The sequence below is a fragment of the Microbacterium sp. 2216-1 genome (genome assembly GCF_046507855.1).
Taxonomy (GTDB): Bacteria; Actinomycetota; Actinomycetes; order Actinomycetales; family Microbacteriaceae; genus Microbacterium; species Microbacterium esteraromaticum_C.
Window position 1 is genome coordinate 1 of record NZ_JBKFTM010000004.1, and the last position, 112,078, is coordinate 112,078.

Annotated in this window: 113 protein-coding genes, 1 tRNA gene and 1 riboswitch (1 of these 115 cut by a window edge); of the genes, 45 read left to right on the plus strand and 69 right to left on the minus strand. The window is 68.7% G+C overall.

Annotation, left to right across the window (positions count from 1 at the left end):
- Positions 1 to 317: 317 nt before the first annotated feature.
- Entirely contained in the window at positions 318 to 1,586 is a 1,269-nt protein-coding gene (locus tag ACLD0U_RS11895; RefSeq protein WP_410340742.1) for a CoA transferase, read from the plus strand.
- Here the strand turns inward: ACLD0U_RS11895 and ACLD0U_RS11900 are convergent.
- The 23 genes from ACLD0U_RS11900 to infC form a co-directional block, all read right to left on the minus strand.
- Complete coding sequence (locus ACLD0U_RS11900) at positions 1,541 to 2,380, minus strand: DUF4184 family protein (protein ID WP_410340743.1); 840 nt, start codon at positions 2,378 to 2,380, stop codon at positions 1,541 to 1,543. The two genes, ACLD0U_RS11895 and ACLD0U_RS11900, sit on opposite strands and share 46 nt — an antisense overlap.
- A 12-nt stretch (positions 2,381 to 2,392) precedes the next feature.
- Positions 2,393 to 3,694: a tyrosine--tRNA ligase gene (tyrS, locus tag ACLD0U_RS11905; protein ID WP_179410462.1), complete on the minus strand. Its 1,302-nt coding sequence runs from the start codon at positions 3,692 to 3,694 to the stop codon at positions 2,393 to 2,395.
- A 40-nt stretch (positions 3,695 to 3,734) separates the two neighbouring features.
- Positions 3,735 to 4,484, minus strand: a complete 750-nt coding sequence (locus tag ACLD0U_RS11910) for a hypothetical protein (RefSeq protein WP_410340744.1) — start codon at positions 4,482 to 4,484, stop codon at positions 3,735 to 3,737.
- Positions 4,481 to 5,128 (minus strand): SatD family protein, encoded by a 648-nt coding sequence (locus tag ACLD0U_RS11915; RefSeq protein ID WP_410340745.1) that lies wholly within the window; start codon positions 5,126 to 5,128, stop codon positions 4,481 to 4,483. The genes ACLD0U_RS11910 and ACLD0U_RS11915 overlap by 4 nt, the downstream gene beginning before the upstream one ends.
- A gap of 97 nt (positions 5,129 to 5,225) precedes the next feature.
- Positions 5,226 to 6,665: an argininosuccinate lyase gene (gene argH, locus ACLD0U_RS11920; RefSeq protein WP_179410459.1), complete on the minus strand. Its 1,440-nt coding sequence runs from the start codon at positions 6,663 to 6,665 to the stop codon at positions 5,226 to 5,228.
- Entirely contained in the window at positions 6,662 to 7,630 is a 969-nt protein-coding gene (gene argF, locus ACLD0U_RS11925; protein ID WP_206551774.1) for an ornithine carbamoyltransferase, read from the minus strand. The genes argH and argF overlap by 4 nt, the downstream gene beginning before the upstream one ends.
- Positions 7,627 to 8,850, minus strand: a complete 1,224-nt coding sequence (locus ACLD0U_RS11930) for an acetylornithine transaminase (protein ID WP_410340746.1) — start codon at positions 8,848 to 8,850, stop codon at positions 7,627 to 7,629. The genes argF and ACLD0U_RS11930 overlap by 4 nt, the downstream gene beginning before the upstream one ends.
- Positions 8,847 to 9,746 carry an acetylglutamate kinase gene (argB, locus tag ACLD0U_RS11935; RefSeq protein ID WP_410340747.1) on the minus strand — a complete coding sequence of 300 codons (900 nt, stop codon included), beginning with the start codon at positions 9,744 to 9,746 and terminating at the stop codon, positions 8,847 to 8,849. The genes ACLD0U_RS11930 and argB overlap by 4 nt, the downstream gene beginning before the upstream one ends.
- Positions 9,743 to 10,900, minus strand: a complete 1,158-nt coding sequence (argJ, locus tag ACLD0U_RS11940; protein WP_410340748.1) for a bifunctional glutamate N-acetyltransferase/amino-acid acetyltransferase ArgJ — start codon at positions 10,898 to 10,900, stop codon at positions 9,743 to 9,745. Before argJ ends, argB begins: the two co-directional genes overlap by 4 nt.
- The gene (gene argC, locus ACLD0U_RS11945; protein ID WP_410340749.1) at positions 10,897 to 11,949 is read right to left on the minus strand and encodes an N-acetyl-gamma-glutamyl-phosphate reductase; all 1,053 of its coding nucleotides are present in this window, start codon (positions 11,947 to 11,949) and stop codon (positions 10,897 to 10,899) included. The genes argJ and argC overlap by 4 nt, the downstream gene beginning before the upstream one ends.
- A gap of 257 nt (positions 11,950 to 12,206) precedes the next feature.
- The gene (locus tag ACLD0U_RS11950) at positions 12,207 to 14,333 is read right to left on the minus strand and encodes a bifunctional hydroxymethylpyrimidine kinase/phosphomethylpyrimidine kinase (protein ID WP_410340750.1); all 2,127 of its coding nucleotides are present in this window, start codon (positions 14,331 to 14,333) and stop codon (positions 12,207 to 12,209) included.
- Positions 14,330 to 15,172 carry a hydroxyethylthiazole kinase gene (gene thiM / locus ACLD0U_RS11955; RefSeq protein WP_410340751.1) on the minus strand — a complete coding sequence of 281 codons (843 nt, stop codon included), beginning with the start codon at positions 15,170 to 15,172 and terminating at the stop codon, positions 14,330 to 14,332. The genes ACLD0U_RS11950 and thiM overlap by 4 nt, the downstream gene beginning before the upstream one ends.
- Positions 15,164 to 15,257: riboswitch (TPP riboswitch) on the minus strand. It overlaps the preceding gene by 9 nt.
- Positions 15,258 to 15,304: 47 nt before the next feature.
- On the minus strand, positions 15,305 to 16,270 hold the full coding sequence (locus ACLD0U_RS11960) for an NAD-dependent epimerase/dehydratase family protein (protein ID WP_410340752.1): 966 nt from the start codon (positions 16,268 to 16,270) through the stop codon (positions 15,305 to 15,307).
- Between the two features lie 84 nt (positions 16,271 to 16,354).
- Positions 16,355 to 18,853: a phenylalanine--tRNA ligase subunit beta gene (gene pheT, locus ACLD0U_RS11965; protein ID WP_410340753.1), complete on the minus strand. Its 2,499-nt coding sequence runs from the start codon at positions 18,851 to 18,853 to the stop codon at positions 16,355 to 16,357.
- The gene (pheS, locus tag ACLD0U_RS11970; RefSeq protein WP_206822236.1) at positions 18,853 to 19,893 is read right to left on the minus strand and encodes a phenylalanine--tRNA ligase subunit alpha; all 1,041 of its coding nucleotides are present in this window, start codon (positions 19,891 to 19,893) and stop codon (positions 18,853 to 18,855) included. Before pheS ends, pheT begins: the two co-directional genes overlap by 1 nt.
- Positions 19,894 to 19,935: 42 nt before the next feature.
- Positions 19,936 to 20,853: an amino acid ABC transporter permease gene (locus ACLD0U_RS11975; RefSeq protein ID WP_410340754.1), complete on the minus strand. Its 918-nt coding sequence runs from the start codon at positions 20,851 to 20,853 to the stop codon at positions 19,936 to 19,938.
- Positions 20,850 to 21,506 (minus strand): amino acid ABC transporter permease, encoded by a 657-nt coding sequence (locus ACLD0U_RS11980; protein WP_206551766.1) that lies wholly within the window; start codon positions 21,504 to 21,506, stop codon positions 20,850 to 20,852. The genes ACLD0U_RS11975 and ACLD0U_RS11980 overlap by 4 nt, the downstream gene beginning before the upstream one ends.
- 87 nt (positions 21,507 to 21,593) lie before the next feature.
- Positions 21,594 to 22,478, minus strand: coding sequence for a glutamate ABC transporter substrate-binding protein (locus ACLD0U_RS11985; RefSeq protein WP_410340755.1), 885 nt, complete (start codon positions 22,476 to 22,478; stop codon positions 21,594 to 21,596).
- 32 nt (positions 22,479 to 22,510) lie between these two features.
- A complete protein-coding gene (locus ACLD0U_RS11990; RefSeq protein WP_206551764.1) occupies positions 22,511 to 23,260 on the minus strand; it encodes an amino acid ABC transporter ATP-binding protein in 750 nt (249 codons plus the stop codon).
- Positions 23,261 to 23,346: 86 nt separating this feature from the next.
- Positions 23,347 to 24,153 carry a TrmH family RNA methyltransferase gene (locus tag ACLD0U_RS11995; protein WP_206822230.1) on the minus strand — a complete coding sequence of 269 codons (807 nt, stop codon included), beginning with the start codon at positions 24,151 to 24,153 and terminating at the stop codon, positions 23,347 to 23,349.
- A gap of 92 nt (positions 24,154 to 24,245) precedes the next feature.
- Positions 24,246 to 24,632 carry a 50S ribosomal protein L20 gene (gene rplT / locus ACLD0U_RS12000; protein ID WP_206551762.1) on the minus strand — a complete coding sequence of 129 codons (387 nt, stop codon included), beginning with the start codon at positions 24,630 to 24,632 and terminating at the stop codon, positions 24,246 to 24,248.
- 36 nt (positions 24,633 to 24,668) lie between these two features.
- The gene (gene rpmI / locus ACLD0U_RS12005; protein ID WP_179410442.1) at positions 24,669 to 24,866 is read right to left on the minus strand and encodes a 50S ribosomal protein L35; all 198 of its coding nucleotides are present in this window, start codon (positions 24,864 to 24,866) and stop codon (positions 24,669 to 24,671) included.
- Positions 24,867 to 24,940: 74 nt separating this feature from the next.
- Positions 24,941 to 25,546, minus strand: coding sequence for a translation initiation factor IF-3 (gene infC, locus ACLD0U_RS12010; RefSeq protein ID WP_179411810.1), 606 nt, complete (start codon positions 25,544 to 25,546; stop codon positions 24,941 to 24,943).
- A 241-nt stretch (positions 25,547 to 25,787) separates the two neighbouring features.
- Between infC and ACLD0U_RS12015 the strand changes: the two genes are divergently transcribed.
- On the plus strand, positions 25,788 to 26,174 hold the full coding sequence (locus tag ACLD0U_RS12015) for a DUF1844 domain-containing protein (protein WP_179410441.1): 387 nt from the start codon (positions 25,788 to 25,790) through the stop codon (positions 26,172 to 26,174).
- Here ACLD0U_RS12015 and ACLD0U_RS12020 read toward each other — a convergent pair.
- From ACLD0U_RS12020 to ACLD0U_RS12045, 6 genes are all read right to left on the minus strand, one after another.
- The gene (locus ACLD0U_RS12020) at positions 26,167 to 26,961 is read right to left on the minus strand and encodes an SseB family protein (RefSeq protein WP_206551761.1); all 795 of its coding nucleotides are present in this window, start codon (positions 26,959 to 26,961) and stop codon (positions 26,167 to 26,169) included. The genes ACLD0U_RS12015 and ACLD0U_RS12020 overlap by 8 nt on opposite strands.
- Positions 26,945 to 27,691 (minus strand): bifunctional 1-(5-phosphoribosyl)-5-((5-phosphoribosylamino)methylideneamino)imidazole-4-carboxamide isomerase/phosphoribosylanthranilate isomerase PriA, encoded by a 747-nt coding sequence (gene priA, locus ACLD0U_RS12025; protein ID WP_179410439.1) that lies wholly within the window; start codon positions 27,689 to 27,691, stop codon positions 26,945 to 26,947. The genes ACLD0U_RS12020 and priA overlap by 17 nt, the downstream gene beginning before the upstream one ends.
- 88 nt (positions 27,692 to 27,779) lie before the next feature.
- Positions 27,780 to 28,412, minus strand: a complete 633-nt coding sequence (hisH, locus tag ACLD0U_RS12030; protein WP_179410438.1) for an imidazole glycerol phosphate synthase subunit HisH — start codon at positions 28,410 to 28,412, stop codon at positions 27,780 to 27,782.
- Complete coding sequence (gene hisB, locus ACLD0U_RS12035) at positions 28,409 to 29,032, minus strand: imidazoleglycerol-phosphate dehydratase HisB (protein WP_179410437.1); 624 nt, start codon at positions 29,030 to 29,032, stop codon at positions 28,409 to 28,411. Before hisB ends, hisH begins: the two co-directional genes overlap by 4 nt.
- A complete protein-coding gene (locus tag ACLD0U_RS12040; RefSeq protein WP_179410436.1) occupies positions 29,029 to 30,111 on the minus strand; it encodes a histidinol-phosphate transaminase in 1,083 nt (360 codons plus the stop codon). The genes hisB and ACLD0U_RS12040 overlap by 4 nt, the downstream gene beginning before the upstream one ends.
- A gap of 89 nt (positions 30,112 to 30,200) precedes the next feature.
- Positions 30,201 to 30,557 carry a LysM peptidoglycan-binding domain-containing protein gene (locus tag ACLD0U_RS12045; RefSeq protein WP_410340756.1) on the minus strand — a complete coding sequence of 119 codons (357 nt, stop codon included), beginning with the start codon at positions 30,555 to 30,557 and terminating at the stop codon, positions 30,201 to 30,203.
- A 317-nt stretch (positions 30,558 to 30,874) separates the two neighbouring features.
- Between ACLD0U_RS12045 and lexA the strand changes: the two genes are divergently transcribed.
- Positions 30,875 to 31,561 carry a transcriptional repressor LexA gene (gene lexA / locus ACLD0U_RS12050; RefSeq protein WP_179410434.1) on the plus strand — a complete coding sequence of 229 codons (687 nt, stop codon included), beginning with the start codon at positions 30,875 to 30,877 and terminating at the stop codon, positions 31,559 to 31,561.
- Between the two features lie 68 nt (positions 31,562 to 31,629).
- Positions 31,630 to 33,510 (plus strand): prolyl oligopeptidase family serine peptidase, encoded by a 1,881-nt coding sequence (locus ACLD0U_RS12055; protein WP_410340757.1) that lies wholly within the window; start codon positions 31,630 to 31,632, stop codon positions 33,508 to 33,510.
- A 44-nt stretch (positions 33,511 to 33,554) separates the two neighbouring features.
- Here ACLD0U_RS12055 and smpB read toward each other — a convergent pair whose 3' ends face one another.
- The 3 genes from smpB to ftsE are packed head-to-tail and all read right to left on the minus strand — an operon-like array spanning position 33,555 to position 36,040.
- Complete coding sequence (smpB, locus tag ACLD0U_RS12060) at positions 33,555 to 34,031, minus strand: SsrA-binding protein SmpB (protein WP_179410432.1); 477 nt, start codon at positions 34,029 to 34,031, stop codon at positions 33,555 to 33,557.
- 51 nt (positions 34,032 to 34,082) lie between these two features.
- Complete coding sequence (gene ftsX, locus ACLD0U_RS12065; RefSeq protein ID WP_206822218.1) at positions 34,083 to 34,997, minus strand: permease-like cell division protein FtsX; 915 nt, start codon at positions 34,995 to 34,997, stop codon at positions 34,083 to 34,085.
- Positions 34,994 to 36,040 carry a cell division ATP-binding protein FtsE gene (ftsE, locus tag ACLD0U_RS12070; RefSeq protein WP_410340758.1) on the minus strand — a complete coding sequence of 349 codons (1,047 nt, stop codon included), beginning with the start codon at positions 36,038 to 36,040 and terminating at the stop codon, positions 34,994 to 34,996. Before ftsE ends, ftsX begins: the two co-directional genes overlap by 4 nt.
- 176 nt (positions 36,041 to 36,216) lie before the next feature.
- Here ftsE and ACLD0U_RS12075 point away from each other — a divergent pair, with 176 nt between their 5' ends.
- Complete coding sequence (locus tag ACLD0U_RS12075; protein WP_206822214.1) at positions 36,217 to 37,194, plus strand: DUF2510 domain-containing protein; 978 nt, start codon at positions 36,217 to 36,219, stop codon at positions 37,192 to 37,194.
- Positions 37,195 to 37,284: 90 nt separating this feature from the next.
- Here the strand turns inward: ACLD0U_RS12075 and prfB are convergent, their stop codons facing one another.
- Positions 37,285 to 38,394, minus strand: coding sequence for a peptide chain release factor 2 (gene prfB / locus ACLD0U_RS12080; protein ID WP_179410428.1), 1,110 nt, complete (start codon positions 38,392 to 38,394; stop codon positions 37,285 to 37,287).
- A gap of 74 nt (positions 38,395 to 38,468) precedes the next feature.
- On the opposite strand from prfB, the gene ACLD0U_RS12085 reads away from it, so the two are divergent.
- Positions 38,469 to 39,692, plus strand: a complete 1,224-nt coding sequence (locus ACLD0U_RS12085) for an MFS transporter (protein ID WP_179411809.1) — start codon at positions 38,469 to 38,471, stop codon at positions 39,690 to 39,692.
- A 6-nt stretch (positions 39,693 to 39,698) separates the two neighbouring features.
- Here the strand turns inward: ACLD0U_RS12085 and ACLD0U_RS12090 are convergent, their stop codons facing one another.
- Genes ACLD0U_RS12090 through ACLD0U_RS12120 form a run of 7 tightly spaced genes read right to left on the minus strand, consistent with a single transcriptional unit; the run spans position 39,699 to position 44,170 of the window.
- A complete protein-coding gene (locus ACLD0U_RS12090) occupies positions 39,699 to 40,145 on the minus strand; it encodes a pilus assembly protein TadG-related protein (protein WP_410340759.1) in 447 nt (148 codons plus the stop codon).
- Complete coding sequence (locus ACLD0U_RS12095; RefSeq protein WP_410340760.1) at positions 40,142 to 40,573, minus strand: TadE family protein; 432 nt, start codon at positions 40,571 to 40,573, stop codon at positions 40,142 to 40,144. Before ACLD0U_RS12095 ends, ACLD0U_RS12090 begins: the two co-directional genes overlap by 4 nt.
- A gap of 25 nt (positions 40,574 to 40,598) precedes the next feature.
- Positions 40,599 to 40,994, minus strand: a complete 396-nt coding sequence (locus ACLD0U_RS12100) for a TadE/TadG family type IV pilus assembly protein (RefSeq protein ID WP_274367204.1) — start codon at positions 40,992 to 40,994, stop codon at positions 40,599 to 40,601.
- Between the two features lie 7 nt (positions 40,995 to 41,001).
- On the minus strand, positions 41,002 to 41,187 hold the full coding sequence (locus ACLD0U_RS12105; protein ID WP_206551752.1) for a hypothetical protein: 186 nt from the start codon (positions 41,185 to 41,187) through the stop codon (positions 41,002 to 41,004).
- A 51-nt stretch (positions 41,188 to 41,238) separates the two neighbouring features.
- Positions 41,239 to 42,177: a type II secretion system F family protein gene (locus ACLD0U_RS12110; protein WP_410340761.1), complete on the minus strand. Its 939-nt coding sequence runs from the start codon at positions 42,175 to 42,177 to the stop codon at positions 41,239 to 41,241.
- Positions 42,174 to 43,031 carry a type II secretion system F family protein gene (locus ACLD0U_RS12115; RefSeq protein ID WP_410340762.1) on the minus strand — a complete coding sequence of 286 codons (858 nt, stop codon included), beginning with the start codon at positions 43,029 to 43,031 and terminating at the stop codon, positions 42,174 to 42,176. Before ACLD0U_RS12115 ends, ACLD0U_RS12110 begins: the two co-directional genes overlap by 4 nt.
- The gene (locus ACLD0U_RS12120; protein WP_410340763.1) at positions 43,028 to 44,170 is read right to left on the minus strand and encodes a CpaF family protein; all 1,143 of its coding nucleotides are present in this window, start codon (positions 44,168 to 44,170) and stop codon (positions 43,028 to 43,030) included. Before ACLD0U_RS12120 ends, ACLD0U_RS12115 begins: the two co-directional genes overlap by 4 nt.
- A 124-nt stretch (positions 44,171 to 44,294) precedes the next feature.
- Here ACLD0U_RS12120 and ACLD0U_RS12125 point away from each other — a divergent pair.
- Together ACLD0U_RS12125 and ACLD0U_RS12130 are read left to right on the plus strand one after the other, a co-directional pair.
- Positions 44,295 to 44,376, plus strand: a tRNA-Leu gene (locus ACLD0U_RS12125).
- Between the two features lie 85 nt (positions 44,377 to 44,461).
- A complete protein-coding gene (locus ACLD0U_RS12130) occupies positions 44,462 to 45,166 on the plus strand; it encodes a DedA family protein (RefSeq protein ID WP_179410387.1) in 705 nt (234 codons plus the stop codon).
- A gap of 1 nt (position 45,167) precedes the next feature.
- On the opposite strand, the gene ACLD0U_RS12135 is transcribed toward ACLD0U_RS12130, so the two are convergent.
- Entirely contained in the window at positions 45,168 to 46,004 is an 837-nt protein-coding gene (locus ACLD0U_RS12135) for a Ku protein (RefSeq protein WP_224818655.1), read from the minus strand.
- 45 nt (positions 46,005 to 46,049) lie between these two features.
- Between ACLD0U_RS12135 and ACLD0U_RS12140 the strand changes: the two genes are divergently transcribed.
- A complete protein-coding gene (locus ACLD0U_RS12140) occupies positions 46,050 to 48,452 on the plus strand; it encodes an ATP-dependent DNA ligase (RefSeq protein ID WP_410340764.1) in 2,403 nt (800 codons plus the stop codon).
- A gap of 18 nt (positions 48,453 to 48,470) precedes the next feature.
- Here ACLD0U_RS12140 and ACLD0U_RS12145 read toward each other — a convergent pair whose 3' ends face one another.
- Positions 48,471 to 49,391, minus strand: a complete 921-nt coding sequence (locus tag ACLD0U_RS12145; protein WP_179410384.1) for a cation diffusion facilitator family transporter — start codon at positions 49,389 to 49,391, stop codon at positions 48,471 to 48,473.
- A 177-nt stretch (positions 49,392 to 49,568) separates the two neighbouring features.
- Here ACLD0U_RS12145 and ACLD0U_RS12150 point away from each other — a divergent pair, with 177 nt between their 5' ends.
- Positions 49,569 to 50,267 carry a DedA family protein gene (locus ACLD0U_RS12150; protein ID WP_206551745.1) on the plus strand — a complete coding sequence of 233 codons (699 nt, stop codon included), beginning with the start codon at positions 49,569 to 49,571 and terminating at the stop codon, positions 50,265 to 50,267.
- Here ACLD0U_RS12150 and rdgB read toward each other — a convergent pair.
- Genes rdgB through murQ form a run of 4 tightly spaced genes read right to left on the minus strand, consistent with a single transcriptional unit; the run spans position 50,264 to position 53,424 of the window.
- Positions 50,264 to 50,857: an RdgB/HAM1 family non-canonical purine NTP pyrophosphatase gene (gene rdgB / locus ACLD0U_RS12155; RefSeq protein WP_179410382.1), complete on the minus strand. Its 594-nt coding sequence runs from the start codon at positions 50,855 to 50,857 to the stop codon at positions 50,264 to 50,266. The genes ACLD0U_RS12150 and rdgB overlap by 4 nt on opposite strands.
- The gene (gene rph, locus ACLD0U_RS12160; RefSeq protein WP_224818652.1) at positions 50,857 to 51,594 is read right to left on the minus strand and encodes a ribonuclease PH; all 738 of its coding nucleotides are present in this window, start codon (positions 51,592 to 51,594) and stop codon (positions 50,857 to 50,859) included. The genes rdgB and rph overlap by 1 nt, the downstream gene beginning before the upstream one ends.
- A gap of 19 nt (positions 51,595 to 51,613) precedes the next feature.
- Complete coding sequence (gene murI, locus ACLD0U_RS12165; RefSeq protein ID WP_179410380.1) at positions 51,614 to 52,477, minus strand: glutamate racemase; 864 nt, start codon at positions 52,475 to 52,477, stop codon at positions 51,614 to 51,616.
- A gap of 11 nt (positions 52,478 to 52,488) precedes the next feature.
- A complete protein-coding gene (gene murQ / locus ACLD0U_RS12170; protein WP_410340765.1) occupies positions 52,489 to 53,424 on the minus strand; it encodes an N-acetylmuramic acid 6-phosphate etherase in 936 nt (311 codons plus the stop codon).
- Between the two features lie 102 nt (positions 53,425 to 53,526).
- On the opposite strand from murQ, the gene ACLD0U_RS12175 reads away from it, so the two are divergent.
- Positions 53,527 to 54,846 carry a nicotinate phosphoribosyltransferase gene (locus ACLD0U_RS12175; protein WP_206551742.1) on the plus strand — a complete coding sequence of 440 codons (1,320 nt, stop codon included), beginning with the start codon at positions 53,527 to 53,529 and terminating at the stop codon, positions 54,844 to 54,846.
- A 9-nt stretch (positions 54,847 to 54,855) separates the two neighbouring features.
- Here ACLD0U_RS12175 and ACLD0U_RS12180 read toward each other — a convergent pair whose 3' ends face one another.
- Genes ACLD0U_RS12180 through ACLD0U_RS12190 form a run of 3 tightly spaced genes read right to left on the minus strand, consistent with a single transcriptional unit; the run spans position 54,856 to position 58,045 of the window.
- On the minus strand, positions 54,856 to 55,122 hold the full coding sequence (locus tag ACLD0U_RS12180) for a DUF3039 domain-containing protein (protein ID WP_179410377.1): 267 nt from the start codon (positions 55,120 to 55,122) through the stop codon (positions 54,856 to 54,858).
- A 53-nt stretch (positions 55,123 to 55,175) separates the two neighbouring features.
- The gene (locus ACLD0U_RS12185; RefSeq protein ID WP_410340766.1) at positions 55,176 to 56,741 is read right to left on the minus strand and encodes a hypothetical protein; all 1,566 of its coding nucleotides are present in this window, start codon (positions 56,739 to 56,741) and stop codon (positions 55,176 to 55,178) included.
- Positions 56,717 to 58,045, minus strand: a complete 1,329-nt coding sequence (locus ACLD0U_RS12190) for an ATP-binding cassette domain-containing protein (RefSeq protein WP_410340767.1) — start codon at positions 58,043 to 58,045, stop codon at positions 56,717 to 56,719. The genes ACLD0U_RS12185 and ACLD0U_RS12190 overlap by 25 nt, the downstream gene beginning before the upstream one ends.
- On the opposite strand from ACLD0U_RS12190, the gene ACLD0U_RS12195 reads away from it, so the two are divergent.
- From ACLD0U_RS12195 to ACLD0U_RS12210, 4 genes are all read left to right on the plus strand, one after another.
- Positions 58,038 to 58,871 (plus strand): hypothetical protein, encoded by an 834-nt coding sequence (locus ACLD0U_RS12195; protein ID WP_410340768.1) that lies wholly within the window; start codon positions 58,038 to 58,040, stop codon positions 58,869 to 58,871. The two genes, ACLD0U_RS12190 and ACLD0U_RS12195, sit on opposite strands and share 8 nt — an antisense overlap.
- Positions 58,872 to 59,016: 145 nt before the next feature.
- Positions 59,017 to 59,709 (plus strand): NTP transferase domain-containing protein, encoded by a 693-nt coding sequence (locus ACLD0U_RS12200; protein ID WP_206551739.1) that lies wholly within the window; start codon positions 59,017 to 59,019, stop codon positions 59,707 to 59,709.
- 79 nt (positions 59,710 to 59,788) lie between these two features.
- Positions 59,789 to 60,796 (plus strand): hypothetical protein, encoded by a 1,008-nt coding sequence (locus ACLD0U_RS12205; RefSeq protein WP_410340769.1) that lies wholly within the window; start codon positions 59,789 to 59,791, stop codon positions 60,794 to 60,796.
- 78 nt (positions 60,797 to 60,874) lie between these two features.
- Positions 60,875 to 61,180 carry a hypothetical protein gene (locus tag ACLD0U_RS12210; RefSeq protein ID WP_410340770.1) on the plus strand — a complete coding sequence of 102 codons (306 nt, stop codon included), beginning with the start codon at positions 60,875 to 60,877 and terminating at the stop codon, positions 61,178 to 61,180.
- A 149-nt stretch (positions 61,181 to 61,329) separates the two neighbouring features.
- On the opposite strand, the gene ACLD0U_RS12215 is transcribed toward ACLD0U_RS12210, so the two are convergent.
- On the minus strand, positions 61,330 to 61,788 hold the full coding sequence (locus ACLD0U_RS12215) for an HNH endonuclease (RefSeq protein WP_410340771.1): 459 nt from the start codon (positions 61,786 to 61,788) through the stop codon (positions 61,330 to 61,332).
- A gap of 215 nt (positions 61,789 to 62,003) precedes the next feature.
- On the opposite strand from ACLD0U_RS12215, the gene ACLD0U_RS12220 reads away from it, so the two are divergent.
- Positions 62,004 to 62,297 (plus strand): hypothetical protein, encoded by a 294-nt coding sequence (locus ACLD0U_RS12220; RefSeq protein WP_410340772.1) that lies wholly within the window; start codon positions 62,004 to 62,006, stop codon positions 62,295 to 62,297.
- Between the two features lie 50 nt (positions 62,298 to 62,347).
- On the opposite strand, the gene ACLD0U_RS12225 is transcribed toward ACLD0U_RS12220, so the two are convergent.
- Positions 62,348 to 63,307, minus strand: a complete 960-nt coding sequence (locus ACLD0U_RS12225; RefSeq protein ID WP_410340773.1) for a nucleoside hydrolase — start codon at positions 63,305 to 63,307, stop codon at positions 62,348 to 62,350.
- 115 nt (positions 63,308 to 63,422) lie between these two features.
- Between ACLD0U_RS12225 and ACLD0U_RS12230 the strand changes: the two genes are divergently transcribed.
- Positions 63,423 to 65,012 (plus strand): acyl-CoA carboxylase subunit beta, encoded by a 1,590-nt coding sequence (locus tag ACLD0U_RS12230; protein WP_410340774.1) that lies wholly within the window; start codon positions 63,423 to 63,425, stop codon positions 65,010 to 65,012.
- Positions 65,009 to 65,227 (plus strand): acyl-CoA carboxylase subunit epsilon, encoded by a 219-nt coding sequence (locus ACLD0U_RS12235; RefSeq protein ID WP_179410369.1) that lies wholly within the window; start codon positions 65,009 to 65,011, stop codon positions 65,225 to 65,227. Before ACLD0U_RS12230 ends, ACLD0U_RS12235 begins: the two co-directional genes overlap by 4 nt.
- Positions 65,228 to 65,611: 384 nt before the next feature.
- On the opposite strand, the gene ACLD0U_RS12240 is transcribed toward ACLD0U_RS12235, so the two are convergent.
- The 4 genes from ACLD0U_RS12240 to ACLD0U_RS12255 are packed head-to-tail and all read right to left on the minus strand — an operon-like array spanning position 65,612 to position 69,654.
- A complete protein-coding gene (locus ACLD0U_RS12240; RefSeq protein WP_410340775.1) occupies positions 65,612 to 66,514 on the minus strand; it encodes a hypothetical protein in 903 nt (300 codons plus the stop codon).
- On the minus strand, positions 66,511 to 67,746 hold the full coding sequence (locus ACLD0U_RS12245) for a sensor histidine kinase (RefSeq protein ID WP_179410367.1): 1,236 nt from the start codon (positions 67,744 to 67,746) through the stop codon (positions 66,511 to 66,513). Before ACLD0U_RS12245 ends, ACLD0U_RS12240 begins: the two co-directional genes overlap by 4 nt.
- Positions 67,736 to 68,398, minus strand: coding sequence for a response regulator (locus ACLD0U_RS12250; protein WP_410340776.1), 663 nt, complete (start codon positions 68,396 to 68,398; stop codon positions 67,736 to 67,738). The genes ACLD0U_RS12245 and ACLD0U_RS12250 overlap by 11 nt, the downstream gene beginning before the upstream one ends.
- Before the next feature lie 59 nt (positions 68,399 to 68,457).
- Positions 68,458 to 69,654: a class I SAM-dependent RNA methyltransferase gene (locus ACLD0U_RS12255; protein ID WP_410340777.1), complete on the minus strand. Its 1,197-nt coding sequence runs from the start codon at positions 69,652 to 69,654 to the stop codon at positions 68,458 to 68,460.
- Positions 69,655 to 69,688: 34 nt separating this feature from the next.
- Here ACLD0U_RS12255 and ACLD0U_RS12260 point away from each other — a divergent pair, with 34 nt between their 5' ends.
- Both ACLD0U_RS12260 and ACLD0U_RS12265 read left to right on the plus strand, forming a co-directional pair.
- Positions 69,689 to 70,336, plus strand: a complete 648-nt coding sequence (locus ACLD0U_RS12260) for a Maf family protein (RefSeq protein ID WP_224818642.1) — start codon at positions 69,689 to 69,691, stop codon at positions 70,334 to 70,336.
- Between the two features lie 66 nt (positions 70,337 to 70,402).
- A complete protein-coding gene (locus tag ACLD0U_RS12265) occupies positions 70,403 to 72,172 on the plus strand; it encodes an acetyl/propionyl/methylcrotonyl-CoA carboxylase subunit alpha (RefSeq protein ID WP_410340778.1) in 1,770 nt (589 codons plus the stop codon).
- A gap of 103 nt (positions 72,173 to 72,275) precedes the next feature.
- Here the strand turns inward: ACLD0U_RS12265 and ACLD0U_RS12270 are convergent, their stop codons facing one another.
- The gene (locus ACLD0U_RS12270) at positions 72,276 to 73,724 is read right to left on the minus strand and encodes an NAD(P)H-quinone dehydrogenase (protein WP_224818641.1); all 1,449 of its coding nucleotides are present in this window, start codon (positions 73,722 to 73,724) and stop codon (positions 72,276 to 72,278) included.
- Positions 73,725 to 73,772: 48 nt separating this feature from the next.
- On the opposite strand from ACLD0U_RS12270, the gene ACLD0U_RS12275 reads away from it, so the two are divergent.
- The 3 genes from ACLD0U_RS12275 to ACLD0U_RS12285 are packed head-to-tail and all read left to right on the plus strand — an operon-like array spanning position 73,773 to position 76,560.
- The gene (locus ACLD0U_RS12275; RefSeq protein ID WP_410340779.1) at positions 73,773 to 74,606 is read left to right on the plus strand and encodes a purine-nucleoside phosphorylase; all 834 of its coding nucleotides are present in this window, start codon (positions 73,773 to 73,775) and stop codon (positions 74,604 to 74,606) included.
- Complete coding sequence (locus ACLD0U_RS12280) at positions 74,603 to 76,291, plus strand: phospho-sugar mutase (protein WP_410340780.1); 1,689 nt, start codon at positions 74,603 to 74,605, stop codon at positions 76,289 to 76,291. Before ACLD0U_RS12275 ends, ACLD0U_RS12280 begins: the two co-directional genes overlap by 4 nt.
- Positions 76,288 to 76,560, plus strand: a complete 273-nt coding sequence (locus ACLD0U_RS12285) for an HPr family phosphocarrier protein (RefSeq protein ID WP_179410359.1) — start codon at positions 76,288 to 76,290, stop codon at positions 76,558 to 76,560. The genes ACLD0U_RS12280 and ACLD0U_RS12285 overlap by 4 nt, the downstream gene beginning before the upstream one ends.
- On the opposite strand, the gene ACLD0U_RS12290 is transcribed toward ACLD0U_RS12285, so the two are convergent.
- Positions 76,547 to 78,463: a BglG family transcription antiterminator gene (locus tag ACLD0U_RS12290; protein WP_410340781.1), complete on the minus strand. Its 1,917-nt coding sequence runs from the start codon at positions 78,461 to 78,463 to the stop codon at positions 76,547 to 76,549. The genes ACLD0U_RS12285 and ACLD0U_RS12290 overlap by 14 nt on opposite strands.
- A gap of 179 nt (positions 78,464 to 78,642) precedes the next feature.
- Between ACLD0U_RS12290 and ACLD0U_RS12295 the strand changes: the two genes are divergently transcribed.
- The 10 genes from ACLD0U_RS12295 (at position 78,643) to ACLD0U_RS12340 (ending at position 88,248) form a co-directional block, all read left to right on the plus strand.
- Entirely contained in the window at positions 78,643 to 78,966 is a 324-nt protein-coding gene (locus ACLD0U_RS12295; RefSeq protein WP_206822184.1) for a hypothetical protein, read from the plus strand.
- Complete coding sequence (locus tag ACLD0U_RS12300; protein ID WP_410340782.1) at positions 78,963 to 79,238, plus strand: HPr family phosphocarrier protein; 276 nt, start codon at positions 78,963 to 78,965, stop codon at positions 79,236 to 79,238. The genes ACLD0U_RS12295 and ACLD0U_RS12300 overlap by 4 nt, the downstream gene beginning before the upstream one ends.
- Positions 79,235 to 80,890 (plus strand): phosphoenolpyruvate--protein phosphotransferase, encoded by a 1,656-nt coding sequence (gene ptsP / locus ACLD0U_RS12305; protein ID WP_410340783.1) that lies wholly within the window; start codon positions 79,235 to 79,237, stop codon positions 80,888 to 80,890. The genes ACLD0U_RS12300 and ptsP overlap by 4 nt, the downstream gene beginning before the upstream one ends.
- Before the next feature lie 38 nt (positions 80,891 to 80,928).
- A complete protein-coding gene (locus tag ACLD0U_RS12310) occupies positions 80,929 to 82,539 on the plus strand; it encodes a PTS mannitol transporter subunit IICB (protein ID WP_206822179.1) in 1,611 nt (536 codons plus the stop codon).
- Positions 82,536 to 82,970, plus strand: a complete 435-nt coding sequence (locus tag ACLD0U_RS12315; RefSeq protein WP_206822177.1) for a PTS sugar transporter subunit IIA — start codon at positions 82,536 to 82,538, stop codon at positions 82,968 to 82,970. The genes ACLD0U_RS12310 and ACLD0U_RS12315 overlap by 4 nt, the downstream gene beginning before the upstream one ends.
- 13 nt (positions 82,971 to 82,983) lie before the next feature.
- The gene (locus ACLD0U_RS12320; RefSeq protein ID WP_410340851.1) at positions 82,984 to 84,183 is read left to right on the plus strand and encodes a mannitol-1-phosphate 5-dehydrogenase; all 1,200 of its coding nucleotides are present in this window, start codon (positions 82,984 to 82,986) and stop codon (positions 84,181 to 84,183) included.
- Between the two features lie 62 nt (positions 84,184 to 84,245).
- On the plus strand, positions 84,246 to 85,550 hold the full coding sequence (locus tag ACLD0U_RS12325) for a flavin-containing monooxygenase (protein WP_410340784.1): 1,305 nt from the start codon (positions 84,246 to 84,248) through the stop codon (positions 85,548 to 85,550).
- Positions 85,550 to 86,530: a bile acid:sodium symporter family protein gene (locus tag ACLD0U_RS12330; protein ID WP_410340785.1), complete on the plus strand. Its 981-nt coding sequence runs from the start codon at positions 85,550 to 85,552 to the stop codon at positions 86,528 to 86,530. The genes ACLD0U_RS12325 and ACLD0U_RS12330 overlap by 1 nt, the downstream gene beginning before the upstream one ends.
- A complete protein-coding gene (locus ACLD0U_RS12335) occupies positions 86,527 to 87,474 on the plus strand; it encodes an SDR family oxidoreductase (protein WP_410340786.1) in 948 nt (315 codons plus the stop codon). Before ACLD0U_RS12330 ends, ACLD0U_RS12335 begins: the two co-directional genes overlap by 4 nt.
- Before the next feature lie 9 nt (positions 87,475 to 87,483).
- The gene (locus tag ACLD0U_RS12340) at positions 87,484 to 88,248 is read left to right on the plus strand and encodes an alpha/beta hydrolase (protein WP_410340787.1); all 765 of its coding nucleotides are present in this window, start codon (positions 87,484 to 87,486) and stop codon (positions 88,246 to 88,248) included.
- Between the two features lie 24 nt (positions 88,249 to 88,272).
- Here the strand turns inward: ACLD0U_RS12340 and ACLD0U_RS12345 are convergent, their stop codons facing one another.
- From ACLD0U_RS12345 to ACLD0U_RS12380, 8 genes are all read right to left on the minus strand, one after another.
- The gene (locus tag ACLD0U_RS12345; protein WP_179410348.1) at positions 88,273 to 89,388 is read right to left on the minus strand and encodes an adenosine deaminase; all 1,116 of its coding nucleotides are present in this window, start codon (positions 89,386 to 89,388) and stop codon (positions 88,273 to 88,275) included.
- Positions 89,385 to 90,704 carry a thymidine phosphorylase gene (locus ACLD0U_RS12350; RefSeq protein ID WP_410340788.1) on the minus strand — a complete coding sequence of 440 codons (1,320 nt, stop codon included), beginning with the start codon at positions 90,702 to 90,704 and terminating at the stop codon, positions 89,385 to 89,387. Before ACLD0U_RS12350 ends, ACLD0U_RS12345 begins: the two co-directional genes overlap by 4 nt.
- Positions 90,701 to 91,099: a cytidine deaminase gene (locus tag ACLD0U_RS12355; RefSeq protein WP_179410346.1), complete on the minus strand. Its 399-nt coding sequence runs from the start codon at positions 91,097 to 91,099 to the stop codon at positions 90,701 to 90,703. Before ACLD0U_RS12355 ends, ACLD0U_RS12350 begins: the two co-directional genes overlap by 4 nt.
- A gap of 18 nt (positions 91,100 to 91,117) precedes the next feature.
- Positions 91,118 to 92,398, minus strand: coding sequence for an ABC transporter permease (locus ACLD0U_RS12360; RefSeq protein WP_410340789.1), 1,281 nt, complete (start codon positions 92,396 to 92,398; stop codon positions 91,118 to 91,120).
- Positions 92,395 to 93,702, minus strand: a complete 1,308-nt coding sequence (locus ACLD0U_RS12365) for an ABC transporter permease (RefSeq protein WP_179410344.1) — start codon at positions 93,700 to 93,702, stop codon at positions 92,395 to 92,397. Before ACLD0U_RS12365 ends, ACLD0U_RS12360 begins: the two co-directional genes overlap by 4 nt.
- On the minus strand, positions 93,699 to 95,261 hold the full coding sequence (locus ACLD0U_RS12370) for an ABC transporter ATP-binding protein (RefSeq protein ID WP_179410343.1): 1,563 nt from the start codon (positions 95,259 to 95,261) through the stop codon (positions 93,699 to 93,701). Before ACLD0U_RS12370 ends, ACLD0U_RS12365 begins: the two co-directional genes overlap by 4 nt.
- Positions 95,262 to 95,357: 96 nt before the next feature.
- Positions 95,358 to 96,455 (minus strand): BMP family protein, encoded by a 1,098-nt coding sequence (locus ACLD0U_RS12375; protein ID WP_206551720.1) that lies wholly within the window; start codon positions 96,453 to 96,455, stop codon positions 95,358 to 95,360.
- A 155-nt stretch (positions 96,456 to 96,610) separates the two neighbouring features.
- Complete coding sequence (locus ACLD0U_RS12380) at positions 96,611 to 97,723, minus strand: mannose-1-phosphate guanylyltransferase (protein WP_179410341.1); 1,113 nt, start codon at positions 97,721 to 97,723, stop codon at positions 96,611 to 96,613.
- Between the two features lie 163 nt (positions 97,724 to 97,886).
- On the opposite strand from ACLD0U_RS12380, the gene sdhC reads away from it, so the two are divergent.
- Genes sdhC through ACLD0U_RS12420 form a run of 8 tightly spaced genes read left to right on the plus strand, consistent with a single transcriptional unit; the run spans position 97,887 to position 105,060 of the window.
- Positions 97,887 to 98,321, plus strand: a complete 435-nt coding sequence (sdhC, locus tag ACLD0U_RS12385) for a succinate dehydrogenase, cytochrome b556 subunit (protein ID WP_222447121.1) — start codon at positions 97,887 to 97,889, stop codon at positions 98,319 to 98,321.
- The gene (locus tag ACLD0U_RS12390) at positions 98,321 to 98,764 is read left to right on the plus strand and encodes a succinate dehydrogenase hydrophobic membrane anchor subunit (RefSeq protein ID WP_179410339.1); all 444 of its coding nucleotides are present in this window, start codon (positions 98,321 to 98,323) and stop codon (positions 98,762 to 98,764) included. The genes sdhC and ACLD0U_RS12390 overlap by 1 nt, the downstream gene beginning before the upstream one ends.
- Before the next feature lie 19 nt (positions 98,765 to 98,783).
- Positions 98,784 to 100,589: a succinate dehydrogenase flavoprotein subunit gene (gene sdhA / locus ACLD0U_RS12395; RefSeq protein WP_206551717.1), complete on the plus strand. Its 1,806-nt coding sequence runs from the start codon at positions 98,784 to 98,786 to the stop codon at positions 100,587 to 100,589.
- A complete protein-coding gene (locus ACLD0U_RS12400; RefSeq protein WP_218847923.1) occupies positions 100,589 to 101,377 on the plus strand; it encodes a succinate dehydrogenase iron-sulfur subunit in 789 nt (262 codons plus the stop codon). The genes sdhA and ACLD0U_RS12400 overlap by 1 nt, the downstream gene beginning before the upstream one ends.
- Before the next feature lie 22 nt (positions 101,378 to 101,399).
- Complete coding sequence (locus ACLD0U_RS12405) at positions 101,400 to 102,665, plus strand: YihY/virulence factor BrkB family protein (RefSeq protein ID WP_410340790.1); 1,266 nt, start codon at positions 101,400 to 101,402, stop codon at positions 102,663 to 102,665.
- 9 nt (positions 102,666 to 102,674) lie between these two features.
- Positions 102,675 to 103,517: an exodeoxyribonuclease III gene (locus tag ACLD0U_RS12410; RefSeq protein WP_410340791.1), complete on the plus strand. Its 843-nt coding sequence runs from the start codon at positions 102,675 to 102,677 to the stop codon at positions 103,515 to 103,517.
- A 10-nt stretch (positions 103,518 to 103,527) separates the two neighbouring features.
- Positions 103,528 to 104,532 carry a tryptophan--tRNA ligase gene (trpS, locus tag ACLD0U_RS12415; RefSeq protein WP_179410336.1) on the plus strand — a complete coding sequence of 335 codons (1,005 nt, stop codon included), beginning with the start codon at positions 103,528 to 103,530 and terminating at the stop codon, positions 104,530 to 104,532.
- A gap of 30 nt (positions 104,533 to 104,562) precedes the next feature.
- Positions 104,563 to 105,060, plus strand: a complete 498-nt coding sequence (locus tag ACLD0U_RS12420) for a hypothetical protein (RefSeq protein WP_410340792.1) — start codon at positions 104,563 to 104,565, stop codon at positions 105,058 to 105,060.
- Positions 105,061 to 105,100: 40 nt separating this feature from the next.
- Here the strand turns inward: ACLD0U_RS12420 and pth are convergent, their stop codons facing one another.
- Together pth and ACLD0U_RS12430 are read right to left on the minus strand one after the other, a co-directional pair.
- A complete protein-coding gene (gene pth / locus ACLD0U_RS12425) occupies positions 105,101 to 105,682 on the minus strand; it encodes an aminoacyl-tRNA hydrolase (RefSeq protein ID WP_410340793.1) in 582 nt (193 codons plus the stop codon).
- A gap of 85 nt (positions 105,683 to 105,767) precedes the next feature.
- Entirely contained in the window at positions 105,768 to 106,367 is a 600-nt protein-coding gene (locus ACLD0U_RS12430; RefSeq protein ID WP_206551713.1) for a 50S ribosomal protein L25/general stress protein Ctc, read from the minus strand.
- 200 nt (positions 106,368 to 106,567) lie between these two features.
- Here ACLD0U_RS12430 and ACLD0U_RS12435 point away from each other — a divergent pair, with 200 nt between their 5' ends.
- A complete protein-coding gene (locus tag ACLD0U_RS12435; RefSeq protein WP_274367323.1) occupies positions 106,568 to 106,693 on the plus strand; it encodes a hypothetical protein in 126 nt (41 codons plus the stop codon).
- 99 nt (positions 106,694 to 106,792) lie between these two features.
- Positions 106,793 to 108,247 (plus strand): NADP-dependent phosphogluconate dehydrogenase, encoded by a 1,455-nt coding sequence (gndA, locus tag ACLD0U_RS12440; protein ID WP_410340794.1) that lies wholly within the window; start codon positions 106,793 to 106,795, stop codon positions 108,245 to 108,247.
- Positions 108,248 to 108,318: 71 nt separating this feature from the next.
- Here the strand turns inward: gndA and ACLD0U_RS12445 are convergent, their stop codons facing one another.
- Positions 108,319 to 109,548 carry an FAD-binding oxidoreductase gene (locus ACLD0U_RS12445; RefSeq protein WP_179410331.1) on the minus strand — a complete coding sequence of 410 codons (1,230 nt, stop codon included), beginning with the start codon at positions 109,546 to 109,548 and terminating at the stop codon, positions 108,319 to 108,321.
- A gap of 123 nt (positions 109,549 to 109,671) precedes the next feature.
- On the opposite strand from ACLD0U_RS12445, the gene ACLD0U_RS12450 reads away from it, so the two are divergent.
- Together ACLD0U_RS12450 and ACLD0U_RS12455 are read left to right on the plus strand one after the other, a co-directional pair.
- Positions 109,672 to 110,400 carry a response regulator transcription factor gene (locus ACLD0U_RS12450; protein ID WP_179410330.1) on the plus strand — a complete coding sequence of 243 codons (729 nt, stop codon included), beginning with the start codon at positions 109,672 to 109,674 and terminating at the stop codon, positions 110,398 to 110,400.
- A gap of 9 nt (positions 110,401 to 110,409) precedes the next feature.
- Positions 110,410 to 111,906, plus strand: a complete 1,497-nt coding sequence (locus ACLD0U_RS12455; protein WP_179410329.1) for a sensor histidine kinase — start codon at positions 110,410 to 110,412, stop codon at positions 111,904 to 111,906.
- Here ACLD0U_RS12455 and ACLD0U_RS12460 read toward each other — a convergent pair.
- On the minus strand, positions 111,900 to 112,078 hold the 3' portion of the coding sequence (locus tag ACLD0U_RS12460; RefSeq protein WP_206824757.1) for a flavodoxin reductase. Its footprint extends 1,372 nt past the window's final position; 179 of the gene's 1,551 nt are visible here — the last part of the coding sequence; the start codon falls outside the window, past its right edge; the stop codon is at positions 111,900 to 111,902. The genes ACLD0U_RS12455 and ACLD0U_RS12460 overlap by 7 nt on opposite strands.

The following is a 112,078-nucleotide window of genomic DNA, read 5'->3' on the forward strand; positions in this document are numbered from 1 at the left end:
GCTGTTGAGTTCTCAAGGATCGGACGCACCCACACACCAACCAACAAAGGCCAGACGCGCAAGGCAACTTCACAATCTAAGTTCGGGCCATCCGGGGCTGCTGTGCAGCCGGACCGGAACCCGGATCTCTACCTTACACCATCATGACTGGTGGTGGAAGATGAGATGTTCGCTGCTTGGAGGGGAGCCAGGCCCTGAGGCCTTCCGCTCAACCGCTTGGGGCGAACAAGTAATAATTTACGTGGATCCGGACATCCCGGCAAATCACCCCCGCATCCCGGGCGTGTCGCGCGGCGTGACGCCTCTAGGCTCGACGCATGTCGTCGCCCACCACAGGCTTGCACTCCCCCGTTCCGCTTCCTGCGCGCCTGCCGGTCGGCGAGTTGGCGGCGCGCAGCGTCGCCGCCGCAGGCGCTGCGCTCGCGGGCACGCCGAACTCATCGCCGGATCCGCAGCGGGTAGCAGCCGCATACCGGAGCGACCGCCATCTGCTGATCGACGGCGAGCACCCGGACGTCTGGTCTCCGCTGTCGGGCTTCTGGCGCACCGCCGACGGGTGGGTGCGCACCCACGCCAACTATCCGCACCATGCTGTTGCTCTGCGCGCCGGCCTGAGTCTCGACACGCACGCGTCGTCCGATGACCTCCGTGCGTTGTTGGCAGCGACTTCGACCCAGCATGCCGTCGCGGCCGTCCGTGCGCGCGGCGGGCTGTGCGTGCCAGTGCGCCGGGAGGACCCAGCCACCGACGCCGCCCTGCGGCAGCATCCGATCGTCGCAATCGAGCGCCTCGGCAACGCACCGAAACGCGCACTCCCCCGCGCGACCCCGTCACGCCCGCTCGACGGCGTGCGCGTGCTTGACCTCACCCGCGTGATCGCCGGCCCGGTCGCCACACGCACGCTGGCCTTCGCCGGAGCGGACGTGCTGCGAATCGACCCGCCGACGCGCCCCGAGTTCGCGTGGCAGCATCTCGACACCGGGCATGGAAAGCGCACGGCGCTTGTCGACATCGCATCCGAGTCGGAGCTCGTCGAGTCGCTGCTCCACGACGCCGATGTCGTCGTGCTCGGCTATCGCCCCGAGGGGCTGCGGCGCTTCGGGCTATCACCGCAGCTGCTCGGCGAACGGCATCCGCACCTGGTTGTCGCGCAGTTGACCGCCTGGCCCGGCGCAGACTCACCCCGCGGTTTCGACAGTCTCGTTCAGGCCGAGTCGGGCATCGCGTGGTGCGAATCGCCCGATGGCGAGACCCCCGGTGCGCTGCCGGCGCAGGCGCTCGATCACTCCGCCGGCTATCTGCTGGCCGCAGGGATCGCCGATGCCCTGCGGCGCCGGGAATCCGACGGCGGCACCTGGTTCGTCAGCACCTCGCTGCGGCGCGTGGCGGCCGAACTGCTCGGCATGCCCCGCCGGCCGGAATCAGCGCACGACGAGTCGGCTCAGCCACCTACCAACCCCGAGACGCAGTCCTTCTCAGTGGGCGGGCATGACGTCACCACCGTTGTACCCGCCGTCACCTGGCCGGGCGCTCCGACGCGTTATGCGTCTCCGCGGGAATGGGGCGCCGACACCGCATCGTGGTGAGCGATCGGAGCCGCTGTGCGTCGCGGCACGACGACGATCGCGACACACAGCAGCACCGTCAACACACCCCACAGTCCGGAGGCCGCCGGCAGCGTCGCGTACGCCAGATGCCGCACAGTGAACTCGTCGGTCAGCGGTCCGTAGGCCGCGAGCCCCAGCATCCACGCCGACACGAGCACGATCGGCAGCGCCGCCATCCACGCCCAACGCAGCCACGTCGGCAGCAACGCCGGGCGCGGAGCGACCGGGCGTCGACGCAGCCAGATCAGCATCCAGATGCCGATGAGCGCCAATCCGAAGGCGCTTGAGCCGTACTGCAGCCACTTGTATCCGGGCAACGGTCCCCACGCCGCCTGCAGGGCGGGAATCGCCTCGACGCCCCAGCGACCCTCATGCGTGAACAGATCCCAGACGATGTGCGAGAGCACACCGATCATCAACGAGAGCACCAGCAGCAGCGGATAGCCGAACCGCGCACGCGCGCCGACGGCTTCAGCGGCGGCACGTCGACCGGTCTGCCGCCACTGATCGGGCAGCCGTGACGCGAGCGCATCCGGAGCCAGCGCCACCAGGCCCGGGCGCATCACCACCCGCCAAATCACGAACAGCACGAACGCGATCAGCGTCGTCCACACGACGTTCGCCACCGAATGGGTGAACCCGTACGGCACCCCGAAGCCGCGCAGGAACAACGGCAGATCAGGGGTCATCGCCCCGATCGCGATCGCCGCCGGCACCAGCGGTGTGCGCACGAAAGGCAACGCGACGACCGCGTGGCTCGGGGTGAACGGCATGGCGTCGCGGAATCAGCCGATGAACACGCCGGCGAGGGTCTTCTTGCCGCGACGCAGCACCGAGACACCGCCCGGAAGAGTCCCCTGCACGAGCGCCGAGTCGTCGGCGACGCGCTCACCATCCAGCGTGACGCCGCCCTGCGAGATCGCGCGCCGCGCCTCGGATGCGCTGGAGACCAGGCCCGTGGCGACGAGCGCGTCGACCACCGGCGTGCCCGCCGGCACCGTCGCGTTGGGCAGCTCATCAAGTGCCGTGCGCAGCGTGGTCGCGTCGAGTGCGGCCAGGTCGCCCTGGCCGAACAGCGCGTCGGATGCTGCGATGACCGCCGCGGTCGCTTCGGCGCCATGCACCGTCGTGACCACTTCGAGCGCCAGGCGCTTCTGCGCGGCGCGGCGGAACGGCTCACTCTCGACCAGCGCCGCGTACTCGGCGATCTCGGCGCTGCTGAGGAAGGTGAAGACCTTCAGGCGCTCGACGACATCAGCATCCGCAGTGCTCAACCAGAACTGGTAGAACGCGTACGGGCTCGTCATCTCGGCGTCGATCCAGATGGCGTTGCCCTCGCTCTTGCCGAACTTGGTGCCGTCGCTGTTGGTGATCAGCGGCGTGCCGATCGCGTGGACCGAGACTCCCTCGACACGGTGGATCAGGTCGGTACCGCTGGTGAGGTTACCCCACTGGTCGGATCCGCCGGTCTGCAGGACGCAGTCGTACTGGCGGTACAGCTCGAGGAAGTCGATCCCCTGAAGGATCTGGTAACTGAACTCGGTGTAGCTGATGCCGGCATCCGAGTTCAGGCGCGCGGCGACGGCATCCTTCTTCAGCATCGTGCCGACACGGTAGTGCTTGCCGATCTCGCGCAGGAAGTCGATGGCGCTCAGGGGCGCCGTCCAGTCGAGGTTGTTGACCATCCGGGCGGCGTTGTCGCCTTCGAAGCTGAGGTAGCGCGATACCTGCGCGCGCAGGCGGTCCACCCACTCGGCGACCGTCTCGCGGGTGTTCAGCGTGCGCTCGGCCGTCGGTCGCGGATCGCCGATCAGACCGGTGGAACCGCCGACGAGTCCGAGCGGCTTGTGGCCGGCCAGCTGGATGCGGCGCAGCGTCAGCAGCTGCACGAGGTGACCGAGGTGCAGGCTGGGAGCAGTCGGGTCGAAGCCGCAGTAATACGTGATCGGGTCTCCGCCGAGCAGGGCGCGCAACGCCTCTTGATCAGTGGACACGTGGACGAGCCCACGCCAGACCAGCTCGTCCCACACGTTCTCGAACGCGGGGTCGAGCGCCACGGGCGCTGTCGTCAGAGCGGTTTCAGACACGACACTCAGGCTATCAGCGCGCACGCGTCGCACCGGTTCATCAGACGCGGATGCCCCACCACAACAGGAAGGCCGCTCCCAGGGCGACCACCCAGCTGACCAGGCTGCCCACCAGGAAGTACTCCGCCCGCGCCCCGGTCTCGCCGTCCTTCGAGATCTCGGGGAAACGCACGATGCCCTTCGCCGCGAGCATCGCCGCCAGCAGCGCGTAGGCGCCCGCCAGCGTCAGCACGACGACCAGGAAGCGCTCCAGCGGACCGATCAGCCGGCCACCCTGAAAGCCGGTGGCGGCCTGCGGCGGCTGACGCAGTTGTCCACCTCGAAACAGCCCACCCTGCTCGGCGGGTCTCCACGTGCCCTCCCGGTCCAGCGCGGCGCGCACGATCAGGTTCGCCGATTCCCCGACGAAAAGCACGACGCCGACAGCCAGCACGGCGACATCGAAGGCGATCTCGCCCTCGGGCGCCGGCAGGTGCCATACCTCCCCGATCAGACCCGGCGCATCGCGCGCGGGCATCAGCGCCGTGGTCGCGGATACGATCGCGGCCAGCACCACGGCGGGCCAGAAGGATGCCCTCCCTGTGGCTTCCAGCGGCATCGTCCAGATCCATGCGCCGCCGAGCACGACGGCGATCACGGCCGGCACAAGGGCGTCGCTGCAGATGCCCGCGATGATGATGAGCGCGATCAGCACGCACAGCACAAGCAGGCGCGGCGCACGGCGCGGCACGAATCGCCGCAGCAGATCAGCGGCGCCGATGGCCGCGAGGGTGAGGCCGGCGAGAATCACGTGAGGCCACCTCGCAGCGCATCGAGCCCCTCCAGCAACGCGGTTGCCCCCGAGCTGCGCAGTGACTTCGAGATGCTCGGCTGCGTCACATCTTCCTGCTCGGCGAGGTCTCGTTGCGACATGCCCCCGAACCGGCCGTAGGCGATGCGCCTCTCCCGCGCCGTCATGCGCACGACGATCTCGTCGCGGGCCATCAGGTAGGCGTTCGATGCGGCGATGAGAGTGACCATGCCCTCATCCTGCCCCGGGGCACCGACGATCCAGGTGCGGGCGCTCGGCAGGGCCCGTTCCTGTCGGGCGTGCACGAACTCGATCGCGTCGCGCGCCGCCCACCATCCGGGCCCGTCAGCGAGTTCGCGATGCGCGGACTCGACGGTGGTGACGGGCCCTACGCCCAAACCGAACCGGAACTCAGCGCCGTCGGGAAGCGCAAGCTGCAGAAGCAGCACCGCGGTCAGTGCCTCGACCAGGCCGCTGTAGACACCCTGCTGCTCGTCACCGACGGTCGGCCGCAACGGTTGTTCGGCGAGCGGATGCTCGCTCTCGACTCTGGCGATCGTCTCGTCGAACGTGCGTTGAGCCGCCGCCCGGTCTTCGAGGCGACGCGAGCCGATGATGTCAGCGATCACTGCCACGACAGTCATGGCATAACCGTAACACGACTATTCGCGAAATATAACCGTATGAGTTATTGCTCGCGAACAGTCGTGCGACGGGAATCCGTCAGACAGAAGCAATCCGTCAGAGGCCGAGGGCGTGCGCCGACGCCTGCGCGCGCGCCACCAGCTCGGCCCGCTGCTCGGTCACCCGAACGGGGGCCGTCCCGCCGACCCCGGCACGCGACGCCACCGATCCCTCGATCGTCAGCACCTCCCGCACCTCGGGCGAGAGCAGCGGCGAGACCTGCGCGAACAGGGCGTCGTCGGCATCCTCCAGTCCGATCCCCCGCTCCTCGCACGCCTGCACCAGCGCGCCAGAGACCTCGTGCGCATCCCGGAACGGCACACCCTTGCGCACCAGCCAGTCGGCCACGTCGGTCGCCAGCGAGAAGCCCTCCGGGGCCAGTTCCGCCATCCGCGCGGTATCGAAACGCATCGTGGCGACCATGCCCGCGAACGCCGGCAGCAGCACCTCCAGCGTCTGCACCGAGTCGAACACCGGCTCCTTGTCCTCCTGCAGATCCCGGTTGTACGCCAGCGGAAGACCCTTCAGCGTCGCCAGCAGACCCGTCAGATTTCCCAGCAGACGCCCCGCCTTGCCGCGCGCGAGCTCGGCGATATCGGGGTTCTTCTTCTGCGGCATGATGCTCGAACCGGTCGAGAAGCCGTCATCGAGCGTGACGAAGCCGAACTCGCGCGTGTTCCAGATGATGATGTCTTCAGAGAACCGGGACAGGTCGATGCCGATCTGCGCGGAGATGTACGCGAACTCGGCGACGACATCACGCGCCGACGTCCCATCGATCGAGTTCTCGGCCGGGCCGGACAGGCCGAGTTCTCTGGCCACGAGCGCCGGGTCAAGACCCAGGGACGAACCGGCCAGTGCTCCCCCGCCGTAGGGCGAGACGGATGCCCGTGACATCCAGTCACGCAGTCGCTCGAGGTCACGCACGAGCGGCCAGGCGTGGGCCTGCAGATGGTGGGCCAGCAGCAACGGCTGCGCCGACTGCAGGTGCGTGCGACCCGGCATGATGGCGTTCGGGTGGGACTCGGCCTGAGCGACGATCGCATCGATCACCCGCAGCAGGTCGCGGGCGATCACGCGGGAGTGGTCGCGCAGGTACATGCGCACCAGCGTGGCGATCTGGTCGTTGCGGCTACGACCCGCGCGCAGTTTGCCGCCCAGCTCGGCCCCGACCTCGGCGATCAGCGCCTGCTCCAGCGCACCGTGCACGTCCTCGTCGCCGGGCTGCGCCACGAGCGAGCCATCCGCCACACGAGCGGCCAGCCGGTCGAGTCCGGCGTGCATCGCCTCGGCCTCGGCGGCGTCCAGATAACCGGCTGCTTCGAGCGCCTTGGCGTGCGCGTGGGAGCCGGCGATGTCATACAGCGCCAACGCCCAGTCGAAGTGGGTGGAGCGGCTCAGTTCGACCAGTTCCGGCGAGGGGCCCGTGGCGAAGCGTCCGCCCCACAGCGATCCCTCGTTGGTGCCGTGCACTCCCTCGCCGTTCGTCGCGCTCATTTGACTGCTCCTTCGCCGCCGGCGACGGCATCCGTCGCCTGCGTCTTCTTCTCGAGCAACCAGACAAGCAGCGCCTTCTGCGCGTGCAGTCGGTTCTCGGCCTCGTCCCACACGACGCTCTGCGGGCCGTCGATCACTTCGGAGTCGACCTCGTAGCCGCGATCCGCGGGAAGGCAGTGGATGAAGATCGCCTCGGGGTCAGCCAGCGACATGATCTCGGTGGTCACCTTGTATCCGCCGAGCTCGCGCAGGCGGATGATCTTCTCTTCCTCCTTGCCCATCGACACCCAGGTGTCGGTGACGACGACATCAGCGCCCAGCGCGGCCTCACGCGGGTCGGTCAACAGTGTGACCGATCCGCCGGTCTCGGCGGCGCGGGCCTCGGCCGCGGCGACGACATCGGCGCGCGGGGCGTAGGAGGTGGGCGAAGCGATGCGCACATGCATGCCCGCCGTGACACCGGCGAGCAGGTACGAGTGGGCCATGTTGCTGCGCCCGTCGCCGAAGAACGTCAGCGTCAGCCCGGCCAGCTCACCCTTGTGCTCGCGGATCGTGAGCAGGTCGGCCAGCAGCTGGCACGGGTGGAAGTCGTCCGACAGGGCGTTGACGACCGGCACGCGCGTACCGCGCGCCATCTCTTCCAAGCCCGACTGCGCGTAGGTGCGCCAGACGATCGCCGCCACCTGACGCTCGAGCACGCGCGCGGTGTCGGAGGGCGTCTCCTTGCCACCGAGCTGGCTGTTCGCGGTCGAGATGATCAGCGGCGAGCCGCCGAGGTCGGCGATCCCGACCGCGAACGAGACGCGGGTGCGGGTAGAGGACTTGTCGAAGATGACCGCGACGGTCTGGGGCCCCGCCAGGGCCTTGTTCGCCCAGCGGTCCTTCTTCAGTTCGAGGGCGAGATCGAGGATCTCGGTCTGCTCGGCACGCGTCAGGTCGTCATCGCGCAGCAGGTGGCGGGTCATGGCTTCTCCGAGGGGGTCGTGGTGGTGGCGGCGACGTCGGCGAGGGCTGCGCCGAACCGGATGAGGAACTCCTGCACCTCGGTGTCGCCGATCGTGTAGGCGGGAGCGATGCGGATGACATCGGGGGTCGGCGCATTGACGATCAGCCCGCGTTCCTGAGCGGCGGCGGCGACCGCGGGCGCAACCGAGGCACTCAACCGGATGCCGATGAGCAGACCCGCGCCGGTAGTGCCCGCAACCAGCGGCAGAGCCGCGACGCCGTCGCGCAGCTGCGCGCCACGCGCGTTGACGTTGTCGAGCACGTGCTCGTCCTCGACGAAGCCGAGCACGGCGTTGGCGACCGCGCTGGCCAGCGGGTTCCCACCGAAGGTCGAGTTGTGCGTGCCCGGGTAGAACAGGTCGCTCGCCGAGGCGAACGTGATCAGCGCGCCGAGCGGGAAGCCCGCGCCGATGCTCTTGGCGAGCGTGACGGCATCCGGGATCACACCCTCACGCTGGAAGGCGAACCACTCACCGGTGCGTCCCGACCCGGTCTGCACCTCGTCGAGGATCAGCAGCGCATCGTGAGCTGTCGTGAGCGCGCGCGCACGCGCGAGGAAGCCCTCGGGCAGCTCGACCACACCGGCCTCACCCTGGATGGGCTCGACGATCATCGCGGCGACACCGCCCTCGGCGAACGCCGCCTCCAGGCTCTCCAGCGTGCGCTCCACGGCGACGATGTCGGGCACGGCCGGCAGGAACGGGTCGCGGTAGGCGGCCTTCGGGGTGAGCGAGAGTGCGCCCATCGTGCGTCCGTGGAACGCTCCTTCGACGACGAGGATGCGCGTGCGGGCAGCGCCCTCCCCCGCTGACGGCTGTGCACCGTGCAACCGGGCGAGCTTGATCGCCATCTCGTTGGCCTCGGTACCGGAGTTCGCCAGGAACACACGGCCGCGCTCACCGGTTCCGGCCAGGCGCTTCAGGCGCGCGGCGATCTCGAGCTGAGGGGGCGTGGCGAAGTAGTTCGACACATGCGCCAGCGTTGCCGCCTGCGCCGAGACCGCCTCCACGAACACCGGGTGCGCGTGACCGAGGCAGTTCACGGCGATGCCGCCGAGGAAGTCCAGGTAGCGGTTGTCGTCAGCGTCCCACACCCAGGAGCCCTCACCGCGGGTGAGCAACGCGAGCCGTCCGCCGAGGCTCATCAGATCGCGTGCCGCGTCGTCGTTCCAGTTCGTCATCCTGCGACCACCTCTGTGCCGATTCCCTTGCTGGTGAACAGTTCCACGAGCACCGAGTGCGGTACCCGCCCGTCGATGATCGCCGCCGCATCGACCCCCGACTCGACCGCGTCGAGGCACGCGCGCATCTTCGGGATCATTCCCGATTCGAGCGTGGGCAGCATCTGGGTGAGCTCGGTCGCCGTGATGTGCGAGACCAACGAATCACGGTTGGGCCAGTCGGCGTAGAGCCCGGCGACATCGGTGAGGATCACCAGCTTGCGGGCCCCCAGAGCCGTCGCCAGGGCCGCGGCCGCGGCATCCGCATTCACGTTCAGCGACTGACCGGGGTGATCGAGGTCGGGCGCGATCGACGAGACCACGGGGATGCGACCGGCCGCGAGGTGGTCGAGCACCGGTGTCGGGTCGACCTGCACCACGTCGCCGACGCGGCCAAGATCGACCTCTTCACCGTCGAGCACGATGCCGCGTCGACGCCCGCCGAACAGCCCGGCGTCCTCACCGCTCAGTCCCGTCGCGATCGGGCCGTGCGAGTTGATCTTCGCCACCAGTGTGGGGTTGATCTGCCCGGTGAGCACCATCCGCACGACGCTGATGGCCTCGGTGGAGGTGACCCGGTATCCGCCCTTGAACTCACTGGGGATGGCCAGCCGGTCGAGCATGCTCGAGATCTGGGGGCCGCCACCGTGCACGACCACCGGCTGCACGCCGACGTACCGCAGGTAGGCGATGTCCTGCGCGAACGCCTCTTGCAGTTCGTCGCTGACCATCGCATTGCCGCCGTACTTGACGACCACGATCTGATCGCGGAAGCGCTTGAGCCACGGCAGCGATTCGATGAGGGTGGCGGCCTTGTAGGCGGCTTCCTCGGGGGCGGTGTCCTGCAGATCTGTCATGAGGCGTAGGCGCTGTTCTCGTGCACGTAGTCGTGGGTCAGGTCGTTGGTGAGGATCGTCGCGGTCGCGTCGCCGGTCTTCAGATCGATCTCGACGAGCGTCGCCCGCGGGGTGAGGTCGACCTCTTCACGCGGACGGTCGGGACCACCGGCGGAGCAGACGCGCACACCGTTCATCGATACATCGACGTCGTAGGGGTCGAAGCGCGCGTCGGTCGTGCCGATCGCGGCGAGCACCCGCCCCCAGTTGGGGTCGTTGCCGAAGATCGCCGCCTTGAAGAGGTTGTTGCGCGCCACCGATCGGCCGACCTCCACGGCGTCGGCCTCGCTCTCGGCGTTCGTGACGACGATCGTGATGTCGTGGCTGGCGCCCTCGGCATCCTGCTGCAGCTTCTGCGACAGCTCACGGCAGACCTCGGTCAGGGCCGATGCGAACTCGTCGAGGTCGGGACGGATGCCGGTGGCACCGTTGGCCAGCAGCGTCACCTGGTCGTTGGTCGACATGCAGCCGTCCGAATCGAGCCGGTCGAAGGTGACCCCCGTCGCCCGGCGCAGCGCAGCATCCGCCTCAACCGCTTCGAGGTCGGCGTCGGTGGTGAGGACGACCAGCATGGTGGCCAGCCCCGGTGCGAGCATCCCCGCGCCCTTGGCCATGCCTCCGATCGTCCAGCCCGATCGCGTCACCGATGCGGTCTTCGCGACGGTGTCTGTGGTCATGATGGCCGCGGCGGCGTCCTGACCGCCGTCTGCGCTCAGCGCGGCGACGCCGCGCTCGACGCCGTCGAGAACCCGACCGCGGAAGACCTCGTCGCCGGTGCCGATGAGCCCCGTCGAGCAGACCAGCACATCTCCGGCGCTGACCTGCAGCAGCTCGGCGGCCTTCTCGGCTGTCTGGTGCGTGGTCTGGAACCCGAAGGCCCCGGTGAAGCAGTTCGCGCCGCCGGAGTTGAGCACGATCGCCTCGACGATGCGATCGGCGATCACCTGCTGCGACCAGATGATCGGGTTGGCCTTGGCGCGGTTCGTGGTGAACACCGCCGCGCCGATCTTGCGCGGGCCGCGGTTGACGACGATGGCTACGTCGAGGGCTCCGGTGGACTTCAGCCCCGTGGCGACGCCGGCCGCCTCGAAGCCCTGGGGTGCGGTGACACTCACGGCGCTACTCCGTTCACGGTGAGCGCGCGGCCCTCGGGAAGGCCGAGCGCGAGATTCATGGACTGGATGGCAGCGCCGGCGGTGCCCTTGACGAGGTTGTCGACGGCGGTGACCACCGTGACGCGGTTGGCCGCCCGGTCGATCGCCAGACCCATCAGCGCGGTATTGGCGCCGAGCACGTCAGCGGTGCGCGGGAACGATCCCTGCGGCAGCAGCTGCACGAAGGTCTCGTCGCCGTAGGCCTGCTCCCACGCGTCGCGGATCTGCGCGTCGGTCACACCCTCGACGATCGGCGCGGTGGACGTGGCGAGGATGCCACGCGCCATCGGCACGAGAACGGGGGTGAACGAGATGCGGATGCTGTCGGGCGTGGCTCCCGAGGCCGCGGCGAGCGCCTGGCGGATCTCGGGGATGTGCCGGTGCGTGCCGCCGACGGCGTACGGGTTGGCGGTGCCGAGCAGTTCGCTGCCCAGCAGGTGGGGCTTGAGGCTCTTGCCGGCGCCGGACGGGCCGACGGCAAGCATCGTGACGATGTCGGACGGATCGATCACTCCGGCGGCGACGCCGGGGGTCAGGCTCAGACTGACGGTCGATGCGTTGCAGCCGGGAGCCGCGATCCGCGAAGCGCCCCGCAGCTGCTCACGCTGCTTTCCGGTGGCCGTGAGCAGCTCGGGCACACCGTACGCCCACGGCTCATCGAAGTGGCCGCCGTAGAAGGCGTCCCAGGCCTGTTGCGAGGTGAGCCGGTGGTCGGCACCGGCGTCGATCACCAGCGGGGTGTCGCCGAGGGCGTCGGTGTACTGGCCGGACTGGCCGTGCGGCAGGGCGAGGAACACGATGTCGTGCCCGGCCAACACCTCGGGGGTGGTGGGCTGCAGCGTCAGGTGCGCCAGGGAGCGCAGGTGCGGCTGGTGTTCGATGAGCGGCTGGCCGGCGTTGGAATGCGCGGTCACGGTGCGGATCTCGATGTCGGGGTGTGCGGCGAGGAGCCGCAGGATCTCGCCCCCCGCGTAGCCGGATGCGCCGGAGACGGCGACGGTATACGTCATGCTTCTACCTTAACGGTCGGTGTGCGCCCGATGACGGGCCTGGGCCGAGGCGGCGACACCGGCAGCTGCGCCGAAGCGTCGGCGCAGAGCGGGGTCGCCTATGGTCGGCGGCCGCCGCGGCGTCGGCGCGGGCGCACAACGGCGACGCTCGGGGAGAGCGTCGTGCGGTTGTGCGGGGCCGAAGGCATGCGGTGACGATATCGAGTCGTCGCCACCGGGCGCAAGTTGACGCGACCGGGCCGCCGCGCCGTTCGCCGTCACCGAAGGTCGAAGAAGGCCCGTTCGTGCGCCGCGGCCCGCTCGAACGCACGGCGCATGCGCGACCGCTGCGCATCATCTGACCTGGCGGCCGCTGCGGTGACGTACGCGATGGCCTGCGCGTTGGCGACCGCGAACGTCGGGTCGGCATATGTCGCCAGCCACGAGGCGAACGGATGCGCCGGATCGAGAGGCTCCGGCCCGAAGGCACCGCTGTGCAGGCGTTCGCCGAGGTCGGCGTACAGCCAGAAGCACGGCAGCACCGCCGCGATCAGGGTCGCGTAATCGCCGGTGAACGCCGTTGCACGCAGATGGTCCAGATAGCCGGTCGTGACGGGGGTGGGATCGGCCGAGAATGTGGCCGCCGACACCCCGGTCATCGGCGTGAGCCACGAGGCGTGCATGGCCAGCTCACCGGCGATCGCGCCATGTGCGCCCTCAGCCCAGAACGACTGTTCCGCCGCGGTGGGTGCGAGGCGGGCAGCTTCGGCGAGCACCCGCGCGTACTCACGCAGGTACAGCGCGTCCTGCTCCAGGTAGTGCAGGAATGTCGCCCGATCGAGCGTGCCCTCGGCGAGTGCGCGGATGAATGGCAGCGCGTCGATGTCGTGACGGATGCTCGCGATACCGGCCCACCATTCGGCGCGCACGTCATCGGCGGTTGGGCGCGTGCCGAGCCCGCCGCGTTGCCAGAGGCCGGCGAAGTGGTTGACCGGCCCGTGACCGCGCCCGACGCCGAGTGCCGCTCCTGCGCGCAGCGACTCGCGCAGCCAGGCGCGAGAGTCGGCGATCGCGAGCGACCAGTCGGCCCCTGCCGCACGGCGCGTGGCGACGGCGGATGAGAGCGAGCAACCGGTGCCGTGTGTGCTGGTGGTGGCGATGCGCGCACCGGAGAAGTGCGAGATCACGCCCTCCGCTCCGACGAGGGCGTCGGGTGCGTCGTCGCTGTCGAGGTGTCCGCCCTTGATGAGCACCAGGGCATCGACGGCCGCCGCGAGGTCGCGCGCCGCATCGAGCGCGTCGTCCCACCCGATGACCCGCCGTCCGGCCAGCACCTCGAGTTCGGCGATGTTCGGGGTGAGCAGGTCGGCACGTCGCGCGAGGCGGTGCAGTGCCGCCTCCGCCCGCTCATCGAGCAGACGGTCGCCGGAGGTGGCGACCATGACCGGATCGAGCACGACGGTCGCCGGACGGTTCTCGTCCAGCCAGGCGTCGACCATGGCGATCACCTCGGCATCCGCGAGCATCCCGATCTTCACCGCGTCGATCTCGATGTCGTCGGCGAGCGCGTCGAGTTGCGTACGCAGGAACGACACCGGCGGGACGTGCACCTCGTGCACGCCGCGTGTGTTCTGCGCCGTGAGTGCGGTCAGTGCTGCCATGCCGTAGCCGCCGTTGGCGGCGATGGATTTCAGGTCGGCCTGGATGCCGGCACCCCCGGAGGGGTCGCTGCCGGCGATGCTCAGCACCCGGGGAACCGCGGCGCCGCTCCACCGCGCGCGCAGCGCGGTGGTCGCGAGGTGCGCGTCGTCGGCCGCGCAGATCTGTGACACCACGGCAACACCGGCGGCACCCGCCGCGCGCAGCGGTACAACGTCATCCGAGCGGATGCCACCGATTGCGACGGCGGGAACAGGGCTCTGCGCGGCGAGCGCGGCGAAGCCTGCGATGCCGAGCGGGGCCGGGTGATCGGGCTTCGTACTCGTCGGGCGGATCACCCCGGCACCGATGTAGTCGACTGTCCCGGTCGGAAGGTCGCGCAGCGCCGCCAGGTGCTCCGGCGTGTTCGCGGTGAGGCCGACGAGGGCATCCGGCCCGAGCAGGCGCCGCACCTCGGTCGCCGGCAGGTCGGACTGTCCCACGTGGACCCCGTCGACGCGGGCTCCCCGGCGGCGTGCGGCAAGAACGGCGTCGACGCGGTCGTCGACGACGAGCAGCGCGCGTCCGTCGATGGCCTCGGACAGGGTGACGAGTTGCTCGACGATGGCGTCGTCGTCGGCGTGTTTGTCGCGCAGCTGCACGATGGTGGCGCCGCCGTCGACCGCATCGCGGACGGTCTGCACGACACCGCGCGCACCGCACAGGTGCGGATCGGTGACCAGGTAGATCGACAGGTCGTACGTCACCGTGCGTCCTCCTCGATCCGGGCGTCGCGCAGCAGATCGTCTGTCTCGACCGCAGCGAGCGCGTCGATGAACGCGACGGCGAAGCTGCCGGGGCCCGCGGCGACCTTCGCCGCGCGCTCGGCGGCGACGGTGTAGACCAGGGTCGCCGCAGCCACCGCCGTCATGGCGTCGGCCCCGGTTGCTCGGGCCGCGCCGAGGAAGGCGGCCATGACGGCTCCGAGCGCGCACCCTCCCCCGGTGACGCGCGTGAGCAGCGGGTCGCCGTTGGCGATCCGGATCACCCGTTCCCCGTCGGTGATCAGGTCGGTGGCGCCCGAGACCGCCACCACGCTCCCCCACCGTGCGGCGATCGTACGGGCCGCCTCCATGGCGGCCTCCGGGGCATCGACGGCGTCGACGCCCCGTCCGCCGGCACCGGTGCCGGCCAGGGCGAGGATCTCACTCGCGTTGCCGCGCACGGCCGTCGGATGCTGGGCGACCAGCTCGGCGGCGAGTGTCGTCCGCACGGGGAGTGCTCCGATCGCGACCGGGTCGAGCACCCACGGCGTGCCCGCCGCGTTCGCGCCGCGCACCGCCTCGGACATGGCCGCGCGCTGCTCGGGCGGCGGAGTACCGAGATTCACCAGCAGCGCATCGGCGATGCCGGCGAAGATCCCGGACTCGCCGACGATGCCGACCATCGCGGGTGCCGCCCCCGTCGCCAGAAGCACATTGGCCGTGAAGCCCGCCACCACGGTGTTCGTGATGCACTGGGTCAGCGGAGGTGTTCGGCGCACCTCGCGCAGCAGCTCGGCGGCGGCGGCCGGAATACGGACGGATGGGCGCAGACGATCGCTCATGGACGACATCCCTTCGCTAGTACGAACTAGATCAGGTTCGACGGGTGTGATCTCAGCCGCTTCTGCGGCACCCCGTGTCACTGTGCGCGAGTCTAGCGAAGCCCGCCGGATCGGGCGTCGACCGGACCCGGCTCAGACGAGCTGTGCGAGCAGCTCGCTCTCGTCGTGCCGGGTCAGACCGGCACGACGCTCGCGGTCCAGTCCCCGAGCGCGTTCGTCGGCGAGCACGCTCCGGATCGTCTGGTCAAGGGGCGTGAATCCCCCGCCGGCGGCGCGGTACGCACGGTTGTCGTGCTGCGCGAAGCCCGGCATGTCTGCGGGCAGCCACAGCGGCAGTGAGCGCTCCCCCATCCAGTACTGCACGCCGTGCGCATCGAGCCAGTCGTCGTCGGCCACCCGGACCGGGCCGGAATGACCGGACTCGGTACGGAAGGCGTCGAGCAGGTCGCTCAGCGGCAGCGGATCACCGATGGCATTGACGACACCGGTGCGCCGGGCAGCGGTGATGAACCCGGCGAGATCGTCGACGTCGATCACCTGAGCGAATCGGTCGCGACTGTCGGGCGCCAGCACCGCGCCGTCACCGGCGCGTGCGAAGGCCGCCGCCCAGTATCCGAAGCGGTCGCTGGGATCGCCGGCGCCGACCACCAGTCCGGGCCGGACGATGCCGGCCCGCGTGCCCAGGGCGGTCACCGCCTGTTCGGCGGCGACCTTCTGGGCGCTGTAGTCGTACTCGTCGCCCGGCTGCGCGGGCGCGTGGAGCGGCCCGGTCTCGTCGAGACCGACGGTGACCTCGTCGGCGTACACCGAGACCGACGACACGTACGTCCAGTGCGCCGCACTGTCGCCGAGCGCCGCGACGGCCGCACCCACGTGATCCGCGCGCGAGGAGATATCGACGATCTCGTCCCACTGCTGCTCGCGCAGCCGGTCGTAGACATCCGGTTCGTCGCGGTCCCCGCGCAACAGCACGGTGCCGTCCGGGGCCGGTCGGCTCCCGCGTGCCAGACACGTCACCTGCGCGCCAGCGTCACGCCAGCGCTGCGCGATCCGTCCCGAAAGCCATCCTGTTCCGCCGAGCACCAGCACCTGAGTCATGCGTCCATGCCATCGGCATCCGAGAGCAGACGCAAGCGATTCCGCTCACAGCGCAGGCACCGTGAGCGGAATCGCCGATGCGACTCAGTCGCGGATGCTCGCGCCGAAGCGCTGCGTCGCCACGGCGACGCCCGCGAGCTTTGCCTCGCTCGCCTCGGCGGCGGTCAGCGTACGGTCGGATGCCCGGAAGCGCAGGGCGTAGCTGAGGCTCTTCTGCCCGTCGCCCAGGCCCTCGCCGCGGTAGTCGTCGACGAGACGCACGGACTCGAGCAGGTCGCCGGCGCCCTCGACGAGCGCGGAGCGCACCTCGGCGGCAGGCACCTCCACACCCACGACCAGCGAGACGTCCTGCGTGGCCGCAGGGTACGTCGACAGGGACTCGACGACGACGCGCTCGCCCGCGAGGGTGAGCAGACGATCCAGGTCCAGTTCGAACACGACGACACGCCCCGGCAGGTCGGCGTCGGCCGAGACCTGCGGGTGCAGCTCGCCGACGTAGCCGATCTGCTCGCCGCGCACGCTCAGTGCCCCGGCTCGTCCCGGATGCAGCGCGGCGCGCTGCGTCTGCGCCACGTCGATGTCGACGCCGGCGGCGACGCCGATCACCCGCACGACGTCCAGCGCATCGGCCAGGTCGACGTGCTCGGCAGGGCGCCCCGGCTGACGCGGGGTGATGTTGCCGGCGAACAGCGCCGCGATGTGCCTCGGCTGCGGCGGGATGGCCGCGTTGAGCGCCGCCAGCGTCTCATCGTCGGGGCGTTCGCCGAGCGGCGGGATGAAGTCCGTGCCGTAGGTCACGCCCTCTTCGGGGGTGAACACCGACCCGACCTCGAACAGGCCGAGATCCACCAGACCGCGCGAGATGTTGCGGTGCGCGGTCTGCACCAGAGCGGGCAGCAGCGATCGGCGCAGGAACGGCGCCTGTCCGTCGAGTGCGTTGGCCAGACGGATGCTGGGCAGGTGATCGCCGGTCGCCGAGCCGTGCAGGTCGTTGAGCTGCTCGGTGGTGAACGGGAACGACGGCGTCTCGACCAGACCGGCCGCGGCGAGGGCATCCGCCACCCGCTTGCGTCCCTGCTGCAGCGCCGTGTAGCCACGGCCCGACGGCGGGACCGGGAGGACGGACGGGATCCGGTCGAGACCGTGGATGCGCGCGATCTCCTCGACCAGCGTCCACTTGTCAGTGAGGTCGGGTCGCCAGCTCGGCGGGATCACGAACCACCCGTCGCCCTGCTCCGCGACCTCGGCGCCGATCATCTCGAGTGCCCCGACGACCTCGTCGTCGGTGTAGTCGACGCCCACGACGCCATCGGCGAAGCCACGCGGCAGCGCGATTCCGGCGATCTCGAACTCGGTGTACAGCGCGCCGCCCTCGTCGGTCAGCGTTCCCCCGGCGAGCTCGACCATCAGATCGGCCACCCGGCGTGCGGCGACGAACGGGATCAGCGGATCGACACCCCGCTCGAAGCGCTTCGACGCCTCGCTCGGCAGCTTGTGTCGGCGGGCGCTCCGGGCGATCGTGACCGGATCGAACGTCGCCGCCTCGATCAGCACGTTGCGCGTGGTGTCACTCATCTCGGTCGTGCCGCCGCCCATGACGCCTGCGATGCCGATGGGGCCCGAACCGTCGGTGATCAGCAGATCTTCGACGTGCAGAGCGCGATCCTGCCCGTCGAGCGTGGTGATGCGCTCGCCCTGTCCCGCGCGACGCACCACAATGCCGCCGTCGAGCTTGTCGAGGTCGTAGCCGTGAATCGGGTTGCCCAGTTCGAGCATGACGTAGTTGGTGATGTCGATCAGGATGCCCAGCGAGCGCATGCCCGCCAGCGCGAGCCGGGCGACCATCCACGGCGGGGTGGGACGGCTCGGGTCGACATCGCGGACGACGCGTGCGACGAACTCGCGCGCGCCGACGGTGCCGCGGATCGGGTTCTCATCCTCGACACGGATGTCGAAGCCCGTTCCCGGCTGCAGCTCGGCGAAGTCGCGCTCGGCGGGATCGCTGAAAGCACCCCCGGTGGCGTGACCGTACTCGCGGGCGACGCCACGCAGTGAGAACGCGTAGCCGCGGTCGGGCGTGACGTTGATCTCGACGGCGACATCGTTGAGGTGCAGCAGTTCGATGGCGTCAGTACCGACCTCGGGATCCAGACCCAGCGTCGACAGCACGATGATGCCGTCGTGCTCGTCGCCGAGGCCGAGCTCGCGCGCCGAGGCGATCATGCCGTCCGAGACATGGCCGTACGTCTTGCGCGCGGCGATCGGGAACGGCCCGGGCAGCACAGCCCCGGGCAGGGTCACCACGACCTTGTCGCCGGCGACGAAGTTGTGCGCACCGCAGACGATTCCGCGGGGCTCGTCTTCGCCCACATCGACCTGGCACCAGTTGATCGTCTTGCCGTTCTTCTGCGGCTCGGGCTCGACCGAGAGCACCTGACCGACCACGACGGGACCGGTGATCTCGACGCGATGGATGTCCTCCTCTTCGAAGCCCACCGAGAGGAACGACGCCAGAACGTCTTCCGGAGTGGCATCCGTTGCCACCTCGACGTACTCGCGCAACCAGGAAAGCGGAATACGCATCACACCACCATCCCGAACTGCTCGCTGAAGCGCACATCGCCCTCTGCCATGTCGCGCATGTCTTTCACATCGCTGCGGAACATCAGCGCCCGCTCGACGCCGATACCGAAGGCGAACCCGCTGTAGACCTCCGGGTCGATCCCCGCCGCGCGCAGCACGTTGGGGTTGACCATTCCGCAACCGCCCCACTCGATCCAGCGGGCGCCGCCCTTGAAGGTCGGATGCCACAGATCGAACTCGGCCGAAGGCTCGGTGAACGGGAAGTAGTTGGTGCGCAGGCGCGTCTTCGCCTCGGCTCCGAAGAGCTGCTTGGCGAGGTGGTCGAGCGTGCCCTTCAGATGCGCCATGGTGATGCCCTTGTCAACCACGAGGCCCTCGACCTGGGTGAACACCGGCAGGTGCGTGGCGTCGAACTCATCAGTGCGGTACACGCGACCAGGGCACAGCACATAGATCGGCACCTCGCGGTCGAGCATCGACCGCACCTGCACCGGGCTGGTGTGCGTGCGCATCACCAGGTGACGCGACGTCGGGTCGACGTAGAAGGTGTCCTGCTCCTGACGCGCCGGGTGGTCGACATCGAAGTTCAGGGCGTCGAAGTTGAACCACTCGTGCTCGAGCTCGGGGCCCTCGGCGATCTCCCACCCCATGCCGACGAAGATGTCGCTGATCTGCTCTTGCATGAGCGGCAGCGGATGGCGCGCACCCACACGCGAACGCGAGGCGAGCGCGGTGATGTCGACCCGCTCGGCCTCCAGGCGGGCTGCCGTCTCGGCCTCGGCCAGCTCGGCCTCCTTTGCGGCCAGGGCCTGGGCGACCCGACCCCTCCCCTGCCCGATCAGCTTGCCGAACGTCGCCTTGTGCTCGGGCGCGACCTGACGCATAGACGCGTTCAGGACGGCCAGCGGCGACCCTTCGGCCACATGCGCGGCTTTGGCGGATTTGAGCTGGGCGGTGTCGCTCGCGGCTTCGACGGCAGCGAGTGCCGCCGTGACCGCGGCCTCGACCGCTTCGGGGGTGATCTCAGGAGTGGCTGACACGAGATCAGAGTCTACCGGCGCGGCGACGACCGGCCGTTCCGTTCAGCGTCGGTCCCGACCGTGCCGCCGTCCCCGCTTGCCGTCCCCCTGGGCGACCAGGAGTTCGGTGTCGGTTCCTTCGTGCATGAGCACGGCCGCCTCGGCTTCCAGCACCTTGTCCTTCGGCGAGCGCCGTGTGCGGATCTCGAGCCACTTCGCGATGCCCGAGAGAATCAGACACATCACGATGTAGATACCACCGATGACGAGCGCGGACTGCAGAATCGGTCGTCCCGGCTGCGAACTGAGCAGCTTGGCGTAGTACAGCAGCTCCTGGTACGTGATGATGAATCCGAGAGCAGTGTCCTTCATCACCACGACCAGCTGAGCGACGATCACCGGCAGCATGGCACGCACTGCCTGCGGCAGCAGGATGAGCGCCATCACGCCGCTCTTGCGTAGGCCGATCGCGTAGCCGGCCTCGCTCTGGCCCCGCGGCAGCGACTCGATGCCCGCGCGCAGCGCCTCTGCCAGCACCGAACCGTTGTAGACCATCAGCGCCAGCACGACGGCCCAGTACGGGTCGACCTTCATGCCCAGCGTGGGGAGTCCGTAGTAGAGGATCATCATCATCACGAGCACGGGAACCGCGCGGAAGAACTCGGTGATGACCGTGACGGGCACTCGGACCCAGGCGTGGTCGGACAGTCGTCCGATCGCGAGCACGAATCCGAGTGCAAGGCTCAGCACTGCCGCCAGCGCGAAGGCCCGCAAGGTGTTCATCAGCATCTCGCCGATGGACGCCCACACCGCCGAGTAGGTGAAGACGCTCCACTTCTCGGCGCTGAACTGATTGGTGAGGCTGAGGCGCCACACCAGGAAGGCAAGGATCGCGACGACCACCGCGATCGTCACCACGGCGAGGATCGTGTTGCGCCGACGGGCTCGGGGCCCCGGCACGTCGAAGAGGACGGAAGTCATCGGGCGATCCTCCAGCGCTTCTCAAGGCTTCGTTGCAACCAGGTGAGGAGCATCACCAGGGCGACGAAGATGATGGCGACCCAGAGCAACACCTCCATTGGCGTACCCGTGCGGGTGTGGGAGTTCGAGATGGTCGACTGCAGTTGCGGCAGCACCGCGATCGAGAAGCCCGCGGCCACCGTGGTGTTCTTCAGCAGGGCGATGAACACACTCATCATGGGCGGCACCACCGAACGGAAGGCCTGCGGGAGCACCACGAGGGTCATGACCTGCCCGAACGGCAGTCCGATCGCCCTGGCGGCCTCCGCCTGCCCGACGGGCACCGTGTTGATGCCGGCACGGAGGGTCTCGGCCACGTACGTTGCCGTGTACACCCCGATGGCCATGATGCCGAGCACCGTGTTCGACAACGTCGGCAGCGCCAGAGCGCTGTAGCCGAACACGAAGAAGAAGAACACGAGCGTGAGCGGGGTGTTGCGTACGAGCGTCACGTACAGCGTGCCCACCGCACGGGCGACCGGAACCGGTGACACGCGCATGGCGCCGACGATGGTTCCCAGTACCAGGGCGATGATGCCGCCACCGAAGAACACCAACAGGGTGTACGAGATGCCTTCGATCCACAGATCGAGGTTGCCGTTGATGGCGTCCACGCGCCCTCCTTCTCAGCGATGCGGGCGGGAGCCCGGTTCGGTCACGTCGTGTCGTGACGTGCCGAACCGGGCTGCCGCCGTTGAGGGTTACTCGACCGGGTCGACGGCCGGCTGGTCGACCTGGATGCCCGACTGCCCGAGCGTCGCGTCGAAGATCTCCTGCCAGGTGTCGCCACCCTCGGTGAAGAGCGTGTTGATGTGCTCCTGCAGCACGGTGTCGCCCTTGGGCACGCCGACGCCGTAGCGCTCCTCGGTGAACAGACCGTCGAGCACCTTCAGCTTGTCAGGGGTACGCGCCGCATACCCGATCAGGATCGCCGCGTCGGTCGTGACAGCGTCGACCTTGCCGCTGAGCAGGTCCTCGACGCACTGGGAGTAGATGTCGTACTCCTGGGTGTTGATCTCGGGGTAGTTGTCCTTGATGTTCTGGATCGGCGTGGATCCGGTCGCCGAGCAGACCGTCATGCCGTTGAAGTCCGAGACATCGTTGACCTCGGTCATCTCGCTGTCAGACGAGACGAGGAAGCCCTGGCCGGTGACGAAGTACGGACCTGCGAAGTTGATCTGCTCCTTGCGCGAGTCGGTGATCGAGTAGGTGCCGACGTAGTAGTCGATGTCACCGTTGACGAGCGCCTGTTCGCGGTTCGCCGAGGCGATCGGCTCGTAGGTGATGTCGCCCTCTTCGAAGCCCAGCGAGGCCGCGATCCATCGGGCGATCTCGATGTCGAATCCGGAGCGCTCACCCGTCGTCGCGTCGAGGTAGCCGAGGTTGGGCTGATCCTCCTTGACGCCGATGATCGGGCCACCGCGCTCGACCATCGCGTCGAACGTCGGGCTGCCGTCGAGGCTGACGTCGTTGGCCACCTCGAAGTCCAGGCCACCACCGGCCGTGTCACTGCTGTTGCAGGCGGTCAGGGCGAACAACGCCACCGTTGCGATGCCGATTCCTGCCAGTGTGCGTGTACGTCGCATGTGCGTCTCCTTATGGGATGTGTGGACGGGAGTCAGTGGGTGAGCAGCTTGGAGAGGAAGTCCTTGGCGCGCGCGCTCTGTGGGTTCGTGAAGAACTGCTCGGGCGTCGCCTGCTCGACGATCTGCCCATCGGCCATGAACACCACCCGGTTGGCCGCCTTGCGCGCGAAGCCCATCTCGTGCGTGACGACGATCATCGTCATGCCCTCGTTGGCGAGCCCGATCATCACGTCGAGCACCTCGGTGATCATCTCGGGGTCCAGGGCGCTGGTGGGCTCATCGAAGAGCATGACCTTCGGGCGCATCGCCAGGGCACGGGCGATCGCGACACGCTGCTGCTGTCCACCCGACAGCTGCGCAGGAAGCTTGCGCGCCTGCTCGGCGACCCCGACGCGCTCCAGCAGCGCCATGGCCTCCTTCTCGGCATCCGCCTTCTTGAGGCCGCGGACCTTGATCGGGCCGAGCGTGACGTTCTCGAGGATCGTCAGGTGCGCGAACAGGTTGAACGACTGGAAGACCATGCCGACCTCGGCGCGCAGGTGCGCGAGCGCCTTGCCCTCGGCGGGCAGCACTTTGCCGTCGATGCGGATCTCGCCGCTGGTGATCGTCTCCAGCCGGTTGATGGTGCGGCAGAGCGTGGACTTACCCGAGCCTGACGGTCCGATGACGACGACGACCTCACCGCGGTCGACCGTGAGGTTGATGTCGGTCAGCGCCTGGAAGTCGCCGTAGTGCTTCTGGACGTTCTCGACGACCACGAGGGCGTCTCTGCTCTCTGCCATGGCCCAACTCTAGGGCCGGGGCCTCGACAGCACAGGGGGTCGTCGTGGTCTTTATCGTTTCGTGATCGGCGGCGCGATGGCGCCGATCAGTGCTCGGCGCGCTGCGCGAACGCGCTCTCGTACAGGCACACGCTCGCGGCGGTCGCGAGGTTCAACGACTCGGCCTGCCCGTAGATCGGCAGTTTCAGTGCCTGGTCGGCGAGCCCGCGGGCATCCGCTTCGAGTCCCCGCGCCTCGTTGCCGAACAACCAGGCGGTCGGCTTGGCGAGCGTGTTGTCGGCGCGCGCAGACAACAGATCGCCCCCGCCCACATCGGCGGCGAGCACCTGCAGTCCGGCCGCGTGCGCGCGGCTCACGACGTCGGCGAGGTCGCCTCCCACCGAGATCGGCAGGTGGAACAGCGAGCCCGTGGTCGAGCGGACGACCTTCGGGTTGTAGGGATCAACGGTGCGGCCGGTCAGCACGACAGCATCCGCCCCTGCGGCGTCCGCCGCACGGATGATCGTGCCGAGATTGCCCGGGTCGCGCACCTCTTCGCAGATCGCGATCAGGCGCGGGGACGCCGCGAAGATGTCCTTCACAGCGGTCGGGGTCTGGCGGGCCACCGCGATCAGCCCCTGCGGGGTCACGGTGTCGGCCATCGCGTCGAGCACGTCCTCGGTCACGTAGTCGAACGGGACCTCGTGCTCGGCGACCAGCTGGCGGATGTCGGCGTGCCGTTCCCACGCCGTCGGCGTCGCGTAGAGCTCGACGATCGCACCGGGCACGTACCGCAATGCCTCACGGACCGCCTGCGGCCCCTCCAGCAGGAACAGACCGGTCTCGACGCGCGCACTGCGCTTGGAGAGCTTGGCGACAGCGCGGACACGGGGCGAGCGAGGATTCTCCAGCACGGCATCAGTCTATCGGCGCGCCGCGGATGCCCCGGGACGCGAAACGGGCGCCTCCCCGAGGGGAGACGCCCGTTTGCATGAAGAGCGGATGCTCAGGCAGCCGACTTCGGAGCGTTGACGTCCGAGGGCAGAGCGTTCTTCGCGGTCTCGACCAGCGACGCGAATGCGGCGGCGTCGGTCACGGCGAGCTCGGCGAGCATACGGCGGTCGACCTGCACACCGGCCAGGCCCAGACCCTGCATGAAGCGGTTGTACGTGATGCCGTTCTGGCGGGCAGCGGCGTTGATGCGCTGGATCCACAGACGACGGAAGTCGCCCTTGCGCTTGCGACGGTCACGGTACGCGTAGACGAGCGAGTGGGTGACCTGCTCCTTCGCCTTGCGGTAGAGGCGCGAACGCTGGCCACGGTAACCCGAGGCGCGTTCGAGGATGACGCGACGCTTCTTCTGCGCGTTTACCGCGCGCTTGACTCTTGCCATTTTCGTGTATTCCTATTCCGTACGCTCGGGCGGGGCTCAGCCGCGACCGAGAAGCTTGTTCGCGACCTTGGAGTCGGCCTTCGAGAGCACCTGGTCCTGGTTCAGGCGGCGGGTGCGACGGCTCGACTTGTGCTCGAGGTTGTGGCGCATACCGGCCTGCTGCTTCTTCAGCTTTCCGCTGCCGGTGATCTTGAAGCGCTTCTTCGCACCCGAGTGGGTCTTCTGCTTCGGCATCTTCTCTTCCTTCGTGTGGCGCCCTGGCGGGCGACGGTGGATACCCGCTCGCAAGCGGGAGACTGGGGGGCGGCTCAGGCCTCGGCGTCGTTGCCCGTCGAGGACTTCGCCTCGCGCGCGGCCTGCTTGTTCGCCGAGCGGACGGCGTTCTGCTCGGCCTTGGCCTCGGACTTGTTCTTCAGCGGCGCGATGACCATGACCATGTTGCGACCGTCGATGGTGGGGTTCGACTCGACCGAGCCGAACTCGGCGACGTCCTCGGCGAACTTGCGCAGCAGACGCACGCCCTGCTCGGGACGCGACTGCTCGCGACCGCGGAACAGGATCATGGCCTTGACCTTGTCGCCGGCCTTGAGGAAGCCCTCGGCGCGCTTGAGCTTGGTCGTGTAGTCGTGGGCCTCGATCTTCAGGCGGAAGCGCACCTCTTTGAGGATGGTGTTCGCCTGGTTACGGCGTGCTTCCTTCGCCTTCTGCGCGGCCTCGTACTTGAACTTGCCGTAGTCCATGATCTTGACCACGGGCGGCTTGGAGTTGGGAGCCACCTCGACGAGGTCGAGATCGGCTTCCTGGGCCAGACGCAGCGCTGCCTCGATGCGGACAACGCCGATCTGCTCACCCGCGGGTCCGACGAGGCGGACCTCGGGGACGCGGATGCGCTCATTGGTACGGGGATCGCTGATGCGGAGCTCCTTAGACGTGGGTTGTCGGCCACCGAGTCGCTGTTCACGCCTCGGGCGAATTCGGAGTTCCCCCACCCGCCGATGCTTCAGATGCACCGGCTTGTCACACCCTTTCCACCGAAACCGGCGGGGTGCAGAACCCGGTAGCCTGGAACGGCAAGCGCGGGTGGGATTGGATCCTCTTTCGTGCCGGAGCGTGACGCTCCGGAGCCCGCAGAAGTCTAACAGAAAGCAACACGAAGTGACGATTCCTGCTGAGCCCCACGACCACCGCCTCGACACCTGGGCCGAGCAGGAGCAGGCAGCGACCGCCGCGGGACGCGACATCGCCGACGTTCCCGCGGTCGAGGTGATCACCACGACCGCTGTTCACCTGATGAGTGCGGCCGCCGTGAAACTCGGCCTGGCGGATGACCCCGAGAAGCAGCTCGACCTCGACGAGGCCCGCAAGCTCATCAACGCCCTCGCCGGGCTCATCACCGCCGGGGCGCCCGAGATCAGCAGCGCGCACGCCAGCCCGCTGCGCGACGGTCTGCGCTCGCTTCAGCTGGCCTTCCGTGAGGCATCGGTCATCCCGGACCCGATCGGCAAGGGCCCCGGCGAGAAGTGGACCGGCCCGGTCAACTGACCTCGGAGCGTGTGAGCTTGACGGTGAGCGAGTCGACGAGAACCGCCATGCGGTCGTCGGCCGCCCACCGTTGAGCCAGCCGCGCCAGCACGGCGTCCAGCGTCTCGCGGTCCAGGCCATCGATCAGCGTCAGCGTGACGATCAGTTCGGGGCCGCGCATGCGGGCATCCGCGTCACCCGACGCGACCGCCACATCGATGACAGCCAGTTCGTGCGCGATGCTCTCACGCAGGGCCGTGAACACCTCCGGCGACAGGAAGCTCGGCTCCCACGGCTGGCTCTGCGCCATCGCCCAGATCGCGGGGCGACGCACGACGAACTCGGTGTCGGATGCCGGATCGAGCACGATCAGATCGGTCTGCTCGCTCGACGCCGACAGCGCGACGCGCACGGCCTCGACCGGGATCGGCCGGGCCTGAGCGTCCCAGCGCCGCATCGTGTCGACGGACGAGAAGACCGGCTGCACGCGACGCCCGTCGGGGGCGGCCACGGTGACGATCGAGAGCTCCTGGGTCTTGTCGACCTTCAGTCCGGTCGGCCCGACGCCCTCATCGCCGCGTTCGGCGACCAGCGGCACGAGCACGCGGGCGCTTCGCAACGCATCGACGACCTCGACCTGCGACCCCTCGCCCGAGCGGAATCGCCGCAAAGCGGCGAGCAGCGCAGGGTCTGCGGATCCGTCGTCGGCGGCGTGGGGGTTGGTCTCGAAACTGCGCCCCTCCCACGGCACGCCCGCCGAGTCAGCGGGGGCACCGTGGTCGCAGGCGTCGTCAGTCCCCTGCGACATCCAGAGCCTCGGCGAGGGTGAACTGTCCGGCGTACAGCGCCTTGCCGACGATCGCGCCCTCGACACCCAGCGGGACGAGCTCGCGCAGTGCGGCGATGTCGTCGAGGCTGGAGACGCCACCCGAGGCGATCACGGGCTTCGGTGTGCGCGCGGTGATCTCCCGCAGCAGATCGAGGTTGGGTCCGCGCAGCGTGCCGTCCTTGGTGACGTCGGTGACGACGTAGCGGCTGCAGCCGGCCTCTTCGAGGCGCTCGAGCACCTCCCAGATGTCGCCGCCTTCCTTGGTCCAGCCGCGTGCCGCGAGGGTCGTGCCGCGCACGTCGAGTCCGACGGCGACGGCCTCGCCGTAACGGCTGATGACATCGGCGGCCCACTCGGGGTTCTCCAGCGCCGCGGTACCGAGGTTGATACGGGCCGCGCCCGACTCCAGCGCCGCTTCGAGGCTCGCGTCATCGCGGATGCCGCCCGAGACCTCGATGTTGATGCCGCGGTACTGCTTGATGACCTTGCGCAGGATCGAGCTGTTGCTGCCCCGGCCGAAGGCCGCGTCGAGGTCGACGAGGTGGATCCACTGGGCGCCGGCGTCGACGAACTCGCCTGCCGCGTCGACGGGGTCGCCGTAGTTGGTCTCGGTGCCCGCCTCGCCCTGGGTGAGTCGCACCGCCTTTCCGCCGGCCACATCCACGGCGGGCAGCAGGATCAGGGCTGGTGACTGTGCGAAATCGTTCATGGCTTCCTTGTGGAGGGTAGGGCGGCCCGGTCGGGCACGAGAGACGAGAGTAGTCTTCGGCGACGAAGTCCTCAAACCCTGTGCGGGGTCAGAGGGATTCGACCCAGTTGCGCAGGAGTCGGATGCCGGCTTCGCCGGACTTCTCGGGGTGGAACTGCGTGGCCGAGAGCGGCCCGTTCTCGACGGCGGCGATGAACCGCTCGCCGTGCGTCGCCCAGGTCACCGCGGGCTGCGGGAAGGGCGGAATGACGTCGAGTTCCCACGACTTGGCGGCGAAGGAGTGCACGAAGTAGAACCGTTCGTGCTCGATGCCGCGGAACAGCACCGACCCCTCGCCAGGCTCGACGGTGTTCCAGCCCATGTGGGGCAGTACCGGGGCGTCCAGTTCGGTGACCGCCCCCGGCCACTCCCCCAGCCCCGCGGAGTCCTGGCCGCGTTCGACCCCATGCTCGAACATGATCTGCATGCCGACGCAGATGCCGAGCACGGCGCGACCGCCCGCCAGGCGGCGATCGATGATCTCGTCACCGCCGTGCGCGATCAGGGCGTCGCGCACCGCGGCGAATGCACCGACGCCGGGCACGACGAGCCCGTCGGCGGCCAGGGCGCGGGCGCGGTCGCGGGTCAGCTCGACATCGGCTCCGGCGGCGGCCAGCGCCTTGACCGCAGAGTGGACGTTGCCCGACTCGTAGTCGAAGACCGCGACGTGGGGCCCGGTCACAGCGCACCCTTGGTGGACGGGATGCCCTCGACGAGCGGGTCGATTGACTTCGCCTGACGGAAGGCCCGGGCGAACGCCTTGAACTCGGCCTCGGCGATGTGGTGTGGATCGCGCCCGCCGAGCACGCGCACGTGCACGGTCAGTCCCGCATTGAGCGTGATCGCTTCGAACACGTGACGCACGAGAGAACCGGTGAAGTGGCCACCGATCAGATGGAACTCAAAGCCCGCGGGCTCGCCGTCGTGCACGAGAAACGGCCGTCCCGAGATGTCGACCACGGCCTGAGCGAGTGCTTCGTCGAGCGGCACGAGTGCGTCGCCGTAGCGCGAGATACCGGCCTTGTCACCGAGGGCCTCACGGAGCGCCTGGCCGAGCACGATCGAGATGTCCTCGACCGTGTGGTGTGCATCGATGTGCGTGTCGCCGGTGGCGCGGACCGTGAGGTCGGTGAGCGAGTGCTTCGCGAACGCGGTGAGCATGTGGTCGAAGAACGGTACGGAGGTGGCGATGTCGCTGCGGCCTGTGCCGTCGAGGTTGACCTCGACCTCGACGGTCGATTCGGAGGTGCTGCGGGTGCGCTTCGCCGTGCGTGCGGACGATGCGGTGCGGGGGGCGCTCATGAGGGAGATCCTATCGACGCGAGTGCTTCCAGAAAGGCGGTGGTCTCGGCCTCGGTGCCCGCCGAAACGCGCAGGTGACCGGGGATGCCCACGTCGCGGATCAGGACACCGCGATCGTAGAGGGCGCGCCACAACGCGGGCGGGTCGGTGACACCGCCGAACAGGACGAAGTTCGACCAGGATTCGTGCGGCTGGTAGCCGAGGGCTTCGAGGGTGGCCGAGATACGGTCACGCTGTTCAACGATCTCGTCGACCATGCGCAGCATGGTGGCGGAGTTGCGCAGCGCGGCGATCGCGGCGGCCTGAGTGATCGCGCTCAGGTGATACGGCAGACGCACCAGTCGGAGAGCGTCGATGAACGCGGGGTCGGCGGCCAGGTAGCCCACACGCGCACCGGCGAAGGCGAACGCCTTGCTCATAGTGCGCGAGATCGCCAGGCGAGGCCGCCCATGCAACAGGGTGAGCGCCGAGACCGAGTCGTGCGGCGCGAACTCGAAGTAGGCCTCGTCGACCACGACCACACCCCGTGCGGCCTCGTAGACGGCCTCAATGACGTCGAGTCCCATGGGCGTGCCGGTGGGGTTGTTGGGAGCGCACAGCAGTACGACGTCGGGATCAGCCTCGGCGACCTGTGCTGCGGCACTCTCGGGCGTCAGCGCGTAGTCGTCGTCGCGCGCACCGGCAACCCACCGCGCGCCGGTTCCCTGCGCCAGAAGCGGGTACATCGAGTAGGTGGGAGCGAATCCGAACACTGTGCGGCCCGGACCGCTGAAGGCCTGCAGGATGTGCTGGAGCACCTCGTTGGAGCCATTGCCCGCCCAGATCTGATCGGCGGTGAGTCCGTGGCCGAGGTACTCGGCGAAGCCTTCACGGAGTGCGGTGAACTCACGATCCGGATAGCGGTTGACCTCACGCAGTGCACGCGCGATTTCGTCGAGGATGTCGTCGGCGACCTCATCGGGCACCGGATGGGTGTTCTCGTTGACGTTCAGCGCGATCGGCAGCGGTGCCTGAGGTGCGCCATAGGGGGTGAGTCCGCGGAGGTCGTCGCGGAGGGGTAGCTCGTCAAGAGAGGTCACTGTTCCATCGTAGATCTCGCGCCCGCCGACGACGCCTTCGTGACGACCGCGCACGCGCGCATCCGGGGCTCAGTCGGTGTACACGGTGCTCAGTCGGTGTAAACAGTGGGGATCGCGATCTCGGCGCCGACCTGGATCATGCCGGAGCGCAGGTTGTTCAACCGCTTGATGTCTTCGATGACCACGCGCGGGTCGGCACCCGGCGCGACCTCGTCCGCGATCGACCACAGCGTGTCACCGGGCATCACGGCGACCGTTTCGAACGTCACCGGCTCTGCCAGGTCACCGGAGGCGAGTGCGGAACCGCCGGCGAGAGCCGACAGGATGACGCCGACGACAACCGGGAGCGCAGCCAGCATGACGACCACTCGGCGGCCGCGAGCGGTGATCCGCAGGCGCGTCGCCGAAACCGGGGCCATCGGCGCCTGGATATCGATCGTGCTCATGGGTGGCTCCTCTCCTGTGACACTGCACCCGGCCCGCCAGTCAGCGAGGACATGGTGCAGCTTTCGCATCCGGCACCCGGCCGGGGATGCCGGATGCGAAGCTACGTACCGAAGTTATCTTCGATATCGAACATCTGTCAAGACTTTTTCGAAAACGTCTACGAGGAAGGCGCGACACGCTCGAACAGATCTTCCGTTTCGGGCCGTTTCTCGGATACCGTTTCGATGTGGACAGCCCACCACGGGCCACCGACATTCGAATCGGACGCCCGCGACGCCGCGGAATCCGCACCGGCAGGAACCATGAAGGAGCACCGATGAGCGACAACACCGCCCCCGCAGCCGAGGCTCCGCGCACGCGTCGTCGCAAGAACTTGAGCCCCAAGCAGATGGCGATCCTCGAGGTCATTCAGGATTCGATCGCACGGCACGGTTACCCGCCGAGCATGCGCGAGATCGGTGACGCCGTGGGCCTCAAGTCGCTCTCCAGCGTCACGCATCAGCTCGGCCAGCTCGAGCTCAGCGGCTACCTGCGCCGCGACCCGGGCAAGACCCGCGCGATGGAGGTGCTCATCGACCTGCCGGGCGCGAGCACCGAGAACCCTGCCGACACCGCGCCCGCAGTCGGCGATGCGGCGCTCGTTCCGCTGGTCGGGCAGATCGCCGCCGGAGTGCCGATCACCGCTGATCAGCAGGTCGAGGAGATCTTCCCGCTGCCCCGTCAGCTGGTCGGCAAGGGCGAGCTGTTCATGCTCAAGGTCAACGGCGAGTCGATGATCGACGCCGCGATCTGCGACGGCGACTGGGTGGTCGTGCGCACCCAGAGCTCGGCCGAGAACGGCGAGATCGTGGCTGCCATGATCGACGGCGAGGCGACCGTCAAGACGTTCCGTCAGCGTGACGGACACACCTGGCTGCTGCCCCGCAACTCTGCCTTCGAACCGATCCTCGGCGATGACGCGGTCGTGCTGGGCAAGGTCGTCGCGGTGCTGCGCACGGTCTGAGCCCGCTTCCGAGCGAGCGGCCTCCGACCACGGCGGGTCGGACGGCACCCGGGACTAGGCTCGAGCGCATGACCTCGTCTTTCGGTTCGTGGCCGTCTCCGTTCACCGCTGCTCAGATCGCGCAGGCTGCGCCCCGGATCGACGGCGCTCTCTTCGTCGGCGACGAGATCTGGTGGGGTGAGTCGGTGCCCTCCGAGGGCGGCCGGATCACGGTGCGCAGCTCGACCGGCGCCGAGATCCTGCCCGCGCCGTGGAACGCCCGCTCCCGCGTGCACGAGTACGGTGGCGGTTCGTGGACCGCCGACGACGAGGGAACGCTGTTCTTCGTGGACGGCTCTGACCAGCGGGTGTATCGGATGCCCTCGTCCGGCGATCCCGAGCCGCTCACGGCGCCCGGCGCCGCGTACGGCGGTCTGCGCGCTCAGCAGGGGCGCCTCTTGGCTGTGCGCGAGGACCTGCGCCCGCAGCCGCACCGGCGCGCGATCGTCGAGATTCCGGTGGACGGCTCGGCGGCGGCTGATGACGACGCCGTACGCGTGGTCGTGTCGACTACTGGCTTCGTAGCGCACCCGGCACTGTCGCCGAACGGCTCCCGCATCGCGTGGGTGCAGTGGAGCACAGAGCACATGCCCTGGGAGCTCGCACTGCTGCACGTGGCGCCGGTGAACGTGGCGCCGGTGCACGGCGATGCGATGATGTCGGTGTCGACCCGCGCGGCACTGCAGCCGGAGTGGGTGAGCGATGACGAGCTGCTCTACCTCGATGACCCGTCCGGACGCTGGAACCTGCAGCGCGTGCGGGTCGATGAGACCGCGGCTGCTCCCACGCCGGTGGCGCCCGCCGACGCTGACACCGGCGGCGGACTGTGGGTGCTCGGCAACCGGTGGTACCGCCCGCTCGACAACGGACGCATCGTCGCGGTGCGCACCAACGGCGACGATCGGATCGTCCAGATCGGCACGGACGGCAACGCCACGCAGCTGGACGTGCCCATCACGGCCGGCGCGAGCATCGATGACGTGCGCGGCTCACGGGTGCTCGTCTCAGGAGCGGGCGCAACGGTCGGCGCCGGACTGTGGTGCCTCGATCTGGACCGCGGCACGGTGACGACGGTCACCGGTGGCGCCGACGCCGACCTCGACTGGGTTCCCCAGGCGCGGCCGGTCACCTTCGACGGCCCGCACGGGCCGGTCCACGCGTTCGATTACCCGCCGACCAACCCTGACGCCCGCGCGCCGCACGGCGAACTGCCGCCGTACATCGTGATGGTGCACGGCGGACCCACCGCACATGTCTCGGGGGCAGCATCCACCGCCTACGCGTACTGGACCAGCCGCGGAGTCGGTGTGCTCGACGTCAACTACGGCGGATCGACCGGGTACGGTCGCGCCTACCGCGAGCGTCTTGACGGTGCCTGGGGCGTCGTCGACGTCGACGACGTGATCGCCGCGGCGCGAGGCCTGGCCGACGCCGGTCTCGCCGATCCCGCGCGGATCGCGATCCGCGGCGGGTCCGCGGGTGGTTGGACGGTGCTGAGCGCACTCGTGCGCGGTGGCACCTTCGGCGCCGGAATCTCACGGTACGGCGTCGCCGACCTGCGGATGCTGGCCGCTGAGACCCATGACTTCGAAGCGCGCTATCTCGATGGCCTGGTCGGTCCCCTGCCGGAGGCGGAGTCGGTCTACATCGAGCGCTCTCCGCTCACGCACGCCGACCGGATCGACGTTCCTGTGCTGCTGGAGCAGGGCAGCGAGGACCGCGTGGTTCCGCCGTCGCAGTCCGAGGCGATCCGCGATGCCCTTGCCGCGCGCGGTGTTCCGCACGAGTATGTGCTGTTCGAGGGCGAGGGTCACGGTTTCCGTGCGGCCGAGACGATCATCGCCTCGCTGGAGACCGAACTTCGCTTTCTCGGACGCGCCTTCGACTTCGAGCCGCGACTGGGCGCCTGAGCGACCAGCACGCCTGACCTTCCGGATCGATCGGAGGGGCGGGTCTACTCGCCCAGACGATTGCGCGTGCGCATGGCGCGCTCGGCCTCGCGCTTGTCCTGCCGCTCACGCAGCACCTGGCGCTTGTCGAACTCGCGCTTGCCCTTCGCCAGGGCGATCTCGACCTTGGCGCGGCCGTCCGAGAAGTACAGGCGCAGCGGGACGAGGGTGTACCCGCCCGCCGAGACGGCGTGCTCGAGCTTGTGAATCTCTTCGCGGTGCAGCAGCAGCTTGCGGATGCGCTTGGCCGAGTGGTTCGTCCAGTGCCCCTGCGAGTACTCGGGGATGTGCACGGCGTCGAGGAACGCCTCGCCGCCCTTGACATAGGCGTAACCGTCACTGAGGTTCGCGCGCCCCTGGCGCAGCGACTTGACCTCGGTGCCGGTGAGCACCAGGCCCGCTTCGTACGACTTCTCGATGTTGTAGTCGTGACGTGCGCGACGGTTGGTCGCAACGACCTTCTCACCGCGTTCCCTGGGCATCTTCTTCTCCTGACGACAGACAGCCCACAAGTATATGCCGATGCCGCGATACTACGCGCGCAACCACCGGCGGATCGCGAATCCGGCCGACAGCGCCGCGAGCACGATCCCGATACCGATCAGCACCGGCACGACGAACGCCGCCTCGGACATGCCCACCAGCGGACGCATGAACGGCACGCGTTCGGCAAGGTACCCCTCAACACCGAAATGCACACCGGCGAGCACAGCGGCACTGGCCAGCACCGAACCGAGGAACGCGGCGAAGACGCCCTCCAGTACGAACGGCAACTGGATGGATCGGTTCGAGGCACCCACCAAACGCATGATCGCGATCTCTTTGCGACGGGCGTAGGCCGACAGCCTGATGGTCGTTCCGATCAGGAGCACGGCTGCGATCAGCATGAGCGCCGCGACACCGACGGCGATGTAGGTGGCCACCGTCAAGGCCGAGAAGAGCGGATCGAGCAGCTTGCGTTGATCCTGCACCTCGTCGACGCCGGCCACACCTGAGAACGCCTCGCTGATCACATCGGAGCGTTGCGGGTCTTCGAGCGTGATGCGGAACACCTCACCCATGTTCTCGACACCGAACGCGCCGGCCTGCTCTTCACCGAAGCGCTCCACCCACAGATCGAACGTCGCCTGCTTGTCTTCGAAGACCACCTCGCTGATCAGCGGTGCCAGGGCATCGCCCTGCAGGTCCTGCTCGATGCGCTCCACCTGTTCGGTCGTCGCCGCCCCATCGACGCAGTTCGCCGACGTCGACAACGGGGAGCACATGTACACCGTGACCTCGGCCTGCTCGCCCCAGTAGGCGCGCATCGTGCTGATCTGTGCCTGCATCAGGATCGCGGCGCCCACGAACGTCAGCGAGACGAAAGTGACAAGCACCACCGAGATGACCATCGAGATGTTGCGGCGCAGCCCCGCGAGGGCCTCGCCGACGATGAGGGAGAATCTCATGAGGTCGGCCCCACTTCCTCGTCGTCGTCCGAGAGGCCCAGGCGGTCTGCCATCCCGAGCTCTGCGACGTCGACCTCGGGAATGATGATCGGGTTCGTACGCGGGCCCACCTGTGTGGCGCTCTCCTGCGGCAGAGACGGCTCCTGCGGTCGGGAAGGCTCCTGCGACGGGGCCGGCTGCAGTGCCACGGCCGCGGGGGAGTCCGGCTTCGTGGCGTCTGCCGTGCGGGGCGCTTCGTCTGCGGCATCCACCGGCGCTGCTGCGGTCAGCGACTCGCGCTGCACCTCCTGCATGGCGCTGAGTGCCGCGGCGGCGGCGGCGCCCGGCACAGCGCCGGGCAGTAGCCGCGGGATGCCCGAGGTGTCGCCGTACCCACCGCCGACCTCATCGCGTACCAGGTCTCCGCCATGCAACTCGATCACGCGGCGTTGCATCTGGTCGACGAAAGCGGCCTCGTGCGTCGCCATCAACACCGTCGTGCCGCCCGCGTTGATGCGGGTCAGCAGCTGCATGATTCCGACCGAGGTCGCGGGGTCGAGGTTTCCGGTCGGCTCATCGGCGAGCAGAATCTTGGGGCGGTTCACGATCGCACGCGCGATCGCCACGCGCTGCTGCTCACCGCCGGAGAGCTCGTGCGGCATGCGCTTGGCCTTGCCGTCGAGCCCCACCAGGGCGAGAGCCTCGGGCACCGCCTGCTGGATGAACCCGCGCGATGAACCGATCACCTGCAACGAGAAAGCGACGTTCTGCGCCACCGTCTTGGACGGCAGCAGGCGGAAGTCCTGAAAGACCGAGCCGATCTGGCGACGAAAGTAGGGCACCTTACGATTGGCGAGCGAGCGCAGATCGCGCCCGAGCACGGCGACGCGCCCCGTGGTGGGCACGTCCTCGCGCAGGATCAGTCGCAGGCACGTCGACTTACCCGAGCCCGAGGCTCCGACGAGGAAGACGAACTCGCCCGCCTCGATGTTGAAGTCGACATCGGAGAGCGCGGGGCGTTTGGTGCCGCGATAGCGCTTGGTGACGTTCTCGAACCGAATCATGGCCCTTCGAGCCTAGGCGCGCCCGGCGCCGGTACGCCCAGCGACACTCCCCCGACCCCGGTCGGACACGAAGTGGGGCTCATGCGCGCACCGCACGACTGATATACACATAAGGGCGCATTTCGACGCCATGAGGGGAACACCGGTCACGACCGGGACGATGTGAGGAGGGCGCGATGAGCACGCCTGCAGGGTGGTACGACGACGGATCCGGACGCCAGCGCTGGTGGGACGGCCAGCAGTGGACCGAGCACTTCGCCCCGGAGGGGCAGCAGCCCGAGGCCGAGCAGCCCGAGCCCCAGCCGTCCTCCGAGGCGGATGCAAACGCTTTCGACCCGGATGCCACCGTGCTCCGCGAGGAGATCCCCGCCGCGTCACAGGACGACCAGCCCACCCAGGTCTACCCGCCCTCGGATGTGACCGCGGGCGCGTACGCACCTCCGGCCGCACCCGGCTACGCAGACGTCAACGCGACCGCGGCGTACCCCGGCGCCTATCAGGCACCGGCTGCCGGTCCGGCATACGGTGCCTACACACCGGCCGACCCCGCGGGCCCCAAGAAGACGCCCGTGCTCGGCTTCGTCGGTTTCGGCCTCGCGATCGTCGGCACGATCCTGGCGTGCATCCCCGTGACGTTCATCTTCGGTGCCTTCGTGCTGTTCGCCGCGTTCGTCGTCTCGCTGATCGCGGTGTTCCTGAAGAACACCAAGAAGTGGCCGTCGATCACCGGTCTGGCGCTGTCGATCGTGGGCGGGATCGTCGGCACGATCATCTTCACCGTCGCAGTGCTGTTCGCCGTGGGCGAGGCTGTCGATTCGTTGCCTTCGAGCGCACCGACCTCTGACTCGGGCTCGTCCGTTCCGGATGAGACCGATGAGCCGGACGACTCCGCTACAACCGGCGGCGAGGGCCGCCCGTCGACCGCCGAGGTAACCGCCGGTTTCGTGGAGATCATCGAGGCGATGGGTCTCACCTCAGACGACCTCACCGATGAGCAGATCACCTGCTACGCCGAGTACTTCATCGCTTCCGACATCCCCGACGAGACCCTGTGGGTCATCGCCTCGGGTGAGGACGCACTCGCGGACATGGACGCACTTGGTGAGTTCTCCGAGAAGCTCGCCGAGGGAACACCTTCCTGCCTGATCCCCTGATCGCGCACTGACGAAGAGGGCCGCCGGATGATTCCGGCGGCCCTCTTTTTGTTCTCGTGGGTCTTGTTCCCGTGAGCGATCGGCTCGGGATCAGTCCTCTTCTTTGCGCTTGCGCCAGCGGATGCCCGCCGAGATGAAGTCGTCCAGGTCGCCGTCGAACACGTTGGCCGGGTTGCCCGACTCGTGTCCGGTGCGCAGGTCCTTGACGAGCTGCTGCCCGTACAGGAAGTACGAGCGCATCTGGTCGCCCCAGCTGGCGGTGATGTTTCCGGCCAGCTCTTTCTTCTTCGCCGCCTCTTCTTCCTTCTGCAGCAGCAGCAGGCGGGTCTGCAGCACCCGCATGGCGGCGGCGCGGTTCTGGATCTGCGACTTCTCGTTCTGCATCGACACGACGATGCCGGTCGGGAGGTGCGTGATGCGCACGGCGGAGTCGGTGGTGTTGACCGACTGACCACCGGGGCCCGACGAGCGGAACACATCGACGCGGATGTCGTTCTCGGGGATCTCGACCTCGGTGGCCTCTTCCATCAGGGGGATGACCTCGACGGCGGCGAACGACGTCTGGCGCTTGTCGGCCGAGCCGAACGGGCTGATGCGCGCGAGGCGGTGCGTGCCGGCCTCGACCGAGAGCGTTCCGAACGCGTAGGGCGCGGTGATCTCGAACGTGGCCGACTTGATGCCGGCCCCCTCCGCGTAAGAGGTGTCCATCACCTTGACGGGGTAGCCGTGGTGCTCGGCCCAGCGCAGGTACATGCGCATGAGCATCTCGGCGAAGTCGGTGGCGTCATCGCCGCCCGCGCCGGAGCGGATGGTGATGATGGCGTTGCGCTCGTCGAACTCGCCGTCGAGCAGCGTCTGCACCTCGAGCTGGTTGATGGTCTCGGTCAGCGCGGCGAGCTCGGCGCGCGCCTCGGCGGCCGAGTCGTCGTCCTGCATCTCGTTGGCGAGGTCGACGAGCACTTCGAGGTCTTCGAGGCGCTGCTCGACCTCGGTGACGCGCTTGAGGTCGGCTTGTTTGTGGCTGAGGGCGCTGGTGACTTTCTGCGCCTTCTCAGGGTCGTCCCAGAGGTCGGGCGCCCCTGCTTCGTCGCTGAGTCGCGCGATGTCCTCGCGCAGGGCGTTGACGTCGACGACCTCGCGGATGTCGCCGAAAGTCTGTCGCAGGGCCTGGATGTCGGCGGAGAGATCGAGTTCGAACATGGCAGTTCAGCCTACCGCGCTACCGTGATGGTGTGAGCGACAGTGCGGCGAGTGTCCTGAAGCGGTTCGGACCGATGGTCTACGCCCCCACGGTGCTGTTCGCGCTCGGTGAGGGCGCGGTGATCCCGCTGATCCCCGTGATCGCCACCCGACTGGGCGCGGATGTGTCGATGGCCGCGCTCGTGGCATCCGCTCTCGTGATCGGTCAGCTCTTCGGCAATCTGCCCGCCGGGGCGCTGGTGGCGCGGATCGGCGAGCGGCTCACGATGGTCTTCGCGGGAATCGCGTCGCTGCTCGCCGGCGTCGGCATGCTGCTCTCGCCCACCCTGGCGTTGTTCGCCGCGGCAGTGTTCCTGCTGGGTTTCTGCGCGGCCGCGTTCGGGCTGGCCCGGCACGCGTTCATGACCACGCGCGTTCCGCCGCGGTTCCGTGCCAGGGCGCTGTCTCTGCTGGGCGGGAGCTTCCGGTTCGGGGTCTTCGTCGGCCCGTTCCTGGCTGCGGGCCTCATCCAGCTGACCGGCACCGAGTCGTCGAGCATCTGGGTGCTGCTGGCCTGCGCCGGGGTGATCGTGCCGCTGGTGCTGTTCGGTCCCGACCCCGAGAAGAGCAGCCCGGCACTACTGAAGCCCACCGGCGCGGCGGTGGCCGAGGACTCCGGTGAGGTGGTGACCGGGTCGATCCCCACGCTCGATCAGCGCGGTGTGCTGCACACCATGTGGGCGTACCGTGCGGTGCTGGCCCGGCTGGGGTCGTCGGCGGCGGCGCTGTCGGCGGTGCGTTCGGCCCGCCAGGTGATCTTGCCGCTGTGGGGTGTCTCGTTGGGGCTGGATGCCACCACCATCGCCCTGGTGGTGGGTGTGGCGGGTGCGATCGACTTCGCGCTGTTCTACGCGAGCGGGCAGGTGATGGACCGCTTCGGACGCATCTGGGCGGCGATGCCGGCGATGCTGATGATGGGCGCCGGTTTCATCGTGCTGTCGGTCACGCATGATCTCGATGAAGCGACGATGTGGTTCGCGTTGATGGCGGCGGTGCTCGGGGTGGGCAACGGGCTCTCCAGTGGCATCCTGCTGACCTTCGGCGCCGACCTCGCCCCCGAGCGTGAGCCGGCGGCGTTCCTGGGGTCGTGGCGGACGCTGACGGATGCCGGTGGCGCGGCAGCCCCGCTGATCGTCGCCGGTGTCGTTGCGGCGGCGTCGCTGCCGGTGGCGACCGGGGTGATGGGCGGCGTCGCGCTGCTGGGCGCGGCCGGCTTCATCCGGTGGACGCCCCGCTACCTGCCGCGGCACCCCGCGTAGGGCGGGTCAGCGCAGCGCCGTGCGGCTGGTGCCGGTCGCTTCGAGCGCCACACCGCCCGGCACGAACGGTGACAGCAACGGCGGATGCCAGGTGACCGCGACCGTGACGCGAGCCGAGACGCCGTCGGGCGTGCCCGCCGAGACCAGGTGCGCGCCCTGGTCGAGCGCCGCGACGACAGCATCCGCCTGCTCGTAGACACCCGCATCGGTCAGCTCGGCACGCACGCCGCCACCATCGACCTGCAACACGAAGCCGTCGGCTCCGGCGAGCGCGGCCGCGTCGGCGAGGGAGTCGAGGCGCTTCTGGGCGATGTACAGGTCGGTGGCGCATACGCAGGTGAGCACGACGGCGATCGCCAGCAGCAGGTAACCAAGGATCAGCGGCAGGATGCTGCCGGTGTCGTCGGCGGCGAGCGCGCGCACGCGGACGCTCGCATAGGTGCGGGCCGTCATTCGCTCCCCCACAGGCGTGAGATCTTCTGCGCCGATTGCGCCTCGACGGGGATCGCGGTGATCTGGTCGAGGCCGAACAACGGTGGCATGAACGGCAACGAGACCTGTGTGCGCACGGTGACGATCACGGTCGCACCCGCCGCAGGACACTGCGCGCCCGCCGGGCGGCAGGTGAGGCCGACCTCGACGGTGTCCGGGTCCATGCCGTACTCGCGGATCACGCCGGCGAGAACGGCGTCGCCCGAGGCAGCCGCCGATTCGGCATCCGGTGCCTGTCCGATCACGCGCGCGGTGTGCCGGGCGGCGGCCTCGGCGCCGAGCGTCTGTTCCTGCACGGCTCCGAGGGTGAGCACCAGGTACACCAGCGGCACAAGCAGCAGTACCCCCGCGACGATGAACTCCAACGCCGCAGAACCCGCGTCGTCCACCAGTGGGCGCGTCGTTTGTTCCGCCTCAGTCTTCGCCGAACGTCTCTGCGGGGGCACGCGCTTCCACCTCCAGACCGTAGGGAACACCGATCAGCCCGAGCACGGGAAGAGTGGTGCGCACGCGCACCACGACGCTCGGATGCCCGAGGCTGTCGTCCGCGCCGATGGTGATGTCGTCGGCATAGGCCGCGCCAACGGCCCGGGTGATCACGGCCTGCGTCCGGGCGACTCCGTCGGCGGGTCCGGTGTCGGCGAGGGCGGCATAGTGGGCGCCCTCAACCGCGGCGTCGTGCACGACGTTGCGCACGTACACGGCGAGCGCGATCTGCAGCACCGCCAGGGTGAGCGCGGTCAGCAACGCCCCGACGAGCACGAACTCGACGGGACTCGATCCCCGCTCGTCGGCGAGGTGCTGCCGCACCCGCACGTCAGATGCCGGAGACGCGCGAGATCGCCTGTTCGAACAGGTTCACCAGCGCCGGCCCCGCAACGGCCCAGATGACGACGACCAGCGCCGCGGTCATCAAGGTCACCAGTACCCAGCCGGGCACATCGCCGCGCTCGTCCTTGGCCAGTGCGCGCGCGGCTTTGCGCCACGTGGTGATCGTCGACATGTGAACTCCTCGTGTGTCGTGGGTTAGGGATTGGAAGGGCGCTAGGGCGGGTCAGCCGAGGCCGAGCCTGAGGATGAACAATCCCGGATAGACCGCGAACAGCACCGACAGGGGAAGGATCAAGAAGACCAGCGGCAGCAGCATCAGGATCTCCTTCTGCCCGGCCTGCTCGATCAGCGACCGCTTGGCCTCGTCACGGGCATCCGCCGCCTGAGAATGCAGTACCGCGGCCAACGGCGCGCCGTGCTCAAGCGCGGCGACGATCTGATCGACGGCGCGCGTGAGCCCGGGCAACTGCAGACGCGTCGCAGTCTCGCCGAGGGCGTCGGCCAACGGCGACCCGGTGTGCACGGCAAGGACCGTCTTCTTGAGCTCGGTTGTCAGTTCACCGGTGCCGATGTCAGAGACGCGACGCAGGGCGTCGAGCAGCGACTCTCCCGCCGACAGACACAGGGCCAGGAACTCCAGCGTCGTCGGCAGCTCATCGGCGAGGCGCGCGCGCCGCGCCTTCGCCCGCCCCGTCAGCTGCATGTCGTACGCCACGGCGGCACCGGCCGCGGCGAACACCGGTAGCAGGGCGGCGATGGGCGTCATCCTGCCGGTGAGCGCGATGACCACGACCAGCAGGGCTCCCCCCACGAGTCCGACGATCCCCCAGGCGAGCTGCCGTCCGCGGAACGCCGCCGGTGTCTGCGTGCTCCCCGCCTGCGCGAGTCGCAGCGCGAGGGCATCCCCACCGCCCAGCACCCCTTCGAACCGGGCCTTGAGTCGCGTCCACAGGCGCTTGCCGTGCACCGGCATCGTGCCGACCATCGGCACGACTCCGCCCGGCAGCATCTCGTCGGGCACGACGTCGCGCACGTACGGGGCGATGCGCCTCTCGAGCGGCAGCGCGCCCCACCGGGGCAGCGCCGAGAGCATACCGAGCACCCCGAAGGCGAATGCCCCGCCCAGCAGCACCGCCACGGCGGCATCGGTGATCGCGCTCATCCGAACCACCGCTCGGGCTCGGGCAGCCTGCCGATGCGCAGCATGATGCGGTACGCGACGACCGAGATCGCGGCGCCCGCGACGATCACGAGCACACCGGTCGCGCTCGCGTAGGCCTCACGTCCTTCCGGGCGCATTGCCAACAGTCCGAGGATGACCCACGGTGCGACGGAGCCGAGCACTGCGGCTCCCCGGATCCATGATTGCCGGGCCTCGACCTCACCGCGCAGCGCGGCGTCCGCGCGCACCGACGCCGACAGCGCCCGCAGGACACCGGTCAGTTCCGTGCCGCCCACCTGCCGCGCCATGCGCAGCGTCTCGACGATGCGGTCGGCGATCGGGTCGGCGAGTGTGTCTTTCAGTCGGTCGAGGCTGGTCTCGAAGCGCCCCGTCGCCCGCAGATCCCGAGCGAACACCGCGAACGCGGGGCGCACAGCCGGCGGTGCCGACTCGGCCAGGCTCGCCACCGCATCCGGAAGCGACAATCCGACCCGAATCGCGGCGACCAGCAGATCGCACACGTCTGGCCACATCTGCCGACGCGCCGTGCGCAGGCGCAGTCGACGCCCGCGCAGGAACAGCACGGGCCCCGCCGCGGCGGCGAGCGCCGCCAGGGCGGCGAGGATCGGCAGCGTGGTGATCAACCAGACCAGACATGCGGCGATCAGCGCCAAGGAGATCATTGTCACGATGAGGGTGCGCGTCGCGATGCGCGCGTATCCCGATTCGTCGAGCAGGCGACGCAGTCGGCCGCGTCGCATCGGCTTCGGCTGGCGGGTGCGCTGCGGCCAGAGCCAGGGCGAGGCACACAGCAGCAGTCCCGCGCCGAGTAGCGCGCCGATCAGCAGGGTCATCCGTCGTGCTCCGCGGAGTACACCGGCCGCGCAACGATCCGTCCGTCGTCGACCTCACCGGTCGGGGCGATGATCTGCGCCACCCGACGTGAGCCATCGGCATCCCGATGACAGTGCACCACGTACGAGATCGACGATGCCAGCGCAGGCGCGATGAATCCCCGGTCGATGTTGCGGCCCGCCAGCAACGGCAACAACGCCAGCTTCTCCAGCGCCTCGGCCGCAGAGTTCGCATGCACCGTCCCGGCGCCGGGAACTCCCGTATTCAGGGCGAGAACCAGGTCGAGCGCCTCGGCGTCGCGCACCTCTCCGACGACGATCCGGTCGGGCCGCATCCGCAGCGCTTCCTTCACCAAACGCCGCAGGGTGATCTCGCCCGTACCCTCCAGGCTCGCTTGACGCCCCTGCAAGGCGACCACGTCGGGCCCATCGACCGCGAGTTCGAAGGTCTCCTCAACCGTGATGATGCGCTGCCGCTCGGCAACCGATGCCAGCAGCGCCCCCAGCAGGGTGGTCTTACCGGCATGTGTGGCGCCCGAGACGATCACGCTGCGCCCATCGAGCATCGCGCGATGCAGCAGCTCGGCGATCCGCGGCGGCATCGTACCCTGCGCCACCAGCGAATCAAGCGTGCGGTGCTGCGGCAGGAACTTGCGGATGTTCAGGGCGATCGAACCGCGTACGACATCGGCGATGGCCACGTGCAGCCGTGAGCCGTCGGGTAGCGACGCGTCCACGAAGGGCTGGCTGACATCCACGCGGCGGCCGGTCGACTGCAGCATCCGCTCGACCAGTTCGCGCACCATGGCATCCGACAGCGCCAGGTCGATGCGCTCGGTGCTACCGCCGCGGGCCACGAACACCCGGTCGGGGCCGTTCAACCAGATCTCTTCGACCGTGTCGTCATCGAGCAGCGGCTGCAGAACTCCGAACCCCGATACCGACGCGAGCACGTCGCGCACGAGCGCCGCCTCGTCGTCGATCATCACCCCGCCGCGCTGCAGCGCCTGATCGTTGTGGCGCCGCACCTCGGTCTGCGCGATGCGCCTGGCTTCATCGGGCTGCGCCGACGGGTCAGTCTGCTCCAGGCGCAGGCGGCGCCGCACCCTCTCGGCGACGATCACAGACGGATGACTCACGCAGGCATCCTGACAGAACCCGCGATCCGGGCGCAGAAGTTATCCACAGCCGCGGAGCTGCCGGCACGATTTCCAGCGGATAGACGGAAACGAGCACCGCTCCCGCCAGTAGACTTGTGCCTGCGCGGGAGTGGTGGAATTGGTAGACACGCAGGATTTAGGTTCCTGTGCTTTCGAGTGTGTGGGTTCAAGTCCCACCTTCCGCACCGGTGCCGACGCGCGGATCACCGGGCCGTGACGGGCCCGATCCGCCGTCCGGTGCACCGCTGACATCCGACGACGGGAACCCTCTTGCTCCACTCCGCACTGACGGCTCCGGCGAGCATCCTCCCCGACTGGCTCGATCCCGCCGTCATCATCGAAGCAGCCGGCCCCTGGGCGCTGCTCGTCGTGTGCTTCATCGTCTTCGCCGAGACCGGCCTGCTGGTGGGCTTCCTGCTGCCCGGCGACACGCTGCTGATCATCTCGGGTCTGCTGACGCACACCAACGACATCTTCGGTATGAACATCTGGCCGGTGTCGCTGCTGATCGCCCTGTCGGCGTTCGTCGGCGGCGAGGTCGGGTACTTCATCGGGCACAAGGGCGGACCCGCCGTGTTCGAGCGCAAGGAATCGGGTCTGTTCAGCCGCACGAACGTCGACCGCACCAACGCCTTCTTCGAGCGTTTCGGCGGCATCACGATCATCCTGGCCCGCTTCGTGCCGATCGTGCGCACGTTCGCCCCTGTCGCCGCCGGCGTCGGACACATGCCCTGGAAGCGGTACTCGCTGTACAACCTGATCGGCGCTCTGCTGTGGGGCTTCGGGCTGACGATGTTCGGCTACCTCATCGCGTACATCCCCTGGGTGTCGGAGTTCGTCGTGGAGTACATCGACCTGATCCTGCTCGTCGCCGTGGGCGGCACGATCATCGTCACCGGCTGGCACTACCTCGTCGAGCGGCACCGTGCGAAGAAGGCCGCCGCGGCCGACGCATCGGTGGACGACCCGAGCTGACTCAGCCGGCGTCCTTGGCCTGCGGCGCAGCCGCCTCCGCCGCTGCTGTGCGCTCAGCCTTCGTGCGTTCGACGCTCGCGCGCAGCGCCTCCATCAGGTCGATGACTTCGCCGCCGCCTGCCTCGCCCGTCTCGCCGAACGTCTCGGTCACCTCGAAGCCCTCGCCCGCCTCGATCTTCGCGTCGATCAGCGTGCGCAGCTCGTTCTGGTACTCGTCGACGAACTGCTCGGGTGCGAAATCGGCCGAGTAGCTGTCGACCAGCGCCGCCGACAGCTCGAGTTCCTTATCGCTGATCGTGACGTCCTCCTCCAGCGCGGGAAACGCCGCCTCGCGCACCTCATCGGCCCACAGCAGTGTCTGTAGCACGAGCACGTCGCCGCGCACCCGCAACGCCGCCAGACGGGTCTTCTGCCGTAGCGTGAAGCGCACGATCGCGGTGCGATCGGTCTTCTGCAGCGTCTGGCGCAGCAGCACGTACGCCTTCGGCGAGTTCGAATCGGGTTCGAGGTAGTACGGCCGGTCGAGCAGCAGCAGATCCACCTGATCGCTGGGCACGAACTCGACCACGTCGATCTCACGGTTGCGTTCGGCGGGCAGCGCCGCCAGATCGTCCTTTGTGAGCACGACGGTCTGCCCCTCGTCGACGTAGGCCCGGTCGATGTTGGCGTACGCGACCGTCTGACCGCAGACTTCGCACACGCGGTGGTAGCGGATGCGCCCGCCGTCCTCGTCGTGCACCTGGTGCAGCGAGACATCGTGATCCTCGATCGCCGAGTACACCTTCACGGGCACGTTCACGAGCCCGAAGGTCAGTGAGCCCTTCCAGATGCTCCTCATGGCACCAGTACACACCAGGGCCACGCAGGCGGCTACCCTTTCTGCATGGCGGGCACCGGGCAGGTCGTGCAGATCGACGGCCGCCGCCTGCGTGTGACGAACCTCGACAAGATCGTCTATCCCGCCACCGGCACGACCAAGGGCGAAGTGCTCGCGTACGCCACTCGGATCGCCCCGGTGCTGCTGCCGCATCTGCGGGGACGTCCGGTGACCCGCAAGCGCTGGGTGGGTGGTGTGGGCACAGCGGATGCCCCCGAGCCGAGCTTCTTCACGAAACAGCTCGAACCCGGTGCGCCGGACTGGGTGCGGCACCTGCCGATCGAGCACTCCGACGGCCCGAAGCAGTATCCCCTCGCCGACGATGTCGCCACCCTCGCCTGGTTCGCCCAGGTCGCCGCGCTCGAACTGCACGTGCCGCAGTGGCGGTTCTCGCCGTCCGGGCAGCGGGCGAACCCCGATCGGCTGGTGCTCGACCTCGATCCGGGGCCGGGCGCCGGACTTGCCGAGTGCGCTGAGGTGGCGCGCCTTGCCCGCGACGTCCTGGTCGGGATGGGGTTGGCGCCGATCCCGGTGACCAGTGGCAGCAAGGGCATCCACCTCTACGCATCGCTGCCGGCGGCCGCCGATGGAGCCGGTCTGCAGAGCAGCGCCGAGGTCTCGGCCGTCGCGAAGGAACTCGCCCGACTGATCGAGGCCGACCACCCCGATCTCGCCACGCACGTGATGGCGAAGTCGGCGCGACCCGGTCGGGTGTTCATCGACTGGAGCCAGAACAACGCCGCCAAGACGACCATCTCGCCATACTCCCTGCGCGGGCGCGCGCACCCCTGGGTCGCCGCACCCCGTGAGTGGCACGAGCTCGACGACCCGCATCTGCGGCAGCTGGAGTTCACCGAGGTGCTCGAACGGGTCGACGCCGGGCTCGACCCATTGGCCGCCCTGGCCCCCGCCCCGGCTGCGCTGGCCGCCTATCTCGCCAAACGCGACGCGGCCCGCACCCCCGAGCCCATGCCGACCACAGCCGGGGCCTCCCCCGCCGGTACGACACGGTTCGTGGTGCAGGAGCACCACGCTCGGCGCGTGCACCACGACCTGCGCATCGAGCGCGACGGCGTGCTGGTCAGTTGGGCGGTGCCGAAGGGCATCCCCACGTCGGGCACCGAGAACCACCTCGCGGTGATGACCGAGCCGCATCCGCTGCAGTACCTCGACTTCGAGGGTGAGATCCCCCGCGGCGAGTACGGCGCCGGGTCGATGACGGTGTGGGACACCGGCACCGTGACCATTGAGAAGTGGCGCGATGACGAGGTGATCGGCACGTTCACGGGGCAGACCGGCGGCCGGCTCGGAACCGCACGGCTCGCCCTGATCCGCACCACCGGCGAGGGCGAGAAGTCGCAGTGGCTGCTGCACCGGATGGCGCCCGCCTCATCCGCCGCACCACACCGACTGGCGCCGGCAGAAGCGCCCGCCGCACCGGCTCCGATGCTCTGCGAGCCCGGCACGCCAGGTCTGGCGCGCGCCTTCCGCACGCCCGCCTGGGCAGAAGTCAAGTGGGACGGCATCCGCGCCATCGGCACATGGCAGACCTCGGATGCCGGTGGCCGTTTCACCCTGCGGGCCCGCAGCGGCACCGACATCACGTCGCGCTACCCGGAGCTCACCGCCGACGGGGCGCCCGACTTGCCGGCATCCGACGCCGTCGTCGACGGCGAGATCGTCGCCTTCGACGCGCAGGGACGCCCGAGCTTCGCGCGCTTGCAGGACCGGATGCACCTCACCCGACCCCGCGAGATCGAACGCGAGGTCGTGCGCACGCCGGTGATCTACGTGCTGTTCGACCTGCTGCGCCTGGACGGACACGATCTCACCGGTCTGCCGCTGCGGCAGCGGCGCGAACTGCTCGAACGCCTCGCGTCGGATCTCGACGCGCCCGTGCAGGTACCGCCGGTGTTCGACGACCTCGACGTGGCTCTGGCACTCAGCCGCGAGTACGGCCTGGAGGGCATCGTCATCAAGGACCCCGCGTCTCCCTACCGCGCCGGCACCCGCTCAGCGTCGTGGCTGAAGATCAAGAACACGCAGACACAAGAGGTGGTGATCGTCGGCATCCGCACGGGTCAGGGAAACCGCGCGGGTGGCATCGGCTCGCTGCTGCTCGCCGTGCCCGACGAGGCCGGCCGGCTGCGGTACGTCGGCCGCGTGGGCACCGGCTTCACCGATCGGATGCTGCGCGACCTCGACCAGCGCCTGCAGCTGCTGCGCATCGAGCATCCGCCACTCGAGGGCGTTCCGGACGCCGACCGCCGCGACGCACTGTGGGTGCGACCGACGCTGGTCGGCGAGGTGGAGTTCGCGAACTGGTCGCCCGCCGGGGTGCTGCGCCACTCGCGCTGGCGGGGCCTGCGTCCCGATAAGACAGCGGATGACGTGCGGCGCGAGAGCTGAACCGATCAGCCGGCGCGTTCAGGCGTGCGTCGCCTCGCACTCGTCGTGCCCGGCGGGTTCGAGCTGGAACGTCGAGTGCTCGACGTCGAAATGATCGGCCAGGCACGACTGCAGCTCCTGCAGCAACTGCGCCGAGCGCCCTTGCGCGAGCACCGCAGGGTCGACCGCGACGTGCGCGGTGAACACCGGTGCGCCACGCGTCAGCTGCCACACGTGCACGTCGTGCACGTCGACGACCCCGTCATACACCTTCAGGTGCGTGCGGATCTCGCTCACCGCCATGCCCTTGGGCGCCGACTCGGCGAGCACCGAGAACACCTCGCGCAGCAACGAGATCGCGCGCGGCAGGATCATCGCCGCAATCAGCAACGAGGCGATCGCGTCAGCCGGCATCCACCCCGTCGTCACGATCACCACGGCGGCGATGATCACGAACGCCGAGCCGATCAGGTCACCCATGACCTCCAGGTATGCGCCCCGCACGTTGATGCTGGTCTTCTGCGCCGCGCTCAGCAGCCACATCGACACGGCGTTGGCGAGCATGCCGATGACGGCGACGATCAGCATCAGCGGTCCGGCGACCTCGGCGTCACCCGGGTCGATCAGCCGCCCGACGCCCTGTACTGCGACGACCACCATCAGCACGATCAGGATGATGGCGTTGATCAGCGCGCCGAAGACCTCGGCCCGCTGGTAGCCGAAGGTGCGGCGGTCGTCGGCCGGGCGCGCCGCGACGATGCTGGCGATCAGCGCGATCACCAGCGCGGACGAGTCGGTGAACATGTGCGCCGCATCGGCCAGCAGCGCCAGGGACCCCGACAGGATCGCGCCGATCACCTGCACCACCATGATCGTGGCGGTCAGTGCGAGCGAGATGGCAAGCAGGCGGCGGTTTCCGGCGCCGCGGATGCCGCCGGGGGCAGGTGCGTGATCGTGCATGCCTCCAGGCTAGGCCGGGCGCATGCCCGCGGATGCCGGTTTCGCGCAGTCGGGAACGGTAACGATTCTCATCGGCATCGCGGGCTCCGTCGCGCAGTGCGTGTTCAGGTCGTGCCCGCCCGCGCATGGCACGATGGGAGGGACGCACCTGCGTCGCGAGACGAGAGGACGACGCAGATGATCACGAGTGCGCTTGTGGCGCGCAGCGCCGCCGATGCCCAGTACGAGGGCTTCATCGGCTGGGTGCTCTCGCTGATGCAGTCGCTCGGTGAGGTCGGCGTCGGCGTCGCCGTGCTGATCGAGACGTTCGTTCCGCCGGTGCCCTCCGAGGCGATCCTGCCCGGGGCCGGTTTTCTCGCCTACGCGGGGCTGATGAGCTTCTGGGGTGCATGGATCGCCGCCACCGCCGGCGCGCTCGTCGGAGCATGGATCTGGTACGCGCTGGGCGCCGCGCTCGGACGCGACCGCACGCGCCGGCTGGTCGGCCGCATCCCGCTGATGGACACCGACGACTTCGACAAGGCCGAAGTGTTCTTCCAGCGCTGGGGCGGCGTCGCCGTGTTCGTCGGGCGGTGCGTACCGCTGGTGCGCTCGTTCGTCTCGATCCCCGCGGGCATCGAGCGGATGCCGCTGTGGAAGTTCACCACGTACACGTTCCTGGGCTCGGCGATCTGGAACGGCATCTGGATCGGCCTCGGCTTCGCGTTCGGACCCGCCATCGACCCCGTGCTCGAACGATGGAGCGGCGTGCTGTCGAAGGCCGTGCTCGTCGTGATCGCCCTGCTGATGATCTGGTTCGTCGTCGCGCGACTGCTGCGGCTGCGCCGCCGCCGGATCAGCGAGGCGAACGGCACCGGCCCCGCCGAGCTCGGCTAGAGGTTCTCCAGCAGCGGCACCAGCGCGGCGAACGCCCGCGCACGGTGCGACTGTGCCTGCTTCTCGTCGGCTGAGAACTCCGCGACCGTGCGCTCGGATGCCGGATCCTGACCGGCCGGGATGAAGATCGGGTCGTAGCCGAAGCCACCCTCCCCCGCCGCAGCATGCGCGAGCCTGCCCGCCCAGATGCCCTCGACCACGTGCTCAGCGCCGTCGGCGGTCACGAGCGCGATCGTCGAGCGGAACTGCGCCGCGCGGTGCGGATCGGCGATGTCTCGCAGCTGGTCCAGCAGCAGGTCGAGGTTCGCGACGGCATCCTTCTTCTGCCCCGCCCAGTAGGCCGAGAAGACCCCGGGTGACCCGCCGAGCACGTCCACACAGATGCCCGAGTCGTCGGCGACAGCGGCAAGACCCGTGTGCGCCGCCGCGGCGCGCGCCTTGATCAGAGCGTTCTCGGCGAACGTCACGCCGTCCTCGACCGGCTCGGGCCCGTCGTAGCCGACGACCTCGAGATCGGGCCGGGTGAGAGCGACGATCTGCTGCAGCTCGGCGATCTTGTGCGGGTTGTGGGTAGCGAGAACGACCCGCATCACTCGGCCGCCAGTGCGGTCAGCTGGTGCTGCCTGAGCTCGGCGCAGCCGTTCAGCCCGAGTTCGGTGAGGGCATCGAGCTCACGCTTGTCGAACGGCGCACCCTCGGCGGTGCCCTGCACCTCGACGAACAGCCCGCGGCCGGTGACGACGACGTTCATGTCGGTCTCTGCGCGCACGTCCTCGACATAGGCCAGATCGAGCATCGGCTCGCCGTCGATGATGCCCACCGAGACGGCCGCGACCGAATCCAGCAGCGGCGTGGCGTTCTTGCCGATGAACTTCTTCTCGCGGCCCCATTCGATCGCATCCGCCAGTGCCACGTACGCACCGGTGATCGCCGCCGTACGGGTGCCGCCGTCTGCCTGCAGCACGTCGCAGTCGATGACGATGGTGTTCTCGCCCAGGGCCTTGGTGTCGACCACGGCGCGCAGTGCGCGCCCGATCAGCCGAGAGATCTCGTGCGTGCGTCCGCCGATGCGTCCCTTGACGCTCTCGCGGTCGTTGCGCGAGTTGGTGGCGCGCGGCAGCATCGCGTACTCGGCCGTGACCCAGCCCTTGCCCTTGCCCGTCAGCCACCGGGGCACGCCGTTGGTGAACGATGCGGTGCACAGCACCTTCGTGCCCCCGAAGCTGATCAGCGCGGATCCCTCGGCGTGCGCCGCCCAGCCGCGTTCGATGGTGATCTCACGGAGCTGATCGGTGCTGCGGCCGTCTGCGCGGACGATGTCGGTCATGGTGTCCTCTCGAAAGGGTTCAGTGCCGGGCGGCATCTGTGAAATCGGTGCCGTCAGGGCCGGCGAGCTCGGGCAGCACGATGACGCCGGTCTGCACCAGCTGCACATCGCGTACCTCACGGCCCATCAGCCGGTTGGCGAGCGTGGCGAAGTCATCGGCCGATTGACCGGTCGCCTCGTAGGTGTAGGTCGGCACGGCGTCAGGCGACGCCAGCAGGTCGCCGCGCACGAGCTGCCGGTACACGTCGGCGGCGGTCTCATCATCGCTGGAGACGAGCGAGACGCCGTCGCCCATCACGTAGCTGATGGCACCACGCAGAAACGGGTAGTGCGTGCACCCGAGCACGAGCGTGTCGACGTCGGCCTGCCGCAGCGGTGCCAGGTAGTCCTCGGCTGTGGCGAGCACCTCGGGCGACCCGGTGATGCCGGCCTCGACGAACTCGACGAATCGCGGGCAGGCGGCGGTGAAGACCTCGAGCCGCTCATTGACCTCGAGCATGTCCTGGTAGGCGCGCGAGCCGATCGTGCCGATCGTGCCGATCACGCCGACACGCCCGTTGCGCGTGGTCGAGACGGCACGGCGCACGGCAGGACCGATGACTTCGACGACGGGCACGTCATAGCGCTCACGGGCGTCGCGCAGCACGGCCGCCGATGCGGTGTTGCACGCGATCACGAGCATCTTGACGCCCTGATCGACGAGCGTGTCGAGCACCTCGAGGCTGTACCGGCGCACATCGGCGATCGGCTTGGGGCCGTACGGCGAATGCGCGGTGTCACCGATGTAGACGATCGATTCGCGCGGCAGCTGAGCGCGGATGGCCCTGGCGACCGTGAGCCCGCCGACTCCGGAGTCGAAGATGCCGATGGGCGCGTCGTTCATGATCATCCAGCCTAGTCGGGCCGTCCACCCGCCCGCGTCGCTGCCAGCGCCTGGCGCAGATTGCCCCCGGCCGCGTCGAGCGCGGCGCGGGCCGTGGCAGCATCCGCTCCGGTCTCGACGATCGCGATGGCGAGCTTCACCGATCCCCCCGCGTCGCTGAGTGCCGATGCCGCCTGCTCGGGCGAGCACGCCGTGGCGTGCATGACGGTGCGCTCGGCGCGTACGCGCAGCTTCTCGTTGGTCGACTGCACATCGACCATCAGGTTTCCGTAGACCTTGCCCGACTGCACCATCGCCAACGTCGAGAGCGTGTTCAGCACGAGCTTCTGCGCCGTACCGGCCTTGAGCCGGGTGGAGCCTGCGACGACCTCGGGACCCACGACGACCTCGATGGCGACATCGACGCCCTGCGAGATCTCGGCGTCACGGTTGCACGCCAGGCTCACGGTGAAAGCACCCCGCTCGCGCGCGGTCAGCAGGGCGGCAGAGACATAGGGGGTGCGCCCCGAGGCCGAGATCCCGACGAGCGCGTCGTCGGGGCCGAGCTCGGCCACCGCGAGCGCGCCGGCGTCACGGTCGTCCTCGGCGTTCTCGACGGCGTTGCGCAGCGCATGCTCGCCACCAGCGATCAGTCCCGTCACCAGCGACGGATCGGTGCCGAACGTGGGCGGGATCTCACTGGCATCCAGCACCCCCATGCGTCCGGCCGTGCCGGCGCCGATGTAGACGAGGCGTCCGCCGCGTCGCAGTCGCTCGACGATGCCATCCACGGCATGGGCGATGCTCTCACGCTCGGCGGCGACGGCCTGCGCCGCGACGATGCCCTGCTCGGCCATCAGGGCGACCTGGTCGCCGGTCGCGAGCACATCGAGCTCGGCGAAGGCGGGGTCGACGCCCTCGGTCGCGAGTGTTCCCAGGGTGGCGCGCAGCTGTTCACGATCTGACATGTGAGTGTTCTCCGGTCGGCGGGTGCCCGGCGGCGGTCGCCGTCGGAGGGTCGGAGCCCGCTGATCAGTATTGCCGATGCGCGCCCTCGATACACTGGGCCGATGAGCTCCGCGTTCCTCACCGACCGGTACGAACTGACCATGCTCGCCGCGTCGCTGCGCGACGGAACGGCGCAACGCCCCAGCGTCTTCGAGCTGTTCTCGCGCCGCCTGTCGGGCGGACGCCGTTTCGGCGTCGTCGCAGGCGTGGGCCGGCTGCTCACGCTGCTGCGCGATTTCCACTTCGGTGAGGACGAGCTGCGGTACCTGCGTGACAACGATGTGGTGGATGCTGCCGCCCTGCGCTACCTGGAGGATTACCGCTTCACCGGCACGATCCGCGGATACCGCGACGGTGAGCTGTACTTCCCCGGTTCGCCGATCCTCACCGTCGAGGGCAGTTTCGCCGACGCCGTGGTGCTTGAAACGCTCGCGCTGAGCGTGCTGAACCACGACTCGGCGGTCGCGACGGCCGCCTCACGCATGAGCATCGCCGCGGGCGAGCGCCCACTGGCCGAGATGGGTTCCCGTCGGGCCGCCGAGCAGTCGGCCGTCGCCGCAGCACGGGCCGCCTACATCGCCGGCTTCGCGGCCACGAGCAACCTCGAGGCGGGCCGCCGCTGGGGCATCCCGACGATGGGCACCGCCGCTCACTCGTGGACGCTGCTGCACGACTCCGAAGAGGCCGCGTTCCGCTCGCAGGTCGAGAGCCTGGGCGTGGAGACCACGCTGCTCATCGACACCTACGACATCCGCACCGGCGTCGAGACGGCGATCCGCGTCGCCGGAACCGGGCTGGGCGGCGTACGCCTCGACTCGGGCGACCTGCCGCTGGTGGCCGCCGCGGTACGCACTCAATTGGACGAACTGGGCGCGACCGAGACGGCGATCACCGTCACCAGCGATCTCGACGAGTACGCCATCGCCGCTCTCGCGGCGTCACCGGTGGACTTCTACGGCGTAGGCACCTCAGTGGTGACCGGATCCGGGTACCCGACCGCGGGGATGGTCTACAAGCTCGTCGCGCGTCAGGACCCGAGCGGGGCATGGGTCTCGGTCGCGAAGGCTTCGGCCGACAAGGGGTCCAAGGGCGGACGCAAGTCGGCGTTCCGTGCGCTGCAGAACGGCGTGGCCGTTTCCGAGACGATCTCGGTGGCCGACGGGTTCGAGCAGGTCGACAGTGCCGCTGAGCACCCGGATGCCCGTGCCCTGCAGGTCGTGCTCGTGGACGGCGGCGAGATCGACTCGGCGCACGAGGGCGCCGCGGGTACGGCAGCGGCTCGCGAACATCACCTGCGGGTGCGCGAGGAGCTGCCGGTGCGGGCGCTCGCGCTCAGCAAGTCCGATCCGGCGATCCCGACCGTGTTCGTCGACGCGGACTGAGCGCTCGGCTCAGCGGACCATCGACTCGTAGATCTCTTTGCAGGTCGGGCAGATCGGGAACTTCTCGGGGTCGCGCCCCGGGGTCCACTTCTTGCCGCACAGGGCGCGCACCGGCTTGCCGGTGATGGCCGATTCGAGGATCTTGTCCTTCTTCACGTAGTGCGAGAAGCGCTCATGGTCGCCGGGCTCGACGTTCTCCTCGCGGAGGAGTTCTTCGAGTTCGCGATCAAGTGTTGCCACGCCACCCTGATCGGGGCTGTCCAGCGGAGTACTCATGCCGCGATTCTAGCCGCCGCAGGCGGCTCACGGCGCGGCGGTTGCACAACCGATCAGGTCGTCTCGACGAACTCCATCAGCCGCTCGCCGCTGCGTTCGAAGATGGCGCCGCCGATGGCCGCTCCGCCGAACAGCACCAGCACGCCGGTCAGGATGCCCACCCAGAACGCCGCCGGGGCGTGCTGGTCGCCCTCTGCGATCGTGAGCGCGAACAGCCAGATCGTCGGTGCGCTGAAGGCCAGTGCGCCGAGGAAGGTTCCGGCCGCACCGAACGACCCGTGCGACGACGAGCGCTGCGGCTGCTGGAACGGGCTGTCGCCGGGGCGCGAGACGGCGTAGGGGAACACGACCGAGGCGATACTCGACATGCCCAACGCACTCAACAGCAGGGCGGCCGTCACACCGATGAAGGGCAGCAGCAGGCTCCACTGGGCGATGAACGCGAGTGTCACCGAGATCGCGATCGCCAGCACCGGGATCGACACCATCAGCACCGGCACCAGCCGCCCGAGACGGTCGGGCAGTCCGCGTACGCCGCTGGCGACGTGCACCCACAGAGCTGTCGAGTCGTACGCGACGTCATTGTGCGGCAGCCAGCCGAAGAACAGCGCCATCAGCGGCACCGGCACCAGTGCGGCGATCCACACCGGCACGCCGGCGACGATCAGGGGGAAGACCGTGAGCACGCCGGCGATCGGCACGACGAGCACGTTGACGATGTAGCGCCGGTCACGCAGCCAGTAGACCAGGCTGCGCGCGGCGACCGCGCCGAACGCGTTCGCCGGCAGCAGACCGAACCAGCCCAGGCCCGACCGCTCTCGTGTGGCGTAGGGACGCTCGGTGACGGTCAGCAGGCGGCGCACGAGGAAGGCCCACAGGCCAAGCAGACCGGCGATGGATGCCAACGCGACCAGTCCGCTCCCCCAGGCCGCGGCGCTGTCGCCGGCGGCCGCGTGGAACGGCAGCGCATAGGGCGCGGCGAGAGGCGAGAAGCCGACGATCGTCGTGGCGGTGTCGACGGCGGCGGGAACCTCGCCGTCCCAGCGGATCGAGGCGAAGTACGCGGCGACGGGGAACGCGACCACCAGCACCGGGATCGTGATCAGCACGGTGAGTTCGCGCGAGCGTCGCTCGGGCAGCAGGATCGCACTGATCGCCATGCCGATGCGTGCGGCGAGGGCGATCGAGATGACACCGACGATCCCGGCGAGGATCGCCAGCAGCGCGGGGGCGCCGGCCGAGACGGCGACGATCACGACGCACGTCGTCGCGGCGATCAACGCGAAGCTGGGGACGCTGACGAGTGCACTCAGCGCGAGGATCCAGGGCAGTTGCCGTTGGTCGACGGCGAACGGTGCGAAGCGTCGCGGATCGAGCTGATCGGGGGTGCCGGTGAGCATCGGTGCGAGCACGAACGAGATGAATGTCGCTGCGGCACCCAGCACGAGCACCGCTTGCGCGGTGGGCAGCGGTGCGCTGCCCATGCTGAGGATCGCGATGCACACGGCGACCGTGATTGCGGCGGATGCCAGCAGCGCGAGCACACGGCGCACTCCGTGCTCTCCGTGCGCCGCGCCGACCAGCAGGGCGAGTCTCAGCCGGAGAACGTGTGCAACCACTCCAGTCCCTCCACTTCGCCGCTGGAACCGGAGAGCTCGACGAACCGCTCGGTGAGCGTGCGCCCGGCGCGCACCTCGTCGATGGTGCCCTCGGCGAGCACCTCGCCACCGACGATCACGGCGACGCGCGAGCAGACGCGCTCGACCAGATCCATGCCGTGACTGGAGAGGATGACCGTTCCGCCATGCGACACGTAGGCGCGCAGGATGTCGAGGATGACGCCGGATGAGACCGGGTCGACGGCCTCGAACGGCTCATCGAGCACCAGCACCCGCGGCGAGTGGATCAGCGCCCCTGCCAGCATGAGCTTCTTGGTCATTCCGGCCGAGTAGTCGGACACGACGCGGCTGAGCGCCTCGGTGAGGTCGAACGCACGCGCGAGGTCGGCTGTGCGGCTCTCGATCACCGCGCGCTTGAGGCCCCGGAGCTGACCGTAGTAGAACAGCAGCTGGCGACCGGTGAGCCGGTCGAACGCGCGCAGCCGATCCGGCAGCACGCCCATCACCCGCTTCGCGGCCAACGGCTCGGCGCGCTGATCGATACCGCTGATGTGCACCGTGCCGGCGTCGGGCCGCAGCAGCCCGGAGATGATCGAGAGCGTGGTCGTCTTGCCGGCGCCGTTCGGGCCGACGAGACCGTAGAACGATCCGGCGGGAACGGTGAGGTCGATACCGTCGACAGCTGTTGTATCGCCGAAGCGCTTCACGAGTCCGCGGATGTGTACCGCCTCGGGGCGATCGGCATCATCGGAGGCATCCACGGCGCCGGAGTCGACGACCGCCGTAGCGCTCGCGTCGTGCGCCACCTGATCGTCCGACGTCGGATGCGCGTCGTCAGCGGCTTCCTCCGAGAGAGGCGCGTCGTCGTCACTCGACGGCGCGTCAGTGACCGCGGCCTCAACTGCGACCGGGGCTTCTTCCACTGCCGCTGCGTCTTCGGCTACCGGTGCGTCTTCGGACGCCGGGGGCTCCTCGGACGCCGGGGTCTCGTGCTGTTCAGTCGGCACCGGGGCCGGCACTTCGGCGACGATGGGCGCGGCGGCGGCCGCGACGGCGCCCCGCGGCGGCCGGGCCTCGGACCGCTCGGGTGCGCTGTGCTCAGCAGCGACAAGGCGACGCGCCGACGGCGACGCCTCCAGGTCGATCCGCGTGTCGGTCGTGACCTCCGCTGCCGGTGGCACCGTCAGATCGGTGATGAGAACCGGCGTGGCGTCTTCGGTTGTGGGCGTCGCGGTCTTCTTGGCTGTCGACGCCTTGGCCGAAGGTCGCTGAGACGCCACGCTCGTCTTCGACGCTGTGCTCACGGTCTTCGTCGCGGGTTTCTTCGCCGTGGATGTCTTCGCCTTGGCACCCGTCGTCGACGCGGAAGACTTCGCGGCGGCCGTCTTGGCTGCGGTCGTCTTCGCAGCTGTGGTCTTGGCTGCGGTCGCCTTGGTCGCGGCCTTCGTCGACGCGGTCCGAGCAGCGGCCGCCTTGACCGCCGTCGTCTTCTCCGCCGTCTCGGCGGCAGTCTTCTTCGCCGCGGCGGACTTCGCCGCCGCACTGGTCGCTGCGGCCTTCTTCGCCGCCGCGGTCTTGGATGCCGTGCTGCTCTTGGACGCCGTGGCGGCCTTCGAGGTCGCGCCGGCCTTCGAGGTCGTGCCGGTCTTCGATGTCGTACCGGCCTTCGACGTGGCACCGGTCTTCGATGCCGTGCCCGTCTTCGCGGTCGCGGGTGCCTTCGACGCTGCGGCCGTCTTCGACGCTGTCGCCGTCTTGGTCGCTGTGCCACGCGCTGCGGTCGTCTTCGACGCCGTCGAACCTGTTGCGGTCTTCTTCGCGGCCGTCTTCCTCGGCGCTGCCTTCTTGACGGCAGGCTTGTCCTCGGCCGTCGACGACACGTTCGTGTCGGAAGCCGAGTCGGTGGCATCCGATGTCTTCTTCGCCGCCGCGGCACCCCGCTTCGGCTTCGGCGTGGCGGCGGTGTCAGCGCCCGCGCTCGCGGTCGGCACCCCCTCGGTGCGGTCTTCGTGCGTCTCCCCGGATGCTGTCACGCCTACTAAGGTACCAATCCGCCCTGACAGAGCCGCCGACCCGGTGACGACGTGTTTCGGTGCCGCAGAACCCCTCGACGCGGCTCACGGTTCCTGACAGACTCGTGTGGAACAGGTCACGAAACAGCAACAGCGCCCCTGAAGCCTTCGGCCTCCCAGGTGTGATCAGTAGCATTGCGGAGGCACGAAGAGGTGTCGCGTCGATGAATCGACAGTGAACACAGTTCCTATTAGGAGAAAACGTGACTCTTCAGACCGTCATCCTGGCTGCGGGCATGGGCTCGCGGCTCGGCCGCGCGCTGCCCAAGCCGCTGACCGAGCTCAGCGACGGCCGCACCATCATGCGCCAGCAGCACGACAACATCCGCGCGGCCTTCGGCGGCGACGCCCGCATCACCACCGTCGTCGGCTACCGCGCCGAGACGATCATCGAGGCGTTTCCCTCGGCGAAGTACGTGCACAACGAGCGCTACGACGTGACCAACACGTCCAAGAGCCTGCTGCGCGCGCTGAGCGTGACCGGCAAGAGCGGCGTGCTGTGGATGAACGGCGACGTCGTCTTCGACCCGCGCATCCTGGGCCGGGCGATCGAGTTCATCGAGCGCGACCAGTCGTTCGTGACCGTGAACACCTCGAAGGTCAGCGACGAAGAGGTCAAGTACACCGTCACCGCCGAGGGCTTCATCAACGAGCTGTCCAAGACCGTCAAGGGCGGCCTCGGCGAGGCTGTGGGCATCAACTACATCTCATCGCGCGACAAGAAGGCGTTCATGCGCCAGCTGCAGCGTGTCGAGGATCAGGACTACTTCGAGCGTGGTCTCGAGCTGGCGATCGCCGAGGATGGCCTGCTGCTCGAGCCGATGGACGTCTCGGACCTGTACGCCGTCGAGGTCGACTTCGCTGAAGACCTGGAGCGCGCCAACCTCTTCGTCTGAGCGCCTCCCTCTCGAAAGCCGTCTCCCCTCGGGAGGCGGCTTTCGGCGTTCTCGCGGATGCGATGCATAGGCTCGGACCATGCAGGTCCACAAGATCCATTCGCTGCCGGATGACGCACCGTGGGATGCCCACGTGCCTCCGGTCGGGTCCGACGAGCACCCGCTCACCGTGCGCGGAATCGATCGGGTGATGTCGGTGCAGCGCCCGTTGGTCGTGGCGCACATCCGTAGCATCCGCCTGCGCAATCCGCGCGCAACGCCGGACGAGATCGTGCGCATGCTCGAGATCCGCTACCTCGCCGCGGTGACCACCGGTGGCGCGGCCGTCGGTGCGACCGCTGTCGTTCCGGGCATCGGCACCGGGGTGACTCTGGCGCTGTCGGGTGTGGAGACCATCGGGTTCATGGAGTCGACGGCACTCTTCGCGCAGTCGGTGGCGGAGGTGCACGGCATCGCGATCGAGAACCCCGACCGTGCTCGGGCGCTGGTGATGACCCTGATGCTCGGCAAGGAGGGCGTCGACCTCGTCTCGCAGCTGGCGCAGCAGGCGACGGGCCGGGGCGGCACGCGGTCGTCGTACTGGGGCGAGCTGGTGACGAAGTCACTGCCACGCGCCGCCGTCGGTCCGCTTGTGGATCGTTTGAAGTCGGCGTTCATCCGGCAGTTCGCGGGCCGGGGCGGGGCGTCGTTCATCGGCAAGGCGCTGCCGTTCGGCATCGGCGCGGTCATCGGCGGTGCCGGCAACAACATCCTCGGACGACGGGTGCTGGTGACGTCGCGTCGCGCCTTCGGCGCGGCGCCCGTCTTCTTGCCGCCCGAGTTGGAGCCGACGCCCGGCAGCGAGCGACTGGAGCGACGGATGCTGTCGGGCGCGCGTTCCCTCGGCGGTGGCGTTGTCGGGGTCGCGGGCAGCGTGGGCCGGGGCTTCGGTGCCGCCGGTCGCGGAGTGGGTGCGGCGGGGCGCGGGCTCGGTGCGGCGAGCCGCGAGGTCGGAGCGAAGCTGCGCCGACGGAGGGAAGGACTCGACCCCGGGTCGGATGCTGCCGATTCGGATGCTGTTGATTCGGCGTCCCCAGAACCGGCTTGAGCATGACTTCTGCACAGCGGACGTCGTGAGGCGCTCTGAGGCGCTCTGACCGTCGGAGGGCGTTCCTAGCTTGGCGGCATGCTGCCTCCCATCGATCCCTGCCAGTCCCCGCCGCCGACCGCGCACTGTGTGCCCTGGGTGGTCACCCGCGACGACCGCGCCCACCCGGTGGTGATGAATGCCAGCCAGGAGCCCGTCGATTTCGTCCGCGTCTTTCGCGACGATGTCGATGCCCGTTGCGTCGTGGATCTGTGGGGTCAGGTCCTTCCCACCGAAACGGTCGAACTGTGCCTGTGCGCGTCGGCCCCCGACGAGGCGGTTGTGACGATCGCCTGGTTCCGCCAAGCCGACGGGTTGGAGTACGTGTGGCGCTTCGTCGTGTGATGGCCGGTGCGCGACAAGACGCTGCTGCGCTTCCCCGGACTTCAGCGCTTGCTCAGCAGCCCGGTCGTTCTCAGCGATCGCCTGCTCGATCGGATGGAGGCCGGCGCGGATGACATGCACGACATTGCAGGGCGCACGCGAACGAGCGACTACGTGAACGCGAAGTCGGGCAACCACAGGCGCGGGGTGCGCCAGTGATGCAAAGGATCCCACCAGGCGGGTCCGCGGATCTCGGGTAGGCCGTCGTGCATGCGGATCTCCCAGCCGGAGAACTCGAGTGATCTGTGGTGCCACCAGCACAACGGCACACCGTTGTCGGTGCTGGTCGGTCCGCCGCGGGAGTGTTCGGTGACGTGGTGGATCTCACACCAGGAGGCCGGCACGTGGCATCCGCGAATCAAGCACTCCTTGTCGCGAAGCGTGATCGCCCGGCGCTGGTGAACGTTGAAGATGCGGTCGGTCACCGTCATCCCGACGATCCGCCCCTGCTCCGTGAACACGCGCTGAATCGCACCGGTGCAACCGGTATGCCGGGCGACTGCGGCGCTCACCGGGCCGTCGACACCCGGAACACTGGCCCACGAGCTGTCTGCGGACTCGAGGTGCACGACGAGCGTCGGCGGCACCGATCCGGTCGCCGGCCGACTCGATCGGCCCCGTGGCCGCCAGCAGCCCATCGGTTCCGACGGCACCGTCGAGCATCGCCCGTCGAAGAGCGGGCCACCGCGCCGGCAGCGACTCCCCCGATGTGAGGTCGACGTCGCGGTGCACGACCTTGCCCGCTTTCACGAACCGCGCCGCGCCCCGCGAGTCGAACCGCAGAGTGCGCTGCAGCAGTTCGTTCAACATTGCGGCATGCCGCGCCGTGCGGCAGGTCAACCGGATCGCCCGTCGCGACCATCTCGACCGTCTCGATGATGGTCGCCTCGACGCGCCGCAGAGCATCGCCGGCAGCACTCAGAACGACGCGCCTCTCGGCATCGGTGAGGCTCATGAGCGCATCCGCACCGAGCAGCTGATCGAGGTCGGTGACGACTCGATCGAGAATTGCGGCGGGGTTGGTCATGCCTCCAGTCAACAGGGGGCCACCGACATTGACTGCGGGAATTCTGGCTGATCAGAGAAAGTTTTCAGCAGAGTCTCGAAGACCGCGAGACATCCGTACCCTCACTCCGGCAGCGTCAGCACCGTCTTCAGAAACAGGTCGGCGACAGCATCCGCGTCGATACCCAGCGCCACCTCGGAACGCGACCACACCTCGTCGAGGCCGTGCAGGCTGTCCTCCCCCGCGTACGCACGGCAGTCGACGACCGTCTGGCCCCGGCTGTAGCCGCTCAACTCGACCCGCACCGGGAGCGATTCGAAGCGCACCAGTTCGGGCGCGACGATCGCGCACACCGCACCGGCGTCGCCGATCAGCCCGGTGTACTGCAGCGACTCGTCCTCGCTCATGGCCACCCGGTTGCCCAACAGCTCACCGACCGCCCGTGCCGCACGGTGCGCGCCGGCCGTCAACGCCTTCGCGCGTTCCAGCGGCACCGAGACGCGCTCGAACACGTCGAGGCCGTACATCGTGGTCGGCACCCCGGCATCGAGCACGATCGCGGCCGCCTCGGGGTCGTGCCATACGTTGAACTCCGCCACGGCTGTGGCGTTGCCGACACTCGCCGAGCCGCCCATGAACACGATCCGCTCGATGCGTGCCGCGACTTCGGGGTGGGTGCGCAGCAGCAGGGCGAGGTTGGTCTGCGGCGCGAGGGCGACGAGCGTCACGGGCTCCGGATGCTGCATGATCAGCCGTCGCATCATGGCGACGGCCGACTCGTCAGCCGCGCCGCGCGTCGCGGGAGGCAGCGCGATGCCGCCCAGACCGTCTTCGCCGTGCACGTGGGCGGCCGCGCGAGCCGGGGCGATCAGCGGGCGAGCGGCACCGGCCGCGACCGGTACGTCCGCCGCACCGGCGAGATCGAGGATGCGCAGGGTGTTCGCGACGACGTCATCCAACCCGGCATTCCCGGCGACGCAGGTGACACCGAGCACCTCGATCTCGGGGTGCGCAACAGCGAACAGCAGGGCGAGAGCGTCATCGACGCCGGTGTCGACATCGAGAATCACAGGTGTGGGCATGATGTCCAGCCTAGATCTCCGCCCCCACGCACCGAGCAGATCAACCAAAGGAATCGCGTGTGCGTTGTGCCGAGCATCCAACGCCGCTCGGCGCCCCGGCGCTAGTGTGGAATCCGTGACGGAAAAGCCTGACCTCTCGACCACGGCCGCGAAGATCGCGGACCTTCGCTCCCGCTTCACCGAGGCGGTCGTCGAGCCCGAGAAGCTCGCCCAGCAGAAGCAGCACGCCAAGGGCAAGATGACCGCACGCGAGCGCATCGAGCTGCTCGTCGACACCGGAAGCTTCGTCGAGTTCGACGAGTACGTGCGCCACCGCACCACCTCGTTCGGCATGGACCGCAATCGCCCCTACGGTGACTCCGTCGTCACCGGCGTCGCGACCATCCACGGCCGCACCGTCGCCGTCTACTCCCAGGACTTCACGACCTTCGGCGGCTCGCTCGGCGAGGTCGCCGGCGACAAGATCATCAAGATCATGGAGTTCGCGCTGCAGGGCGGCATGCCGATCATCGGCATCCTCGACTCGGGCGGTGCCCGCATCCAGGAGGGGGTGCTCGCCCTCAGCAAGTACGGCGAGATCTTCCGCTGCAACACCCGCTCGTCGGGCGTCATCCCGCAGATCTCGATCGTCATGGGACCGGCCGCCGGCGGCGCCGTGTACGGCCCGGCCCTCACCGACTTCGTCATCATGGTCGACAAGACCAGCCAGATGTTCGTCACCGGCCCCGACGTGATCAAGACCGTCACCGGCGAGGACGTCGGCATGGAAGAGCTCGGCGGCGCGCACACGCACAACACCCGTTCGGGTGTGGCCCACTACCTGGCCGAGGATGAGGACGACGCGCTCGACTACGCGCGCACGCTGCTCAGCTATCTGCCCGACAACAACATGGCCGAGGTGCCGGCGTACGACTCGGCGTTCGAGTTCGAGACCACCGACGCCGATCACGTCCTGAACACGATCATCCCCGACTCGCCCAACCAGCCGTACGACATCCACACCGTCATCGAGCACGTGGTCGACGGCGGCGAGTTCCTCGAAGTGCAGCCGCTGTTCGCGCCGAACATCGTGATCGGCTTCGGCCGGGTCGAGGGACGCTCGGTCGGCATCATCGCCAACCAGCCCTCGCAGATGGCGGGCACCCTGAACATCGAGGCCGGCGAGAAGGCCAGCCGCTTCGTGCGCTTCTGCGACTCGTTCTCGATCCCGATCGTCACGCTCGTGGATGTTCCCGGCTACCTGCCCGGCACCGACCAGGAGTGGACCGGTGTCATCCGCCGCGGCGCGAAGCTGATCTACGCCTACGCCGAGGCGACCGTTCCGCTGGTCACCGTGATTCTGCGCAAGGCCTACGGTGGCGCCTACATCGTGATGGGTTCCAAGCAGCTCGGCGCCGACGTCAACCTCGCCTGGCCGACCGCCGAGATCGCGGTCATGGGCGGGCAGGGCGCCGTCAACATCCTGTACCGCAACGAGATCAAGAAGGCCGAAGAGAACGGTGAGGACGTCGCGGCCGTGCGCACCCGGCTCGCGAACGAGTACACGTACAGCGTGACCTCCCCCTTCCTCGCCGCCGAGCGCGGCGAGATCGACGGCATCATCGAGCCGGCCGCGACGCGTGTGGCGATCGCCAAGGCGCTGCGCTCACTGCGCGGCAAGCGCGCGGAGCTGCCGCCCAAGAAGCACGGGAACATCCCGCTGTGACCGAGCCCGAGCAGACCCCGCGTATCGAGATCACGCGCGGCCAGCCGACCGAGGAAGAGCTCGCCGCGCTGATCGCGGTCGTCAGCGACGCCTACGTACGCGAATCGGAAGAGGCCGTCGCCGATGTGCCGCACGTATCGGCGTGGCAGCGTACGCAGCGTGCACTGCGGCGACCGCTGCGACGAGACATCCCGTGGGGCCGTTTCAGCGGCTGAGCGAGACGAATCGGCCCGAGAACGTCGATTTCTGGACAAATGGCCAGCATTTGTCCCCCAAAATACCTACAGACAGACGCCGATCTACGCGCGAAACTAGTAACAACGCTTCGCGTTAGGCGGCTGCTCTGTCCCAGGGTAGACAGACGCAGTACGCCCCCTTGCGGACAGTTTTCGGGTAGCTGGTCCGCGCTGGCGAGGGGGCGGGCGGCTTCGCCGCCCCTCGCCCTTCTCAGCCCGACGCCCGTGCCACCTGCACGCGCCGGTTCGTCCTCGACGCGAGATCAGTCCGCGACGCGGGGAATCTCGTGCCACAGATCGACCGCGTCGTCGTCGTGTGCACCGCCGGCGGCGCGCCCCACGACGGTCACCGCCACCCGATCGTCACGCCCCGCGCGGATGATCACCCGATTCGATCGCGACCCGGCGACGACCTCGGCGAGCTCGGCACGGATCTGCCCGACGCGGTCGGCCGGCACACCCTCCATGCCCCCCCTCGTCGAACACGGTCACCATGGCGCCCCGGCGTCGGGCATCCGCGATCGAGGCGCGCACCGCGTCGTTCAGCAGCACCGCACCGCGCAGTTCGTCCCGCAGTGTGCCCTCTGCCAACCGTGCGTCGAGCCGCTCCTGCTCGCTGAGGTGACCGTGTGCGGCGACCGTGCGCGAGAGCACCGGGCCGGCGACGGCCAGCGCCAACTGCGCCCGCACGCGACGCTCGCGCTGACGTACCTCCTGGGTCGCGTTCCACGCCGACACCGCGCGTTGGATGTCGGCGAGCCGCTCGGTGTCGCGCACCGCCCGGCCCCAGAACAGCACCAGCAGCTGCGCCACGACCACCCACGTGATCGAGCCCACCAGCCCCAGCGTGAACGCCCGATCGATGCCGAGATACAGCGACGACGAGACGATGAGAGCCGCGAGCATCACCCAGCCGCACACCATGCGGCGTCGCACGATGCAGATCACCGCGAGCAGGCCGATCGCGCCGATGTACCAGGTCGCGAACGGTGCCTCTCGTGCGTCCGGCGGCAATGACAGACTCACCAGGGTGGGCACGGCCAGGCTGGTGCCCAGTGCCAGGAACCCGGGCCCTGCGGGCAGGCGAATGCTGTGCCCGGCGCCCGCCAGCACGGCCGTCAGCGTGGCCGCGAGGTACAGTCCGATCGCCGCCACCATGAACAGCGGGGCAGTCGGCTGCTCGGTCCACCAGATCGCGCGTGCCGCGAAGTAGATCGCGAAGCCAAGCGCCAGCGCGGTGACGATGCTGCGGACGGTGCGCCTCATGCCGGCTCCCATCCCAGAACGACCATCGTGCCGCGGGCATCCGTCCGGATCTCGGATGTGCCTGCGACCGCGGCCATCCGCGCCACGATCGACGCGCGGATGCCCAGGCGATCCTCGCCGATCGCATCCGGGTCGAACCCCGGCCCCGTATCGATGACCGAGAGCACCAGACCGTGCCCGGTCGTCGTCTCAGCCACGACGTGCAGGCCACGCCCGCCGGCGTGCATCAGCGCATTGCTGATCGCCTGGCGCGCAGCGAGCACCAGGGCGCGCGCAACCCGCCCCGGCACCTGAACAGACGGTCCGCGTTCCTCCACGACCGCATCGACGCCCTGCTCCGACAGCGTCCGTCGCAGCTCCGCGACCACCTGCGCGCGGTGCACAGGCTCATCGTTGCCCTCCTGGGCAAGCAGCGCCTCAGTGTTGGCCAGGCGTGTCAGCGCCTCGCGCGCCATCACGACCGCCAGGTCGCGCTCGCGCTCTGAGCTGGCCCGCTCAGCCGCGATCAGGGCAGCGAGCACGCTGTCGTGCATCAGCGCCGACATCGCCCCGCGTTCCTCTTCGGCGGCTGTGGCCGCCGCCGCACGCGCATACGTCGCCACGGCGTTGTCGCGCGCCTCGTCGACGCCGGCGGCCACCTGGCGGAACATCCATCCCAGCGACACGATGACCAGCCCGAGGATCAACGTGAACGACACATCGAACGCGGTGGTGATCCAGTACTGCTGCGAGAAATCCCCCTCGACCAGCCGGACGTATCCGTAGACGAACGGCATGCCGGCCGCCCACAACACCTGCAACCGGGGCGGGAAGGCGAGCATCGCCGCGATGACCGCGATGTTCACGAGGAAGAAGATCCACGGCTGACTGGACGGCTCACGGGTCGCCCGATCGACGATCACGGGCCACAGCAGCAGCCCGATGACATAGGCGACCGCGAACGTACCGCACGCGGCGCGGACGGTCTTGGCGCTGATGCACGCCACGATCATCCACAGCAGCGGACCGAACACCAGCAGCATCAGCGCGACGCGTGGCGCGTCGACACGGCTGATGGTGGTCGTCGCGGCCAGCAACGCCTGCAGCCCGAGAGCCGACGAACCGATCGCGGCGACGATCGCGAGGATGCGCTCCATCCGGTGACCGGTGAAGCGCTCGAGTCCGGCGCCGGCCTCGCCCGGCGAGGGGACGCTGAGCCAGGCGTCGCGGATGCTTCGGGTGTCAGCTCCCACTCGGGACCCCGTCGGGTGCGACGATGCCGTCCTCCATCGCGCGACGCAGCAGGTCGACCTTGGTGGGTGCGGGACGCCCGACCTCGACGTACTTGACCCGGATGCGGGTGATGTTCTCTTTGGCGGTGGAATAGGCCACGCCCAGACGCTCGGCAACCGCCTTCAGCGGCAGACCGGCCGCGTAGAGCCGCAACACCTCGCGCTCGCGCGTCGACAGCTGCGCATCGGCGAACTCGCGGTCGCCGTCGACCGCACTCGCCCACTCGACATTGTTCAGCGCCTCACCCCGTGCCACGGTGCGAATCGCGTCGAGCACATCGTCGAGCGCCGAGGACTTACTCACGACGCCGACGGCACCGGCCACCAGCGCTTCGCGCACCGATGCGGGTCGGTCGGCGACGCTGTGGATGACGACGCTCGCGCCGTCGGCGACGAGCGCCGTGACGTTCTCGGTGACGGTGGTGCCATCACCGAGCGTCAGATCGAGCACGACGACGTCGACGGGACCGGACGCGGATGCCCTGCGCCAGGCGAGGTACTCCTTGACCGTTCCGCCCGAGAAGACGACCTGCTGCTCGCCATCGCGCAGACACGCGGCTTCCAGGCCGAGACGAACCGACTCGTGGTCGTCGATGAGGGCGACGGTACTCATCCCGCCAGCCTACTCAGTGCGTGCCCGGTCGTACGTGCCGACGCAGGCGCGCACATACCTCAGCGGGTCAGCAGTGCGACGGCCTCGAAGTGGTGCGAGTGCGGGAACAGATCGAATGCCCGCAGCGACGGCACGTTCCAACCGAGCTCACGGAAGGTGCCCAGGTCGCGGGCGAGCGCGACCGGGTCGCACGCGACGTACACGATCGCCTCGGGGTCGAGCCCGTGGATCGACTCGACGACGGCACGACCGGCACCCGCACGCGGCGGATCGAGCACCACCGCGCCCGCGCGCGTACCGGCGGGCAGCCCGCCCAGGAACCGGTCGACCCGAGCCGTGACAGCCTGAGCGTCGAACACCGCGAGGTTCTCAGCCGCGTACTCGGTGGCACGACGGTCGGACTCGACCGTGACGATGTCGGTCGCCCCCTGCTCACCCAGCGTCGCAGCGAACAGACCGACGCCGCCGTACAGGTCGAAGTGGGTGGCATCCGAGTCCACCCGGCCCGCGAGCGCCTCGCCGACTGCGTCATGCAGGGTGTCGCCGGCGCGGGGGTGCACCTGCCAGAACCCGCCGGCGTCGACGCGGAAGCGGCGACCCGCGACGCGCTCGACGATCGTCTCGCTCTTGCCCCGACGCGCACCCTCCGGCCGCGGGAGCACACGGACCCGGCCATCCTCGGGCTCGACGAGATCGACGCGTCCCGGCTTGTGGTCACGCAGTGCGAAGGCGGCCGCCTCGACCGCCGGGCGCGCCAGAGGCAGGGAGGCCACCTCGATCACCCGATGGCTTCGCGCGGCGTACGGGCCGATGCGTCCGGCGTCGTCGACGTGCAACGAGACGCGCGTGCGCCAGCCGGTGCCGTCGCCGGCATCCGCCGCCTCGACCTCAGGGGCGTCCAGGCCCGCTCCGGCGAACTTGTCGAGCGCCTCCTGCAGCACCCGGCGCTTGAGGACGCGCTGCTCGTCGAGGGCGATGTGCCCGAGATCGGCGCCACCGGCGCGGTCCTGGGGAGCGCGCGAGACGTCGGCCTCGGCCCACACGTGCGGGCGGCGGTGCGGCGACGCGTCGAGCACCTCGAGCGTCTCGGCGCGCCAGAAGCTCGACTTCGTGGCATCCGTGATGCGCGCACGCACCCGCTCGCCGGGAATGGCGTCCGGCACGAAGACGACACGCCCCTCGTGACGGGCGATGAACGTCCCACCGTGAGCGATGCCGGTGATGTCGAGGTCGAGAACGGGAGCCTGCGAGGTCATCGTTCCAGGATCCCACACCGGCTACCGTGTAACCATGCGCGTGTGCCTGGCATCCACCTCTCCGGCCCGACTGATGCTGCTGCGGCAGGCGGGCATCGAACCCCTCATCGTCGCTCCGGACGTCGATGAGGACGCCGTCGCCGCGTCCGCGGAGGCGGAGCGCGGCGCGACGCTGTCGCCGGACGAGCTGGTGCTGCTGCTCGCCAGGGCGAAAGCGGCCGACGTGGCCGCGCGGATGCCGGACGAGCACCCGCGCTTCGACGGCATCGTCATCGGCGGTGACTCGATGTTCGCGATCGACGGGCAGGTGCACGGCAAGCCGTACACCGCCGAGGTCGCCCGCGAGCGCTGGCAGCAGATGCGTGGTGCCACGGGCATCCTGCACTCCGGTCACTCGGTGTTCCGTGTGCACCCCGACCGCACCCCGGTCGAGGCGACCGCGGTCGCCGAGGCGGCGGTCACCTTCGCGGACGATGTCTCGGATGCCGAACTCGACGCCTACATCGCCAGCGGCGAACCGCTGTACGTGGCGGGCTCGTTCACCGTCGACAGCCTGGGCGGGCCGTTCATCACGCGCGTGGACGGCGACCCGTCGACCGTGGTCGGCATGTCGCTGTCGACGCTGCGCCGTTTGGCCGGCGAGCTCGGCGTCACCTGGACCGATCTGTGGACACAGTCATAACGAATCGACGGTTTCTTGTGGGTGGTCGTCAAAAGGAACGCCCCCGCACTCGCTAGGCTGAAACCCATGCCTGCTATCGCCAAGGTGCTCATCGCCAACCGCGGCGAGATCGCCGTACGCATTATTCGTGCCGCCCGTGACTCGGGGATCTCGTCCGTCGCCGTGTACGCCGACCAGGACCGTGACGCGATGCACGCGCGGCTCGCCGACGAGGCCTACGCCCTCGACGGATCCACCAGCGCAGAGACCTACCTGCAGATCGACAAGATCCTCTCGGTCGCGCGGCGCTCGGGTGCCGATGCCGTTCACCCCGGCTACGGGTTCCTCGCCGAGAACGCCGACTTCGCGCGCGCCGTGATCTCGGCCGGGCTGATCTGGATCGGCCCCTCCCCCGACGCCATCGAGGCACTCGGCGACAAGGTCACCGCACGCCACGTCGCTGAGAAGGTCGGCGCTCCCCTCGCCCCCGGCACCCCGGGCCCCGTCTCGGGAGCCGACGAGGTCATCGCCTTTGCGCAGGAGCACGGCCTGCCCATCGCCATCAAGGCCGCCTACGGCGGCGGCGGTCGCGGCCTGAAGGTCGCCCGCGAGCTCGACGAGGTCGCAGAGCTGTTCGAATCGGCCACCCGCGAGGCCGTCACCGCTTTCGGCCGCGGCGAGTGCTTCGTCGAGAAGTACCTCGACAAGCCGCGCCACGTCGAGACGCAGTGCCTGGCAGACGCCGCCGGCAACGTCGTGGTCATCTCGACCCGCGACTGCTCGCTGCAGCGTCGCCACCAGAAGCTCGTCGAAGAGGCACCCGCGCCGTTCCTGACCGATGCGCAGAACGAGCAGCTGTACGCCGCATCCAAGGCCATCCTGAAGGCGGTCGGCTACGTCGGCGCCGGCACCTGCGAGTTCCTGATCGGCGCCGACGGCACCGTGTCGTTCCTCGAGGTCAACACGCGCCTGCAGGTCGAGCACCCGGTCTCGGAGGAGGTCACCGGCATCGACCTCGTGCGCGAGCAGTTCCGCATCGCTGCGGGTGGCACGCTCGACTATGACGACCCGACGCCGCAGGGGCACTCGATCGAGTTCCGCATCAACGGTGAGGACCCGGGGCGCGGCTTCCTGCCGCAGCCCGGCCCGATCAACGTCTTCAAGACCTTCGGCGGCCCCGGTGTGCGCCTCGACTCGGGTGTGACCGCCGGTGACGCCGTGTCGGGTGCGTTCGACTCGCTGCTGGCGAAGATCATCGTCACCGGCCGCGACCGCGCAGAGGCGCTGGAGCGCTCGCGCCGTGCCCTGGACGAGTTCGAGGTCGCCGGTCTGCCGACCGTGCTCCCCTTCCACCGCCTGGTCGTCCGCGACCCCGCCTTCGTGGCCGAGGACGGCGAGTTCGGTGTGTTCACACGCTGGATCGAGACCGAGTTCGCCGGTGACATCGCGCCGTGGGACGGCGAGCTCGACGACCCGTCCCCCGCCCCCGGGCGGCACACCGTCGTCGTCGAGGTCGGCGGCAAGCGCCTCGAGGTGAGCCTGCCCGACCGCGTCGCTGCAACGGTCTCGGGCACCGCCGGTCGTCCCGCCACTGTTCCGCCGTCGCGCCGCAGCCACACGACCACCGCCAACGCCGGCGCCTCGGGTGATGCCGTGAAGTCGCCGATGCAGGCCACGATCGTCAAGGTGGCTGTCGAAGAGGGCCAGCAGGTCGTCAAGGGCGACCTGGTCGTCGTGCTCGAGGCGATGAAGATGGAGCAGCCTCTGCAGGCGCACAAGGATGGCGTGATCGGCAACATCAACGCCGACGCCGGTACGACGGTCTCGGCCGGCCACCAGCTGCTGACCATCAGTTGAGCCCGCGGCGGACGCGGCCTCGCGCCCCGTCTGCCAGCGCACACGCGAAGAGGCCCGGTCGATCTCGACCGGGCCTCTTCGCGTGTCTCGTCTGCGCGACGGATCAGGCGTTGTTGACCTCGTGCATCGCCCGGCTCGCGTCAGTGATGCTCGACGTGAGCGACGGGTATGCCGCGAACACGCGCGAGACCTGGTCGACGTTCATCCGGCGCTCGACGGCCATCGCCAGCGGGTAGATCAACTCGGACGCCTTCGGCGCCACGATCACGCCGCCGATCACCGTGCCCGATCCGCGGCGGGCGATGATCTTCACGAAGCCGTCCTTGATGCCCATCATCTTGGCCCGGGGGTTGGCCGCGAGCGGCAGCTTGTACGCGATTCCCTCGGCCGCACCGTTCTCGATGTCGCGCTCCGAGTAACCGACCGTGGCGATCTCGGGGGCGGTGAAGATGTTTGCGGTGATCTTGCGGTGTTCCAGCGGGATCACGATGTCGCCGAGCGCGTGGAACACCGCCGTGCGCCCCTGCATCGAGGCGACGGATGCCAGGGGGAAGAAGTTCGTGCAGTCGCCGACCGCGTAGACGTTCGGCACCGAGGTGCGTGCCACGCGGTTGACGCTCACGTGCCCGGACGCGTCGAGCTCGATGCCGGCCTCTTCGAGGCCGATTCCCGCGGTGTTGGGGATCGAACCGACGGCCATCAGGCAGTGGCTGCCCTCGACGGTGCGTCCGTCCGAGAGCGTCACCAGCACGCCGTCCTCGGTGCGCTCGACCTTCTCGGCGCGCGACTTCGACAGCACCTGCATGCCGCCGCGCTTGAAGACCTTCTCAAGCACATGAGCCGCGTCGACGTCCTCTCCGGGCAGCACCTGGTCACGGCTGGAGACCAACGTCACCTTGGCACCGAGGTTCATGTACGCCGAGGCGAACTCGGCGCCGGTCACGCCCGAACCCACCACGATCAGGTGCTCGGGGAGCGCCTTCATGTCGTACAGCTGGGTCCACGTGAGGATGCGCTCCCCATCGGGCTTGGCCGAGTCCAGTTCGCGTGGCGACGCACCGACCGAGACGACGACCGTGTCGGCCTCGATCCGATCGAAGTCCGTGCCGCCCGGGCCGGTGGCGACGATGATCGCATTGGGGCCCTCGAGGCGCCCGTGACCCGACAGGATGCGCACGCCTGCTTCGAGCAGCGTGGCACGCATGTCTTCGGACTGCTGGCCGGCCAGTGCGAGCAGTCTCTTGTTCACGGCAGCGAGGTTGATCGCGATCTCGGGCTTGAGCGGCTTGCCGTGCGCACCCTTGGCATAGAACTGCACGCCGAGGTCGGTCGCCTCAGAGATCGCGACGGCGGCATCCGCGGTCGCGATGAGGCTCTTGGACGGAACCACGTCGGTGAGCACAGCGGATCCGCCGACGCCCACGCGTTCGACGAGTGTCACCTCGGCACCGAGCTGGGCTGCGGCGAGCGCTGCCTCGTAGCCACCGGGGCCACCGCCGAGCACAGCCACACTCTGACGGTTCGCGAAGGAAGTCTGAGACATGATCTCCATTCTTCCCCAATCCTGGCACCACAGCCGACACCTTCCTAGAGTGGAGTCATGCTTGACACTGCTTCTCACCCCCTCGACGACGCGAACGCCGATCCGTCCGCCATCGCCGCCCAGGCCGCTGCCGACATCGCGCGTCTGACCGGGGTCGACCATCACGACATCGCCCTGACGCTCGGTTCGGGCTGGGGCAAGGCCGCCGAGATCATCGGTGAGACCATCGCCACGGTTCCCGCCACTGAGGTCACCGGCTTCTCGCGCCCCGCTCTGGAGGGCCACGTCGGCACGCTGCGCAGCATCCGCACGCCCGACGGCAAGAACGTGCTCGTCATCGGTGCCCGCACGCACTACTACGAGGGCCACGGCGTGCGACGCGTCGTGCACAGCGTGCGCACGGCGGCCGCGACGGGCGCGAAGATCATGGTGCTCACGAACGGTGCCGGCGGCATCCGCGAGAGCTGGAAGCCCGGCCAGCCCGTGCTGATCAGCGATCACATCAACCTCACCGCCGACTCGCCGCTCGAGGGCGCAACGTTCGTCGACCTGACCGACCTGTACTCGAGGCGTCTGCGCGAGGTCGCGCGCAGCGTCGACCCGACGCTCGACGAGGGCGTGTACACGCAGCTGCGCGGCCCGCACTACGAGACCCCCGCCGAGGTGCGGATGGTCGGGCGCATGGGCGGCGACATCGTCGGCATGTCGACCGCACTCGAGGCGATCGCCGCGCGTGAAGCCGGTATGGAGGTGCTGGGCTTCTCGCTCATCACGAACCTCGCCGCCGGCATCCAGCAGACCCCGCTGAGCCACGAAGAGGTCATCGAAGCCGGACGCGAGGCCGAGCCGGTGATCTCGGCTCTGCTGGCCCGAGTGATCGAGGCGCTGTGAACGACACGCATGCCGCTGAGCGGCTCGCCCAGGCCCGCGCATGGCTCCGGCAGGACCCCGACCCCGAGACCCGCGATGAACTGGCCGGTGTGATCACGCGCGCCGCGGGAGGCGACGCGGCCGCCGCGGCCGACCTCGACGACCGCTTCCGCACCCGCCTGGCCTTCGGCACGGCGGGACTGCGTGGTGCGCTCGGTGCGGGCAGCAACCGCATGAACCGGGTGCTGGTGGCGCAAGCCGCCGCCGGCTTCGCCGACTTCCTGCGCAGCCGTGGGAGTGCGACCGACGGGCGACCGACGGTCGTCGTCGGCTACGACGGACGCCGCAACTCGCGTCGTTTCGCGCAGGACTCCGCCGAGCTGTTCGCGGGGGCGGGCCTGCGGGCCATCCTGCTGCCGCGTCTGTTGCCGACGCCGGTGCTCGCCTTCGCCGTGCGCCACTTCGGCGCCGATGCCGGTGTGATGGTCACTGCCAGCCACAACCCGCCCGACGACAACGGCTACAAGGTCTACCTCGGCGGCGCCGATGGCGGGTCGCAGATCGTCGCGCCGGTGGATGCCGAGATCGCCGACTGCATCCAGCGCGTCGCGGATGCCGGTGATGTGGGCTCCCTGCCGCGTTCCACGGCGTACGAGACCGCGGGTGAGGAGGTGGTCGATGCGTACATCGCTGCCACCGCCGCGCTGGCGCCCGCCCCGTTCGGCGTGCAGGAGATGCGCTGGGTGTACACCGCGATGCACGGAGTGGGCTGGGAGACGTTCTCACGCGTGTTGAAGGCGGCAGGCTACCCCGCGCCCCGCGTCGTGGACGAGCAGCGTGACCCGGATGCCGGTTTCCCGACCGTCGCGTTCCCCAACCCCGAGGAGCCGGGCGCGCTGGACCTGTCGTTCGCACGGGCACGCACCGCGGACGCGGAGTTCATCTTGGCCAACGACCCCGACGCCGACCGTCTCGCCGTGGCGATCCCCGACGGCGACGGCGGGTGGCGCCGCCTGACCGGCAACGAGGTCGGCCTGCTGCTGGGCTGGCGCGCCGCGAAGGCCGCGCAGGAGGCCGGAACGGCCGGCGCCTCTCTGGCGTGCTCGCTGGTGTCCTCCCCCGGCCTCGGCGTGATCGCCGAGCGCTACGGACTCGACTTTCACGAGACCCTGACCGGGTTCAAGTGGATCTCGCGTGCCCCGGGCATGGTGTTCGGCTTCGAGGAAGCCCTCGGGTACCTGGTCAACCCCGAAACGGTGCGCGACAAGGACGGCATCTCGGCCGCGGTCGCGATGCTCGGAATGGCCGCGGATGCCCGCGTGCGGGGCACCACGATTGCCGGGCTGCTCGACGAGCTGGGCGCCGAGGTGGGTCACTTCGCCAGCGGTCAGGTCTCGATCCGCGTCGACGATGTGGCCGTGATCCCGGCGCTGATGGCATCGCTGCGCGGGCAGCATCCGACGGCATTCGGTGCGCGTAGCGTCGCCGGCGCCGAAGACCTGGCCGAGGGCGGCGACGGCGTGCCCGCCGGCGATGTGCTGCGGTACCGTCTCGACGACGGGTCGCGAGTCATCGTGCGCCCCAGCGGCACCGAGCCCAAGCTCAAGGTCTACGTCGATGCGCGCGGTGCGACACCCGACGAGGCGACGACCGCGGTCTCGGAGATCGAGTCGGCCGTGCGGGAGCTGCTCGCGGAGCGGGGATGAGCCCGCTCCGCCGGCGCGTCACGGTCGCCGTCGAGCACGGCGTGCATGCTCGGCCGGTCGCCGAGCTGGTGCGACTGGCCGAACAGCACGGCGCGCCGGTGATGCTGTCGACCGACAGCGGTCAACGCGTCGATCTCTCCAGCGTGCTGGCGGTGATGGATCTGGCCATCGCCGCCGGCGACGAGGTCGTGCTCGAGGTCGCCCCGTCACCGGGGGCCGACGCACTGCTGGATGCCCTGTCAGAAGTGCTCGCCGCTACCCGTCGATGACGGCGACCAGCTCGTCGAGGAACGATTCGACGTCGACCGACCGGCGCACGATGCGCTGCACGCTGTCGCGTTCGCTGAACACCTCTACGAGCTGTTCGAAGATGGTCTGGAACGCATCGCGGTCCGTGCTGCTGAAGGCCGCCAGCGCGACGACCTGAACACGCCCGCTGCCCCAGGCGACGGATCCGTCGGCGATGCCGATCGCGATCGCGGTGCGCCGTGCGCTCATCTGCAGGGCGTGCGGCACCGCGAGCGCATCGGTGAACGCCGTCGACGACATCCGTTCGCGCGCGATGGTGTTCTCGACGTACTCCTCATCGATCAGGCTCGCCCGCACGAGCGTGCCACCCAACCGCCGGATGATCGCCTCATCGCCCTCATCGGGCAGCGGGACGATGAACGCATCGGCTGAGAAATAGCGTTGCAGCTCGTCGCGCAACCGACGCAACCGCCGCGTGCGCCGGATACGGCCGGCCGCCTGCTGCACCCGGTCGACATCGGCTTCGGAGAGGAACGGCTGGATGCGCACGATGCGGTCGTCGACACCGCTGAGCGGAACCGTGCTGAGCACCAGGTCGGTGTCGAGCACCGCCCGATCCGGGTCGACACTGGTCTCCACCCGCACGACCTCGATGAGCTGCCCCAGTGATCGGTCGACGCTGGAGCGCAACAGCTCCTGCAACTCGCGATAGCCGGGGCACACGATGGTGGCGGTGAGGATCACGTCGTCTGCTCGGCTTCGCTCAAGCCTGCCACCGACGTGCATGGCGATGTAGGCGATCTCGTCCTCATGCAACGGGACTCCGAGGCGTTCGTGCAAGCCGCTCGCGATCGAGACGGCCACCTCGAAGATCATCGGGTAGGAGGACTTCAGCGAACGGGTGAGCGGGTTGCGCGTCCACGCCTGCTCCCGTGAGCGCCGCAGCAGGTTCTGCACGTGCAGTGTCAGGCGCAGCAGGAACGCGTCGTCGACGAGGTCGACCTGGTAATCATGCGCCGCTTGCTCGATCTCGGTCCGCACGGCGTCGGCGACAGCGGCGTCCACGAGGTGCGAGGCCTCCCGACGCCGATGGTCATCCGGTGCGACCACCCTGGTCAATACGAGATCAGCGAGGTGCTCGCGATCGCCGTCCCCCAAAGCGATGCCGAAATGCTCGGCGGAGAGGTCGACGATCGCCGCGCCGACGGCATCCACGGCGGTATCCGTCGAGACCGCACGGGCTTCCAGCGCCCTCCCCGCAGCGACCCGCTCGGCGGCGATCGTGATGTGCAGCAGCACGTCACTGATGGCGAGTTCGTTGACGTAGTACCCGAGGGCGCCGAGCTCGGCCACCAGCGCCGCCTTGAAGGGCGCCACAGCCTCGGCGGGCACGGCTGCGGGCGCCAGCGCACGGTGCAGCGCATCGGCCCTGAGCGGGCCAGCATCCATCTCGTCCTGCGCGAGCCTGCTCAGCAGGCGGCGCAGAGCCTGCTCGTCACCGCGCAGGCGTACGCGGTCGTGATCCCGCTCCAGGCGCACGGCGGACCCCTCGAGCAGGGCGCGCACACGGGCGAGGTCGCTCTCCAACGTGGTCTCGCTGATGTGCAGCACCAGCGCGGTGTCGAAAATGTCGATGCCGTCGGGGTCATCGACCAGGGTGCGCACGAGCTGGTGCAGCCTGGCGCGTGGCGTTCCCGCGCGGTCGACCGTGCTTCTCGCTTCGGCGGCTGCGGCTCCAGCCCGGTAGCCGGCCGGGCCGGATTCGACGGCGTCCGCGTGAGGGACGCGCGCATTCAGCGCCGCAACGTACGAGCGGATACTGCGCGGTGTCACCCCGAGCTGATCGGCGAGGCTCGCGGCGGTCGCCCATCCGTCTTCCCGGAGCAGGACGGCGAGTAGCCGGTCCTGACGCTGCCGTGACATTCGTGCGCACCTCCCCGTGGTGTCTGGGCCTCCATGATGCCAGCAGCCACGGCGCGGCGGGCCGTGGCCGAAGTTCCGCGGGGGCGGAAGAAAGCCCATTGGAATGGCATGCACGCCCCTGGGCACACTGAGATCCTGGGCCCGATCCGCGGGTCCGACAGGCTCGAAGAGAGACATCGATGAGGATCCTCGTGGTGTGCGGCGCCGGTGCGTCCAGCACATTCGTCGCACGGCGGCTGGCGCGAGCGGCCGATGCCACCGGCCTGGCGCTGTCCACCGAGGCCGGCACCGAGCACACCGCCCTGACAGCCGTGGGCATCGATCTGGTGCTCATTGGTCCGCATCTGAGCGACCGGTCCGACCGCATCCGCACGGCGCTCTCCGGCCGTACGCACGTCGTCGATCTTCCCGATGACGTCTTCACCGATCTCGACGGCAGCCGCACGCTGCGTCTCGTCCGCGACGCGATGGGCGCGCCGCATAACCGGAAGGGAACACCATGACCTCCTCCCGCAACGTCCGGGTCGGCTCCTCGCACGGCCTGCACGCCCGCCCCGCCAAGCTGTTCGCGCAAGCGGCGAAGGAAGCGGGCATCCCGGTGACCATCGCCAAGGACGCCGGCAAGGCCGTCAACGCCGCCAGCATCCTCAGTGTCATCTCGCTCGGTATCGACTTCGGCGACCACGTCGTACTCACTGCAGACGGAGACGACGCCGAGCACGTGCTCGACATGCTCACCGAACTGCTGACCACCGACCACGACGAGGACGCATGAGCACGCTCCGCGGTGTCGGAATCGGGCTGGGCGCGGCATCCGGCCCGGTCGCTCGCATGGCCGAGGCGCTCCCCGCCCCCACGAAGCAGTCCAGCAGCATCGGCACTGACGCCGAACGCTCGCGCGCCCGCGACGCCATCAATACCGTCGCCGCGGATCTGCAACAGCGCGCGGATGCCGTCACCGGAACGGCACGAGAAGTGCTCGAAGCACAGGCCATGATCGCCGAGGATCCCACGCTGCAGGAGGAGATCGACGCACGGCTCGACGAGGGCACGACGGCGGAGTGGGCCGTGCACGACGCCTTCGCCGGCTTCCGCGCCACGCTCGAGGCGGTCGGTGGATATCTCGGCGAGCGTGCAGCCGACCTCGACGACATCGCGCAGCGCGTGCTGGCGCGTCTGCGCGGCGTCGCCGCACCGGGTGTGCCCGATCCGGGGCATCCGTTTGTGCTCGTCGCCCGCGATCTGGCACCCGCCGACACCGCTCTGCTGAACCTCGACCGCGTACTCGCCCTGGTCACCACGGACGGTGGCCCGACCTCGCACACCGCGATCCTCGCGCGTGAGAAGGGCATCGTCGCAGTCGTCGGCGCCGCCGGCGCCGCACACCTCACTGACGGTCAGACGGTGATCGTCGATGCCGCTACGGGCATCGTCGATGACGCGCCGACGGAGGACGAGGTCGCCTCGGTGCAGGAGCGGCAAGCGGCACGCGACACGACCGAGGCCGAACCGACCGCCGGCGCGCTCGCGGACGGCACGCCTGTCGCCCTGCTGGCCAACCTCGGCAAGCCCGGTGACGCCGCCGATGCGGTGGCGCGCGGCGCCGAGGGAGTCGGGCTGTTCCGCACCGAGTTCCTCTTCCTGTCCGCGTCGCAAGCGCCGACGATCGCCCAGCAACGGGAGTCGTACATCGAACTGCTGCAGGCGTTTGCAGGGCGCAAGGTCGTCGTGCGGCTACTCGATGCCGGCGCCGACAAGCCACTGGCGTTCCTCAACGACGCACACGAAGGCAACCCCGCCCTCGGTCTGCGTGGGCTGCGGGCGCTGCGCGCCAGCGAAGACATCCTGCGCGAGCAGCTCACGGCCCTGGCAGAGGCGGATGCCGCCACCTCGGCGGATCTGTGGGTCATGGCGCCGATGGTGACCACGGTCGAAGAGACCGCCTACTTCACGGGGCTCGCCCGGGAATTCGGGGTGAAGACAGCGGGGGTCATGGTCGAGGTCCCCGCGAGCGCACTGCTGGCCGACCGCGTGCTCGCTCATGCCGACTTCGCTTCAATCGGCACCAACGATCTCACCCAGTACACGATGGCCGCAGACCGGCTGCTCGGGTCGGTCGCCGGGTTCCAGGACCCCTGGCATCCCGCCGTCCTGCGGCTGGTGCGCGAGGTCGGCTCCGCCGGCGAGCGGCACGGCAAGCCCGTCGGCATCTGCGGTGAGGCCGCCGCCGACCCCCTACTAGCGGTCGTGCTCGTCGGCCTCGGCGCGACGAGCCTGTCGATGGCGCCCGCCGCTCTCGCCGATGTGCGCCGGGCACTCGCCATGCACACTCGCGACGCCGCCCGCACGCTCGCCGACGCCGCTCTGGGCGCCGATGACGCCATCGGCGCGCGCGAAGCCGCGCGCGCCGCCTCCCACCCGTTCTGACGCTGTACCCGCCTCACCAGAGAAGAGAGAGACACATCATGACGACGACGTCACCCACCAGAGTCGGAGGAGCCCGCGTCGCGGTGCAACGCTTCGGCACGTTCCTGTCCGGCATGATCATGCCGAACATCGCGGCGTTCATCGCCTGGGGCTTCATCACCATGCTCTTCATTCCCGCCGGCTTCTTCGGCGAGAAGAGCCCATTCGGCTGGCACTGGTATCCGGTCGCCGAGATCATCGGCGGCGGCGGCGATGCGGCCGTGATCAACTGGCCGGGTGCCATGACCGCTCTGGCGGAAGGCGACGGCGGTAACTTCTTCGCCTACGTCGGGCTGGTCGGCCCGATGATCACCTATCTGCTGCCCCTGCTGATCGCCAACACCGCCGGCCGCATGGTCTACGGCGAGCGCGGTGGCGTGGTCGCCACCATCGCGACGATGGGTGTCATCCTCGGCACGAACATCCCGATGTTCCTTGGCGCCATGATCATGGGCCCGATCGCCGCGTGGATCACCAAGCGGATGGATCGCCTGTGGGACGGCAAGATCAAGCCCGGCTTCGAGATGTTGATCAACAACTTCTCGGCCGGAATCCTGGGCATGGTGCTCGCCATCGCCGGCTTCTTCGCGTTCGGTCCGTTCTTCCTCGGCATCAGCGCCGTACTGGGCACCGCCGTCGACTGGCTGGTGACCTACAACCTGCTGCCGCTGGTGTCGATCATCGTGGAACCGGCGAAGGTGCTGTTCCTGAACAACGCCATCAACCACGGCGTGTTCACGCCCTTGGGAATCGAGCAGGCTGCCGAGACCGGAAAGTCGATCCTGTTCCTGATCGAGGCCAACCCCGGTCCCGGCGTGGGTTTGCTGCTCGCCTTCAGCTTCTTCGGTGTCGGCGCGGCCAAGGCGTCGGCCCCCGGCGCGGCGATCATCCAGTTCTTCGGCGGCATCCACGAGATCTACTTCCCGTACGCGCTGAGCAAGCCGGCCACGATCCTGGCGCTGATCGCCGGCGGCATGGCGGGCGTGACGACGAACATGGTCCTGGGCGGCGGGCTGGGCTTCCCGGCGGCGCCCGGCAGCATCATCGCCGTCACGGCAGCGGCCATCGGTCCTGGCGTGGGCAACCTGCTGGTCGTGTATCTGTCGGTGGTGATCGCGGCGACGGTCACGTTCCTGATCACGGCGGTGATCCTGCGCGCCTCACGTCGTCGCGACCTGCTCGCCGAGACCGACTCCTTCGACGCAGCCATCGCGCAGACCGAGGCGAACAAGGGGCGTTCGTCCGCCGCGATGGACGCGCTGCGCGCCCAGGGCGGAGCGACCACGACTGGAACCGTCGCAACCAAGCAGATCACCAGCGTCGTGTTCGCCTGCGATGCCGGTATGGGGTCGTCGGCGATGGGCGCCAGCGTGCTGCGCAACAAGATCAAGAAGGCGGGAATCGAGGGAGTGACCGTGACTAACGCCGCGATCGCGAACCTCGACGGCACCGCAGACGTGATCATCACGCAGCAGCAGCTGACCGACCGCGCCACGGCCAAGTCCCCCGACGCGGTGCACGTCTCGGTCGACAACTTCATGAGCTCGCCGCGCTACGACGAGGTCGTCGAGATGATCCGCGAATCCACCCCGGAACAGGAGAAGAAATGAGCGTTCTGACACTCGACCGCGTCCGCATCCGCCCCGGCGGAGTCACGCGGGACGAGGCGCTGCAGGAGGCCGCCGACGTGCTGGTCGCCGCCGGTGCCGTCACCGGCGACTACCTCGCCGCGATGCACCAGCGCGAGAGCACGGTATCGACGTACATGGGCAACGGGTTGGCCATCCCCCACGGCACCAACGACGCCAAGGAGACCGTGCTCGGCTCGGCTCTGAGCGTCGTGCGCTACGACGGTGGTGTCGACTGGGACGGCGAGCGCGCGACGTTCGTGATCGGCATCGCCGGCAAGGACGGCGAGCACCTCGAGATCCTCTCGCAGATCGCCCTGCTGTTCTCGGATGAGGACGAAGTGAACCGGCTAAACACCGTCGGCAGCAGGGAGGAGCTGTTCGCGCTGCTGTCATCGGTCAATGAAGCGTGAGCGGGGGCTCATGATGAAGGCCGTCCACTTCGGCGCCGGGAACATCGGACGCGGGTTCGTCGGGCTGCTGCTGCACGAGGGCGGCTACGAGCTGGTGTTCGCCGACGTCGCCTCCGCTTTGGTCGACGCGATCAACGCGGCCGAGGATTACACGGTGCACGAGGTCGGCGAAGGCGGTCGGAACACCCGGGTGACCGGGTTCCGGGCGATCAACAGTGCCACCGCCCCTGAGGCGCTGGTCGCTGAGATCGCGGATGCTGACCTGGTGACCACCGCGGTGGGTCCGAACGTGCTGCCCTTCGTCGCCGCACCGATCGTCGATGCGCTGCGACGTCGGTCCGCCGCGTCAGCACCGTTGCAGGTGATGGCGTGCGAGAACGCGATCGGCGCCACCGACACGCTGCGTGCGGCGGTCGCCGACCAGGCGGGGGCAGAGTGGGACGCGCTGTCCCGCCGTGCCGTGTTCGCCAACACCGCGGTCGACCGTATCGTGCCGGGTCAACCTGCAGGGGGAGGCATCGATGTGACGGTCGAGCCGTTCTTCGAATGGGCGATCGAACGCGCGCCGTTCGGTGACAGCCCCCCGCGGATTCCCGGCGCGCACTTCGTCGACGATCTGGCACCCTACATCGAGCGCAAGTTGTTCACCGTGAACACCGGCCACGCGACGACGGCCTACCTTGGCGCGCAGGCCGGAATCGAGCGCATCTCGGACGCGCTGGCCGATGACGGCATCCGCTCGGGAGTGTCAGCGGCCCTGGCAGAGACATCGGCCTTGCTCGCAGCCGTGCACGGATTCGATCCGGACGATCTCGCGGCGTATCGTGCGACCATCCTTCACCGGTTCGCGAACCCCGCGCTGCCGGACACCGTCTGGCGCGTCGGCCGCCAGCCCGTGCGCAAGCTCTCACGGCACGAGCGGTTCGTGGGTCCTGCCGCGCGGGGCGCCGAGTTGGGACTGCCGACCACGGCGCTCGTGCGCGCCATCGCGGCCGCCCTCGCGTTCGATGATCCCGCCGACGAGCAGTCCGTCGAACTGCAGCGGCGGCTGCGCACCGAGGATGCCATCTCGCTGGCCACTTCGGTGACGGGCCTCCAGGACGGGCATCCGCTGTTCCCCGCCGTGCGGGACGCGTTCGTCGCGCGCGCCGACACACTCAGCGCGCGCGGACCACACGCCCCGTCGCGCGACTTGCGAGATCTCCCCGGGTAACCGCTACGATCAGGGTTACCCGGGGGGATCGTCTGCGATGCACGACGTCGTGCGGGAGTGAAATGAACAGATATGCCGTCATCGGTGCCGGCCCGTCAGGTCTCGCCGCCGCGCGCGCCCTGCAGCGGCGCGGCATCCACGTCACCGGCTACGAGGCCTCGTCCGGGGTCGGCGGGCTGTGGGACATCGATAATCCCCGCAGCACGATGTATGAGTCGGCGCACCTGATCTCGTCGCGCACCACCACGGAGTTCACCGAGTTCCCGATGGACTCGGACGTCGACTATCCGGGCCACCGGCTGCTGAAGGAGTACTTCGACGCGTACGCCGACCGGTTCAGTCTGCGTGAGCTGTTCCGGTTCAACACCCGGGTCATCAGACTCGAACCGGCTGGCGGCGCCGGCGACGGGTGGACGCTGCTCGCCGAGGGCGATGACCCCCAGCACTACGACGGCGTCATCCTTGCCAACGGCACCCTCGCCGAGCCCAACGTGCCGACCTTCACCGGGGCGTTCACCGGCGAGATCATGCACACCAGCCGGTACAAGCGCCCCGAGCAGCTCGCAGGACGCCGCGTTCTGGTCATCGGTGCGGGCAACTCCGGCTGCGACATCGCCGTCGATGCCGTGCACCATGCCGCGTCGGTCGACATGAGTGTGCGACGCGGCTACTACTTCGTGCCGCGGTATCTGTTCGGTCGTCCCAGCGACACCCTCAATCAGCGCCGCCCGCTTCCCGCACGCATCAAGCAGGCCGTCGACACGCGCGTGCTGCGCGCGTTCACTGGCGATCCAGTGCGCTTCGGATTCCCGAAGCCCGACTACCGCATCTACGAGTCGCACCCGATCGTCAACACACTCATCCTGAATCACCTCGGGCAGGGCGATCTGCGCATCCGCGGTGACATCGAGCGCTTCGACGGTACCCGCGTGCACTTCGGCGCATCGACGCACTTCCCCCAAGGCTCCGCCGCCGAGTACGACCTGATCCTGCTCGCGACGGGCTACACGCTCGACTATCCCTTCGTCGATCGGGAGCACCTGCACTGGGAGGCAGCCGCGCCGCGCCTGTTCCTCAATGTGTTCCCGCCCTCGTTCAACGGCCTGTACGTGATGGGCATGATCGAGGCATCGGGCATCGGCTGGCAGGGACGCTATGAGCAGGCCGAGCTGCTCGCGGCGTACCTCGATGCCGTCGACACGCGGCCGGACGCTGCGACGGCGTTCCGCGAACGGGTGACCGGCGAACCCTGGCCCGACACCAGCGGCGGCTACCGGTACCTCGGGCTCGACCGCATGTCGTACTACGTCAACAAGGACGCCTACCGCTCGGCGGTGCGCGTCGCGGCCCGGACGCTGGAGGACTGATGGACTTCGACGACCTGGTGCTGAACTTCACCCCGGGCACCCTGCTGATCCTCAACGTCGTACTCGGCCTGATCATGTTCGGCATCGCCCTCGACACCGCACCGAAGGACTTTCGGGTCGTGGCGCGGCACCCGAAGCCGTTCGTCATCGCGATCCTGGCGCAACTGCTGGTGCTGCCGGCCGTCACGTTCGGACTCACCCTGATCCTGCCGGTCAGCGCATCGATGGCGCTCGGCATGATCGTCGTCGCCTGCTGCCCACCGGGCAACATCTCACAGGTGCTCACCCATCGCTCGGGCGGCAACGTCGCCCTGTCAGTCTCGATGACCGCCGTCGGCAACCTGCTCTACATCATCGCGATGCCGATCAGCATCGCGTTCTGGGGCTCGTTGCACCCCACCGGACGCGATCTGCTGCGCACGGTCGCGTTGGATCCGTGGCGGATGCTGCTGGAGATCGTGCTGATCATCGGTCTGCCGTTCGCGCTCGGACTGCTCTTGCGGGCGGCGTTGCCCGGGTTCGCGCGGCGCGTGCAGCCGTTCGTGCGCTGGTTCAGCCTGATCGCGCTGCTCGGGTTCATCATCGGCGCGCTGGCCGGCAACTGGGCGATCTTCGTCAGCGTCATCGGCACGGTGCTGATCGTCGTGGCGGTGCACGACGCCGTGGCCCTGGCGATCGGCTACGGCACCGCCGTCGTCGGCGGTCTCGGCAGTCGCGAACGCAAGGCCATGACGTTCGAGGTCGGCATCCGCAATGCCGGACTCGGGCTGGGGCTCATCTTCGCGTTCTTCGGCGGGCTGGGCGGCATGGCCGTCGTCGCCGGTTGGTGGGGAATCTGGGACATCATCGCCGGACTCCTCGTGGCGGGCCTATGGGCGCGGCACACGCGCCGGCGCACCGGATCGGCGTCGGGTGACGCGAGCCGCCACGCGGCCGCCCCCGGCACCGCGTCGGGCCCGAGCAACGAGGATGCCCGATGACGCGCGTTCTGGTGACCGGCGGTGCCGGGTTCCTCGGTTCGCATGTCACCGCTCTGCTGGCGGCACACCCCGCCGTCGATCTCGTCGTGAGCGGTGACCTGCGCGACTCTTCGGTTCCCGGTGTCGTCTCGGCGCCGTTCGACGTCACCGACGGTACGTCGCTGGCGCCCGTGCTCGCCCAGCACCGCATCGACACGGTTGTGCACCTGGCGGCGATCGTCAATCCGGGGCGTGACACCGACCTGGAGTACCGCGTCGACGTCACCGGCACTGAGAACCTGCTCACCGCCTGCGCGGCCACCGGCGTACGACGCCTCGTCGTCTCCAGCTCGGGGGCCGCATACGGCTACCATCCCGACAATCCCGACTGGCTCACCGAGGACGATCCGGTGCGCGGCAACGACGAGTTCCCGTACTCGCGGCACAAGCGCCTCGTCGAGGAGCTGCTGGCGCGGGCGCGCGACGAGCATCCGCACCTTGAGCAGGTCGTCTTCCGCATCGGCACGATCCTCGGCCCGACCGTGCGCAACCAGATCACCGCGCTGTGGGACGGCCGCCGCCTGCTGCGTGTGGCGGGCTCCGAGTCGCCGTTCGTGTTCGTCTGGGTCGACGACGTCGCCGCGGCGATGGTGCGCGCCGCGACCGATGGCCCGGCGGGCGTCTTCAACGTCGCGGGCGACGGGCGCATGACCGTCCCCGAGATCGCCACGCGTCTCGGCAAGCGGATGCTCGTGGTGCCGGCCTGGGCACTGAGTGGCGCCCTGTGGATCGGCCGTGCACTGCGGCTGACGCCACACGGCCCGCAGCAGGTGCGCTTCCTGCGGTACCGCCCCGTGCTCGACAACACGCGCCTCAAAGACCAGTTCGGCTACACGCCCCACCGCACCAGCCACGAGGCGTTCGAGGAGTACCTGCGCACGCATCCGGGCGTCGCGCGCCGGTAGCGTTGCGGTATGGCGAAGACACGCGCGGGTCGAGGCAGACGCGGCGGCCGCTGGCTGCGATGGACTCTGTGGGGCCTGCTCGCGGCCGTGGCGCTGGTGATCGCCGGGATGCTGGTGTGGAGCCAGGTCGGTGTGATGTCGGCCGAGCCGGAGCCTCTCGCCCGGGCCGAGGCGAACCCCGGGCTGGTGATCGACGATGCCCCGCAGGGCGTCGTGCTGACGCCGGCTGCCGGCGGATCGACCCGCGGGCTGGTGTTCATCCCCGGGGCGAAGGTGCAACCCGAGGCGTACATCGCGATCCTGCAGGATGTGGCGGTCGAGCACGGCATCTCGGTCGTGATCACCCGCCCCTGGTTGAATCTGGCGTTCTTCGACCCGCGCGGTATGGACGCCTTCACGTCGGCGGCGCCGAACGTGGACACGTGGATGGTCGGCGGGCACTCGCTCGGCGGAGTGCGCGGTTGCCAACTCGCCGGTGACGCCGACGCGCTCGTGCTGTTCGCCTCGTACTGCGCGGCCGACCTGTCGGGTTCCGGGCTGCCGGTGCTGAGTATCTCGGGTAGCGAGGACGGCCTGTCGACGCCGCAGAAGATCGCCGATGCCCGGGACCTGCTGCCCGCGGATGCCGAGATGGTGCAGATCGACGGCGCAGCGCACGCGTCGTTCGGCGACTATGGCCCGCAAGCCGGCGACGGCACGCCGAGCATCTCGGACGACGACATGCGAACGCAGATCACCGAGCTCGTCAACGGTCTCGCGGACGAGCTCGGCTGATCGCCGATCAGCGGTCGGTACGGCTCAGCGTTCGAAGCCCTCGGCGATCATCTCGACAAGTTCCTCGCGCTCCTCGACCGGCAGGAACGCCGCCGCCGCCGCATTGAACTGGAATGTCTCGAGGTCGTCCAGGTCATAGCCGAACGCGTCGACCAGCAGACCCAGCTCACGCGTGAGCGTCGTACCGCTCATGGTGCGGTTGTCGGTGTTGACCGTCACCGAGAAGCCGAGCTGGTACAGCAGATCGAACGGGTGATCGGCGATCTCGTCGCCCCAGCGGGCGATCGCACCGGTCTGCACGTTCGACGACGGCGACATCTCCAACGGGATCTCGCGGTCACGCACCCAGCGCGCGAGGTCGCCGAACTGCACGTGCACCTCGTCGCCCTCCTGTTCGATGATCTGCAGATCCTCGGCCAGACGCACACCGTGTCCGAGGCGCAACGCGCGCCCGTCGATCAGTGCCGAGCGGATGGATGCCAGTCCGGCCGCCTCTCCGGCGTGTACGGTCACGGGGAAGAACTCCGACGCCAGGAAGTCGAAGGCGTCCCGATGCTGCGAGGCGGGGAATCCGTCCTCGGCACCGGCGATGTCGAAGCCGACGACGCCGCGCTCGCGGAACGCGACCGCGACCTCGGCGACTTCTCGGGCCCGGTTGTCGTGGCGCATCGCCGAGAGGATCTGTCCGACGCGAATGCCACCACCCGCAGCATCCACCTCGTCCTCGCCCTCTTCGATGCCGCGCTGCACGGCATCCACGGCCTGCGCGAGGCTGAGGCCGCCGCCGACGTGCTGCTCGGGCGCCCAGCGCACCTCGCCGTAGATCACACCGTCCTGCGCGAGGTCTACGACGAACTCACGCGCGATGCGCGTGAGCGCGCGCTCGGACTGCATCACCGAGGTGACCAGGTCGAACGTCTTCAAGTACTCGGTCAGCGATCCGGCATTCGACTGCTCGGCGAACCAACGGCGCAAGCCGCGGGCATCCGCCGCCGGGGTCGGGATACCGGCCTCATCGGCCAGTTCCAGAATCGTCGCGGGCCGCACGCCACCGTCCAGGTGGTCATGCAACGACACCTTGGGGAGTTCGCGCAGGGACAGTCCCTGGATCTTGCGGTCTTCGTTCTGCGCGTTGGTCATCGCGTCATCTCCTCGGCTGTGATCCGCTCTCGGACGATCGGGGTCGTATCGGGCGCCGCGTCACCGATCGCATAGGAGCCGTCGAGCGCCTCCAGGGCTCGGGCGAAGCGGCTTTCATCGTCGGCCGACAGGGTGAACAACGGCTGCCCCGCCGTGACGCGCTCCCCCGGCTTGACTGCGAGGTCGATTCCGGCAGCGTGCACGACGGCGTCCTCAGCACGCGCGCGCCCCGCACCCAGGCGCCAGGCCGAGATGCCGAACGCCAGAGCATCCATGCGGGTGACGAAGCCATCGCGCTCCGCCGTGACGACGTGGGTCTCACGGGGCTGCGGCAGCGGTGCGGTCGGATCGCCGTCTTGCGCGCGGATCATCGCATTCCAGCGGTCCATGGCACGCCCGTCGTCGAGCGCGGCCTCGACATCCGCGTCCGGCTGCCCGGCCAGACTCAGCATCTCGCGGGCCAGCGCGACCGTCAGTTCGCGCACGTCGGCGGGGCCGCCTCCGGCCAGCACCTCGACCGACTCGCGCACCTCGTTGGCGTTGCCGATCGCGCGGCCCAGCGGCGTGTTCATGTCGGTCAGCAACGCGGTGGTCGCCACCCCCGAGTCGGTGCCCAACGCGACCATCGTGCGAGCGAGTTCTCGGGCGCGATCGATGTCTTGCATGAACGCACCGTCGCCGAACTTCACGTCCAGCACCAGCGCGTCCGTGCCCTCGGCGATCTTCTTCGACATGATGCTCGACGCGATCAGCGGGATCGCCTCGACAGTACCGGTGATGTCGCGCAGCGCGTAGAGCTTCTTGTCGGCCGGCGCCAGGCCCGAGCCGGCCGCGCAGATCACCGCGCCGACCTCGCCCTGAAGCTGGGCGAACATCTCGTCGTTCGAGAGCGCGGCGCGCCATCCGGGAATCGCCTCGAGCTTGTCGAGCGTGCCACCGGTGTGACCGAGTCCACGACCGCTCAGCTGCGGCACCGCCACGCCGAACACGGCGACCAGGGGCGCCAGGGGCAGCGTGATCTTGTCGCCGACACCGCCCGTCGAGTGCTTGTCGACCGTGCGCTTGCCGAGCGCGGCGAAGCTCATCCGCTCGCCTGAGGCGATCATCGCGTCGGTCAGCACCCGGATCTCGTCGCGCTGCATGCCGCGCTGGAAGATCGCCATCGCGAACGAGGCCATCTGCGCATCCGAGACGTAGCCGCGCGTGTAGGCGTCGACCATCCAGCGCAGGGCCGCCTCGGGGACGACGCCTCCGTCGCGCTTGGCGCGGATGACGTCGATCGCGTCGAACGGCTCGATCGCGGTGGTGGCGTTCATCGGGCATCCTCCAGGTCTCGGGGCCCGAACGCGTCGGGAAGGACTTCATCGATGGTGCGGATGCCCGAAACGGTCTCGAGCAGCATGCCCGGCATCGCGTGCTCGAACAGCAGCTGGCGGCAGCGCCCGCACGGCATGATCGTCTCGCCGTCGTTGTTCACGCACACGAACGCGACCAACTGGCCCCCGCCAGACATGTGCAGGTCGCCCACCAGGGCACACTCGGCGCACAGCGTCACGCCGTACGACGCGTTCTCGACGTTGCATCCGGCGACGATCCGGCCATCCCCCACGAGGGCGGCCGCCCCTACGCGGTACCGCGAGTACGGTGCGTAGGCCTTGTGCATGGCATCGGTGGCGATCTGACGCAGCTCGTCCCAGTCGATGTCGGTCATCTCTCTCCTCTGTCGAAGCTACGACTTGATGTACGGCTCGCCATCGGCGGCCGGCGGGCGCGAGCGCCCGACGAGACCGGCGACGGCGAAGATCGTCACCACGTACGGCAGCATCAGCATGAACTGGCTCGGCACCGGAGAGCCGATGACGCTCAGCACGCCCTGCAGGTTGGTCGCGAAGCCGAACAGCAGTGCGGCGAGAGTCGCACGGATCGGGTCCCACTTACCGAAGATCACGGCGGCCAGAGCGATGAAGCCCGCGCCCGCCGTCATCTCCTGGTTGAAACGCGGCACCGAGACGAGCGTGTAGAACGCACCGCCCATGCCGGCCACGGCACCGGCCAGCAGAACCGCGCGGTAGCGCGTCGCCGCAACCTTGATGCCCACGGTGTCGGCCGCCTGAGGGTGTTCACCGACGGCGCGCAGGCGCAGACCCCAGCGCGTGCGATACAGCGAGTACGCGACCAGTGCGACGACGGCGTACATCAGGTAGACGATGAACGACTGCTGGAACAGGATCGGGCCGATGATCGGGATCTCGCTCAGCACCGGGATCGGCAGCACGGTGAACGTCTCGGGATTGTTCAGCGTCTCGGTGTTGGGTGCGAGCACCTGCCGGAACAGGAACGTCGTGATGCCGATCACCAGCACGTTGAGCACGACACCGACGATCACCTGGTTGACGTAGTACGTGATCGTGAACAGACCGAGCACCAGCGCGACCAGCATGCCGGCCACCATGGCCGCGATCAGGCCCGCCCACGGCGAGCCCGCCAGCGACGCCGCAACGGCCGCGGTGAATGCGCCGGCGAGCAGCTGCGCCTCGATGGCGATGTTGACGACACCGGCACGTTCGCCGATGACTCCGCCGAGGGCGCCGTAGATCAGTGGCGTCGCCAGAGCGAGCGCACCGGCGAGCAGACCGATCATCGGCAGCGTCGCGCCGGCAGCGGCCCAGGCGAGGAAACCGATCAGCAGCACGACCACGTAGACCACGATGAGCCACAGCGGGATCTTGCGGTGGCGCTGCACCAGTGCAGCGGCAGCTGCGGCGCACAGGGCCATGAGCAGCACGGCGACCCAGGCCGTCGGCGTGGCCGGAAGCACCACGTCGGGCACGGGGATCGCGGCGTTCTCCTTGCCGAGACGGAAGGTCGTCACCCCCTCGCGCGGAGCGAACAGCGGCAGTAGCGCGAACAGCACGGTGAAGATACCGAAGATGATCGGCGTCTTCCACGAGACGACGGCGATACGACGCGGCTCTTCCCGCTGCGCGTCGACCTGAGCGGTAGTGCTCATGCCGACACCTCCTTCTCTTCGTCAGAACCCGATGCCTGCGGCTTCGACGCGGCACGGCGCTTGGCCGCGATGCGCTTGCTGCGGCGTGACGGTCGCCCGGGCTGGGGCAGACCGAACATGGCGCGCACCAGCGGCGGCGCGGCGATGAACAGCACGATCAGCGACTGGACGACGAGGATGATCTCGACCGGGATGCCCTCAGCCGACTGCATCGTGAAGCCACCGGTCTTGAAGGCGCCGAACAGCAGGCCGGCTCCGAGGATGCCCAGCGGCGCCGATCTGCCGAGCAGCGCGACAGTGATCGCGTCGAAGCCGATGCCCGCGTCGATACCGCCGCTGAAGCCGCTGACCTCGGTGCCGAGCACCTGGCTGACGCCGGCGATACCGACCAACGCTCCGGCGATCAGCATGACCACGAAGTACATCCGGCCCACGTCGATACCGGCGACTCGTGCCGCGGCCGGGTTCTCGCCGACCGCACGGAAACGGAAGCCGAGCGCCGAACGCTCCAGCAGCCACCAGGTGAACGCGACGGCGAGCAGGGCGAGCAGGAAGCCGGCGTGCAGCTTGTACTGCGGGCCGAGCAGCTGCGGCAGCTGGGCCGTCTCGGCCATCGGAGCGGTCTTCGGGTTGCTCGATCCCGGCGCCTGCAGGATTCCCTGCGTGGCGAGCATCCAGGCCAGCAGATACACCGCGATGTTGTTGAGCATGATCGTCGTGATCACCTCGTGCGCACCGGTGCGCGCCTTCAGGAATCCGGCGATGCCGCCCCAGATCGCCGCAGCGGCCATACCGGCGACGATTGCGGCGACCAGGTGCAGCCCGATCGGCAGATCCATCGCGGTGGCGACGTAGCCCGCCGCGGCGGCGGCCATCAGCATCTGCCCCTGACCACCGATGTTGAACAGACCCGCGCGGAACGCCAGTCCGACACCGAGGCCTGCGGCGATCAGCGGCGTGGCGAACTTCAGAGTCTCGGTCAGCGGTCGGATGCCGGCCGCGAACGTGTCGGCGTTGTAGTTGTAGATCGCGCCGCGGAACAGCGCCGCGTATGCGCCGGCGACGGCATCCCAGATCGCGACGAACGTGTCGGCGGGCTGGGCGAAGAAGTACCCGGCTGCGGCCTGGACGTCTTCATCAGTCGCGGCGATCATGATCGAGCCGACGAGTACGGCCAGCAGCACGGCGAGCAACGAGATGATGCCGTTGCCGTGCACGATCGCCTGCAGGGTCACCTGCCAGCGCGAGGGAGCGACCTTCGTCTCGGGATCGGCCAGCGGATTCGACGTCTGCATGGTGTTCATGCGATCTCCCCGTTCTGGTCGCCGCGCGCCGGCGCCTCGGTTGCCTCGGCAAGGGCGGCCGTCTCGCTCATGCCGGCCATCATCAGGCCGAGCGTCTCGCGGGATGTGTCGCCGGGAACGATGCCGACGATGCGGCCGCGATACATCACCAGGATGCGATCCGCGAGCGCCGACACCTCGTCGAGCTCGGTCGAGATGAGGATCACCGGTACACCGGCGTCACGCGTCTCGACGATGCGTTTGTGGATGAACTCGATCGAGCCGACATCCACACCGCGGGTGGGCTGCGCCGCGACGAAGAGCGACAGGTCACGGCTGAGCTCGCGCGCGAGCACGACCTTCTGCTGGTTTCCGCCCGAGAGACGGCCCGCCGACTGTGTCGGGCCCTGTGTGCGAATGTCGAACTCGGCGATCTTCTCGTGCGCGAAGCTCTCGAGCAGACCGCGCTGCACGCTGCCGGCGACGACGAACGGCGCGCCGAAGGAGCGGTCGAGCATGAGATTCTCCGAGATGGAGAACTCCTTGACCAGGCCGTCGACGCTGCGGTCCTCGGGCACGAAGCCGACCCCGGATTCGAGGATGTGGCGCACCGAACGCCCGACGAGTTCCTTGCCGTCGAGGCGGATGCTGCCGCGCACGTCGTCCTGCAGACCGATGATGGCTTCGGTGAGCTCGGTCTGGCCGTTGCCCTGCACACCGGCGATGGCGAGCACCTCGCCGCCGCGCACCTCGAAGCTGGCTCCGTCGACGGTGACGGTGCCCACCTCGTCGGCGACGGTCAGGTCGCTGACGACGAGACCGTTCTCGCGCAGCGTGGGGGCGTCTTTGGTGACGGTGAGCTCGACCGCGCGTCCGACCATGAGGGAGGCGAGTTCGGCGTTGGATGCCGTCGGCTCTGCCTCGCCGACGACCTTGCCGAGTCGGATGACGGTGATTCGGTCGGCGACCTCGCGCACCTCGCGCAGCTTGTGCGTGATGAAAACGATCGAGGTGCCCTGCGACTTGAGCTGACGCATCGTCGCCATCAGCTCGTCGGTCTCCTGCGGCGTGAGTACGGCGGTCGGCTCGTCGAACACGAGCACCCGCGCGTCGCGTGAGAGCGCCTTGATGATCTCGACCCGTTGCTGCACACCGACGGGGAGGTCTTCGACGAGCGCATCGGGATCGACCTGGAACCCGAAACGGTCCGAGATCTCGCGCACCTTCGCGCGGGCGGCCGCCAGGTCGAGACGTCCACCGAACGTCGTCTGCTCGTGCCCGAGCATGACATTCTCGGCGACGGTGAAAACGGGGATCAGCATGAAGTGCTGATGCACCATGCCGATGCCGGCTGCCATCGCGTCACCCGGGCCGTCGAACTCCTGCTCCACATCGTTGAGCAGGATCTCGCCCTCATCGGCCTGGTACAGACCGTAGAGGACGTTCATCAGCGTCGACTTGCCGGCACCGTTCTCGCCGAGCAGGCAGTGGATCTCCCCTGCCTCGACGGTGAGGTCGATGTGGTCGTTGGCCGTCAGCGCGCCGAATCTCTTCGTGATACCGCGCAGTTCAAGCTTCATGTTGTTGATCCTATTCGGGCAGCCGTCCTGATCGGGAGGGCCCGACAGGCAGAATCGGGGAGGTCGGCAGCTGCCGACCTCCCCGATCCGATGGCATCAGCCTGCGAGGTACGAGGTGACCTCGACCTTTCCGTCGATGATGTCCTGGCGGAGCTGGTCGACCTCGTCCTGCAGTTCCTGGTCCACCTTGTCGGCGAAGTTGTGCAGGTCAGCGATACCGACGCCCTCGTTCTCGAGAGTGCCGACGTACGCCTCGGGGTCGAACTCACCGTTGCCGCTGGACAGCACGGCCTGGTAGGTCGACAGGTCCATGGCCTTGAGCACCGAGGTCAGCACGACGTCTGCGGTGCTCGGGTCGGTGACGAACAGGTCGGCGTCAGCACCGATCAGGGCGATGTCCTTGCCGGACTCCTTGATGGCCTGCTGAGCCGACTGGTAGATCGGTCCACCCACGGGAAGGATGACGTCCACACCCTGGTCGAGGATGTTCACGGCGACCTGCTTGGCGTCCTGGTTGGCCTCGAAGCCACCCGTGAACGAGCCGGTCGAGCCGTCCCAGCCGACGACCTCCACGTCGGCGCCCTTGACCTCGTTGTAGTGGTCGACGCCCTGCTTGAAGCCGTCCATGAAGATCGTCACGGTCGGGAACTCGCGTCCACCGAAGGTGCCGACCTTTCCGGTGGTCGAGTATCCGGCCGACAGGTAGCCGGCGAGGAACGCGGCCTGAGCCGTGTCGTACAGCAGCGGCTTGACGTTGTCGGCGTCCTTGGTGCCATCGAAGTCGTTGTCGGCGGCGTCGTCGACAAGGATGAAGTCGATCTCGGGGTTTGCCGAGGCTGCCTCGACCGTTGCGGCCGACAGCGCGAAGCCGACGGCGACGATGGCGTCGCAGCCCTCGCCGACCAGGTTGGTCATGTTGGGGCCGTACTCGGTCTCGGCGTTGGACTGCACGTCCTTCAGCTCGACGCCGAGCTCGTCAGCGGCCTTCTTGGCACCCTCGAACGAGAGCTGGTTGAACGACTTGTCGTCGAACCCGCCCTCGTCGGAGACGATGCAGGGCAGGAAGTCGAGGGCTTCAGAACCGCCATCGCCCGCGGGCGTGTCGGTGGGCGCCTGACCGCACGCGGCCAAGCTGAGGACGACGCCGGCAGCGACCGTCGCGCCGAGCAGCTTCTTGGTGATGGAGATGGACACTCATGCCTCCCTGAACGGTTCCGCGGACATCGCGGATCGATCGAGATTACCGAGTGTTACGCGCCGCTCGCATTACGGATCGCAGTGCGCTCGCGAAAGGTTACAGATCTGCAATGATCACGCGCGGCGCGCACGAGAGCCACCTCGGGCACCGCTCAGAGGACGTCATCCCGCCCCGTGATCTTCAGCGATTCCACGACGCCCTTGACCCGCTGCGCGTGCTCCACCGTGGTCACCAGCAGGGCGTCGTCCGTGTCGACGACCACAATGTCCTTCACACCGACGAGGCTGATCACCCGCGAGGTCTGACTCACCAGGATCCCGCTGGCGGCATCCGAGAGCACGCGGGCCTTGGGGCCGAGCACGGCGAGATCGTTCTTGCGCCCGTGCGTGATCAACTTGGTGAGCGAGGCGAAGTCGCCGACGTCATCCCAGTCGAAGTGTCCGGGGATCACCGCGAGGTGACCGCGCTCGGCGGCGGGCTCCGCCACCGCATAGTCGATGGCGACCTTCTTCAGAGTCGGCCAGATGCGATCCACCGCGGGTCCGCGACGTTCGCGGTCGTCCCACGCCTCGGCGAGCTCGAGCAGACCAGCGTGCAGATCCGGCTCGTTCGCGGCGAGTTCCTCGAGCAGCACACTCGCCTTGGCGATGAACATCCCCGCGTTCCACAGGTAGTCCCTGTCGGCAAGGTACTGCTTGGCGGTCTCGAGGTCGGGCTTCTCGACGAAGCGTTCAACCAGCGTCGCCTCGGGCGCGCCGTCCACCACGATCTCGCCAGCGCGCTTGATGTACCCGAAGCCGACCGAGGGCTCGGTGGGGGGAATGCCGATCGTGACGATGTAGCCCTGCCGCGCGACCTGCACCGCCTGTTGCACGGCCCATTCGAACACCTGTGTGCCTCGGATGACGTGATCGGCACTGAACGACCCGATGATCACGTCAGGATCGCGGCGGTGCAGGATCGCCGCCGCCAGGCCGATCGCGGCGGCCGACTCGCGGGGCTCGGATTCGAGGAACACGTTCGCATCCGGGATGCCCGGCAGCTGGCCCTCCACGGCGGCGCGGTGCGCACGGCCGGTGACCACGGCGATGCGGTCCTCACCCGCCAGCGGCACCAGGCGGTCCCACGTGTCGCGCAGCAGGGAGTGCCCCGATCCGGTGAGGTCGTGCAGGAACTTCGGTGCGTCCGCCCGCGAGAGGGGCCACAGCCGGCTCCCGATGCCGCCAGCGGGGATCACCGCGTAGAAGTCGTCGATTCTGGCCATGGCATCCAACCTATCCGGCACCTCACCCTGCCCCTGTGCCACCCGCCGACGACGCGCTAAGGTTCCCCTTCGTCGCACCCAGCGTTCTGACAGGAATAGGATGGGTGCGGCGGGGCATGCCCTCACGCAAGCACCCGACATCTCATCGATCAGGGAGGACGACGTGTCCACGAGCACACGCTTGACACCGTCGATTTCGGAGACGACCTCGAAGTCTCCGCGCGGAACGCTCTATCGCGGCCGGGAAGGCATGTGGTCCTGGGTGCTGCATCGCATCACCGGCGTGGCGATCTTCTTCTTCTTGCTGGTGCACGTGCTCGACACGGCGCTCATCAGGGTCTCGCCCGAGGCGTACGACGCGGTCATCGGCACCTACAAGAACCCCATCATGGCGTTCGGTGAGGTCGTGCTGGTCGCCGGCATCGTCTTCCACGCCATGAACGGTCTGCGGATCATCCTGGTGGACTTCTGGGCCAAGGGCGCCCAGTACCAGCGCCAGATGTTCTGGATCGTCATCGGCGTGTGGGCGGTCGTGATGGCCGGATTCATCCCGCGTCACCTCGGCCTCGCGTTCGCCGGATTCGGAGGGGACCACTGATGTCCACCCAGACTGCTGTTCCCGTCGCCCGCCGTCAGCGCGGCATCAACCTCGAGAAGTGGGGCTGGCTGTTCATGCGCGGCTCGGGCGTACTGCTCGTCGTGCTGATCTTCGGCCACCTGTTCGTCAACCTGATGCTCGGCGAGGGCATCCACGCGCTGGACTTCGGCTTCGTCGCCGGCAAGCTCGCGTCTCCCTTCTGGCAGTGGTGGGACGTGCTGATGCTGTGGCTGGCGCTGATCCACGGGTCCAACGGCATGCGCACCATCGTCAACGACTACGTCACCCACCCGAAGGCGCGCAAGGCGCTGGTGTGGGCCCTCGGCCTGGCCGCCGGCCTGCTGATCATCCTGGGCACCCTCGTGGTGTTCACGTTCGACCCCTGCGCTGGCGTCTTCGAGGACGGCACGCTGTGGGAGACCTGCCAGGCACTTGGCGAGTAACGAAGAAGGCAGACACAGAGTGACTACTCAGACCCAAGATTCCGTCGTCCGCGACGGCGTGCATTACCACCAGTTCGACGTCGTCATCGTCGGCGCCGGCGGCGCCGGCATGCGTGCCGCGATCGAGGCGGGTCCCGGCGCGAAGACGGCCGTGATCTCGAAGCTGTACCCCACGCGCTCGCACACCGGTGCGGCGCAGGGCGGTATGGCTGCGGCGCTCGCGAACGTCGAAGACGACAACTGGGAGTGGCACACCTACGACACCGTCAAGGGTGGCGACTACCTGGTCGACCAGGATGCCGCTGAGATCCTGGCCAAGGAGGCCATCGACGCGGTCATCGACCTCGAGAACATGGGTCTGCCGTTCAACCGCACGCCCGACGGCAAGATCGACCAGCGCCGTTTCGGCGGCCACACCGCCGAGCACGGCAAGAGCCCGGTGCGACGCGCGTGCTACGCCGCCGACCGCACCGGCCACATGATCCTGCAGACGCTGTTCCAGAACTGCGTCAAGCTGGGCATCAACTTCTTCAACGAGTTCTACGTGCTCGACCTGATCACGGTCAAGGACGACGCCGGCGCCACCCAGGTCGCTGGTGTGGTCGCCTACGACCTCGCCACGGGTGAACTGCACGTGTTCCAGTCGAAGGCCGTCGTGTTCGCGACCGGTGGGTTCGGCAAGATCTTCAAGACGACCTCCAACGCGCACACCCTCACGGGTGATGGCGTCGGGATCATCTGGCGCAAGGGCCTGCCTCTGGAGGACCTGGAGTTCTTCCAGTTCCACCCGACCGGTCTGGCCGGCCTCGGCATCCTCCTCACCGAGGGTGCGCGCGGTGAGGGCGCGATCCTGCGCAACGCCTCGGGTGAGCGCTTCATGGAGCGCTACGCCCCCACCATCAAGGACCTCGCACCGCGCGACATCGTCGCCCGCAGCATGGTGCAAGAAGTGGCTGAGGGCCGCGGCGCCGGCCCGCACCGCGACTATGTGCTGCTGGACTGCACGCACCTGGGCGCAGAGGTGCTCGAGACCAAGCTGCCGGACATCACCGAGTTCGCCCGCACCTACCTGGGCGTCGACCCGGTGGTCGAGCCCGTGCCGGTCATGCCGACCGCGCACTACGCGATGGGTGGCATCCCCACCAACAACGACGCCGAGGTGCTCTCGGACAACTCCACCGTCGTTCCGGGGCTGTACGCCGCGGGTGAGTGCGCGTGCGTCTCGGTGCACGGCTCGAACCGCCTCGGCACCAACTCGCTGCTCGACATCAACGTCTTCGGCAAGCGCGCCGGCCGCAACGCCGTCGAGTACGCGAAGAACGCCGAGTTCGTGCCGCTGCCCGAGAACCCCGCTGCGTTCGTCAGCGACATGATCGAGGGCCTGCGCAACAACCAGGGCACCGAGCGCATCGCCGTGCTGCGCAAGAAGCTGCAGGACGAGATGGACAAGGGCGCTCAGGTGTTCCGCACCGAGGAGTCGCTCACCCACGTGCTGGGTGTCATCGAAGAGCTCCGCGAGCGCTACAAGAACGTGCACGTCGACGACAAGGGCCGCCGGTTCAACACCGATCTGCTCGAGGCCGTCGAGCTCGGCTTCCTGCTCGACATCGCCGAGGTCGTCGTCTACGCCGCACGCAACCGCCACGAGAGCCGCGGCGGCCACATGCGCGACGACTTCCCCAAGCGCGATGACGAGAACTTCATGAAGCACACCATGGCGTACCTGGTCGGCGACCCGCACTCGTCGGATGCCGCCGATCACATCAAGCTGGACTGGAAGCCCGTGGTCGTCACGAACTACCAGCCGATGGAGAGGAAGTACTGATGTCCACCGCAGTCGTCGATCCCGAGACCGCTGCCCAGGCCGAAGCCGCGGACGCGGCGGCCGACTCGGGCGTGCAGTCCTTCCTCGTGACGTTCAACATCCGCCGCTTCGACCCCGAGGTCGACGAGGAGCCGCGTTGGGTGGACTACGACGTCGAGCTGTACGCCACCGACCGCGTGCTCGACGCGCTGCACAAGATCAAGTGGGAGGTCGACGGCTCGCTGAGCTTCCGTCGGTCGTGCGCCCACGGTATCTGCGGCTCCGACGCCATGCGGATCAACGGCCGCAACCGTCTCGCGTGCAAGACGCTGATCAAGGACCTCGACATCTCGAAGCCGATCTACGTCGAGGCCATCAAGGGCCTGCCGCTCGAGAAGGACCTGATCGTCGACATGGAGCCGTTCTTCGCCTCCTACCGCGAGGTGCAGCCGTTCCTGATCGCGAACTCGACGCCTGAGAAGGGCAAGGAGCGCGTGCAGTCGATCACCGACCGCGCGATCTTCGACGACACGACCAAGTGCATCCTGTGCGCCGCGTGCACCTCGTCCTGCCCGATCTTCTGGACCGACGGTCAGTACTTCGGGCCCGCCGCGATCGTGAACGCGCACCGCTTCATCTTCGACTCGCGTGACGACGCCGGTGATGTGCGTCTGGACATCCTCAACGACAAGGAGGGCGTGTGGCGCTGCCGCACGACCTTCAACTGCACCGAGGCCTGCCCGCGTGGCATCGAGGTCACCAAGGCGATCGCCGAGGTGAAGCAGGCTGTCCTCAGCGGCGGCCGCTGACGCGGATCGCTACTCTGGGGACGTGAGCGCCAGCGAACCCGACGTGACCTTGGCCGCCAGTCCGCGTGAAAAACGTGGACTGGCGGCCAAGGCCGTTCATGAGGAACAGGCTCTGCGTGAGCGCTGGGAGGCCACGCAAGAGAACCTGCGGGAACGTTTCGATGTTCCGATCGCCCGGGCGACGACACTGACCCGGCGCACGCTCGCGCTGTTCCCAGTGCGGGTGTGGCGCAACTTCCTGCAGAACCAGGGGTTCCTGCTGGCTGCGGGCGTCAGCTATCAGACTCTGTTCGCCGCGTTCGCCGCCATCTACGTCGCCTTCGCGGTGGTCGGATTGTGGCTGGGCAATGATCAGGACGCCATCGACGGCCTGATTCACGTGATCAACACGTTCGTGCCCGACATGATCAGCGAGAACGGGATCGCGACACCCGACGATGTGCGCACGATCACCCGCGGGATGACCGGCACGTTCAGCATCACGGGTTTCATCGCTCTCGGCGCCCTGATCTGGACGGCCATCGGCGCGATCTCTTTCGCGCGCCGCGCGGTGCGGGGCGTGTTCGGCATCGCGCCCGACCGGCGCAACTACTTCCTACTCAAGTCGCTGGACCTCATGGCCGCGCTCACGTTCGGGCTCGGGCTTCTGCTCGGCACCGCGCTGAGCACCATGGCCACCTGGGCGCTGAACCTCGTGTTCGATCTCATCGGCATCAGTAATTCCTCGGCACTGTTCAATACCGGGGTGCGCCTCATCACCCTGGTCGTGCTGTACGGGATCAATACCGCGCTGATGGCGGCACTGTTCCGCTTTCTCACCGGCACGAGCCTGACGTGGCGGCGGATCCTGCCCGGTGCACTCCTCGGTGCGAGCGCCACGACCCTGCTGCAGCTCGGCTTCGGTCTGTTTCTGTCGTACTCGCCGTCGAACCCGCTGTTGGTGACGTTCACGGTGTTCATCGTGCTGCTGCTGTGGTTCCGGCTGATCGGCATCGTGCTGCTGGTGTCGGCGTCCTGGATCGCCGTGGCCGCGTCCGACGACCACATCGCGCTCATTCCGCAAACCGAGGCCGAGCGGCTGGCCGCCGAGCACCAGGCGCTGCTGCTGGCCGCCCAGGTGCGGTTGCGCACCGCGGTCGACGAGCGCGATTCCGCCCCCTGGTATCGCCGTTGGGCGGCGGATCGCGCCCTGCGCGCCGCGCAGGAGGAGCTCGAGCAGGTGGAGGATGCCACTCCCCCGGCCCCCACCGCCCGGCGCGGGGCGAGGCGTGTCGGTGGCGATCGTTAGGCTGGGTGCATGCCCCATCTGCGTATCGCCTCTGTCAACGTCAACGGCATTCGAGCGGCGGTGCGCAACGGCATCCACGCGTGGTTGGACGCCGCCGACGTCGACGTTCTGACGGTTCAAGAGGTGCGCGGTGAAGACGAGCATCTCGCCGCTGCATTCCCCGATTGGTCGATTGTTCACGACAAGGCGACCGCCAAGGGACGCTCCGGGGTCGCGATCGTGAGCCGTGACCCCGCTCTGGCCGTGCGCACCGCCTTCGGCGACGACGACTTCGACTCGGCGGGTCGCTGGATCGAGGCCGACTTCACGCTCGGAGGCACACCGCTGACCGTGGTCAGCGCGTATGTGCACACCGGTGAGGCTGACACCCCGAAGCAGGACGAGAAGTGGCGCTTCCTCGATGCGATGACCACACGCATGTCGGAGCTCGGGGGCGAGGGACGTCTGGCACTCGTCACCGGTGACCTCAACGTCGGGCACCGCGAGCTCGACATCAAGAACTGGCGGGGCAACCGCAAGAAGTCCGGCTTCCTGCCCCGTGAGCGGGCCTACTTCGATCGCTTCCTGGGCACCGGCGGAGAGCAGATCACCGGCGTCGACGGCACCGTCGGCCCCGGCCTCGGCTGGGTCGACATCGGCCGGGCGCACCACGGCGAGGTCGAAGGGCCCTACACCTGGTGGTCGATGCGCGGTAAGGCTTTCGACAATGACAGTGGCTGGCGCATCGACTATCACCTCGCCACACCTGCGCTGGCCGAGCGCGCGACCGGCTACACGATCGCCCGGGCCGCGACCTACGCCGAACGCTGGAGCGACCACGCGCCGGTCATCGTCGACTACACGTACGAATAGGATTGACCTCGTGACCAAACCACGCCTTTACTCCGGAATGCAGCCCTCCGCCGACTCCCTCCAGGCCGGCAACTACATCGGGGCTCTCCTGCAGTGGCGTGACATGCAGGCCTCGTACGACGCGTTCTTCTCAGTGGTCGACCTGCATGCCATCACGGTGGCCCAGCAACCCGAAGAGCTGCGTGAGAAGACCCGGCGCACGGCGGCGCAGTACATCGCCGCGGGCATCGAGCCGTCGAAGTCGACGCTGTACGTGCAGTCGCACGTGCGCGCGCACGCCGAGCTGGCCTGGATCCTCAGCACCATCACCGGCTTCGGTGAAGCCGGCCGAATGACACAGTTCAAAGACAAGTCGCAGCGCTACGGCTCGGACGCGACGTCGGTGGGTCTGTTCACCTATCCGGTGCTGATGGCCGCCGACATCCTGCTGTACCAGAGCGAGCTCGTGCCGGTCGGCGACGACCAGAAGCAGCATGTGGAACTGACCCGCGATCTCGCCGAGCGCTTCAACAGCCGCTTCGGCACGACCTTCACGGTACCGACTCCGGTGATCCAGAAGGACACCGCGCGTATCTACGATCTGCAGAACCCGACCTCGAAGATGTCGAAGTCGGCCGAGACCGATGCCGGTGTGCTCTGGTTGCTGGATGACCCGGCGAAGTCGGCGAAGAAGATCATGCGCGCGGTCACCGACAACGAGGGCTCGGTGCGATTCGACCGCGAGGCCAAGCCCGGTGTGTCCAACCTGCTCACGATCTACGCGGCTCTCACCGGCCGCCAGGTCGGGTCCATCGAGGACGAGTACGCCGGCCGGGGCTACGGCGACTTCAAGAAGGGGCTCGCCGAGGTGGTCGTGAACGAGTTCGGCCCGGTGCGCGAACGTGCGAACGAGCTGCTGGCCGATCCCGCTGAGCTCGACCGCATCCTGGCCGTGAACGCGGCGAAGGCGGATGCTGTCGCCGATGCCACCCTCGCCGACGTCTACGACAAGGTAGGTCTGCTGCGTCGCGTGTGACGCACCGCAGACCCGTCTGGAGGAACTCCGTTGACTTCGCCCGATCTGCCGTCGATCCCGCCGCCTCCGCCGAGCGGTGCGTATGCGGTTCCGGTGGGCGGTTACACCGCTCCCCCCGGTTCTGCACCGGCACCGTTCGCTCCGCCCGCGCCGAGCAAGACCCTGGGGGCGCTCGCACTGGTCGCCGCCTTCCTCGCCGCGGTGGTCGCACCGATCATCGGGGCGAGTCTCGCGTTTGTCATCGGCACGGTTGTCCCCGCAACCGCGCTGGACGTCGACACGACGTTCACCGACGATCTCGCGTTGCTCTCGCCGGCGCGGATGCACGTGCTGTGGGCCGAGATCACCTTCTGGGCGGCCACGGTCGTCGGCGTCGCCGCCATCGTGATCGGCATCATCGCCGGCGTCACACGTCGTGGGCGTGGGATGGGCATCGCGGCGATCGTGATCGCGGCAGTCGGCCCAGTGTTCTTCTTCGTCGGCGTCGCGATTCTGTTCGGCATCGGCACCGCTGTCGGCACACTCTGAAGCATCGGTGCGACGGTCTGTACCGCCGCACCGCAAGGTGTCAGCCGCGCGAGTGGTGCTTCTGCTGCGCGGCCAGCAATCCCTCGTCGACGAGCTGCTCGACAGCATCTGCCAGGTCGGAGAGGAAGATCGGCAGCGTCTTATGCTCGACGGTCCCGAACGGTGCGAGCACCCAGTCTGCGGGGTCCTGCCGCCCCGGCGGACGGCCGATCCCGGCGCGCACGCGGGGAAAATCGGCGGTGCCCAGGGCACGCGCGACATCGCGCACTCCGTTGTGCCCGCCGTGGCCGCCTCCGGTCTTCATGCGGATGCTGTCGAACGGGATGTCCAGCTCGTCGTGGATCACGAGCACCCGCTCGGGGTCGACCGAGTAGAACCTGGCCAGCGCCGCCACGGGAGTGCCGGAAGTGTTCATGTACGAGTTGGGCTTGGCCAGCACGAGCTTGTCGCCGCCGGGACGCAGCCACGTCTCGACGACGCGCGCTCCCGCCTTGTGCTCGCGGAAGCGCTCGCCCCGGCGATCGGCCAGTTCGTCGAGCACCATCTGCCCGATATTGTGACGGGTCGGCGCGTAGCGCGGGCCGGGATTACCCAGTCCCACGATCAACCAGGTGGATGCCACGTGCTGCTCCTCAGAAAGTCAGGTCAGGGGAATAGACGAAGGGGACGCGATGACTCGCGCCCCCTTCGTCGACATCAGCGGCGGATCACTCCGCGGCGGCCTCCGAAGCCTCAGCGGCCTCAGCAGCGTTCTCTTCAGCAACCTCAGCGGCCGGCACCGACACGGCGACCAGCAGCAGGTCGGCGTCATCCAGCAGAGCGGCGCCCTTGGGCAGGGTGACGTCGCCGGCGGTGATGTGAGCGCCCTCTTCCAGGCCCTCGACGCTGACCTCGACGTGCTCGGGGATGTGCGTGGCCTCGACCTCGAGCTTGATGGTCGTGACGTCCTGAGTCACGATCGTGCCCGAGAACGACTCACCGGTCAGGAAGACGGGAACCTCGACGGTGACCTTCTCGCCCTTGTTGACGACCAGCAGGTCGATGTGCTCGATGATCTGGCGCACGGGGTCCTTCTGCACGTCCTTGACCAGCACGAGCTGCGAGGTGCCCTCGATGTCGAGGTCGAGCAGCGCGTTGGCACGGCGGATGATCAGCGAGACCTGGTGGCCGGGAAGCGCGACGTGCACGGGGTCGGTGCCGTGGCCGTAGATGACTGCGGGGATCTTGCCCTCGGCGCGCAGACGGCGGGCGAAGCCCTTGCCGAAGTTGGTGCGGAGGTCGACGTGGACCTTGTTGTCATCAGACATGAGTGGTTCTCCTTCAAGACGCGCGACTGGCGCCGCACGGTGGTCGTGGATCGACGTCTCGAACACGGACGAGGAACCAGCGTGCTCATCTGACCACAGGGCTCACATCACCGCGTCGATTACGGATGTGCGCGCACGCGCGACACATCCCTCGCCGAGGAACTCCTTCATCGTACCCGAAACGCCGATATGCTGAAGCCATGTTTGATGCCGCATTCCTGTCTCACGCGATCCTCTGGCTGATCGGCGCCATGTCCCTCGGTGCGGTCGTGGCCGTCTCTGTCGCCCTGTTCGCCATGGGCCGCGACGCCTACCGCAAGGACTGATCCCCCGACGGGGCCGGCCGGCACCGTCACATTCGCCGTAGGCCGCGTGCGCACGAGTACGCTGAGATCGATCCACCCGTTGCCCTCGAGGAGTTCACTGTGCCCGAAGCATCTGCCAACATCGGAGTCGTCGGCTTGGCCGTGATGGGGTCGAACCTGGCCCGGAATCTGGCGTCTCGCGAGGGCAACATGGTGGCGGTGCTGAACCGTTCGCGGTCGAAGACCGATGAGCTGGTGGCCGCGCACCCCGAGGCGGGTTTCGTTCCGGCGTTCTCGTATGAGGAGTTCGCGGCGTCGCTTCAGCGACCGCGCACGGCGATCATCATGGTCAAGGCCGGTGGGCCGACCGACGCGGTCATCGATGAGCTGGTGCGGGTCTTCGAGCCCGGCGACATCATCGTCGACGGCGGCAACGCCTACTTCCCCGACACGATCCGCCGCGAACGTGCGGTGCGTGAGACCGGGATCAACTTCGTCGGTGCCGGGATCTCGGGCGGCGAGGAGGGCGCGCTGACGGGCCCGTCGATCATGCCGGGCGGCTCGGATGAGTCGTGGGTGACCCTCGGGCCGATCCTGCGGTCGATCGCGGCGGTCGCCGAGGGCGAGCCGTGTGTGACGCATGTGGGTCATGACGGTGCCGGGCACTTCGTGAAGATGGTGCACAACGGCATCGAGTACGCCGACATGCAGCTGATCGCCGAGGCGTATGACCTGATCCGCCGCGGCACGGGCAAGACCCCCGCGCAGATCGCCGACATCTTCGCCGAGTGGAACCGCGGCGAGCTGGAGTCGTACCTGATCGAGATCACCGCCGAGGTGCTGCGTCAGGTCGATGCCGCGACCGGGCAGCCGCTGGTCGATGTGATCGTCGACCAGGCCGGCGCGAAGGGCACCGGCGCGTGGACCGTGCAGACCGCTCTCGCCCTGGGCGTTCCGGTCTCGGGCATCGCCGAGGCCACCTTCGCCCGCTCACTGTCCAGCCACCCCGAGCAGCGTGCCGCCGCCGCCCACCTGCCCGGCCCCGACGAGGCATTCACCGTCCCGGCAGATCAGGTCGAGGCGTTCATCGAAGACGTCCGCCAGGCCCTCTACGCGTCCAAGATCGTCGCCTACAGCCAGGGGTTCGATGAGATCCGCGCCGGGGCGGCCGAGTACGACTGGAACATCGACCTCGGTGCGATCGCGAAGATCTGGCGCGGCGGGTGCATCATCCGCGCCCAGTTCCTCAACCGCATCGCCGACGCCTACACCGACACCCCCGACCTGCCCGTCCTGATGGCCGCGCCGTACTTCGCCGACGCCCTCACCCGCGGGCAGGACGCGTGGCGGCGCGTCGTCATCGCCGCCGCGACCGCCGGCATCCCCGCCCCCGCGTTCTCGTCGTCGCTGTCGTACTACGACGGCATCCGCGCCGACCGCCTCCCCGCCGCCCTCGTACAGGGACAGCGCGACTTCTTCGGCGCGCACACCTACCGCCGCACCGACAAGCCCGGCACCTTCCACACCCAGTGGTCTGGTGACCGCACCGAAATCGAAGCCGAAGACACCCACTGACACCACATGTGAAGAGGGGCGAACGCATCGCGCGTTCGCCCCTCTTCGTGCTCTGACGAGGTCTCGCTCACTCAGACAACGATGTTGTGGTTGCTGCGGAACATGTTGCGCGGATCCCATTGCGCCTTCAACGCGCGCAGACGTGCGTACGCATCGGGAGTGAACATCTCCGGAACGGCCTCGGGCGATGGCTCGTGCGTGAAGTTGCTGTACTGCGCGACGCGTCGTTCCTGAATGCGCGCAGTATCGGCCACGAGCGAGGTCCGCTCGGCATCGTCGACGACGCCGGGCACGTCGAAACCACCGGCCATGATGAACCAGGTGGCGTCCCGGGCCGGGAAGGGAGTGCTGTGTTGCGGAACGGCTCCATACGCCCCGCCCAGCGAGCGCATCAGGACCACGGATGTCGGATACGTCGCACGCAGCGCGACCAACTCGTCGATGAGATCGTCATCCAGCGAGGCGAACAGCCCGTTGCCTCCGATGAAGGCCGGCGGCGCCTGCTCGGGGTCGGCGAACCCGGGCGGCTCATCCAGCACGTCGCGATAGGCGCAGGTCGCGACTTCTACGGTGATTCCGTCGACGGCTTCGACGCCGGCAAGTGCTTCGCGCAGGGCCGCCTCATCGTCCCCTGCCCAGACGGCCACCAGCGCGGCACCGGGTGGCGCGCTGGGATCCATCGGCGGAACATCGAGGTACGTCGTGGTCAGCGCATGCGGCGCGTCGATCATCGCGTCACGCGCCGCCCGAAGCACCGCACCGGCATCCGTCGCCCCGGCGTACTGCGCACGGACGACTGTCGGCAAACGGTGCGCGGCGAAGTCGAAACGCGTCACGACCCCGAAGTTGCCACCGCCGCCGCGCAGCGCCCAGAACAGCTCGGGATGTGCCTGTGGCGAGGTCTCGATCACCGTCCCGTCAGCCGTGACGACCTGCGCACCGACCAGCTGGTCGACCGCCAAGCCCCAGCACCGGGTCATCCAGCCGATGCCGCCGCCGAGCGTGAGGCCGCCGACCCCCACGGTCGTCGTGTCACCCGAGCTGATGGCCAGTCCGTCTTCGGCGAGCCTCGCGGCCACCTCGCCCCACGTCGCTCCTCCCCCGATGCTCACCGTCGTGCCGTCGACGGAGACACCGGAGAGCGACGCGAGCTCGATCCGCACACCCGGTTGCTCTACCAGTGCCCACGGCCCATGCCCACCGGCGACGACGGAGACGGGAAGATCGTGGTGCCGCGCATGCTGCACGGCGTTGACGACGCCGGCGACGTCGGTCGGGGTGAACACGGATTGCTGGGTCATGACGCTTGACGATAGACCTCGGCACGGACATCCGAAACCGTGCCCGCGTCGCCACGGCCGACTCACAGGCGGCACACAGCGGAACCTATGGATATTCGATGATCCAGGTCGCAGAATAGGCGCATGAGCACCGAGCACCCCGAACTCCGCCGCCCTGACGGATCGCCGCTGCGCATCCTCGCCGTCGACGACGAGGCCATGCTCACCGATCTGCTCGCGATGGCCCTGCGCATGGAGGGCTGGGAGGTCCGCACCGCGGGCTCGGGCCTCGAAGCGCTGCAGGTCGCGCAGGAGTTCGAACCGGATGCCCTGGTGCTGGATGTCATGATGCCCGACCTCGACGGCATGAGCGTGCTGCGCCGGCTGCGCGAGTCGGGCAACCTCGTACCCGTGGTGTTCCTCACGGCGAAGGACGCCGTGGCCGACCGCATCGCAGGACTCACGGCCGGCGGCGACGACTACGTCACGAAGCCCTTCAGCCTCGAAGAGGTGATCGCCCGTCTGCGCGCCGTGATCCGGCGCTCTGGGCAGGGGCAGGCCGAGGACGAACAGGCCATCCTGCGGGTCGCAGACCTGTCTCTGAACGAGGACAGCCATGAGGTCATGCGCGGTGACGACGAGATCGAGCTGACCGCAACCGAGTTCGAGCTGCTGCGCTTTCTGATGCGCAACGAACGCCGAGTGCTGTCGAAGGCGCAGATCCTCGACCGCGTATGGAGCTACGACTTCGGCGGCAAGTCATCGGTGGTCGAGCTGTACATCTCGTATCTGCGCAAGAAGATCGATGCCGGGCGCACTCCCCTGCTGCACACGGTGCGCGGCGTCGGCTACATGATCAAAGCGCCCCAGTAGGACATCGCCATGCTCGCCGCTCCGCTGAGCCTGCAGGCCCGGCTGATGGCCGCGGTGATCGGGTTCGTCAGTCTCATCCTGGTGATCGTCGCGATCATCACCAGTGCCACGCTCGGCAACACGCTCGAGATCCGGCTGCAAGAGCAGGTCAACGGTGCTGCCGCCGAGACCGTACCGCTGGTGACCAGCCGCGCCCAGACCGCATCGATCCTCGGCGAACCGCTCACCGCCGAGTATGCAATGGAGGGACAACGCGTCCCCGCCAACAGCCTGTTGCTGATGGTCGCGCCCCCGAGCACGGCCCCCTCAGGCATCATCGTCACCCCCGACGACCGCACGGTGCTCTCCGGGGCGGATCTGCTGACATTGACCTCGGCTCTGCAGCACTCGCGCAACGCGACGGTGACCCTGCCGGACTTCGGGTCGTACCGCGTGACGGTCGATCAGACCGACAACGGCGTGCTGGTGATCACGGGGCTCCCGCGGGCAGACGTCCAGCACACCATGACCTCGCTGTTCACGACCATCGCGCTGGCGACGCTCGGCGGCCTCATACTGCTCGCGATCACCACCGCACTGACGATCAGTATGGGCTTGCGTCCGCTGCGCGCCGTCGCCGCCACGGCGACGCGCGTCGCAAGTCAGCCGCTGGACCGTGGTGAGGTGACGATCACCGAGCGCGTGCCCGAGTACGAGGCCGACGCGCGCACCGAGGTGGGACGGGTGGGCGTCGCCCTGAACACGTTGCTCGATCACGTGGATGAGTCGCTCGCCGCGCGGCAGCGCAACGAGGATCGGATGCGACGTTTCGTCGCGGATGCCAGCCATGAGCTGCGCACGCCGCTGGCGTCGATCCGCGGGTACTCGGAGCTCTCGCTGCGCGCCCTGAGCCAGGGGGACGGACCGGATGCCCTGCAGCACACGACCTCGGCGCTGGAGCGCATCCAGGCGCAGTCTCTGCGGATGACCCGTCTGGTCGAAGACCTGCTGCTGCTGGCGCGCCTCGATGAGGGCACCGAACTCGTGCACGGCACCGTGGATCTGTCGCAACTGGCCGTCGAGGCGGTTGCCGATGCGCAGCCCACCGGTCCTGAGCACGTGTGGAAGCTGGAGGCCCCCGAAGAGCCGGTGCTCGTGCCGGGTGACACCGGGCGACTGCATCAGGTGGTCGGGAACCTGCTTGCGAACGCCCGGACGCACACGCCACCCGGCACCACGATCACGCTGAGCGTGGCGGCGGTCGACGGCGGCGCCGAGCTGCGCGTGCACGATGACGGCCCGGGTATCGATCCCCAGGTGCGCGACGAGCTGTTCGCCCGCTTCGCTCGCGGCGACGTGTCGCGCGCACGCCAGAGCGGCGGCACCGGCCTGGGCCTCGCCATCGCGAAGGCGATCGTCGAGGGACACGGCGGGTCGATCACCGTCACCAGTGAGCCGGGCGATACGTCGTTCACCGTGCACCTGCCTGCGGCACGCACCGCTTCGTCGGAGACGCCGGCTCAGTAACCCGCGAAGGCGTCGGTCGTCAGTCCGTGCGCCTTGTGCAGCGCCGGCGCCAGGTCGGCGATCAAACGGGGCGGGCCCGAGATGAACGCGTGCCGTGCGGCGAGGTCGGGAACCACGCGCTCGAGACCCTCGGCGTCGAGGCGTACGCCGCGCGGCCAGGACCAGTGCGCGG

Coding starts and splice junctions, on each gene's coding strand:
- ACLD0U_RS11895 (WP_410340742.1), top strand. CDS start 318: ATGTCGTCGCCCACCACAGGCTTGCACTCCCCCGTTCCGCTTCCTGCG.
- ACLD0U_RS11900 (WP_410340743.1), bottom strand. CDS start 2,380: ATGCCGTTCACCCCGAGCCACGCGGTCGTCGCGTTGCCTTTCGTGCGC.
- ACLD0U_RS11915 (WP_410340745.1), bottom strand. CDS start 5,128: ATGACTGTCGTGGCAGTGATCGCTGACATCATCGGCTCGCGTCGCCTC.
- argH (WP_179410459.1), bottom strand. CDS start 6,665: ATGAGCGCGACGAACGGCGAGGGAGTGCACGGCACCAACGAGGGATCG.
- argF (WP_206551774.1), bottom strand. CDS start 7,630: ATGACCCGCCACCTGCTGCGCGATGACGACCTGACGCGTGCCGAGCAG.
- ACLD0U_RS11930 (WP_410340746.1), bottom strand. CDS start 8,850: ATGACGAACTGGAACGACGACGCGGCACGCGATCTGATGAGCCTCGGC.
- argB (WP_410340747.1), bottom strand. CDS start 9,746: ATGACAGATCTGCAGGACACCGCCCCCGAGGAAGCCGCCTACAAGGCC.
- argC (WP_410340749.1), bottom strand. CDS start 11,949: ATGACGTATACCGTCGCCGTCTCCGGCGCATCCGGCTACGCGGGGGGC.
- thiM (WP_410340751.1), bottom strand. CDS start 15,172: ATGAGCGATCGTCTGCGCCCATCCGTCCGTATTCCGGCCGCCGCCGCC.
- ACLD0U_RS11960 (WP_410340752.1), bottom strand. CDS start 16,270: ATGACTCAGGTGCTGGTGCTCGGCGGAACAGGATGGCTTTCGGGACGG.
- pheT (WP_410340753.1), bottom strand. CDS start 18,853: ATGCGTATTCCGCTTTCCTGGTTGCGCGAGTACGTCGAGGTGGCAACG.
- ACLD0U_RS11975 (WP_410340754.1), bottom strand. CDS start 20,853: ATGACTTCCGTCCTCTTCGACGTGCCGGGGCCCCGAGCCCGTCGGCGC.
- ACLD0U_RS11985 (WP_410340755.1), bottom strand. CDS start 22,478: ATGCGACGTACACGCACACTGGCAGGAATCGGCATCGCAACGGTGGCG.
- ACLD0U_RS11990 (WP_206551764.1), bottom strand. CDS start 23,260: ATGGCAGAGAGCAGAGACGCCCTCGTGGTCGTCGAGAACGTCCAGAAG.
- rplT (WP_206551762.1), bottom strand. CDS start 24,632: ATGGCAAGAGTCAAGCGCGCGGTAAACGCGCAGAAGAAGCGTCGCGTC.
- rpmI (WP_179410442.1), bottom strand. CDS start 24,866: ATGCCGAAGCAGAAGACCCACTCGGGTGCGAAGAAGCGCTTCAAGATC.
- ACLD0U_RS12020 (WP_206551761.1), bottom strand. CDS start 26,961: ATGTCGCAGGGGACTGACGACGCCTGCGACCACGGTGCCCCCGCTGAC.
- priA (WP_179410439.1), bottom strand. CDS start 27,691: ATGAACGATTTCGCACAGTCACCAGCCCTGATCCTGCTGCCCGCCGTG.
- hisB (WP_179410437.1), bottom strand. CDS start 29,032: ATGAGCGCCCCCCGCACCGCATCGTCCGCACGCACGGCGAAGCGCACC.
- ACLD0U_RS12045 (WP_410340756.1), bottom strand. CDS start 30,557: ATGAGCACGATCGATATCCAGGCGCCGATGGCCCCGGTTTCGGCGACG.
- lexA (WP_179410434.1), top strand. CDS start 30,875: ATGAGCGACAACACCGCCCCCGCAGCCGAGGCTCCGCGCACGCGTCGT.
- ACLD0U_RS12055 (WP_410340757.1), top strand. CDS start 31,630: ATGACCTCGTCTTTCGGTTCGTGGCCGTCTCCGTTCACCGCTGCTCAG.
- smpB (WP_179410432.1), bottom strand. CDS start 34,031: ATGCCCAGGGAACGCGGTGAGAAGGTCGTTGCGACCAACCGTCGCGCA.
- ftsX (WP_206822218.1), bottom strand. CDS start 34,997: ATGAGATTCTCCCTCATCGTCGGCGAGGCCCTCGCGGGGCTGCGCCGC.
- ftsE (WP_410340758.1), bottom strand. CDS start 36,040: ATGATTCGGTTCGAGAACGTCACCAAGCGCTATCGCGGCACCAAACGC.
- ACLD0U_RS12075 (WP_206822214.1), top strand. CDS start 36,217: ATGAGCACGCCTGCAGGGTGGTACGACGACGGATCCGGACGCCAGCGC.
- prfB (WP_179410428.1), bottom strand. CDS start 38,394: ATGTTCGAACTCGATCTCTCCGCCGACATCCAGGCCCTGCGACAGACT.
- ACLD0U_RS12085 (WP_179411809.1), top strand. CDS start 38,469: ATGGTCTACGCCCCCACGGTGCTGTTCGCGCTCGGTGAGGGCGCGGTG.
- ACLD0U_RS12090 (WP_410340759.1), bottom strand. CDS start 40,145: ATGACGGCCCGCACCTATGCGAGCGTCCGCGTGCGCGCGCTCGCCGCC.
- ACLD0U_RS12105 (WP_206551752.1), bottom strand. CDS start 41,187: ATGTCGACGATCACCACGTGGCGCAAAGCCGCGCGCGCACTGGCCAAG.
- ACLD0U_RS12110 (WP_410340761.1), bottom strand. CDS start 42,177: ATGAGCGCGATCACCGATGCCGCCGTGGCGGTGCTGCTGGGCGGGGCA.
- ACLD0U_RS12115 (WP_410340762.1), bottom strand. CDS start 43,031: ATGACCCTGCTGATCGGCGCGCTACTCGGCGCGGGACTGCTGCTGTGT.
- ACLD0U_RS12135 (WP_224818655.1), bottom strand. CDS start 46,004: ATGAGGAGCATCTGGAAGGGCTCACTGACCTTCGGGCTCGTGAACGTG.
- ACLD0U_RS12140 (WP_410340764.1), top strand. CDS start 46,050: ATGGCGGGCACCGGGCAGGTCGTGCAGATCGACGGCCGCCGCCTGCGT.
- ACLD0U_RS12145 (WP_179410384.1), bottom strand. CDS start 49,391: ATGCACGATCACGCACCTGCCCCCGGCGGCATCCGCGGCGCCGGAAAC.
- ACLD0U_RS12150 (WP_206551745.1), top strand. CDS start 49,569: ATGATCACGAGTGCGCTTGTGGCGCGCAGCGCCGCCGATGCCCAGTAC.
- rdgB (WP_179410382.1), bottom strand. CDS start 50,857: ATGCGGGTCGTTCTCGCTACCCACAACCCGCACAAGATCGCCGAGCTG.
- rph (WP_224818652.1), bottom strand. CDS start 51,594: ATGACCGACATCGTCCGCGCAGACGGCCGCAGCACCGATCAGCTCCGT.
- murI (WP_179410380.1), bottom strand. CDS start 52,477: ATGAACGACGCGCCCATCGGCATCTTCGACTCCGGAGTCGGCGGGCTC.
- murQ (WP_410340765.1), bottom strand. CDS start 53,424: ATGTCAGATCGTGAACAGCTGCGCGCCACCCTGGGAACACTCGCGACC.
- ACLD0U_RS12175 (WP_206551742.1), top strand. CDS start 53,527: ATGAGCTCCGCGTTCCTCACCGACCGGTACGAACTGACCATGCTCGCC.
- ACLD0U_RS12180 (WP_179410377.1), bottom strand. CDS start 55,122: ATGAGTACTCCGCTGGACAGCCCCGATCAGGGTGGCGTGGCAACACTT.
- ACLD0U_RS12205 (WP_410340769.1), top strand. CDS start 59,789: ATGCAGGTCCACAAGATCCATTCGCTGCCGGATGACGCACCGTGGGAT.
- ACLD0U_RS12210 (WP_410340770.1), top strand. CDS start 60,875: ATGCTGCCTCCCATCGATCCCTGCCAGTCCCCGCCGCCGACCGCGCAC.
- ACLD0U_RS12225 (WP_410340773.1), bottom strand. CDS start 63,307: ATGCCCACACCTGTGATTCTCGATGTCGACACCGGCGTCGATGACGCT.
- ACLD0U_RS12240 (WP_410340775.1), bottom strand. CDS start 66,514: ATGAGGCGCACCGTCCGCAGCATCGTCACCGCGCTGGCGCTTGGCTTC.
- ACLD0U_RS12250 (WP_410340776.1), bottom strand. CDS start 68,398: ATGAGTACCGTCGCCCTCATCGACGACCACGAGTCGGTTCGTCTCGGC.
- ACLD0U_RS12255 (WP_410340777.1), bottom strand. CDS start 69,654: ATGACCTCGCAGGCTCCCGTTCTCGACCTCGACATCACCGGCATCGCT.
- ACLD0U_RS12260 (WP_224818642.1), top strand. CDS start 69,689: ATGCGCGTGTGCCTGGCATCCACCTCTCCGGCCCGACTGATGCTGCTG.
- ACLD0U_RS12265 (WP_410340778.1), top strand. CDS start 70,403: ATGCCTGCTATCGCCAAGGTGCTCATCGCCAACCGCGGCGAGATCGCC.
- ACLD0U_RS12270 (WP_224818641.1), bottom strand. CDS start 73,724: ATGGAGATCATGTCTCAGACTTCCTTCGCGAACCGTCAGAGTGTGGCT.
- ACLD0U_RS12275 (WP_410340779.1), top strand. CDS start 73,773: ATGCTTGACACTGCTTCTCACCCCCTCGACGACGCGAACGCCGATCCG.
- ACLD0U_RS12285 (WP_179410359.1), top strand. CDS start 76,288: ATGAGCCCGCTCCGCCGGCGCGTCACGGTCGCCGTCGAGCACGGCGTG.
- ACLD0U_RS12290 (WP_410340781.1), bottom strand. CDS start 78,463: ATGTCACGGCAGCGTCAGGACCGGCTACTCGCCGTCCTGCTCCGGGAA.
- ACLD0U_RS12295 (WP_206822184.1), top strand. CDS start 78,643: ATGAGGATCCTCGTGGTGTGCGGCGCCGGTGCGTCCAGCACATTCGTC.
- ACLD0U_RS12300 (WP_410340782.1), top strand. CDS start 78,963: ATGACCTCCTCCCGCAACGTCCGGGTCGGCTCCTCGCACGGCCTGCAC.
- ptsP (WP_410340783.1), top strand. CDS start 79,235: ATGAGCACGCTCCGCGGTGTCGGAATCGGGCTGGGCGCGGCATCCGGC.
- ACLD0U_RS12310 (WP_206822179.1), top strand. CDS start 80,929: ATGACGACGACGTCACCCACCAGAGTCGGAGGAGCCCGCGTCGCGGTG.
- ACLD0U_RS12315 (WP_206822177.1), top strand. CDS start 82,536: ATGAGCGTTCTGACACTCGACCGCGTCCGCATCCGCCCCGGCGGAGTC.
- ACLD0U_RS12320 (WP_410340851.1), top strand. CDS start 82,984: ATGAAGGCCGTCCACTTCGGCGCCGGGAACATCGGACGCGGGTTCGTC.
- ACLD0U_RS12325 (WP_410340784.1), top strand. CDS start 84,246: ATGAACAGATATGCCGTCATCGGTGCCGGCCCGTCAGGTCTCGCCGCC.
- ACLD0U_RS12330 (WP_410340785.1), top strand. CDS start 85,550: ATGGACTTCGACGACCTGGTGCTGAACTTCACCCCGGGCACCCTGCTG.
- ACLD0U_RS12335 (WP_410340786.1), top strand. CDS start 86,527: ATGACGCGCGTTCTGGTGACCGGCGGTGCCGGGTTCCTCGGTTCGCAT.
- ACLD0U_RS12340 (WP_410340787.1), top strand. CDS start 87,484: ATGGCGAAGACACGCGCGGGTCGAGGCAGACGCGGCGGCCGCTGGCTG.
- ACLD0U_RS12345 (WP_179410348.1), bottom strand. CDS start 89,388: ATGACCAACGCGCAGAACGAAGACCGCAAGATCCAGGGACTGTCCCTG.
- ACLD0U_RS12350 (WP_410340788.1), bottom strand. CDS start 90,704: ATGAACGCCACCACCGCGATCGAGCCGTTCGACGCGATCGACGTCATC.
- ACLD0U_RS12355 (WP_179410346.1), bottom strand. CDS start 91,099: ATGACCGACATCGACTGGGACGAGCTGCGTCAGATCGCCACCGATGCC.
- ACLD0U_RS12360 (WP_410340789.1), bottom strand. CDS start 92,398: ATGAGCACTACCGCTCAGGTCGACGCGCAGCGGGAAGAGCCGCGTCGT.
- ACLD0U_RS12365 (WP_179410344.1), bottom strand. CDS start 93,702: ATGAACACCATGCAGACGTCGAATCCGCTGGCCGATCCCGAGACGAAG.
- ACLD0U_RS12370 (WP_179410343.1), bottom strand. CDS start 95,261: ATGAAGCTTGAACTGCGCGGTATCACGAAGAGATTCGGCGCGCTGACG.
- ACLD0U_RS12380 (WP_179410341.1), bottom strand. CDS start 97,723: ATGGCCAGAATCGACGACTTCTACGCGGTGATCCCCGCTGGCGGCATC.
- ACLD0U_RS12390 (WP_179410339.1), top strand. CDS start 98,321: ATGTCCACCCAGACTGCTGTTCCCGTCGCCCGCCGTCAGCGCGGCATC.
- ACLD0U_RS12400 (WP_218847923.1), top strand. CDS start 100,589: ATGTCCACCGCAGTCGTCGATCCCGAGACCGCTGCCCAGGCCGAAGCC.
- ACLD0U_RS12410 (WP_410340791.1), top strand. CDS start 102,675: ATGCCCCATCTGCGTATCGCCTCTGTCAACGTCAACGGCATTCGAGCG.
- ACLD0U_RS12430 (WP_206551713.1), bottom strand. CDS start 106,367: ATGTCTGATGACAACAAGGTCCACGTCGACCTCCGCACCAACTTCGGC.
- ACLD0U_RS12435 (WP_274367323.1), top strand. CDS start 106,568: ATGTTTGATGCCGCATTCCTGTCTCACGCGATCCTCTGGCTGATCGGC.
- ACLD0U_RS12445 (WP_179410331.1), bottom strand. CDS start 109,548: ATGACCCAGCAATCCGTGTTCACCCCGACCGACGTCGCCGGCGTCGTC.
- ACLD0U_RS12450 (WP_179410330.1), top strand. CDS start 109,672: ATGAGCACCGAGCACCCCGAACTCCGCCGCCCTGACGGATCGCCGCTG.
- ACLD0U_RS12455 (WP_179410329.1), top strand. CDS start 110,410: ATGCTCGCCGCTCCGCTGAGCCTGCAGGCCCGGCTGATGGCCGCGGTG.